The 115,343-nt window shown below is 42.4% G+C and carries 96 protein-coding genes and 5 pseudogenes (2 of these 101 only partly in view); 81 read left to right on the top strand and 20 right to left on the bottom strand.

The features are described 5' to 3' along the window. A protein-coding gene (locus DESDI_RS15785; RefSeq protein ID WP_015263610.1) for an efflux RND transporter permease subunit crosses the window boundary here: on the bottom strand, positions 1–1,513 show its 5' end (the start). The gene continues 1,553 nt to the left of window position 1, outside the view; only the first 1,513 of its 3,066 coding nucleotides appear in the window; the start codon lies at positions 1,511–1,513; the stop codon falls past the left edge of the window. Positions 1,514–1,524: 11 nt separating this feature from the next. Further along, positions 1,525–2,613 carry an efflux RND transporter periplasmic adaptor subunit gene (locus DESDI_RS17385; RefSeq protein WP_015263609.1) on the bottom strand — a complete coding sequence of 363 codons (1,089 nt, stop codon included), beginning with the start codon at positions 2,611–2,613 and terminating at the stop codon, positions 1,525–1,527. Positions 2,614–2,701: 88 nt separating this feature from the next. Between DESDI_RS17385 and DESDI_RS15775 the strand changes: the two genes are divergently transcribed. From DESDI_RS15775 to DESDI_RS15750, 6 genes are all read left to right on the top strand, one after another. Next, positions 2,702–3,382 carry a Crp/Fnr family transcriptional regulator gene (locus DESDI_RS15775; RefSeq protein WP_015263608.1) on the top strand — a complete coding sequence of 227 codons (681 nt, stop codon included), beginning with the start codon at positions 2,702–2,704 and terminating at the stop codon, positions 3,380–3,382. A gap of 135 nt (positions 3,383–3,517) precedes the next feature. Then, positions 3,518–4,798 (top strand): DUF445 domain-containing protein, encoded by a 1,281-nt coding sequence (locus DESDI_RS15770; RefSeq protein ID WP_015263607.1) that lies wholly within the window; start codon positions 3,518–3,520, stop codon positions 4,796–4,798. 18 nt (positions 4,799–4,816) lie between these two features. Next, a complete protein-coding gene (locus DESDI_RS15765; RefSeq protein ID WP_015263606.1) occupies positions 4,817–6,115 on the top strand; it encodes a DUF445 domain-containing protein in 1,299 nt (432 codons plus the stop codon). A 264-nt stretch (positions 6,116–6,379) separates the two neighbouring features. Beyond that, positions 6,380–6,955: a TetR/AcrR family transcriptional regulator gene (locus DESDI_RS15760; protein ID WP_015263605.1), complete on the top strand. Its 576-nt coding sequence runs from the start codon at positions 6,380–6,382 to the stop codon at positions 6,953–6,955. 113 nt (positions 6,956–7,068) lie between these two features. Next, entirely contained in the window at positions 7,069–8,208 is a 1,140-nt protein-coding gene (locus tag DESDI_RS15755; protein WP_041219547.1) for an efflux RND transporter periplasmic adaptor subunit, read from the top strand. Next, positions 8,205–11,342 (top strand): efflux RND transporter permease subunit, encoded by a 3,138-nt coding sequence (locus DESDI_RS15750; RefSeq protein ID WP_015263603.1) that lies wholly within the window; start codon positions 8,205–8,207, stop codon positions 11,340–11,342. The genes DESDI_RS15755 and DESDI_RS15750 overlap by 4 nt, the downstream gene beginning before the upstream one ends. A gap of 137 nt (positions 11,343–11,479) precedes the next feature. Here the strand turns inward: DESDI_RS15750 and DESDI_RS15745 are convergent, their stop codons facing one another. Continuing rightward, positions 11,480–12,202: a FadR/GntR family transcriptional regulator gene (locus DESDI_RS15745; protein ID WP_015263602.1), complete on the bottom strand. Its 723-nt coding sequence runs from the start codon at positions 12,200–12,202 to the stop codon at positions 11,480–11,482. A 343-nt stretch (positions 12,203–12,545) separates the two neighbouring features. Here DESDI_RS15745 and DESDI_RS15740 point away from each other — a divergent pair, with 343 nt between their 5' ends. The 16 genes from DESDI_RS15740 (at position 12,546) to DESDI_RS15665 (ending at position 32,714) form a co-directional block, all read left to right on the top strand. Beyond that, complete coding sequence (locus DESDI_RS15740) at positions 12,546–13,934, top strand: FAD-linked oxidase C-terminal domain-containing protein (RefSeq protein ID WP_015263601.1); 1,389 nt, start codon at positions 12,546–12,548, stop codon at positions 13,932–13,934. A gap of 1 nt (position 13,935) precedes the next feature. After that, positions 13,936–15,219, top strand: a complete 1,284-nt coding sequence (locus DESDI_RS15735) for a (Fe-S)-binding protein (RefSeq protein ID WP_015263600.1) — start codon at positions 13,936–13,938, stop codon at positions 15,217–15,219. A gap of 244 nt (positions 15,220–15,463) precedes the next feature. Further along, positions 15,464–16,321 (top strand): sugar diacid recognition domain-containing protein, encoded by an 858-nt coding sequence (locus DESDI_RS15730; RefSeq protein WP_015263599.1) that lies wholly within the window; start codon positions 15,464–15,466, stop codon positions 16,319–16,321. Between the two features lie 130 nt (positions 16,322–16,451). Beyond that, positions 16,452–17,060: an ATP-dependent Clp endopeptidase proteolytic subunit ClpP gene (clpP, locus tag DESDI_RS15725; protein ID WP_015263598.1), complete on the top strand. Its 609-nt coding sequence runs from the start codon at positions 16,452–16,454 to the stop codon at positions 17,058–17,060. A gap of 196 nt (positions 17,061–17,256) precedes the next feature. After that, on the top strand, positions 17,257–18,126 hold the full coding sequence (gene galU, locus DESDI_RS15720; RefSeq protein WP_015263597.1) for a UTP--glucose-1-phosphate uridylyltransferase GalU: 870 nt from the start codon (positions 17,257–17,259) through the stop codon (positions 18,124–18,126). Positions 18,127–18,371: 245 nt separating this feature from the next. Beyond that, positions 18,372–19,097 (top strand): hypothetical protein, encoded by a 726-nt coding sequence (locus DESDI_RS15715; RefSeq protein ID WP_015263596.1) that lies wholly within the window; start codon positions 18,372–18,374, stop codon positions 19,095–19,097. Between the two features lie 638 nt (positions 19,098–19,735). After that, positions 19,736–20,077 carry an autorepressor SdpR family transcription factor gene (locus DESDI_RS15710; protein ID WP_015263595.1) on the top strand — a complete coding sequence of 114 codons (342 nt, stop codon included), beginning with the start codon at positions 19,736–19,738 and terminating at the stop codon, positions 20,075–20,077. 68 nt (positions 20,078–20,145) lie between these two features. Then, entirely contained in the window at positions 20,146–20,811 is a 666-nt protein-coding gene (locus DESDI_RS15705; RefSeq protein WP_015263594.1) for an SdpI family protein, read from the top strand. A gap of 115 nt (positions 20,812–20,926) precedes the next feature. After that, entirely contained in the window at positions 20,927–21,679 is a 753-nt protein-coding gene (locus tag DESDI_RS15700; RefSeq protein WP_015263593.1) for a hypothetical protein, read from the top strand. 202 nt (positions 21,680–21,881) lie between these two features. Then, positions 21,882–23,639 carry a cell wall-binding repeat-containing protein gene (locus DESDI_RS15695; protein WP_015263592.1) on the top strand — a complete coding sequence of 586 codons (1,758 nt, stop codon included), beginning with the start codon at positions 21,882–21,884 and terminating at the stop codon, positions 23,637–23,639. Positions 23,640–23,834: 195 nt separating this feature from the next. Beyond that, the gene (locus tag DESDI_RS15690; protein ID WP_172635915.1) at positions 23,835–25,697 is read left to right on the top strand and encodes a nucleoside-diphosphate sugar epimerase/dehydratase; all 1,863 of its coding nucleotides are present in this window, start codon (positions 23,835–23,837) and stop codon (positions 25,695–25,697) included. Positions 25,698–25,711: 14 nt separating this feature from the next. After that, positions 25,712–27,067 (top strand): nucleotide sugar dehydrogenase, encoded by a 1,356-nt coding sequence (locus DESDI_RS15685; RefSeq protein ID WP_015263590.1) that lies wholly within the window; start codon positions 25,712–25,714, stop codon positions 27,065–27,067. Positions 27,068–27,162: 95 nt separating this feature from the next. Then, on the top strand, positions 27,163–28,206 hold the full coding sequence (locus DESDI_RS15680; RefSeq protein ID WP_015263589.1) for a Gfo/Idh/MocA family protein: 1,044 nt from the start codon (positions 27,163–27,165) through the stop codon (positions 28,204–28,206). A gap of 324 nt (positions 28,207–28,530) precedes the next feature. Continuing rightward, the gene (locus tag DESDI_RS15675) at positions 28,531–29,457 is read left to right on the top strand and encodes an N-acetyltransferase (protein ID WP_015263588.1); all 927 of its coding nucleotides are present in this window, start codon (positions 28,531–28,533) and stop codon (positions 29,455–29,457) included. 182 nt (positions 29,458–29,639) lie between these two features. Next, entirely contained in the window at positions 29,640–31,028 is a 1,389-nt protein-coding gene (locus DESDI_RS15670) for an ATP-binding protein (protein WP_015263587.1), read from the top strand. Positions 31,029–31,274: 246 nt separating this feature from the next. Continuing rightward, entirely contained in the window at positions 31,275–32,714 is a 1,440-nt protein-coding gene (locus tag DESDI_RS15665; protein ID WP_015263586.1) for an ATP-binding protein, read from the top strand. Positions 32,715–32,727: 13 nt separating this feature from the next. Here the strand turns inward: DESDI_RS15665 and DESDI_RS15660 are convergent, their stop codons facing one another. The 5 genes from DESDI_RS15660 to DESDI_RS15635 form a co-directional block, all read right to left on the bottom strand. Next, positions 32,728–34,137, bottom strand: coding sequence for a flippase (locus DESDI_RS15660; protein ID WP_015263585.1), 1,410 nt, complete (start codon positions 34,135–34,137; stop codon positions 32,728–32,730). Beyond that, positions 34,137–35,396 carry a glycosyltransferase gene (locus tag DESDI_RS15655; protein WP_015263584.1) on the bottom strand — a complete coding sequence of 420 codons (1,260 nt, stop codon included), beginning with the start codon at positions 35,394–35,396 and terminating at the stop codon, positions 34,137–34,139. The genes DESDI_RS15660 and DESDI_RS15655 overlap by 1 nt, the downstream gene beginning before the upstream one ends. A 473-nt stretch (positions 35,397–35,869) precedes the next feature. Then, complete coding sequence (locus DESDI_RS18355) at positions 35,870–37,261, bottom strand: glycosyltransferase family 4 protein (RefSeq protein WP_015263582.1); 1,392 nt, start codon at positions 37,259–37,261, stop codon at positions 35,870–35,872. Continuing rightward, positions 37,258–38,589 carry an O-antigen ligase family protein gene (locus tag DESDI_RS15640; RefSeq protein WP_015263581.1) on the bottom strand — a complete coding sequence of 444 codons (1,332 nt, stop codon included), beginning with the start codon at positions 38,587–38,589 and terminating at the stop codon, positions 37,258–37,260. The genes DESDI_RS18355 and DESDI_RS15640 overlap by 4 nt, the downstream gene beginning before the upstream one ends. Positions 38,590–38,622: 33 nt before the next feature. Continuing rightward, complete coding sequence (locus DESDI_RS15635) at positions 38,623–39,735, bottom strand: DegT/DnrJ/EryC1/StrS family aminotransferase (protein WP_015263580.1); 1,113 nt, start codon at positions 39,733–39,735, stop codon at positions 38,623–38,625. A 266-nt stretch (positions 39,736–40,001) separates the two neighbouring features. On the opposite strand from DESDI_RS15635, the gene relB reads away from it, so the two are divergent. Further along, positions 40,002–40,223 carry a type II toxin-antitoxin system RelB family antitoxin gene (relB, locus tag DESDI_RS15630; RefSeq protein WP_015263579.1) on the top strand — a complete coding sequence of 74 codons (222 nt, stop codon included), beginning with the start codon at positions 40,002–40,004 and terminating at the stop codon, positions 40,221–40,223. Beyond that, positions 40,223–40,489, top strand: coding sequence for a type II toxin-antitoxin system RelE family toxin (locus DESDI_RS15625; RefSeq protein WP_015263578.1), 267 nt, complete (start codon positions 40,223–40,225; stop codon positions 40,487–40,489). Before relB ends, DESDI_RS15625 begins: the two co-directional genes overlap by 1 nt. A gap of 66 nt (positions 40,490–40,555) precedes the next feature. On the opposite strand, the gene DESDI_RS15620 is transcribed toward DESDI_RS15625, so the two are convergent. After that, entirely contained in the window at positions 40,556–42,616 is a 2,061-nt protein-coding gene (locus DESDI_RS15620; RefSeq protein WP_015263577.1) for a cell wall-binding repeat-containing protein, read from the bottom strand. Positions 42,617–43,117: 501 nt separating this feature from the next. Here DESDI_RS15620 and DESDI_RS15615 point away from each other — a divergent pair. The 21 genes from DESDI_RS15615 to DESDI_RS15515 all read left to right on the top strand — a co-directional run bounded on the left by DESDI_RS15615 (position 43,118) and on the right by DESDI_RS15515 (position 72,413). Continuing rightward, the gene (locus DESDI_RS15615) at positions 43,118–44,779 is read left to right on the top strand and encodes an N-acetylmuramoyl-L-alanine amidase (RefSeq protein ID WP_083879880.1); all 1,662 of its coding nucleotides are present in this window, start codon (positions 43,118–43,120) and stop codon (positions 44,777–44,779) included. Between the two features lie 490 nt (positions 44,780–45,269). Further along, complete coding sequence (locus DESDI_RS15610; RefSeq protein ID WP_015263575.1) at positions 45,270–48,560, top strand: cell wall-binding repeat-containing protein; 3,291 nt, start codon at positions 45,270–45,272, stop codon at positions 48,558–48,560. A gap of 278 nt (positions 48,561–48,838) precedes the next feature. Further along, a complete protein-coding gene (locus DESDI_RS15605; protein ID WP_015263574.1) occupies positions 48,839–50,671 on the top strand; it encodes an O-antigen ligase family protein in 1,833 nt (610 codons plus the stop codon). Between the two features lie 17 nt (positions 50,672–50,688). After that, on the top strand, positions 50,689–52,596 hold the full coding sequence (locus tag DESDI_RS15600) for a cell wall-binding repeat-containing protein (protein WP_015263573.1): 1,908 nt from the start codon (positions 50,689–50,691) through the stop codon (positions 52,594–52,596). Positions 52,597–52,636: 40 nt separating this feature from the next. Then, positions 52,637–55,021, top strand: a complete 2,385-nt coding sequence (locus tag DESDI_RS15595; RefSeq protein ID WP_015263572.1) for a cell wall-binding repeat-containing protein — start codon at positions 52,637–52,639, stop codon at positions 55,019–55,021. A 41-nt stretch (positions 55,022–55,062) separates the two neighbouring features. Then, complete coding sequence (locus DESDI_RS15590; RefSeq protein WP_242825484.1) at positions 55,063–56,172, top strand: TolC family protein; 1,110 nt, start codon at positions 55,063–55,065, stop codon at positions 56,170–56,172. A gap of 27 nt (positions 56,173–56,199) precedes the next feature. Continuing rightward, positions 56,200–57,372: a TolC family protein gene (locus DESDI_RS15585; protein ID WP_015263570.1), complete on the top strand. Its 1,173-nt coding sequence runs from the start codon at positions 56,200–56,202 to the stop codon at positions 57,370–57,372. A 232-nt stretch (positions 57,373–57,604) separates the two neighbouring features. Beyond that, on the top strand, positions 57,605–58,996 hold the full coding sequence (locus DESDI_RS15580) for an undecaprenyl-phosphate glucose phosphotransferase (RefSeq protein ID WP_015263569.1): 1,392 nt from the start codon (positions 57,605–57,607) through the stop codon (positions 58,994–58,996). A gap of 122 nt (positions 58,997–59,118) precedes the next feature. Then, the gene (locus DESDI_RS15575; protein WP_242825412.1) at positions 59,119–60,237 is read left to right on the top strand and encodes a glycosyltransferase family 1 protein; all 1,119 of its coding nucleotides are present in this window, start codon (positions 59,119–59,121) and stop codon (positions 60,235–60,237) included. Positions 60,238–60,328: 91 nt separating this feature from the next. Beyond that, entirely contained in the window at positions 60,329–61,309 is a 981-nt protein-coding gene (locus DESDI_RS15570) for an NAD-dependent 4,6-dehydratase LegB (protein WP_015263567.1), read from the top strand. 13 nt (positions 61,310–61,322) lie between these two features. Beyond that, positions 61,323–61,979 (top strand): LbetaH domain-containing protein, encoded by a 657-nt coding sequence (locus tag DESDI_RS15565; protein ID WP_015263566.1) that lies wholly within the window; start codon positions 61,323–61,325, stop codon positions 61,977–61,979. 33 nt (positions 61,980–62,012) lie between these two features. Beyond that, a complete protein-coding gene (locus DESDI_RS15560; RefSeq protein WP_015263565.1) occupies positions 62,013–63,173 on the top strand; it encodes a LegC family aminotransferase in 1,161 nt (386 codons plus the stop codon). A 34-nt stretch (positions 63,174–63,207) separates the two neighbouring features. Continuing rightward, a complete protein-coding gene (locus DESDI_RS15555; protein ID WP_015263564.1) occupies positions 63,208–64,287 on the top strand; it encodes a sugar phosphate nucleotidyltransferase in 1,080 nt (359 codons plus the stop codon). A gap of 74 nt (positions 64,288–64,361) precedes the next feature. Then, positions 64,362–65,015, top strand: coding sequence for an acetyltransferase (locus DESDI_RS15550; RefSeq protein WP_015263563.1), 654 nt, complete (start codon positions 64,362–64,364; stop codon positions 65,013–65,015). A gap of 17 nt (positions 65,016–65,032) precedes the next feature. Then, a complete protein-coding gene (gene neuB / locus DESDI_RS15545) occupies positions 65,033–66,028 on the top strand; it encodes an N-acetylneuraminate synthase (protein ID WP_015263562.1) in 996 nt (331 codons plus the stop codon). Next, complete coding sequence (gene neuC / locus DESDI_RS15540; protein WP_015263561.1) at positions 66,025–67,194, top strand: UDP-N-acetylglucosamine 2-epimerase; 1,170 nt, start codon at positions 66,025–66,027, stop codon at positions 67,192–67,194. Before neuB ends, neuC begins: the two co-directional genes overlap by 4 nt. Further along, on the top strand, positions 67,195–68,172 hold the full coding sequence (locus DESDI_RS15535; RefSeq protein WP_015263560.1) for a Gfo/Idh/MocA family protein: 978 nt from the start codon (positions 67,195–67,197) through the stop codon (positions 68,170–68,172). 1 nt (position 68,173) lies between these two features. Further along, complete coding sequence (locus tag DESDI_RS15530; protein ID WP_015263559.1) at positions 68,174–69,127, top strand: Gfo/Idh/MocA family oxidoreductase; 954 nt, start codon at positions 68,174–68,176, stop codon at positions 69,125–69,127. Further along, positions 69,124–69,903 carry an acylneuraminate cytidylyltransferase family protein gene (locus tag DESDI_RS15525; protein WP_015263558.1) on the top strand — a complete coding sequence of 260 codons (780 nt, stop codon included), beginning with the start codon at positions 69,124–69,126 and terminating at the stop codon, positions 69,901–69,903. Before DESDI_RS15530 ends, DESDI_RS15525 begins: the two co-directional genes overlap by 4 nt. A 71-nt stretch (positions 69,904–69,974) precedes the next feature. Beyond that, the gene (locus DESDI_RS15520; protein ID WP_015263557.1) at positions 69,975–71,033 is read left to right on the top strand and encodes an acyltransferase family protein; all 1,059 of its coding nucleotides are present in this window, start codon (positions 69,975–69,977) and stop codon (positions 71,031–71,033) included. A 195-nt stretch (positions 71,034–71,228) separates the two neighbouring features. After that, positions 71,229–72,413 (top strand): hypothetical protein, encoded by a 1,185-nt coding sequence (locus tag DESDI_RS15515; protein WP_015263556.1) that lies wholly within the window; start codon positions 71,229–71,231, stop codon positions 72,411–72,413. Between the two features lie 306 nt (positions 72,414–72,719). Here the strand turns inward: DESDI_RS15515 and DESDI_RS15510 are convergent. Further along, a pseudogene (locus DESDI_RS15510) lies at positions 72,720–73,983 on the bottom strand (IS1380-like element ISEcp1 family transposase). A 325-nt stretch (positions 73,984–74,308) separates the two neighbouring features. On the opposite strand from DESDI_RS15510, the gene DESDI_RS15505 reads away from it, so the two are divergent. The 18 genes and pseudogenes from DESDI_RS15505 to DESDI_RS15420 form a co-directional block, all read left to right on the top strand. Then, positions 74,309–75,283 (top strand): hypothetical protein, encoded by a 975-nt coding sequence (locus DESDI_RS15505; protein WP_015263554.1) that lies wholly within the window; start codon positions 74,309–74,311, stop codon positions 75,281–75,283. Next, the gene (locus tag DESDI_RS15500) at positions 75,264–75,914 is read left to right on the top strand and encodes an MBL fold metallo-hydrolase (RefSeq protein WP_015263553.1); all 651 of its coding nucleotides are present in this window, start codon (positions 75,264–75,266) and stop codon (positions 75,912–75,914) included. The genes DESDI_RS15505 and DESDI_RS15500 overlap by 20 nt, the downstream gene beginning before the upstream one ends. A gap of 76 nt (positions 75,915–75,990) precedes the next feature. Next, complete coding sequence (locus tag DESDI_RS15495; protein ID WP_015263552.1) at positions 75,991–76,230, top strand: hypothetical protein; 240 nt, start codon at positions 75,991–75,993, stop codon at positions 76,228–76,230. Between the two features lie 2 nt (positions 76,231–76,232). Continuing rightward, entirely contained in the window at positions 76,233–77,615 is a 1,383-nt protein-coding gene (locus DESDI_RS15490; protein WP_015263551.1) for an AMP-binding protein, read from the top strand. 6 nt (positions 77,616–77,621) lie between these two features. Continuing rightward, positions 77,622–78,665 carry a LuxE/PaaK family acyltransferase gene (locus DESDI_RS15485; protein WP_015263550.1) on the top strand — a complete coding sequence of 348 codons (1,044 nt, stop codon included), beginning with the start codon at positions 77,622–77,624 and terminating at the stop codon, positions 78,663–78,665. Beyond that, positions 78,652–79,824, top strand: coding sequence for an acyl-CoA reductase (locus DESDI_RS15480; RefSeq protein WP_015263549.1), 1,173 nt, complete (start codon positions 78,652–78,654; stop codon positions 79,822–79,824). Before DESDI_RS15485 ends, DESDI_RS15480 begins: the two co-directional genes overlap by 14 nt. Then, positions 79,808–80,596: an SDR family NAD(P)-dependent oxidoreductase gene (locus DESDI_RS15475; RefSeq protein ID WP_242825411.1), complete on the top strand. Its 789-nt coding sequence runs from the start codon at positions 79,808–79,810 to the stop codon at positions 80,594–80,596. The genes DESDI_RS15480 and DESDI_RS15475 overlap by 17 nt, the downstream gene beginning before the upstream one ends. Positions 80,597–80,610: 14 nt before the next feature. Further along, positions 80,611–81,351 (top strand): SDR family NAD(P)-dependent oxidoreductase, encoded by a 741-nt coding sequence (locus DESDI_RS15470; protein ID WP_015263547.1) that lies wholly within the window; start codon positions 80,611–80,613, stop codon positions 81,349–81,351. A gap of 13 nt (positions 81,352–81,364) precedes the next feature. Next, a complete protein-coding gene (locus tag DESDI_RS15465) occupies positions 81,365–82,210 on the top strand; it encodes a transketolase (protein ID WP_015263546.1) in 846 nt (281 codons plus the stop codon). Beyond that, the gene (locus tag DESDI_RS15460) at positions 82,203–83,168 is read left to right on the top strand and encodes a transketolase family protein (RefSeq protein WP_015263545.1); all 966 of its coding nucleotides are present in this window, start codon (positions 82,203–82,205) and stop codon (positions 83,166–83,168) included. Before DESDI_RS15465 ends, DESDI_RS15460 begins: the two co-directional genes overlap by 8 nt. A gap of 13 nt (positions 83,169–83,181) precedes the next feature. Next, positions 83,182–84,225, top strand: coding sequence for a hypothetical protein (locus DESDI_RS15455; RefSeq protein ID WP_015263544.1), 1,044 nt, complete (start codon positions 83,182–83,184; stop codon positions 84,223–84,225). Further along, positions 84,215–85,174, top strand: coding sequence for a polysaccharide deacetylase family protein (locus DESDI_RS15450; RefSeq protein WP_015263543.1), 960 nt, complete (start codon positions 84,215–84,217; stop codon positions 85,172–85,174). The genes DESDI_RS15455 and DESDI_RS15450 overlap by 11 nt, the downstream gene beginning before the upstream one ends. Positions 85,175–85,367: 193 nt before the next feature. Next, on the top strand, positions 85,368–86,285 hold the full coding sequence (locus tag DESDI_RS15445) for a DUF4422 domain-containing protein (protein ID WP_015263542.1): 918 nt from the start codon (positions 85,368–85,370) through the stop codon (positions 86,283–86,285). Positions 86,286–86,288: 3 nt separating this feature from the next. Then, entirely contained in the window at positions 86,289–87,401 is a 1,113-nt protein-coding gene (gene glf / locus DESDI_RS15440) for a UDP-galactopyranose mutase (RefSeq protein ID WP_015263541.1), read from the top strand. 20 nt (positions 87,402–87,421) lie between these two features. Beyond that, entirely contained in the window at positions 87,422–89,023 is a 1,602-nt protein-coding gene (locus tag DESDI_RS15435) for a glycosyltransferase family 2 protein (protein ID WP_015263540.1), read from the top strand. A gap of 137 nt (positions 89,024–89,160) precedes the next feature. Then, positions 89,161–89,928: an ABC transporter permease gene (locus DESDI_RS15430; RefSeq protein WP_015263539.1), complete on the top strand. Its 768-nt coding sequence runs from the start codon at positions 89,161–89,163 to the stop codon at positions 89,926–89,928. Positions 89,929–89,938: 10 nt separating this feature from the next. After that, on the top strand, positions 89,939–90,676 hold the full coding sequence (locus DESDI_RS15425) for an ABC transporter ATP-binding protein (protein ID WP_015263538.1): 738 nt from the start codon (positions 89,939–89,941) through the stop codon (positions 90,674–90,676). A 22-nt stretch (positions 90,677–90,698) separates the two neighbouring features. Continuing rightward, positions 90,699–91,014 (top strand): annotated as a pseudogene (locus DESDI_RS15420) (transposase); the annotation flags it as partial. 553 nt (positions 91,015–91,567) lie between these two features. On the opposite strand, the gene DESDI_RS15415 reads toward DESDI_RS15420, so the two are convergent. Continuing rightward, positions 91,568–91,912, bottom strand: coding sequence for a BTB/POZ domain-containing protein (locus DESDI_RS15415; RefSeq protein ID WP_193787624.1), 345 nt, complete (start codon positions 91,910–91,912; stop codon positions 91,568–91,570). An 84-nt stretch (positions 91,913–91,996) separates the two neighbouring features. Here DESDI_RS15415 and tnpA point away from each other — a divergent pair, with 84 nt between their 5' ends. From tnpA to DESDI_RS15400, 3 genes and pseudogenes are all read left to right on the top strand, one after another. Further along, the gene (gene tnpA / locus DESDI_RS15410; RefSeq protein WP_015263537.1) at positions 91,997–92,362 is read left to right on the top strand and encodes an IS66 family insertion sequence element accessory protein TnpA; all 366 of its coding nucleotides are present in this window, start codon (positions 91,997–91,999) and stop codon (positions 92,360–92,362) included. Then, positions 92,352–92,714, top strand: coding sequence for an IS66 family insertion sequence element accessory protein TnpB (gene tnpB / locus DESDI_RS15405; RefSeq protein ID WP_015263536.1), 363 nt, complete (start codon positions 92,352–92,354; stop codon positions 92,712–92,714). The genes tnpA and tnpB overlap by 11 nt, the downstream gene beginning before the upstream one ends. A gap of 90 nt (positions 92,715–92,804) precedes the next feature. Continuing rightward, positions 92,805–93,533 (top strand): annotated as a pseudogene (locus DESDI_RS15400) (transposase); the annotation flags it as partial. A gap of 112 nt (positions 93,534–93,645) precedes the next feature. Here DESDI_RS15400 and DESDI_RS17710 read toward each other — a convergent pair. Continuing rightward, a complete protein-coding gene (locus DESDI_RS17710; protein WP_242825410.1) occupies positions 93,646–94,056 on the bottom strand; it encodes a tyrosine-type recombinase/integrase in 411 nt (136 codons plus the stop codon). Positions 94,057–94,226: 170 nt separating this feature from the next. Between DESDI_RS17710 and DESDI_RS15395 the strand changes: the two genes are divergently transcribed. After that, positions 94,227–95,873: an IS1634 family transposase gene (locus DESDI_RS15395; protein WP_015263535.1), complete on the top strand. Its 1,647-nt coding sequence runs from the start codon at positions 94,227–94,229 to the stop codon at positions 95,871–95,873. 37 nt (positions 95,874–95,910) lie between these two features. Here the strand turns inward: DESDI_RS15395 and DESDI_RS15390 are convergent, their stop codons facing one another. From DESDI_RS15390 to DESDI_RS17380, 3 genes are read right to left on the bottom strand one after another with little or no spacing between them, the layout of a single operon-like run. After that, positions 95,911–96,594 carry a tyrosine-type recombinase/integrase gene (locus DESDI_RS15390; RefSeq protein WP_051015683.1) on the bottom strand — a complete coding sequence of 228 codons (684 nt, stop codon included), beginning with the start codon at positions 96,592–96,594 and terminating at the stop codon, positions 95,911–95,913. 2 nt (positions 96,595–96,596) lie between these two features. Then, positions 96,597–97,574 carry a tyrosine-type recombinase/integrase gene (locus DESDI_RS15385; protein ID WP_015263534.1) on the bottom strand — a complete coding sequence of 326 codons (978 nt, stop codon included), beginning with the start codon at positions 97,572–97,574 and terminating at the stop codon, positions 96,597–96,599. Continuing rightward, complete coding sequence (locus DESDI_RS17380) at positions 97,561–98,496, bottom strand: site-specific integrase (protein ID WP_015263533.1); 936 nt, start codon at positions 98,494–98,496, stop codon at positions 97,561–97,563. The genes DESDI_RS15385 and DESDI_RS17380 overlap by 14 nt, the downstream gene beginning before the upstream one ends. A gap of 143 nt (positions 98,497–98,639) precedes the next feature. Here DESDI_RS17380 and tnpC point away from each other — a divergent pair. Further along, positions 98,640–99,452, top strand: a pseudogene (tnpC, locus tag DESDI_RS15375) (IS66 family transposase); the annotation flags it as partial. A 60-nt stretch (positions 99,453–99,512) separates the two neighbouring features. Here the strand turns inward: tnpC and DESDI_RS15370 are convergent. Continuing rightward, positions 99,513–100,139, bottom strand: a complete 627-nt coding sequence (locus DESDI_RS15370; RefSeq protein WP_041220023.1) for a DUF3102 domain-containing protein — start codon at positions 100,137–100,139, stop codon at positions 99,513–99,515. 208 nt (positions 100,140–100,347) lie between these two features. On the opposite strand from DESDI_RS15370, the gene DESDI_RS15365 reads away from it, so the two are divergent. From DESDI_RS15365 to rfbB, 5 genes are all read left to right on the top strand, one after another. Further along, the gene (locus DESDI_RS15365) at positions 100,348–100,773 is read left to right on the top strand and encodes a hypothetical protein (RefSeq protein WP_015263532.1); all 426 of its coding nucleotides are present in this window, start codon (positions 100,348–100,350) and stop codon (positions 100,771–100,773) included. 122 nt (positions 100,774–100,895) lie between these two features. After that, positions 100,896–101,888: a UDP-glucose 4-epimerase GalE gene (gene galE, locus DESDI_RS15360; RefSeq protein WP_015263531.1), complete on the top strand. Its 993-nt coding sequence runs from the start codon at positions 100,896–100,898 to the stop codon at positions 101,886–101,888. A 17-nt stretch (positions 101,889–101,905) separates the two neighbouring features. Then, complete coding sequence (locus DESDI_RS15355; RefSeq protein ID WP_015263530.1) at positions 101,906–102,367, top strand: VanZ family protein; 462 nt, start codon at positions 101,906–101,908, stop codon at positions 102,365–102,367. 3 nt (positions 102,368–102,370) lie between these two features. Continuing rightward, positions 102,371–102,583 (top strand): hypothetical protein, encoded by a 213-nt coding sequence (locus DESDI_RS15350; protein ID WP_015263529.1) that lies wholly within the window; start codon positions 102,371–102,373, stop codon positions 102,581–102,583. A 21-nt stretch (positions 102,584–102,604) separates the two neighbouring features. Further along, positions 102,605–103,618: a dTDP-glucose 4,6-dehydratase gene (gene rfbB, locus DESDI_RS15345; RefSeq protein WP_015263528.1), complete on the top strand. Its 1,014-nt coding sequence runs from the start codon at positions 102,605–102,607 to the stop codon at positions 103,616–103,618. Between the two features lie 238 nt (positions 103,619–103,856). Here the strand turns inward: rfbB and DESDI_RS15340 are convergent, their stop codons facing one another. After that, positions 103,857–104,741 carry a DUF3102 domain-containing protein gene (locus DESDI_RS15340; RefSeq protein WP_015263527.1) on the bottom strand — a complete coding sequence of 295 codons (885 nt, stop codon included), beginning with the start codon at positions 104,739–104,741 and terminating at the stop codon, positions 103,857–103,859. Positions 104,742–105,121: 380 nt separating this feature from the next. Then, positions 105,122–106,426, bottom strand: coding sequence for an ATP-binding protein (locus DESDI_RS15335; protein WP_242825409.1), 1,305 nt, complete (start codon positions 106,424–106,426; stop codon positions 105,122–105,124). A 414-nt stretch (positions 106,427–106,840) separates the two neighbouring features. Here DESDI_RS15335 and DESDI_RS15330 point away from each other — a divergent pair, with 414 nt between their 5' ends. From DESDI_RS15330 to DESDI_RS15305, 7 genes and pseudogenes are all read left to right on the top strand, one after another. Beyond that, positions 106,841–109,516 carry a DEAD/DEAH box helicase gene (locus DESDI_RS15330; RefSeq protein WP_015263525.1) on the top strand — a complete coding sequence of 892 codons (2,676 nt, stop codon included), beginning with the start codon at positions 106,841–106,843 and terminating at the stop codon, positions 109,514–109,516. Further along, positions 109,513–110,229 carry an SWIM zinc finger family protein gene (locus DESDI_RS15325; RefSeq protein ID WP_015263524.1) on the top strand — a complete coding sequence of 239 codons (717 nt, stop codon included), beginning with the start codon at positions 109,513–109,515 and terminating at the stop codon, positions 110,227–110,229. The genes DESDI_RS15330 and DESDI_RS15325 overlap by 4 nt, the downstream gene beginning before the upstream one ends. Before the next feature lie 90 nt (positions 110,230–110,319). After that, positions 110,320–110,610, top strand: coding sequence for a DUF4160 domain-containing protein (locus DESDI_RS15320; protein WP_041220020.1), 291 nt, complete (start codon positions 110,320–110,322; stop codon positions 110,608–110,610). A 5-nt stretch (positions 110,611–110,615) separates the two neighbouring features. Further along, a complete protein-coding gene (locus tag DESDI_RS15315; RefSeq protein ID WP_015263522.1) occupies positions 110,616–110,864 on the top strand; it encodes a DUF2442 domain-containing protein in 249 nt (82 codons plus the stop codon). 355 nt (positions 110,865–111,219) lie between these two features. Next, the gene (galE, locus tag DESDI_RS15310) at positions 111,220–112,212 is read left to right on the top strand and encodes a UDP-glucose 4-epimerase GalE (protein ID WP_015263521.1); all 993 of its coding nucleotides are present in this window, start codon (positions 111,220–111,222) and stop codon (positions 112,210–112,212) included. A 6-nt stretch (positions 112,213–112,218) separates the two neighbouring features. Continuing rightward, positions 112,219–112,323: pseudogene (locus DESDI_RS18460) on the top strand (VanZ family protein); the annotation flags it as partial. A 235-nt stretch (positions 112,324–112,558) separates the two neighbouring features. Further along, positions 112,559–113,164: a Fic family protein gene (locus tag DESDI_RS15305; protein WP_345787195.1), complete on the top strand. Its 606-nt coding sequence runs from the start codon at positions 112,559–112,561 to the stop codon at positions 113,162–113,164. A gap of 114 nt (positions 113,165–113,278) precedes the next feature. Here DESDI_RS15305 and ald read toward each other — a convergent pair whose 3' ends face one another. Further along, the gene (gene ald, locus DESDI_RS15300; RefSeq protein ID WP_015263519.1) at positions 113,279–114,394 is read right to left on the bottom strand and encodes an alanine dehydrogenase; all 1,116 of its coding nucleotides are present in this window, start codon (positions 114,392–114,394) and stop codon (positions 113,279–113,281) included. A 177-nt stretch (positions 114,395–114,571) separates the two neighbouring features. Here ald and DESDI_RS15295 point away from each other — a divergent pair, with 177 nt between their 5' ends. Next, on the top strand, positions 114,572–114,805 hold the full coding sequence (locus tag DESDI_RS15295) for a helix-turn-helix domain-containing protein (RefSeq protein ID WP_015263518.1): 234 nt from the start codon (positions 114,572–114,574) through the stop codon (positions 114,803–114,805). 125 nt (positions 114,806–114,930) lie between these two features. Here the strand turns inward: DESDI_RS15295 and DESDI_RS15290 are convergent, their stop codons facing one another. After that, on the bottom strand, positions 114,931–115,343 hold the 3' end of the coding sequence (locus DESDI_RS15290; protein WP_015263517.1) for an Ig-like domain-containing protein. 928 nt of this gene lie beyond the right edge of the window; the window shows 413 of its 1,341 coding nt (coding positions 929–1,341); its start codon lies beyond the right edge, outside the window; the stop codon is at positions 114,931–114,933.

The raw sequence follows: 115,343 nt of genomic DNA, 5'->3' as shown, positions 1-115,343 counted from the left end.
GGGTCTTTGATGTATTGGCAATTTTTTTGCTATCAGTCTTTTTAAAGAAGAAATAGGCCATAAAAGGTGTTGTGACCAAGGCACAGACATAGGAACTGAGTAAGGCGATGATCACTACAGATGGAATTCCAAAAACATATTGACCCACAGCAGAGTCCATTAGGAGTAAAGGTGTAAAGGCAAAAACTATCGTTAAGGTGGATGTCAGCATAGCATAGGAGACCGCACGTACACCTTCGATCACCGCTTCGAGCTGTCCCTTGCCTTGATCAATATAGTATTGTATGGAGTCACTGGCTACGATTGCATTATCCACCAGCATTCCTAAGGAGATGATCAAAGCGGATATCGACATCTGCTCTAATTTTATGCCAAGGACATACATTGCCGAGAAGGTTAAAGCAAGGGAAAGAGGAATCGTTGTTGAAACGATAATTGCTTTTCTAGATCCCATCCCTATAAATACAACAGCAATTACTAAAATTACAGCTTCTATCAGATTAATGATAAAATCATTGATAGATCTCTCAATATCATGGGGCTGAAAGGTTACTTGGTTAAAAGCAATTTCACTGGGTAGAGCTTTACTGAATTCATTAACTTTTTGTTCTACGTTTTTCCCAGTTAAAACAGCGTTTACAGAACCCTCAAAATACCCTGATAAGAGAACGGTTTTTTGCCCGTTCAGTTTGAATCTTGGTAAGGAATCGTCCACTTGATAACTTACCTCGGCAATATCTGCAATTTTTACTTGAGAGAGGTTTTGAGGCGAAGTAATCAGGACAGTATTTTTTATTTCATCAAGGGTTGTATAGGCAGCATTTGTCTGAACAACAATCGCCAGCTCGTTGTTATCGACCTTTCCTGAAGGCATCTGGATATTTTCTGCTTTTATCATATTTGAAATATCTTCTAGAGAAATTTTATACTGATTTAACTTTTCTATATCCACTTTAATTTCGATGTTTTCACTAAGGGCACCGTCGATTTCAAACTTTTGCACTCCATCAATCTTACTCAGTTCATCTTTTAACTGGTCGGCATAGTCGGAAAGTTCCTTATATGATTTGTTATCACTGGATATGCTAATAAGCATTCCAGCTGTTTCGGCAAAATCTGTATTTACATTCATGGGCAGGCTCTGTTCAGGAAGTTCGGCTTGCAGATTGGCTAACTTTTCTTCCATGTCATCCCAGGCAGCATCCGCATCAACTCCATTTTCAAGAAAAACAGCAACCATAGAGATGCCGTTTTTTGAGGTGGAACTGAGAAAGTCATACCCTTCAACTTCCACCACGACATCTTCAATTTTCTTTGTTATGAGTTCCTCTACATCCTCTGGTGATGCCCCGGGATACACTGTCGTAACGATTGCTTTGGGGGCACTAATATCCGGAGATTCCTGTCTAGGAAGAAAGTAATAAGAATATCCCGCGGCAATGACGCTTAATATAATTAAAAAAATTGTAAATCTACTATTTTTAATAGCGTAATATGAAATGTTCTTCTTCATGGGTGTCTCCTTTAATTGACTATTTGTAAGACGGTGCCTTCCTTAATAGATTTCATTCCTTTGACAATAAGCTGATCTCCTACCTCCAAACCCTTAACACGTGCGTTGCTTCCTTGAACATCTAGCATCTCTACAGACTTCTTGACAGCTTTGTCATCTAACGCTACATAAACATAATCAATGGTTGAAGCCAAAATTGCATTCAAAGGTATCCAGGTAGCTGTTTGTTGACCAATAGTGAAGCTTGTCTCTACAATGGCACCAAGTGGAACATCTTTTGCATCAAAGGATAGTTCAACCGGATAAGTTCGGGTCGTAGAATCTGGAGTGAGAGAGATCATCGATACCTTACCCGGAAGGTCATTCTCTTGATATCGGATAGTCACATTCATATCCTTTTTAACCGTTTTCAAATCCTTATCACTTATCCCTACAAGGATTTTTGTTTTGCCATTAGACAGAGTAACAATGGGCATACCCGCTTGAACCATATCACCATTTTTGTAATTTACCGCTAGAATGTAACCGCTCATGTCAGCAACTAGTTTGGTATCGCCCAGGTTGCTTAGTTTTAAGTTATAATCTTCATTGAGTTGTTTATGTTTTACTTCTGCCTGATCTATGGAGATTTTGGCAGTTTGCGCGGATAAGTTTGCTTTATTATAATCAGCTTGGGACACAGCACCTGCCTCATAGAGTTTTTTCATTTTATCAAGCTGATCTTCTGCATAAAGATAGGATTCTTTTGCTTTGTCATAATCTAGCTTTGCTGCATTTAGATTGGCTTGAGAAGCCTTGACTTCATAGTTAGGTACTTCTTGATCTAATAAAGCAATCACTGAACCCCTCTCTACATAATCATTTTCATCCACATAAATCTCGACGACTTTACCGGATTTATTAAAGCTTAAACCTTTAGAATCATCAGGCTTAACAACTCCGGAATAATGGATAGTAACCGGGCTGTCTTCTTCCTGTATGACTTGTACTTCAACATTCTTGAAGCTTTCCTGAAGTGGTAGCTCTTCCTTAGCACACCCACTTAGTACTATTAGCAACACCAAAAGAACTGTAATTAATCTAAGACGCTTTTTTCTCATAGCTATGTTTAACCCTCCGCCATTAAAATTTCTTTCTAAGTATAACTAAAGACGCAGGTTAAAAAAGTTACCAAGGTAACTAATAGGGGTGAATGAAATAATTATCCATCAATACAGCACTGCGATTTCCGGAATCAATTTTTTTTCTTTTTTTTCTCTTGATGATTTGAACGAGCTCATTGTGTCCTCAAATTATGCGGTAAGTGAATACGATAAGGGGCAAATTATTCATCTTCATAATGAACTATGCCAATCCGTTGACATTGTTCTAGATGGGCAGGTATCTGTTCAAAAAATAGAAGAAAACGGGAATATACTAATAATCAACACGTTCTTAAAAGGGGATATCATCGGAGCAAATCTATTATTTTCTAGCAGAAATTACTATCCCATGACCATATTTGCTTCAACAAAAGCAACAATCTTGCATTTGCGTAAGGAACGTATCATTGATATTTGCCAAAATGATATCCGCTTTCTAACCTATTTAATTAAAACGATTTCAGATACGACTTCTATATTAGTCGATAAAATCGATATGATTGCCCTTAAAACAATAAGAAGGCGCATAATGGATTTTCTAAAATACGAATATCTGATTCAAAAAAACACTCGAATAAATCTGACAATGTCCAAAAAGAATCTAGCAGAGAAGCTTGGTATCCAAAGATCCTCGCTGAGTAGGGAATTAAACAAAATGCGAGAAGACGGTTTGCTCGAATTCGATGCCAAAACCATCACGATAACAGACCTTTCCATGTTCGAGTGAATCAAGGGGGGAAGGTGTCATTTTTCACCAGTTTTTCACATTGTGATATACTAGTGATTGCTAACTAAGATAAAGCAGAGTCTTACCCTGATATATAAGATGAAAACTAAGTATGTAATAAGGTGAAAACAAAGTATGAATGAAGTGCCAACCACTGTTGCCCAGACAAAGAAAGTTCGTGGTAAAACCTATCGCAAAGCCAATATCGCCCTAGGGCTTTCCGCCTTGGGCTTAGCTATCGTGTACCCTTTTCAAGGCTCCTTTGGGGGGGGACTTCTCACCAGTGGCTGCACGGCAGCTTTAGTGGGAGGATTAGCGGATTGGTTTGCTGTGAAAGCCCTCTTTCGACGCCCCTTAGGAGTACGACCGGGAAAAGTGTTCCGCACAGAGATCATTCCCAGGAATCGGGAGCGAATTTTTCAAGCCTTAACCGATATGGTGGAAAAGGAACTTCTCTCGCAAGAAGCCCTTCAGAAAAAGCTCGAGACCTATGATTTTGCAACTCCGGCCATAAAAACCTGGGATGCCTTGGGACGGGAACGTGTAGGACCCATCCTGGATCAGTTTTTACTGCAACTCCAGGTCCCACTGAGCCTAAGCTTAGAAGATTTGAAAAAAGAGAATGAAGCGCTTTTTCGACAAGAAAGCTTAAGTGAGAAACTCGATCCCCTTGTTGGACATGCACTGCTTCAACTATGGGAGAACGAAGAGGGCAAAAAGCTGATTACAGCGGGAGCCACAACGCTTGGCCTGTGGATTCAAGAAACAGAGGTACATCTATGGTTAACTCATTGGTTAGAACATGCTATTGAACGCTATATCAGTGAGAACCCCTCCCGACGCTTCCTCGTCATGTTTCTGCCCGAGCCCTCGGACCTGGCTTTAAAGCTCCAGAATCAAATCTCAGATTATCTTAGGGAAGAAACAACCCAAGCAGAGATTGGCCAATGGCTCAAGCAACAGGCGCAGAACCAAGCCTACCGTTTAACAGCAGGGGAGGAACCCGACCCCCCCAGCCAAAAGACAACCTACTGGGCTACGACTACCGTGATGAAGTTATTGCAAGAGCTCGCCAAGGGTTATCTGGAAAAGCTCGATGTCATGGCAACCACCTCAAAACGGGGAGAACAACTTCTCGAAGGCCTAGAGAGTGGGATAGCCTCCCTCAAGGAAAGTCCGGAAAAGCAGGGAGATTTTAATGCTTATGTGCAAGCGAAAATCATCCCCCTCATTAATTCGAAGCACCAAAAGATAGGGCAGCTGGTCCACGAAGGTTTGGAGAAATACTCCAATGAAATGCTCGTAGAGCTAATCGAATCAAAAGCCGGAGAAGACCTCCAGATGATCAGAATTAACGGTTCAGTAGTCGGAGGTCTAGCCGGAATGCTTATTTACCTGGCAAGTAGCTTGCTTTAAAAGACACGGAGGACAACTATGAATTACCAACGCAAAGCTAATCTAGTTCTAGGCAGTGTTTTTCTGATATTCCTTTTGGCAATAGGACTAAGATACCAATGGCCAACTGCCCAAGGGTTGCGCTTCTTCCTCTTTGTCAGTGAAGCTGCTCTGGTAGGCGGACTTGCCGACTGGTTTGCTGTGACTGCTCTCTTTCGCAAACCCTTGGGTTGGTCCTATCACACGGCGCTTATCCCACGTAATCGGGAAAAGATGACAGAAGCCATCGTATACATGGTCCAAAATGAATTGCTTAGTGAAAACCTCATGCGTCAAAAAATCCAAAGCTTCCATCTAAGCACTTGGTTTACAAATACCATACAGAAGTCAGGCGGAGCACCATGGCTTGCTGAACGATTGAGCCAAGGTCTGGTACACTGGTGCAAAAAGGCTGATATCCCGCAGCTAAGTAAGAAAATTGAAGCTCTGCTTAAGGATAAGATGCTGACAGCGGGTCTGGCCAAACCCATGCTCGCCCAAGGGCGACTTTTACTGGAGAAACAAGAATTCGATCAGCTACTGGATCAAGGCCTCAAAAAAGTCCTCGATTTGGCCACACAGCCCCAAGCCCGGGAAATTCTCGTCCAAGTCCTTGGGCAAATCCAAGAGCAGCAAGTGGGCAACGGTGGGAAACTACAGAAAACTATTCTGGGACTTTTCCAGGTGACGGATGGTATCAACCTAGAGGAAGCAGCGGAAGCTTTGCAGATAGAATTAATTCTCCATTTAAGAGAATTACAAATTCCCCACCATGCTGTTCGTGGTCAGCTCAAGGAAATTTTGAAAAGCAAGCTTAGGACACTAGAGGGGGACGTCGATGTCTTAAATGCCCTCGAAAACTGGAAGAACACCTTTATTACTGAGGCGAAGCTGGAAGCCCCCCTGAGGATCCTCTTGGAGCAGGTCTTTAAGTCCTTACGGGAAGGAAAGCTCCCGACCGGTCAAGAACTCACCCCCTTCCTGCAACCGATTCTTGAAAAATGGTTGTCAGAGTTTGAAGAGGATTTATCACTGCAACTTAGCTTAGATCAGCTCGTTCAAGATTTGCTGATTCATGCCCTACAAAGTGAGCATGTTGTTATCGGTCAAATCGTTCGTGAAACGCTTCAAAGTCTTAACGAAGAGGAACTCAATCGTTTTATCGAAGATAAGGCGGGAAACGATCTCCAGTGGATTCGCATTAATGGCTCATTAGTCGGAGGAATTGTCGGTGCGGCTCTTTTTGTGATTTTGAATTATGGCTATAGTCCTTTGTTAAAGTTTTTATCACTGACCTAATGCGCTTGCCCCCGAACAACTATTAATAAAAAGTTTATTTGACCTGTCTGGTTAGGAATGATATAAATTATATTGGACCGACCGAACGGTCGGTTCTGAAAAAACTGACAACTTATATGATTAATTCATGTGCGAAATTACATAGCTCACACAAAGGCACGACTATGAGGAGGAAGATGTTTAAGGAGTAAACACACGCCAATGGATAGTAGGACTCAGTAAACATTATTAACTATTAAGACTCGAAAATGGAGGATCCCCTAAGTGGCAAAAGAAGAAAAAAGGTTAGAAATCCTCAAGGCTGCCCTTAAAGTCATCTCGGAGATGGGCTTTGAAGGGGCTAAGATGGAGGATATAGCAAAAGGAGCAGGAGTCGGCAAAGGCACGATTTATGAGTATTTTGAGAGCAAGAATACTTTATTTACAGAGATGGTCCATAGTTGCACTAAGCTATTTCAAGATGGATTAGCGGACACTTTGGCAGATGGAAAAAACCTCGAAGAGAAAATTCGCAATCTATCCGCACATAATGCACATTTTATCGCATCTCATGCCTTACTCTTCAATGCGCCCGTGGCCCATCAATCCTTTCCGGAAGAAACCAAGGAACAGATCAAGAAGGATTGGAATGCTTTTTTCGCGACCATCGAGGAAGAAGTTGGCAAGGCCATGCTATCCCAAGAGATTCGCTCAGACCTCGATCCAGAGATGATTACAGCCATAATTATTGGTGGCTTGAATCAATACTCCGTGAAAAAACTCTTCGGAGATAACTTAACTCCTGAGGAAATCAATCATGCTGGAATTGCCCAATTGATGATTGCAGGGCTTAAACAGTAGACCTAAAATCAACACTCATAAGATCACATTAAAACTAAAACTACAACTAAAAGTAAAAGTAAAACTAAAACTAAAACTAATAGGGCTTAGCCCAAATGGAGGATTATAACTATATGAAGCTAAGGTTTCGCGTATTATCTTATGTACTAGTACTTGGTTTAAACCTAACGAGTGCGGGGTGTAGCCCCCAAGCGTCCGCTACAGTGGCGGAAGAGGAATCCTATGTACCTGTTGAAATCCAATCTGCAGCATCGAAAACCTTGGTAGAGAGTGCCGTGTTCAGCGGTAAAGTGACCTCCGACCAAGAAGTATCCCTTATCCCTAAAATGCCAGGTGAAGTGTCAAGCATCAGTGTCAAAGTTGGAGACCAAGTTCAAGCTGGGCAAGCGCTTTTCGCAATGGATACCAGTGACTTGCAAGCATCTGTAGATTCAGCATCCATTGGGGTGCGCAGTGCCGAGATCAATTATGCAATGACGAAGGATTCTGCAGACACCGCCAAAGCGAATTTGGAACGTCAGAAGGCTCTCTTCGAAGCAGGTGCTATTTCCAAGGTCCAGATGGAAGGCGTAGAAAGCCAAGCAGCTGCCGCGGAAAATTCCTTAGCATTAGTAGAGGTCCAGATGGAACAAGCCAAGAACGGTTTAGCTCAAGCTCAAAAGGCCATCAACGATATGACGGTGACTGCACCAGTGGCTGGCACCATCTCGGCGATCAATGTGGTTGTCGGACAAATGGCTTCGCAAGCTATGGCCGCCGTGACCATCACCCAGATGGATGCCCTTTACGTATCCTTGAGCGTACCTGAGAATATCGTCAATAACCTCAAAGTTGGGCAAGTATCTAACATCATCATTAATTCAGCAGGGGAAAAAGAGCTCAAAGGAACCTTGACCAGCCTTGCACCCGCCGCAAATCCCCAGACAAATCTTTACCCGGTCGAAGTGACTATTGACAACCCCGCCAACCTGGTCAAGCCGGGCATGTTCGCCAAAGTTGAGATTCCCATCGAGACCAAAGTGAATGTCCTCGCTCTCCAAAGTGAAGCAGTGGTTTTGAAAAACGGCGAATCTGTTGTCTTTGTGGTTGAAGAAGAGCGTGCTGTCGCTAAAAAAGTGACCCCCGGTCTGGATACGGGAGCTGAGGTGGAGATCCTCGAAGGACTGCAAGTTGGAGAACAAGTCATTATTAAAGGGCAAACCTTGGTTGAGCACGGAAGTAAAGTCAAGGTGGTAGGGGGTAATGAATCTTGAAACTAGCGGAAACCTCCGTCAAGCGCCCTGTCACCATTATTATGACGGTTCTAATCGTGATTCTCTTAGGGACCGTTTCCTTGTCACGTCTTCCTATTGACCTTTTCCCGGAGTTTGAGCTACCTATGGCCATTGTCATGACGGATTATTCGGGAGTTGGTCCTCAAGAAATTGAAAAGCTGATTACCAATCCCATTGAAGGTGTCGTCTCCTCCGTGGAAAATATTGACTCGGTAACCTCTACCACTACGCAAGGGTCCTCCATCATTATGGTTAATTTTAAAACGGGCACCGATATGAACTTTGCCACTCTGCAGATGCGCGAAAAGATTGATATGATCAAGTTTGCCTTGCCGGAAGGGGCCAGCTCCCCCATGGTTCTGAAACTTGACATCTCCATGATGCCTATCATGCAGCTCACCATGACCTCCGAGAGTGCAGATTTAGCGCAGCTGCAAGCCTTGGCTGAAGATGACGTCAAACCGCGTATTGAACGGGTTAAGGGGGTTGCCTCCGTCTCGATCAGTGGCGGTTATGAAAATGAAATAAAAATTTCAACCCACCAAGAGAAAATGCAGGGCTATGGGCTCAGCATCAGCGCCTTGGCCGGTGTCCTTGGGGCGGAGAACCTCAACTCTCCAGCAGGGGAAGTCCAAAAAGGAAATCAGGATCTTACCATTCGTACCACGGGAGAATTCCAATCTCTAGAAGAGATTGAAAATCTCCTCATCCCCCTGAACACAGGAGGACAGGTTCGCTTGAAGGATATTGCTGATGTCGAACTCGGACATACCGAATTGGCTGGAGTTTCTCGCACCAATGGGGTACAAAGCGTTAGCATTTCCGTTCAAAAGCAATCAGGAACGAACACCGTCGCGGTGGCTGAGGATATTGCTCAGGCCATTAATGAATTAAAGGGCGAATACCCAGACCTGTCCCTGGATGTAGTATACGATGAATCGGTGTATATCCAACAAACTATCGATACCGTGTCTCGTGAAGCACTTCTTGGCGGCCTTTTAGCTATCGTCATCCTCTTTATCTTTTTCCATAATCTACGTACCACCTTTATTACCGCAACCGCCATTCCGATTGCCGTCATGGCAACCTTTGCTTGTCTTTACTTCTTGGATGTCACCATTAACATGATGACCTTAGGTGGCCTGAGTTTGGCCATGGGGCGTCTAGTCGATGATAATATCGTGGCCCTAGAGAACATTTACCGCTACCGACAAGCGGGGCACTCGAAAGTTGAAGCTGCCATTAAAGGGGTCTCGGAAGTCGGCATGGCCATTACCGCCTCGACGCTCACTACAGTCGCGGTATTCTTGCCCATCGTCTTTGTAGAAGGATTAACCGCAACTCTCTTCCGGGATTTAGCACTCACCGTAGGTGTTTCCTTAGGAGCGTCCCTACTCGTTTCCTTAACCTTGGTCCCCGCTTTATCCGCCAAGATTATGAAAGTCGGCGAAATCCCGGAAGGCCGCACCGGTCTCAAAGGGCTCTTTGATCGATTTGGCAGAGGCTTTGACAACGGATTCAGCAGAGTGGAAAAAAGCTATCGACGCTTCTTACATTATGCACTCGGCCATCGTAAAACCATTGTCATCGGATCGGTTTTGATTTTTATCCTCTCCGGGGCAACGACCTTTTTCGTCGGAGCGGAATTTATGCCCGCTTCCGACGCCGGACAGCTTACGGTCAATGTTAAGCTGCCGGATGGAGCTCAACTAGAAGATACGGATGCCGTCATTGCCGAAGTTGAAAAGCAATTGGAAGGAATCAGCGAGGTTCAAACGGCCTTCACCCAAGTCGGCTCAGGCGGTCTCAATACCTTCGGAAGTGCTTCCGGAAATTCGGGATCGGTCATGATTCAGTTGATTCCCCTTGCCGAACGAAATCGCAGCGTCACGGATGTAGCTGAGGAGCTGCGGGCCTTGACGAAGGATATTCCCGGTGCCGAGATCGATGTCGCCATTACTGATATGATGTCCATGGGAACGTCCTCTCCTATTAGTATCGCTATCAAAGGAGATGAGCTTGACCAACTGGAAGTGGTTGCCACAGATATTCAAGCCATGGTAGCTTCTGTGGAAGGCACCCGGGAAGTCAAGACCAGTATGGGCGAAGGGATTCCCGAGGTTCAAGTCGCCATTGACAGAGAAAGAGCCTCCAAGTATGGTCTTACAGCGTATCAAATCGCCAACGGACTAAAAGGGACCCTCTCGGGAACTACGGCTACCCAATATCGCTACGAAGGAAAAGAAATTAACGTCGTCATCTCAGGCGATGAGACCTTCAAACAGTCCATTGCCAACTTAGAGCAAACGCCTATTACAACCCCTCTGGGTATTAGCGTACCCTTAAGCCAGATTGCTGAAGTCAGCATCGAACGCGGACCCACGGCTATTGAACGGGAAGACCAAGCTCGTGTCGTGCGAGTCACCAGTGATATTGTAGGTAGCGATTTGGCTGGTATCACCAGCGCTATTCAAACTAAGCTGGATGGCTACCAACTTCCCAATGGCTATGTCTATGAAATGGGCGGAGAAAACGAAGAGATGATGCAATCCTTCGCAGATTTAGCTATGGCTCTAGTCCTGGCTATTGTCCTCGTCTACATGATTCTGGCCGCCCAGTTTGAGTCCTTGATCCATCCCTTTACGATTATTTTCTCCCTACCCATGGGCTTCTCAGGAGGAATGCTCGGACTCTTTATTACCGGTAGCTCAATCAGCGTTCCAGCCTTTATCGGGCTCATTCTTTTGACGGGTATCGTGGTCAGTAATGCCATCGTTCTAGTGGACTATATCAACAAACGCCTAGAGATGGGCGATACTCGCGAAGAAGCCATTGAAAACGCCGGTCCTGTTCGTTTGCGTCCCATCATCATGACCTCATTGACCACAGCTCTAGGCCTGATACCTATGGCCCTAGGCATGGGAGAGGGCTCAGAGACCATGGCACCCATGGCCGTTGTGGTAGTCTTTGGTCTAACCCTATCCACTGTCTCAACACTCATTCTCGTGCCAGTAATCTACACCATGAACGACGACTTCAAAAACTTCTTAAAACGCAAAGGCAAACGCAAAGCGAAAGGCGTACCCTCTATGCCGACTGAAGTTCAAGCATAAAAGTAAAAAAGGGGACAGGTACCTTGATTCATCTGAGAATCGGTACCTGCCCCCTTTTTTCATTCCCATTATTCATTCGCGAAAAGGGCCTACACTAACGGTCTTCAAAACCGTTATCTTTACTTTCATTTATTCTGTTATTCCTCATCCTCATCCTTATACTTACTAAACTCCATCTCAACCTTCCGCAGATGCTCATAGGTCAAGCGGCGAGCCAGATCAGCATTCTGATCACGAATCGTCTCATAGATACTGCGGTGATCCTCTAAGAGACGAGCGGTAGTTCCCGCTGTAGCCGACATCCACAGAGCACGAGTCACTTGCAACGTCTGCCCCATAATCTCCTGTACAGTATTCATCATTCGATCGAGAAGGGGATTATCGGTGGCCTTGGCTAAGGTCAGATGGAATTTGAGATCAAGTGCTTCACTATTTTTGGCTTCAGGCAGGTCCGCCTCCATCTGTTCGATGAGTTCTTTGAGAATAGCTAGGTCCTCTTCCTTGCGGCGCTGAGCCGCTAAACCGGCAGCTTCCACCTCTAAAGCCTTACGAACCTCGAGAATATTCTGCAGTTTATCTTTTTCCAAAAGGAGAATAAAAGTCAGGGGTTCAATAATGGCGTTGGAAGCATTAGCTTTCACAAAAATGCCCCCGCCTTGGCGAATCTCTAGAATACCGGTTAAGCTAAGAGCAGCTAATGCTTCGCGTACTGAGGTGCGCGAGACTTCGAAGCGCTCAGCAAGCTCGTTCTCGGTAAGAAGGCGATCACCGGCACAGAGTTCCCCCTTCACAATTAGGCCCTTAATCTGCTCTAAAATGATTTCCGTGGTGCGTTTACTCTTAATGGGTCGAATATCCATCTTTCTACCTCACAAATTCAAAAGAGTGCGTCGTGTCATCAGAGTGCATAAAGTCATAACCTGCGTATTCGCTTCCGTAATCGTGATCATGTTTCCGCAGAGTCCTCTATCTTTTGTATAATTCTTACTTATTTTAAAAGTATACCACAAAAGGTGAAGAAGTAACTAGTGAAAACGCGAACTAAATAAAATCCGAAAATCTGAAAGTTTTCGCTAATCCAAAAAGTTCTTTTTTTCGCAAAGTAGGAATCTATCTAATTAGAGCGAATAAACTACAGTAAGTACTTAACCTATCATAGGATGGTCAGACCACTAAGGTCATTTTTAAGGAGGATTTAATGCTATGTTAAAAGCGGAAGCTTTGAATGAACTCATCCAGGTTTTGGGAAAAGAACATGTCATCACGGAACATGAAGAACTTTTGACATACTCCTACGACGCGACTGCAGCAATGCCCCGTCAAACTCCGGATGTATTCATCACCCCCCAGACCACCGAGCAGGTCTCTGAAGTTATGAAGATCTCTGCGAAATACAATCTGCCTGTTTATCCTCGTGGGTCAGCCACAAATCTCAGCGGTGGGACTATCCCCATCGAAAAGGGCATCGTCATGTCCATGTTGCATATGAACAAAATCTTAGAAGTAGATGATGAGAACCTCACAGCATCGGTACAACCCGGTGTCATTATCGCTGATTTGAACAATGCCGCTATGGAGCATGGTCTATTTTATCCTCCCGATCCAGGTACAGTGAACACTGCAACCATGGGTGGCTCAGTTTCCGAGTCCTCCGGCGGCTTACGTGGACTGAAGTACGGTGTGACGAAACACTATGTCATGGGTATGAAGCTAGTCCGTGCCAACGGAGATATCATTAAATGGGGCGGCAAAACTGTGAAGAATGTGACCGGATATGATCTGACCGCCTTATTCACAGGTGCGGAAGGCACCCTAGGTATTATTACAGAGATCCTTGTTAAACTAAACCCCGTACCGGAATCCAGAAAAGCCCTCCTCGGAGTATTCGATGATATCGATAAAGCCGGTAATGCGATCTCAGCGATTATTCGCAACAAGGTTATTCCGGCAACCCTAGAAATTATGGACAATATCACCATTCGCACCGTGGAAAACTTCACCCATGCCGGGCTTCCCGTCGATGCTGAAGCGATTCTGCTCTGTGAAGTGGATGGTTATATAGAAGCAGTGGAGCGTGAAGCTGCCCTAGTAGAGAAGATTCTTAAAGAGCAGGGTGCTATAGAAGTCAATATCGCTAAGACCGACGAAGAACGGGATAAGATTTGGTTTGCTCGTCGTCAGGCCCTCCCGGCACTTGCCCAACGCCGACCCACCACCGTATTAGAAGATGCTACCGTACCCCGCAGTAAGATTCCGCATATGATCAAGGAGATTCGTCGTATCGCTGACAAATACGACTTGCTCATCGGAACCTTCGGACACGCAGGGGATGGTAATCTGCATCCCACCATTTTAACCGATGAAAATAACAAGGAAGAAATGGAACGTGTAGAAAAGGCAGTCGAAGAAATCTTCCAAGTGGCTGTATCCTTCGGTGGTACTCTCTCCGGAGAGCACGGGATCGGCATGGCTAAAGCTAAATTTTTACCATTAGAGTTTGGGGAAGCTGGAGTAAAACTCCTCCGGGATATAAAAGAAGCCTGCGACCCAGATTATCGTATCAACCCTGGCAAAATGGTGAGGAGGGACTAAGGTGAGTATATTCAGTTCACTTGACTCCATCCAAGACGAATTAAGTAAATGTATGAAATGCGGAAACTGTCAAGAGGTTTGCCCTATCTATAAAGAAAACCGCCGCGAAGTCTCGGTGGCCCGGGGTAAAATCAGCTTGATTCAGATGGTCATGAGTGGCGAAGTTGATCTCACGGAAGGAATCGCTGATCGTTTATCCCTCTGTACCACCTGTATGGCGTGCAATAAGATTTGTCCTTGTGGAGTCCGTTTTGACAAAATTATTTTGGCCGCTCGGGCCGAAGCTGTTCGTAAAAAGGGCTTACATCCGATTAAGAAAATTGCTTTCAACACGATCAAAGCCTATCGACTCTTTGACTTTGGCATGAAAGTTGGCAGTACCTTCCAAGGGCTAGTTATGAAACGTGTCCATGGCAGCGATAAAGGCGCGCGTCTGCGCATCAATATCGGTCTTGGTAAAGAAAATATCTTGCCGAATCTGGCACCTCGTCCCTTAAAAGATGAACTGCCTGAAGTCACTAAAGTCGAAAACCCCAAAATGAGGGTAGGTTACTATATTGGCTGCATGACCAACTATTTCTATACCGATATGGGTAAAGCGGTTGTCGCAGTCCTCAAAGAAAACGACTGTGAAATCGTCGTTCCTAAGGATCAAGGCTGTTGCGGAACTCCTGCTGCCGTCAATGGCGATGTGGAGTCAGCTAAGGAATGCGGGCGACGCAACCTGCGAGCTTTCGAGAAACTGAATCCCGACGTCATCATCTCCAACTGTTCATCCTGCGGCGAAGCTTGGAAACACACTTTCCCACAGCTTTTCGACGATGAGCCGGAAATGAAAGCCTTAGCCGACAAATGGGCAGCACGGACCTATGATATCGCTGAATTCCTCATTCATAAGGTACCCTTCAAAAAAGAAGGTCTGGGACCTGTGAAGCGTAAAGTAACCTATCACGATCCTTGTCACTTAAACCGTGGACAAGGAATCAATAAAGAACCCCGTGATATCCTCAGATCCATTCCCGATCTTGAATTTATTGAAATGAAGAAACCAGATCGTTGCTGTGGAATGGCCGGATCCTTCTACTTGGTGCACCCGGATCTGTCCGGTCAGATCGGCGAAAAGAAAACCGCGGATATTGCGCAAACTCATGCCGATACCGTAGTCACCGGTTGTCCCGCGTGTCGCTTACAGCTGACCAGCGGCGTCATGAACGCAGGCATAACTGAAAATGTCATGCATACCGTGCAAATCCTCGCTGAATCCTATGAAGCAGGAAAAAGATAAGCACCTAACCATAACATGTGCAAACAAGGAAATGGCTAAGCAATCCTGAGCGAAGAAAGAGCAGTGCAAACGCAAGTTTGCACTGCTCCATTTATGTGAATTACACACCTACCCCCATAAAATAACAAAGTATTGCTAATTAAGAGGAAAAACTCTTATTCTTGTAGAAATAAAGCAATTATGATTTTATGAGCTGGTTGTAGTTTTATTTTACATACTGGTAATACTATGAAGGAGTGAAGACATGGATTTAACAGCGGTTATCGCTAATGAAATTGTTGACTTTATTTATGAGCAATGTGGGTATCATAGTATTGTCTGTGATAAATCAGCGCGGATTATTGGTGATTCGGCGAAGACACGACTTGGTGTGGCTCATAGCGGAAGTCAAAGAATTCTTACGAGCAACCAAGAGGTAGCTGTCATTACTGCCGAAGATGCTGAGAAATCCGGGGGAACCATGAAGGAAGGCTACAGCCTTGCCATCAAGGTGAATAGAGAGAAGATAGGTAGTTTCGGTATTGCCGGCCCCTTAGCCATTGTTACACCCATCGCTAAGGTCGCTGCAGGAATGGTCATTAAGACCCTCAGAGAAGATGAAGTCAAACAAACCCTTCGCGATCAAGTCCATAGTCTGACCGCTGCCTTGGGTCAAGCTGCGACAGCTATTGAGGAAATGGTCGCTTCTTCACAGGAAGTGGCCTCCATCAGCCAATCTGTCTCCACGAAAGCTCAGCAGGGATATGAACAGGTTAAAGCAACGGAAGAGATTCTGGAATTTATCCGCCGCGTATCCAAGCAGACGAACCTTCTCGGCTTGAATGCGGCCATTGAAGCTTCCCGAGCGGGAGAACACGGACGAGGCTTCCAAGTCGTAGCGGGAGAGGTCCGCAAGCTGGCCGAAGACAGCAACCGTTCAGCTAATGATATCCAGATGCTTCTTCAGAACTTCCAAGATACCATCGAGTCAGTCACCGAGGGCGTGACCGAGAGCGGCAAAATCAACCTCGAGCAAGCCAAACATACTCAAGACATTTCGGAAATGGTCGAAGGAGTTAAAAAGGTGGGGCAGCAATTGACACAGTTAGCCGATGCTCTATAAACTCATTATGATTAATAATTTGTCGGTATTTTTTATTTGACCTTATTTGACCTTTATACTAAAATAAGAATATCAGGACAGGATAGACTGAGACAAAAAAATCGGATAAAGAATACAAGGGGGATTCATAATGAGCTATTTGGTACCTATGGTTATTGAACAAACCAATCGTGGAGAGCGTTCCTACGATATTTATTCCCGGCTGCTTAAGGATCGGATTATCTTTTTGGGTGGACCGGTCAGCGACGATGTGGCCAATGTGATTGTCGCTCAACTGCTGTTCTTAGAAGCTGAAGATCCGGAAAAGGATATTTTCTTATACATTAATAGTCCCGGTGGATCCATCTCAGCCGGCATGGCTATTTATGATACCATGCAATACATTCGTCCGGATGTGCATACCATCTGCGTCGGATTGGCAGCCAGTATGGGAGCCTTCCTCTTAACAGCCGGAGCAAAAGGAAAACGGACAGCACTTCCCAATGCAGAAATACTCATCCATCAGCCATTGATTGGTGGCGGGGGCATTTCCGGTCAAGCTACCGAAATCGAAATTCATGCCAAGCATTTACTCCGTATCAAAGAACGGATGAATCGCATTTTGGCTGAACGTACGGGCCAAGCGTTCGAACAGATTGAAGCGGATACAGACCGTGATCGCTACATGACCGCTGAAGAAGCGAAGACCTACGGTCTTATCGATGAAGTCTTGGAAAAACCGCTACAAGCAAAAAAATAAGGAATTGGGGACTGGTTTTGAACGAGGAAGTCGTCAAAGAAACCGGTCCCTATCTTTATCCGACGACTATAGGGAATAGGGTATTCGCTAAGGAACGACTGGAAAAGATATACAAGGCATTATAATATAGTTATACTATACATAACCTTATCTATTTAGAGAGCTTCGTCTTAGGAAGGATTAGAGGGGATTGAGTATGCGAAGAATCAAGAAGGCCATCATTCCGGCAGCAGGGTTAGGCACACGTTTTTTGCCAGCAACGAAGGCTCAACCCAAAGAGATGCTGCCTATCGTGGATAAACCAACTATTCAATACATCGTTGAAGAAGCTGTTAATTCAGGAATCGAAGATATTATTATCGTCACCGGACGCAATAAGAGGGCCATTGAGGATCATTTCGACCGTTCTATTGAGCTAGAGACCTTTTTGCAAAAGAGCGATAAAAACGAGCTCTTAGGCATGGTCCAAGATATCGCGCAACTGGTGGATATCTACTATGTGCGTCAAAAAGAAGCCTTGGGTCTAGGTCATGCAATCTACAGTGCGAGGAAATTCATCGGGGATGAACCCTTCGCGGTGCTCCTAGGTGATGATATCATCCATTCGGAAGTGCCCTGTCTGAAACAAATGATCCAAGTTTACGAACGACATGGTGCCAGCATTGTAGGAGTACAGCAAGTCCCCCTTGAAGATACCTCAAAGTACGGGATTGTTGACGCCGTTCCTTTTGACGAGAGTCTTTATCGGGCCCTGGATTTGGTGGAAAAACCCCGCCCTGAAGATGCCCCGAGCTCCCGCCTAGCCATTATGGGCCGCTACATCCTTAACCCCGAGATTTTTGACATCCTCGAGAACGTCGCTCCCGGCAAGGGGGGAGAAATTCAACTGACCGATGGACTAAAGGAACTGGCGAAATCCCAAGAGATTCTTGCCTATCAATTCGATGGCCAGCGCTACGATGTGGGAGACAAGCTAGGCTTCGTTCAAGCCACCATCGAATATGCCCTCCGTCGGGAGGATCTCTCCGAACCCCTCATGCACTACCTGAAACAGCTTATCAAGTAAAGAAGTGAAGCAAGGGGACAGGTCCCTGTTTTCATTAGAGAACGGGTGCCTGTCTTTTTATTTTTCATCTGGGGTTTGCTGTTATTATTTCGCGAATGTTTGTATCAAAGAGTAAACTCCTGACAGATCGGACAAGCTGAGGGCGGAAAAAGGGTAGAGACATGCAGGAAAAGCGACAGGTTTTCCTCCTAAAAATTGGTAATATATTAGAGAGCTATTGATTACTTGATAAAGGAGGGAGATTCATGGAGTTCGACAAAAAGAAGGTCCTATCTCTGGCGGGAACCCTCGTATTGGCCGGTGCGGTGGTTGTCGGCGGGATCTATGGACCGAGTGCCTGGAAGGTCTTTATGAATAAGGCAGCGCCTGAAAGAGACTCTGTCGTTATTCAGACACCACCTGTTGAAGGCGCGAACCCTCAGGATCCCAGTACAACTGAGAGTCCACCCGGGGAAACCTCTGGGGTAAGCCCTGCAGTCACTGTGACTGATCCACCGGGAATTAATGCCACTCCACAGGGAGATGTCTCAGGGCCACAGAAATATAAAGAGCCCGATACAAAGGACATCAATTTAGCCCCATCTGTCGCCGGCTTTTTTAGCGAGAATGGTTTGAGTCAAGATGCCCAAAATCTTGTGTTTGGTGCGGCTTGGAATATCCATCAATATGTGGATGGATATTTATACGGACCGAATTCCGGTCCGCAGATGAACGAAGATGACATTAAACGCTACATCGTTTTCCACAAATCACTGTGGGATCAACGACTAAAGAACGAACCGAATCAAGCGGCACAATTTAAAGAATACGTGAGTGCCTTATTGAATCGTGGCGCTGATGCGTTTAATGCGAAAGACAAAGTCCGCATCGAGCAATTCCATCAGGAGCTTCATGATTTGGACGCTCATCTCTTGCGTGATGATCAAAGTGCGAAGATTTACGGGGCCACCCCATTTGCTACGAAACGGTAGAGTATTCAGCTTTTATAACAGCTACAGGAACGAGATGCACTATAGTTAAAGCAAGGATTAGGATAGCAAACGCGGCTGAGTTTCCACGAAGGTTTGAATGCAACACCGTGACGGGCAGAGGACCGTTCGATTCACTGGAGAGCAATTATGCATGAGATAGAGATCAATTTAAGGGGACGACTGACAACTGAATATTGCTTGAGAAGTACGGGAAACGTATGAAGGGAACCCTATACGGGTTACGGCGCTCAGATTAATTCTGATTAAATTGATACTGAGCCTATTCTAAAAGTAACGGCCTACGCACCAGCCGGCGTGAAGAACAGGCGAAAAAACGTGTGCGAAAAATCGATGGAGTCGGGTGAGGGCGGCTTTAAGCGCTTAAAGCCGAGAGTCTCAAAATGACAGAGAGGTTGAAGCGGTGAAGTAGATTCGCTTCAGGTGAAGCTATGATAAATGCGCGCTTTAATGAAAAAGATCTGACCAGCGGGGTCAGATCTTTTTTTGTGTATTCGCTTTTCAGCCATGCGTGAAGTAGCGTCTTTTGGTTGACGAATAACCAAAGATAAGGTAAACTAATATTAGAGTATTAGATAATTATCTAAACATCTAACTAGACTAAATAAAGGGGGGATTCCATGTCTCCACTCAATGAGACGTTTAAGGCACTCTCGGATAAGACGCGACGTCAGATTCTCAAGCTTTTGCATGCCAGAGATTTGAACGCAGGAGAAATAGCCGATCACTTTGACATGACCAAGCCCAGCATATCTCATCATTTGAATATGTTGAAGCAAGCGGATCTTATCAGTGATCGTAGGCAAGGACAAACGATCGTCTATACCTTGAATACCTCCGTATTTGAGGGGATTATGGGCTGGTTTTTAGAATTTACTGGGAAGCAGCCCGATGAGCTGGATTTTCATCAAGCTGAGGAAGATTCTGAGGAAGCACCACCAAAGACGAATAAAAGCAAATAATCAGGCTAAGAATTAAAAAGAACTCGTTAAGATAGTAACCTACCCTATTATACAGAGGAGGAAAACCTGTGGAAAATATCAATCAAAACAGAGGCGGTAGAATTGCAAAAATCCTATCCGGCCTTTTTGTGCTCATAAATATCATTGTCGGTGTATGGGCCCACCCCAAGTTGCCGGATCAAGTCCCCTCCCATTGGAACATCCAAGGGCAGGTGGATGGATATACAAACGCTTTTTGGGGAGCCTATCTCTTTCCGCTGCTGATCTTGGGAGTTTATCTTCTGTTCTGGGCACTCCCCAAGATTGATCCGAAACGGGCTAATTACCAACAGATGGGCCGAGTCTTTTGGATTGTCGGTCTAACCTTGGTCGTGTTCCTATCCTTCATGTACTGGGGAACCATCGCTATAGCTCTGGGTTACCTCGAAACCTTACCCCGGTGGTATTTCTCCGGCATTGGCGTCCTCTTCATCCTTATGGGGAATTATTTCGGGAAGATCAAGTACAACTATACCTTTGGCATTCGGACCCCTTGGACCTTAGCCAATGAAGAAGTCTGGTTAAAAACCCATCGTTTTGCTGGACCCATCTGGATTGTGGGCGGAATCATCATGTGTCTGACAGGATTTGCGCCGCCAAGCTGGACGGCCACCCTCTTTGGAATCGTTATGGCTCTCATAGCAATCGTACCCATGGCCTATTCCTATATAGTCCACAGAAAAATAGTAGGATAGCAACAATCAAGTGAAGCAAGGGGTCAGGTTCAAGAAAAAAATTAGGGGCTTGTGTCTAAAATCTCTTTTCCCTGGTCAAGCTATGAGTAGAATCCAGGAAAAGGAGATTTTATTTATGCGTAAGATGTATGTATTGATTGGCTCAATAGCACTTGGGGTCGGTTTAGTGATCGGGATCGTGGGCTACGCACTGGCGACGACACCGGCTGATGGCAATCCACGACTTGCTTTCTGGGAGAATAAAGATCTTGAACCCGCCGACCTCATCAATCCTTCAGAGCTAGGGGTGATGGCGCCAGGCGATACAGGGTATCCACTCGATCCCAACGACCCGGTAGCGACGGGCGGGATGTTGTCAGCTGATCCTGAACTAGAGAATCTTGATCCAACGGAGGTTGTTGATACCCATGACCCCAACACCCCCAACACCCCCAACACCCCCAACACGACGAGTACTCCCAAGAATATACCCACTGAATTAGCAGAACTCATTATTTCTGATTATAAACTCAATCTGGCCAGCTTGTTCGAAGCATGGAAATCCACCGATATGGTAAGCTTCCGTGCCCAAATCAGTGAGGCCTACACTGGCGAACTTTTCGAAAAACATGCCCGCCAAGCGGAGCGATTTATTGCGCAAGGGGTGGGAATCGAAGTGAGCGATATCCGTTTTGACAGTGTCACTATCGAGGCAGCCACGGCGACCTCGGCTACTCTTACCGCTTACTATAGTTATATTGCCAAGGACTATGATATCGGCAACCAAGTAGCTATGGGTGGAAACACAGAACACCAAGTCAAGGTTCGCGTCAATATGGTCAAGAATAATGACCGTTGGTTAACGGCCGGAGAAACAATGCTTCCCTAATTAAAGCATAGAAGGAACCCATTAGGACATCTACGGATGTCCTTTTTAACATTATCGATGATTTTCATATCTGTGGCACCTTCCCGATTAGGGAGGGTGATTTTTTATTTTATTTATTCTCTATATCGGGGTCTTTAAGGAAGGAAACACAGGGGAATATGTTGAAATAAGTACGAATCGACACGAATTAGGAGGAGATAACGTGATCCGTCGTCATGCTTTATCGTGTGTAATGGTTTGTGCCTTGTTAACAACCTCCACCCTTGGACAACCCGCCTTGCTTCAGGCTGCTCCTACCTATCAAGGGAGCAGTACCCAAGTTGCAGCGAATACCTTTGTGAATCCATCGTATGATGAGATTAACCAATTGCTTGAAGAGGTCGCCAAGGAAAAAGGAATCCCCAGCGCTATTCTGAAGGCCATTGCCTTTAAGGAAAGCTCATGGCGTCAATTTGATAAGCTGGGAGAGGCTATTGTGTCCAGACCGGTCCATCCCGCTATCGGAATCATGCAGGTGGCTACCTATAACGATAATGATCTGGAAACTATCGAGAAGCTCAAAACCGATATCGGCTTTAACATTCGCAGGGGTGCCGATCTACTTAATGAAAAATGGGGATTCACCCCGACCATTGGGGATGGAGATCGCAATAAACTGGAGAACTGGTATTTTGCTCTCTGGGCCTATAACGTCTGGACCGATAAAAACAACCCCAATGTCTGCGACCCTTCAACCCTGACTTATCAGGAGAAGGTCTTCAATCTTATCGCACATCCTGAGGGTTTTTTGGCCCAGTATATTGAGCCGGTTGGAATCACCCGGATTCCTGCAGAGTCCTTACCAGCAACGGGGCTCCCTCTTAAAACCGTTGCTTGGGCAACCCCCGAACCCATTCATTACGGAGATTTGGCGGTGGTGGTAAGCCCTGAGATACCGACAGTCCCCGTATACCCACCGAGCCGGGGAGGAGTGCCGGACCTAAACCCTCCCCAAGAACCTCAAACCATTGAATTTCTACGCCTTGAAACTGCTGTGCAGCAAGCCCTGGAAGGCTGGCCGACTGGAGCGGAGACTGTGATCCTGGCTCGCGCCGATCGTTTCCCCGATGCCTTGGCCGGGGTGCCCTTGGCGGCGCGTTACGATGCACCCATTCTCCTCACCTCCGGCGAAGCCTTGAATAGTGAAGTGGAACAGGCCTTGAAGATTTTAAACCCTGATCGAGTTCTTTTGCTAGGAGGAGAAGGGGCCCTCGGTCCCCAAGTGGCAGCGAAGCTGGAGAGCTTAGGCTGGAGTGGCGAAGGATTACAACGGATCAACGGATTGAATCGCTATGAGACAGCAGCGGCCATCGCCCTAGAGACCGCAGGGCTTTCTCGAGATATACTGACCGACCCAAACCACTCTGAAGAGGCTGTAGCCATTGTTACAGGTCTCAACTTCCCCGATGCTCTGAGCATTGCCTCTATTGCCGGTATCAAGCAGATGCCGATTCTTTTGACGGAGTCGGGAGCGCTGCCTCAGGAAACGTGGACAGCCTTAAAAGCTTTAAATCCCAAAAAAATCTATCTCATCGGCGGTGAAGGAGTCATTGCACCGGCAGTTGCTACCGATCTCCAAGAACAGCTCAAGCTAGCCGGCCCGGTGATTGAGCGCTTATCCGGTGCATCAAGGTACGATACCATGGCCGCTGTGGCAGCAGCCTTTGCCGGGGAAGGTCAGGGCTTAGCCTTTGCTACCGGGCAGGATTTCCCCGATGCCTTAACCGGAGCCGCTCTGGCTGTTCGCCTCAATTCGAAGGTCATCCTCATTCCTCAAGGCCCCATCGAAGCCTACCCAAGACTCAAGGAGACGATTGCCCAACATCCCTACAATCCCGAAGCCAAGCAGTATATTTTTGGGGGGAACGGAGCAATATCAAGTGAAAGGGTCCAGGAATTAAAGGTGCTTTTGGGGACTTAAAGAAGAGTGATCCAGGAAGAAGCTTCATAAAAAATATCACGCATCCATACTTGTAGCTTCATGCTCGGCAAGTATATCTGGTTGTAAAATGGCAGAAATTATAGTAAACTGAAGAACGGTGCAAATATCTGCAAATAAACAAATAAAGGGATTTTACCCATCTCCCTGAGAGACTAAGGAAGGGATAACTTTACCATGATATGGCGTAGAAGGACTCTGTTACATATGGCTATTGACGCTGTGTTGGTGAATCTCGCAGCGTTTTTAAGCTTTTATATTCGTTTTGGCTTTGAGGGCAATGGCAAGATACCGGAAGAGTATCTCTTGACCCTGACCCATTCCGCCTGGACGGCCACCCTGGTCTACTTGGCGGTGTTCTATATCTTTGGCTTATACAACAAGCTCTGGCAATATGCCAGTATCGGCGAGCTCGTATCGATTATCTTTGCAGTGACGGTGGGAACGGCCGGAACAGTGGCCCTGGTGTATTTCCTTGCACCCTTGCGTTTTCCCCACTCTGTATCGGCGCTACTCTGGTTTACCACCCTCTTTTTAATCGGAGGATCCCGGTTCATCTGGAGAATTTTCCAAGATAATATCTTTACCCAACATGTGCCCGGTTCCCAGAACCAAGTCCTGATTATCGGTGCCGGGGACGCTGGTGTCATGGCCGCCCGGGAGTTAAAAAACAAGAACTATCGGGAAGGTCGTCCGGTGGGCTATATCGACGATGCTGTCAGAAAGCAAAGACTACAGCTTATGGGGATCCCTGTCTTAGGGACTCGCAAGGACATTCCTCGAGTGGTCAAGAACCATAATATTGATAAGATTATTATTGCTATGCCTTCGGCCTCCGGAGAGGTTATCCGGGAAATCGTGGGCATCTGTGAAAAGACCGGGGTGGATCTCAAAATTATGCCCGGAGTTTTCGATATGGTTAGCGGTCAATTAGATACCAACGAGATCCGTGAAGTTCAGGTCGAAGACTTATTGGGTCGTGAACCCGTTAGTGTGAATCTTGAAGATGTCGCCGGCTATCTGACTGGAGAGGTGGTCCTTATCACCGGCGGTGGCGGCTCCATCGGCTCTGAGCTTTGTCGCCAAGTCGCCCGCTTTAACCCCGCCAAGCTAGTAGTGGTCGGGCATGGTGAGAATAGCGTCTTTGATATTGAACAAGAGCTTCGCGTTGATAACCCCACTCTTGATGTGGCCACTGAGATTTTGGATGTTAAGGACCGCGATAAGGTCCATATTGTCTTCCAACGTTACAAGCCCGGGGTGGTATTTCATGCGGCAGCCCATAAACATGTCCCGTTGATGGAAAAGAACCCGGAAGAAGCTTTAAAGAACAATGTGATGGGTACCAGCAACCTTACAGAAGCCGCGGATGAAGCGAAGGTTAAGACCTTCGTCCTGATTTCCACCGATAAGGCCGTCAACCCCACCAGTATCATGGGAACCACCAAACGGGTGGCCGAGATGGTTATTCAAAGCATGGACAAGCGTTCCGAGACCAAGTTTGTAGCGGTACGCTTTGGCAATGTGCTAGGCAGTCGCGGCAGTGTCATCCCCACCTTTAAACGACAGATCGCCAAAGGGGGTCCGGTCACCGTGACCCACCCCGACATGGTGCGTTTCTTTATGACCATACCCGAGGCCTCCCAGTTGGTCATCCAAGCCGGCTCCATGGCTGAAGGGGGCGAGATTTTCATTCTCGACATGGGTCAGCCCGTGAAGATTTTGGATTTGGCCCGCGATCTCATTAGCCTCTCGGGATTTGAGCCCGATGTGGATATTAAAATCAAGTTTACCGGGATGCGTCCCGGTGAGAAGCTCTATGAAGAACTCCTAACCGCTGAAGAAGGAACTTCCGCGACGAAACATAAACGGATTTTTGTAGCCAAACCCAACAACATTAATGTTTCGCAGCTGGAGGAGCTCATTCACCTTATCCGGGAACGCGGCTCTTACCTTACACGGGAAGAAGTTATCGCTCAGTTACAATCCGTGGTGCCTACATTTAGAAAGCAAGCTTCCAAAGCAGTTGCCAATCAATAAGGGGGAAATATTCCATGTTACGTATGAAAGAAGTCATTACCAGCGAAGATGTTTTAGCACAAAGCCTTAAGAAAAAAATCCTCGACCATACAGCAACGGTTGGTGTCATCGGTCTTGGTTATGTGGGACTCCCCTTAGCAGTCGAGAAGGGTAAAGTAGGCTTTCCGGTTATCGGCTTCGATATTAACGCTGCTCGGGTAGCCAAAGTCAATGCCGGTGACAATTATATCGGGGACGTTAAGGATGAAGAACTCCAAGCCTTAACCCAAAAGGGTAAGATTACGGCTACCACAGATTATGCCAGACTGACCGAGTGTGATGTGGTTGTCATCTGCGTGCCGACCCCCCTGACCGTTACTCGGGATCCGGACATTTCCTATATTCGAGCCAGCTCCGAACAAATCGCTAAATATTTGAAGCCAGGGCAGTTGGTCACTCTAGAAAGCACCACCTACCCAGGAACCACTGAAGAAGTGATTTTACCCATGCTGGAAGCAAGCGGGCTGAAGGTAGGCAAGGACTTTTTCTTAGCCTTTTCACCGGAACGGGTTGACCCAGGTAACAAACGCTTTACCACCAACAATACCTCCAAGGTTGTGGGAGGCATGACCCCGGTGTGTCTGGAAGTGGCCTATACCTTCTATAACCAAACGATTGTCAATGTAGTGCCCGTCTCCAGCCCTGCGGCGGCAGAGTTGACTAAGGTCTTTGAAAATACCTATCGGGCCGTCAATATTGCCTTAGTGAATGAACTGATGCTCCTTTGCGATCGCATGGGCATCGATATTTGGGAAGTGGTGGAAGCCGCTGGAACCAAACCCTTCGGCATCCAAACCTTCTGGCCCGGTCCCGGGGTCGGCGGTCACTGCATCCCCATTGATCCCTTCTATCTGACCTGGAAAGCCCGTGAATACGACTTCCATACCCGCTTCATCGAGCTAGCGGGAGAGATCAATGTGGAAGTTTCCTATCATGTCATCAATAAAGTGATCCGTGCCCTCAACGGCGAGAATAAGAGCCTAAAGGATGCCAAGGTTCTGATCCTTGGTGTAGCTTATAAAAAGGATATCGACGATGTTCGTGAATCGCCAGCTCTCAAAATCATGGAGCTCCTTCGTAAGAACGGTGCCAATATCAGTTACCATGACCCCTATATTCCGGTCATCGAACCCCATGGCGGCTCCACCATGCATTTAGATAGCATCGAGCTCACTGACGAGGCCCTAGCAGCTGCTGATTGCGTCCTCATCCTTACCGACCACAGCAGCATCGATTACGACCGCATCGTCGACAAAGCTAACCTCGTCGTCGATACCCGTAACGCCACCAAAAATGTCGAAACCAACCGCGAGAAAATCGTTAAACTATAGTCAGGTCCCCAAGTGAATCAAGGGGACAGGTCCCAGTTTTCATTTTTTGAAAACAGGGACCTGTCCCCAGTTTTCAAATAGCAAGGAGTGGAATCATGGATAAGCAAAAGAAGATGCGCTTTGCCATCATCGGCTGTGGACGCATCGCCCCCAAACATGCGGAGTCAATCTTAGCTCTTGAAGAAGCAGAGCTCGTAGCCGTTTGTGATATTGTTCCGGAGAAGGCCCAAGCCTTTGCAGATAAATACGGAGCGAAACCCTATCTCTTTTATGAAGAAATGCTTGAAAAGGAAGAGATTGATGTGGTGACCATCGCCACGGAATCAGATCTTCATGCTCCTATCGGCATCATCTGTGCGAAAGCCGGTAAACACGTCATGGTCGAAAAACCCATGGCTATGACCTTAGCCAGTGCCGATGAGCTCATTCGTACCTGTCACGAAGCAGGCGTCAAGCTCTCGGTAATCCACCAAAACCGTTACAATAAATCCATTAAGCTCATGCGCCAAGCCCTAGAAGAGGGCCGCTTTGGCAAACTCACCCACGGACAAGCCAGCGTGCGCTGGAACCGCAATGATGCCTACTATTCTCAGGCCCCTTGGCGGGGTACCAAGCTTCAAGATGGCGGAGTTCTGATGAATCAGTCCATCCACAATATTGACCTACTCCAATGGACCTTTGGGCCTGTTGAATCGGTCTTCGGCTATACCCGCACAGCTCTGCGCAAGATCGAGATGGAGGATGTGGGAGTCGCAGTTATCAAGTTTAAGAGCGGAGCCCTCGGTGTGATCGAAGCGGCTTCTACCATATATCCCAAAAACATCGAAGAAACTCTGAACGTCTTCGGGGAGACCGGCTCAGTCATCATCGGCGGAATCGCCGTGAACCGTGTTGAGGCTTGGGAGTTCTCCGACAACGAAGAGGAGAAAAAGAAGATTTTCGCCGGTCAGGAAAATGATCCCCCCAATGTCTATGGCTTTGGCCATCGGGAAGTAATCAAGGATATGATTGACTCTATCCATGAGGATCGCACTCCGGCCATTCCTGGAGAAGAGGGGCGCAAGGCTCTGGAGATTATTTTAGCCATATATAAATGTCAAGAGACGAAGGAGCCGGTGGTGTTTCCGGTCGAGGAGTAGCTCTTAACAGCCTTTAGCTCGGGTCGTGTAGCTTCTCGCACAACACTCACTCAGTAGCTACGGGGCTGGCGAACTCGCTTCAACCGCAGGATTTGCCAAACCTCAGGGTAATACCTGATGTGAACCGGTGGCAATCCTATGCCGTTGAAGCATCATTTGCCCGACCGCCCTTCCGCTAAAATCGTTCGCTTCTGTGCGAGAAGCTACTCTTACAGGTCTTAATGAGTTGTTTTTGCAGTTTTTATAGGAGTAGAAATATCTCTGACCAACTCTCCAAAAACTACTTTTACGTGCTTTAAAGTCTCTAGAAACGAGGTCGCACATATGCAAGATCAAGCTAACAAACCCTCCGTCTATATCGACCCCTTAGCGATCGTTCCTGGCAGCGTAACAATATCACCTTTCTGTGTGATTCAAGGGAATGTTACCCTCGGTGAGAATGTTACCCTAGGGGTGGGCTGTGTCATCGAAGAAGGAGCAACGATTGGCGCAGGTTCTACCCTAGGCCATCACGTGACGGTTGCTGCCGGTGTCACTATCGGAGAAGGGTGCCAACTGGCCGCCCATGTGAGCATGGGCTCTGGAGCTCGTATCGGGGCACGCACTCGCATAGGAGAGCATACCTCAATCTATCCGCAAACGGAGCTCGGTGAGGATGGCTTTATCGGCAGCAGTGCCTCCGTAGGACGTTTTCCCAAAGCAGCAGCTACCAGTACGGTGAAGACCCAAGCGGATTTACCACCGCTGAAGATGGGGATGGGTTACACTATAGGCTGTTCTACAGTTCTCTACGCCGGAACTACTTACGGCGATCAGGTCTTCCTAGGGGATGGTGCCTTAGTACGTGAACGCTGCACTATCGGTAAGAATGTGGTCATCGGCAGCGGGGCCGCTGTCGAAAATGATACGCGCATCGGTGCCTACACTAAGATTCAGACCGGATCCTACATCACGGCCTATATGGAGATTGAAGAACGGGTCTTTATCGCTCCTATGGTCACCACCACGAATGATAATTACATGGGCCGGACCGAAAAACGCTTTAAGTCCCTCAGAGGAGCGACGATCTGCCGTGGAGCTCGAGTGGGTGGAGGTTCTATTCTTCTGCCGGGTGTCCGCGTTGCATCAGAGACCTTTGTCGCCGCCGGGGCACTGGTCACCAAGGATACTGTAGAAAAGCGCGTGGTCAAAGGCTTCCCAGCCCAAGAGTTGCGGGAAGTACCAGAGGAAGAATTGCTTCCTGAGGATTAAGCTCTATAGTTATAAAAAGTAAAAGTCAAGGGATCTACTCATCATCGAGGAGATATCCCTTGACTTATTTGTTCTGCGCGCTAGGTCCTTGGCAATTGAAGAGGGTTGTCGAAAAATCAAGAAATTATTATACTTTAAATTATAATAATTCGGGATATAATAAATTCTAGGAGGTGGCATCCATGAAAGAATTTATTGACCGTCATGATGAATTAGATTTCTTAGATGGAGAATATACACGCGATGGATCATCTTTGGTAGTTCTTTACGGAAGAAGACGTGTAGGCAAGACTGCGCTTTTGACAAAGTTTATGGAGAATAAGCCGAGTATCTACTTTTTGGCAACCCAAGAGTCTGAGACGGAAAATCGCCATGCCTTTAAAGACACGGTCGCAGATTTTTTGCAGAATTCTTTACTGAAGACAGCGGTTATTAATGACTGGGCGACACTATTTAATACGTTAATGGAGTATCTCTCAAAAACCAAGCTACTGATAATTATCGATGAGTTTCAATATTTAGGCAAAACGAATTCGGCTTTTCCCTCTGTATTCCAAAAGATATGGGATACAAGTTTAATGAATAAAAATATTATGATCGTACTGTGTGGTTCCTTAATTTCAATGATGGAGTCTCAAACCTTAGCCTATAGCAGTCCCTTATATGGTAGAAGAACGGGACAAAAGAAGTTAAAACAGATTGATTTCCGTTATTATAATGAATTCTTCAAAGATAAGAGTAAAAAGGAACTAATAGAACGCTATGCGGTCACGGGTGGTGTTCCGAAGTATATTGAACAGTTTCAAGGGGATAGTGACATCTACACAGCCATTAGGAAAAACGTCTTGAATAAAGCCAGTTTTTTATATGAAGAGCCCCACTTCCTACTACAAAACGAAGTCTCAGAGATCGGGAGCTATTTTTCAGTAATTAAGGCTGTAGCCGCAGGCAACCAAAAGTTGTCGAAAATAGCCGCCACCTTGGAAGTAAAGCAGACAGGCCTTTCCAAATATCTAAGGACACTTATTGATCTGGATATATTAGAACGTCAGGTACCCATTACCGAGGATCATCCCGAGAAGAGCAAGCGTGGTTTATATAAGATTAAGGACAATTTCATTAGTTTTTGGTTTCGATTCGTTTATCCTAATCTAAGCTTTTTGGAACGCGACCAAGTAGATATTGTTATGCGAAAAATACGCGAAAACTTCATCGATAACCATGTTGCTTATGTTTATGAAGAGGTCTGCCTTAGCGAATTATGGCATCTGAATAGCAAAGGACAATGGCCCTTTTACTTTAATAGAGCTGGGCGTTGGTGGGATAACCAAACAGAAATTGATCTTGTTGCCTACGATTCTAAGGGCACGAATATGATTTTTGGCGAATGTAAGTATCATGAAAAACCTGTAGACACTGACATTTTTTACGCTTTAGTTAAAAAATCAGAAGCCGTGACCTGGAAACAAAGCGAGCGTAAAAACTGGTACGTTTTGTTCAGTATAAACGGGTTTAGTGAAGCAATGCAAATCTTGGCAAAAGAACGAGCAGACATCGTGTTATCATCGTAAAAAAACCTTAAGTGCGTATTCTACATCATACTGGCAAGCTGCCGCGATAAGCGAATCTTATGAACATTCTTGCGGATTAACACATAATGGTAAGAAGGTTAGGTCAAGGGTTATCTTGTATACAAGCTAATCCCTTGACCTTTTCCGCGTATTTTAACACACTTGTAGTTTACCTAGAATAATTAATAGTATAGTATCAATTATTCCGTGATATAATTATAGTATAAAGTATAAGGAGTGGATTTTATGGCTTTGGTATCCGAAGAACAAGTAATTAAAGTCTTACAACACTATAACCAGTGGTGGAAGGAACCAGAGAAAATCCAATCACTAACTAAGCCTCAGAAAAGAGTTGCCTATAATGAAGCGATGAAGTTTTTAACCCATCCCTCAATTCGAAGGTTTGTGGTATTGTCTGGTGCTAGACGAGTAGGGAAGACTACAATTATGTTTCAAATGATTGAGGATCTTTTAAAACAAGGTGTTGCACCGAGAAATATTCTCTATATAACGTTTGACAACCCATTAGTAAAGCTTATCAGCATTGATGACGTTTTAAACATCTATGAATCGCTCTATCCAATTGAGGGGAAGAAATATTTGTTCTTCGATGAGGTTCAATATACAAATAACTGGGAGCTATGGATGAAGGTATTATATGATTCCCGCCAAGATATTTGTTTAACAGCAACCGGATCTGCTAGTCCGATTATTCAAAAGGGAGCAGCAGACAGTGGTGCGGGAAGATGGACAATGCTCAAGATTCCGACGTTATCCTTTTATGAATACTGTGAATTACTTCAGTTAAAGGAACGTCCAGCCCTCAATAGTAATATTCATCTGTCAGAATTGGCAAATCTAACAAAAGGTGAATTTGCGGAGCTCGCAAATGTTTTTTCACCATTAGTCCAGCACTTTAATCGCTATTTACTAATTGGTGGTTTTCCCGAGCTTGTACTATCGGATGATGACACTTATGCTCAAAGATTACTCCGTGAAGATGTGGTGGATAAGGTTATCAAAAGAGATGTTCTGACCCTGTTCAACGTGAGGAACCCACTACTGATGGAAAAGTTATTTTTATATCTGTGTATAAACTCATCTGGAATCTTTAATGCCCAAACCGCAACTAAGGAGTTGGGTAATATAAGTGTCACAACACTGGAAAACTATCTCGAATTTCTAGAGAAGTCAAATCTCATTTATCGCTCTAATCCCATCGATGTTGGGAGCAAAGGTGCCTTAAAAGGCAGACCCAAAATCTATGTTGCAGACCCAGCGATACGCAATGCTGTGCTCATGATTGATAACGTACAGTCAAATGAAAGAGAAATGGGCATCATGGTAGAAACTGCAGTATTTAAACACTTCGTTTCATTTTATGAAGGAAAAACTGCAAAAATTGGTTATTTCAGAAAGCTAAAGGATAATCAAAAAGAAGTAGATGTTGTTATCGATCAACCGGCAGGGAAAGTACTCTGTGAAGTAAAATACCGAAATGACTCATCCGTGCTTGCCTCAGATGCCGTAGTTACCTTAGCATCAGATCCAAACTCTCAGGTTACAAGTGCCTTTATCGCAACAAAAAAGCTTACTGACTATGGGGCCAGTAATCATGATACACAAGTGCCCGTCGTAAGAATTCCGGCACTAATTCTCCTATATCTTTTAGGTAAAGCAGATTAAGCTTCACTACTCTTTACCGTCTCAGCACCCGTCTCACCACATAAGCACCGATTTTGCGGAAATCCTTATCGATCGCCACGATAACTAAGCAAAACACCACACCCGCCACGGAAGCGGAAAGGAGAGGGTGAAGGTCGATAAGCAGCCAAGCCGTCCCAGCCATGCAAAGTGCCGAGATGATCGTACTAGGAAGCTGCCGCCACAAGCGAATCTTATAGACATTCTTGCGAATGAGCACATAGTAGGCCAAGAAGATGAAAATCTCCACGATGATAATCCCATAGGCGGCGCTGTATAATCCTAGCCAAGGCCTTAAGCCAAAGATCAAGCCTGCCAAAAGGGCTAGGGAAATCCCTTGAATTATCGTTCTCTGCATTTGCCGACCGGTGGTAGTCAGGATATCCCCTAAGGAAAAGCTCATACATTCCAGAGCTAAAAACCAACAGACAATCATCAGGATGGGGATGGAGGCATTAAACTTTCCATCATAAAGCCATACCGTCAGTGGACCGGCTAAGACGAAGAATAAGGTACTACCGGCGATACCCACTGCTGACAGGGCCTTAAACACCTTTTCGATCACCCCTTGATGCTGGTTGCGGTCGGAATCCCCCAGCTGGTAGAGAACGGGATAAAGAGCACTGGTCATCATACTGGGGATAAAGACCAGAATCAGGATCAGCTTATAGGCTGCCGAGAAAATCCCCACTTCCTCACTCGTGGCAGTCCAAGAGAGGGCTAAAATGCTGAATTGGGTAAAAACATTGTAAAATATCCGATGAATCCCAAAGGGCAGACCGTGGACTACCATGTTTGGCAGGGTCGGCAACTCCACCCTAGGCTTAATTTCCTTTCTTAAAGCCAAATACAGCAGGACGGTGGTTATCGCATAAGCAAGTAAATGGGTAAAGGTAATGGAGACCACCCCTAAACCGGCCACCAGCACGATAATCGTGAAGACGGCTATCAAGACGGTCGTTAGGAACTGATAGAGTGCAGCTATATAGATCTTCTGCACAGCTTGATAGTAATTATAGATGGATTGGTTGATCGCATTAAAGCATACGGCGACCCCCACAACCAGGACCATGGCTCGCACCGTTTCATTATAGGGAAACATAAAAAGCAGCATGATAAGGTAACATAACGCGCACAAAAGGGTCTTCACCAAGAGGGTATTGCCGAAATATTGGGGCAGTACCTTCGCATTTTTAGAACCTTCCTGAACCATCAATTGACTAATCCCCAGCTCGGCAAAAATGATAATCGTGCCCACATAAGCATAGGCTGTCGAGTAATCACCAAAAGGCCCGGGACCTAAGTAGCGGGTCACAAAAATCCCCAGCACTGCTGCGATGGATTTGGCGAGGAGGCTAGAAACCCCCAAGGCTGTTGCGTTTTTTGCAATAAGGCGTGTATCCATTAAACTAGCTCAGCTCCTAACCCTTGGTTCCCTTCGGTTAAGACTTCACGATATAAAGCGATGGTCTGGCGGGCATTGTGAGACCAGGTAAAGTTCTCCCGCACCAGAGTTTGTCCTTTTTTGCCCATCTCTTGGGCCAAGTCCGGATTGCTTAATAGCTTTTCAATGGCAAGCCGAATATCCTCAGCGTTGCGGGGACGGACAGTCAAGCCAACTTCTTCCCGATGGATGAGGGGGGCAATTCCTTCGCCCTTCGTACCGATGATCGGTTTCCCTTGGGAGAGCGCTTCCAGATAAACCACCCCAAAAGCCTCGTTCCAGCTGGGCATCACAAAGATATCACAGCGAGCCATCTCCGCCATGGCTTGGGGGTGGGGGAGGCTCCCCAAAAACTCCACATGCTTTTCTAAACCTAATGCACTCACCTTGGCTTCGAGGTTCCGCCGTTCCGCTCCATCACCGGCGATGCGGTAGAGCAAATCCGGATAAGTCTTCAGCAGCTCGGAATGAGCAAGAGCCTCTAAGACATAAGCATGTCCCTTAGGTTCCCGCAAAAAACCCACCGTCAACAGCACCGGCCACCGTTCGTTAGGAATAGCATTTTCGCTACTAGCTGACTTCTGCACTTCCGCCTGTGTCTGGTTATCTATATCCTCAAATTCCGCACCGTTGTAAATCACCCGATACTTACTAAGGTTATCGGCCCAGTGCTCCAGACCATAATTCTCTCGCAGCTTATCACTGACGAGAATCACGCGACGAGCTTGGCGCAGGGTGTCCTTCACGCTCTCAGCACAGCGGGGCGAGCGGTTCAAGGTATGAGCAAAATCCTGTCCATGAATGGTGACCACCACAGGTAGATTGTATTGTTTTCCCAAAGCCACAGCCGCAGCACCGTCGGGATGAGCCACATGAGCATGAATCAGATCGGGTTTCTTTTCGCGTACGAGTCGAGCGATCAGCTTGCCCATCCCCAGGCGATAGGTCAGGGGATAATGAGCAAAGAAATAGCCACGTGGAAACTCGAGAACTCTTGGGTGGTAAATATCCATGCCCTGATGGAGCTCATAATCGGGTACTTGGGCGTATTTTCCCCATTTCCCTAGCCCCTTGAGGGCACGCGGAAACCAAGGAGTCGGATTCACCAGTGTGACTTCGATACCTTGAGCGTGGATGGCCTCGATTTGCTGTTGGACGAAGATCCCACTCAGTGGCTGAGCTGCCGTCGGGTAGAGGTGGGAAATCACGAGAACGTTCATGGTGGGCCTCCTTGGATGAAAAGTGGGGACAGGTACCTGTTTGCATTTACGTGCCTTCGGGTTGAGTTTCCAGGATTTTGCTATACACGTTCGCTTAGAAAGCTGCGCGCACCCGTTCTAGCACTCAAGCTTTCGGCTCCGTCGGGTGGGCCTGCGCCGCATAAGATGTCTTTGGGGTTTGCGGCTTGGCCGAAATCCTCATCCGGATTTCGTCGGCTAAATCGCCATCCCGAAAAGCGGGCGAGCTTTTCGCACTTGTTTGGCTCTCTAGCTGGTTGGAAACGTCCTGTTTCCAACCCGACTCCGCTGCAAGCTTTTCGCGAAGAACGGGTAGCTGCTCGCTTTGAAGTCGCTCTCTTCTGTATATCAAAATCCTTGGGTATTCTTTTAAGTGAGAGTCGATTATATGTAGCTGTTCTAGTTATTGGGTTTTCTATCGATGGCTTGCATCATCAGTGTCGCTGGAGATTGCCTTACTGCCCCCCAAGCACCTGTTCATACACCGCCAGGAGCTTCTTTTCTTCGCTTTCCCAGGAGTACTTCTCATGGAAAGCATCCCAGCCGTTCTGGGCGTATTTTAGGGCTTGAGCGGGGTTTTCGATCAAGGTGCATATCTCTTGGGCGAGAGACTGGGGTTCGCCGGGCTCGGCTAGGCTGCCGCATTCATCTTCGCGTAAAATCTGTTCTATGTAGCCGAAGCGAGAGCCGACCACAGGCAGGCCAGCGGCCATGTATTCTATGAGCTTCACAGGGATGGCCTTTGTGTAATTTAGGGTCGGGAGTAAGGGCACAAGTGCTATATGACTGTCTCTGAGGATGGCGGGGACTTGGCTATAGGGGACTTTCCCTAGGACCTGAATATTGCCCTTTTCCAGCCAATTCTCCATAGGAAGATATTTCTCAGAGATTCCTCCCAGCTCCAAGGGGCCGACTAGCTTACACACCGCATCGGGATGCTTCTCGCGCACGAGGGGCATAGCCTCTAGAATGACCTCTAAGCCCCGTTCCCGATTGATTCCCCCTAGGTACAATATAACTGGGGCAACAGTGCCCACGGGGACGCCAGAGCAGTCAGAGCTATCAAAGCTTTCCTGAGCTTCCTCATCGGCCCCTTCAGTGACTTCCTCAGAGATTTCTTGAAAACTGGGACCTGTCCCCAGTTCGCACTTTGCGCCGAACTTCGAACTCGGTCGTTCAAACTGGAACTGCTCTTGCAGAGGAAAGTTAAACAAGCTGGCCCCCACCGGATTATACTGCTTAAATAAACCCTCCATGTGGTGGTTTACCGTCATGATTCCGGCAAAGCGGCTCGCGGCACCTTTCTCCAGTCGTTCGAATACAGCTGCGGCTGTTTTGCGCAAGGGTGCGGGTAGCCAATACCGTGTCTTCAGGCTGTCGGCATAATACTCATGGACATCATAGATCACCGGCTTGCCCAGTTTTTTCTGGAGGGTTAATCCCGTCCAGATCAGATCAGGATCATGAAAATGATATAGGTCGGCCTGTTCCTCCACAGCGGCGTGATAGATGGCCCGCAAATTGCGAACCCGCTGGAGCCTCGAGGCGAAAGGGGGAACATAGCGAATCCGAATTCCTTCTACGATTTCTTCCTGCGGGTACCCCGCCGCGCCCGACCTTCTCGTTTCGGACACCCCAGCCTCGTGAGAATTGGGACCCTGAGAACTGGGACCTGACCCCTTTTCGCATGACCCCGTTTCGCAAGAACTGTCGCCTCCCTGCCTCTGTCGGGGATATGGGGCGATGAGTACGACATCATAGCCTGCCCTTCGTAAAGAGCAGGCTTCCTTATAAAAGATGCGGGCATCCAATGGTGGATGGGCCGAGGTTAAAACGCAGATTTTCAATAGTCATCCCTCGCAGTGTTATACACCAAGCCGATTATAATGCAGAAGATGGTCATTAGCTGAAGGTTATAGAACACCCCAGCCATAAAATTATAGAGGAAAACTGCCGGCAAAAGAGCCATATACCCCATACCAATCCAAGTCTTTACATCGAAATACTCCTTCATCCGACCTGCCGCCTCGGCACGATAGCGTTTCAAGCCCAACAGCCAAGGTTGAATGAAGAACCACAGATAAACGGCCAGCCCCACAAACCCATAACGACGGGTGAAAAGAGCATACTCATTATCCACCACGGTGGTCATGGCATACTTTTGGGTACCCCAGCCGAAAACCGGAGATTGCCATATAGAACCGACAGCGGCCCCCAGACGCTCCACGTGGCCGATGAAGGAGTTGCTTGTGGAGAAGTTGAAGCCGTCCGTTAAGCGGACGAAGAAACCATCAGAGGCCGTGGCAAAAAGCACCATGGTCACGAGGAACAAGGCTCCTATCCTCAGTAAGATTCCTTTGCTTCTCCTATAATAGAAGAAAGCCCAAATGCTTAAGATCATCAAAACAATCCCGATCCCTGCTAAGGCCGTGCGGGAAATGGTCAAATACTCGACCTTAATAACCAACCCGATCAGAATCAGCAGAAGTAAGGGGAAGTAAATCTTCGATTCCACAAAATAGTAACGGGCCACCAAGAAAGCTAAAGTCATGACGGTAAACGTTCCGAACACATTGGGGTTATCAAAGGTTCCCAAGACCCGCGCTGGGTTGCCGAGAATCATGGTTTCCCAGTGGTTCGGGTTGAAAAAGGGCGAGAACCAAGTGTTCAGATTAAACAGGTTAAGACTTTGCGCAAAACTGAAAAGAATCAAGAAGGATAAAGCCCCCAAGAAGGTATAGCTTAGGACAGCAAACTCAGCATCCCGTAAGTTGATGGAGAGGACTAAGGTAACCACGAGAAAGTACTTAAAAAACGTCACTAGCTCCATAACATCCCGTAAACCGTATGCTCCGGCTCCGAGAATGACAACCCCGTAAAAGTTTGAAATAGCATAGGAAAGGACCAAGCAGCCAAAAATGAGAACAATTCGCCTTAGGGCCTTATTCTGAAGACGCAGCTCTTCCCGGGCATTTGGCGAAAAGCGAAAGCCTTTAAAAATAAAAGCCAAGATATTCAGACCAAATACTCCGAATAAAAGCAACTCATCGACCCGGATGTTCGGGAGCGTTGGGTGGATTTCAAAGGAAGGAAGCAGCATGGCCGAAAGCATCACCAGAAGCAAAAGGATTAAACGGCTATCGTTACCTTTAGTCAGTCCATTATTCCAAAACATAAATTCCTCCTCAGTACCCTATTCAATACCGGACTAACCCAAAACCTCAAGGATGACTTGAGCAATCTCATGTAGCTGACTATCCGTTAATTCGGGATAGCAAGGGATGGCCAAAGCTTGAGTACAAGCTTCTTCAGCCAGCGGGAAGTCCCCTACCTGATAGCCGAGATCCGCAAAGGCTTTTTGCAGGTGTAGAGGAACCGGATAATAGATGGCGTTAGCGATACCCTTGGCTGTCAAAGCTGCCATTAGCTTTTCCCGTTCAGCGGTTCTCAGCACATAAAGATGGAACACATGCTTCAGCTCAGCCTCTTGATAAGGTAAAATAACCTTCCCCTCGGCAGCCAAAGGAGCTAAGAGTTGATCGTAGACAGCGGCCTTATGAGCCCGTCCTTGATTCCACTCATCTATATAGCGCAGCTTCACCCGCAGAATCGCCGCTTGCAGCTCATCAAGACGGCTGTTATAGCCAATCTCATCATGATAATACTTCGTCTTACAACCGTGGAAACGCAGGACGCGAGCTTCTTCTGCCAAAGCATCATCATTGGTGACGATCATCCCGCCGTCCCCATATCCGCCCAGATTCTTGGTCGGGAAAAAGCTAAAGGTCCCCGCATCTCCCATAGAGCCAGCTTTATGCCCTTTATATTCTGCCCCTATAGCTTGAGCTGCATCCTCAATCACTTTTAAATTGTACTTTTGCGCCAGCCCTAAGATCGGATCCATATCCGCCATTTGGCCAAAAATATGTACTGGAATAATCCCTTTGGTCTTAGCCGTGATCTTCGCTTCCAGCTTGGCCACGTCCATATTCAGGGTCTGAGGATCAATCTCCACAAACACCGGGGTTGCCCCTACTTGGGCAATGCTCTCCGCAGAAGCAAAAAATGTAAAGGGACTGGTGATCACTTCATCCCCTGGGCCAATTCCGCAAGCCTTTAAAGCAATGACTAAAGCATCCGTACCATTGCCCACAGCAACAGCGTGTTTCGTACCGCAGTAGGCGGCAATTTCCTCTTCAAAGGTTTTCATCTCAGGGCCAAAAATAAATTTACTTGAATCCAGAACCCCTAAGACGGCCTGGTCAATTTCCTCTTTAATCGCAAGATATTGGGCTTTCAAATCTAACAATGGAATAGACATAGTCGATTCGTCCTTTCATCATAACATAGTGCTTTATAATTAGTTCGGTTAAATGGGACAAAATTCTACACTTAAGGGTACAACGAATAAGGTCACTTTTCAAGGACCGTCCTAGGGTTTCTGTCTAAAAAAGTAGCATAGCATCTTCCTGTGTGCGGGCGAAGGATACTGCTTGATAAATTGCTGTTCGCGTGGTTGACAAAAGACAGGGTCCTGCAATACAATGTATTTCAATAGAGTATTGCAAACGAAAGGTGGTTTGCCTAATGACGATTTCTATTCGACTGAGTCCTGCAGAAGCAGAACTCATTAAGAGTTATGCAACATTAAAAAAACAAAGCGTATCTGATGTTATGAGGAAAGCAATCCTTGAGCAGATCGAAGATGAATATGATCTTGAAGTATATGAAAAAGCAATGGCCGAATATCGTAAAAATCCCGTGACTTACTCGCTAGAGGAAGTTGAAAAGGAACTGGGTTTAAGCTGATGTATCACGTCGTCCTTACTGAAGGAGCCAAAAAGGAAATAAAAAATATGGATAGACCGACGGCCCTTCTTATTCTGGCTTGGATACGCAAGAATTTGGAGGGGTGCGAGAATCCCCGTCTCCACGGCAAAGCGCTTAAGGGCAATTTAGACAGTAGATGGAGTTATCGGGTGGGCGATTATCGTTTGCTTGCTGAGATACAGGATAGTAAAATCACCCTATTAATAGTGAGTATCGGCCATAGAAGAGAGGTATATAAAAGCTAGTTACTAAAGGGAGCGTTATCTACTATATAAGTAGTAGACAACACTCCCTTTTTCATGCGATGGGTTCTACCGTAGATGCTGATTGAGCAGAGGATAGAGACCTTCAGCAGTTTCTTCATCCACCCAGCCCATGGCCCAAGGACCGACACCGGCTAGGCCAAACTCATTGATGACCCCCAGCTTGGCATTCCAACTGGTGAAATCATCGAAAAACACCGTATGCTCGACACCCTTATCGTCCGTATACTTAAAGGTTGGGGTACCGACAGGGTCTTTATCATTGTCCTTGGAGTAAGTGATCTCCGCACCATAAGCATCCGCAATCTCCAAGGCCTTAGAATAGCCAAAAGCGGTGGAATTATAAGTGGGATTGCCGTTCGTATCCTTCCCGGTGACCACCCAATCCCGTCCGTAGTAGGGCAGTCCCATCATGACCTTGCTCATATCCACCCCTTGATCTTTTACATAGGTAAGAACCTGTTTGATCCATGGATAAGGAGCGATCGCCCCCGGGGCGGAGGTTCGGTAATGATGGTCGTAGGTCATGACATGCATATAATCCACAGTATGAGAGAGTGCTTCATAATCGAAGGCATCCAGCCAATATTGACTGGAGGACATCCGCGGCATCACAGTCATTACTACAATTTTATTCATGGGCTTTAACTCGGCGTAAAGCGATTCCATAAAGCGAGTTAAGTCATTTCTCACCCCATCATAAGGGTCCTTAGCATCACCATAATCTAAAGGTGTCTCAAAATCGATGATCACCCCATCAGAACGGGTATCATTAAGCAATTTCACAATCTCGGCAATCAATTTTTCTTGAGCTGCGGGACTCTTCAGCAGAGTATTGATGGTGGCGCCGCTACCATTGATCAGAGGCAGAACCTTCATCCCTAGGCCATGAGCCATATTGGTGAGCTGACGATAATTGCTGGAGCCTTCCTCCCAAACCAGCTTCAAGGTTCCATCCGCACCGATGGAGGAGCGCCAGTTGGGGGAGACATAGTCCACATAATCCGTAGCTTGATTAGGGATCATCGAGAGTTGATTGAGATAGGTTTCGTATTTGGCATAACCATCCCAGTATTGCAGGGAAATCTTGGGATGCAGATTCCCCGTGCGAATAATGCTTTCCATACCGTAGCTAATCACTCCCCAGCCACCCAGCAGGGTAAAGTGCGATCCATCCCCTCGGCGTGCTCCCAGATAATCTAGGCTTTCTTCCTTAAGATCCTTTTGCGGGACCAAAACAATCGGGTTATTGTTCTTAGCGGCTAAGGCAGCTCCGGCCAAGGCATCCGGAAACTTTGTGCCCGTAGCGACATAAATAGCTTCATTATTAAAGCTTAACCCATTGAGGATTTCCAGATTCGTTCCATAGCGATCGGTTCCGGCTAAACGATCCACCCCAAAGCCCAATTCTTCCAACTGAACTTTTACCTCGGGAAGAATAACCCCTTCACCCCCGATTAGGGTCACTTCTTTGACTCCTAAGCTTTGCAAGGTTTCCAATGTCACCTCAGGGACCTTTTTCTTCTCGGTCAAAAGTAGAGGAATTCCTTGAGCAGCAGCATAAGAGGAGATGCTTAAAGCATCGGGGAAATCCGTGCCCAAAGCCAGGAAGGCCTTTTCAGTCTGGGGCACAGCAACCTTAGCGATTTCACTGGCTGTAATATAACGGTCCGTCCCTTCGAGACGCTCCACTTGCAATCCTTCATTAATCAGAGCATTTTCCACTTCTTCAGAGACAGCCCCCCGGCTCCCTAAGATGTAAACTGTCGATGCCCCTAAGCGCTGTATCTCATCTAATACTCCAGTGGTTAGCTGTTTAGTTTCTGTTAATAGCAAGGGAGCATTCACGCTCTTGGTCAGCACCACACCGGCCAAAGCATCGGGGAAATCATCCCCACGAGCCAAAACAACGGACTCAGCGTAATTCCATCCCCCTTGGGAAACTTGGATCGCCGTATCGTAGCGAGAGGTCCCCGCTAAGCGCAAAGGTTGAGTTATGGAAGTTTCCGCCTGAACCGCTTGAGGTGCCAAAGGCATCATCATTGGGCTTGTGAATAAAAGGGTGAATGCTGTCAAAACCACGACGGCGGTTTTTGTAGTTCTTTTCATTTTTCTCTCCTTTTTCGTTACACTTCAATACTAGGATGACCGACACTTAGGTCGCCCCTACATACGTACTTTACATAAGAACATAACTAGGAAGCACCCTTGATTTTAGACTACTACAGTCAATGAAATCTGACACGAATCTACATTTAACGGACAGTTCTCTGTCGTCTCTGCGAATACTTCGCTAAAAAGCAAAGAATCCCTTTACAAAAAAATAGGAAGAGCAAGAGTTAATAAATTTTTAACATATCTAAGAGGAAGAAAAGTGGACCCTAGTTAGTCTATTACTATATAAGGACTTGCAGTTCTCAGCAACCGCAAAGAGGCTGACATGACTACTACTTGCCTAGTAGATGGTCAAGATTCCCAAAAGGATTCAGTAATCTCTCGTCGAAACATGCAAAGTACCAAAAGTACCAAAAGTACCAAAAGTACCAAAAGTACCAAAAGTACCAAAAGTACCTAATGAACCAGGTGTTATCTAAACCACCAACTGTAACTATGGTTAATAATGATCAAGGAGGGTTTTCCGTGTGGTTACCACCGAAAAGATGGAGCGCTCTCCTCGCCGCTTCCTTTAGTCTTTGGCTATTAGGTCAAGCACCGGTTGGAGCAGCTCCCCTGACAGCAGAAGTCGATCGCCTCTACGGAGCAACGCGCATTGAGACAGCAATAATGATTTCCCAAGAAGGCTGGAGCGAAGCTCAGACCGTTCTCCTGGCCCGCGGGGATGCTTTCCCAGATTCCTTGGTCTCGGTCCCCCTTTCCAAGCGCTATGATGCACCCATTCTCCTGACTGGCTCGAAGGGTTTGGACCAAGAAGTTTTAGTGGAAATTCAACGGCTCAAGGCCAGTCATGTAATCCTACTGGGAGGGGCCGGGGTGATGGGAACACCGATTAGCGAGGCTCTAGAAACTGCCGGACTGACTTGGGAACGCATCGGTGGAGCGGACCGCTATGAGACCGCCGCACTGGTGGCCGATCACTTAGGAGGTAATGGCCAAGTGGTCCTCACCAGTGGCGAGAATTTCCCCGATGCCCTAGCTATCGGACCCTATGCCGGTATCACCGAGACCCCCATCCTGCTCACGAAAGCCCAAGAACTACCCACAATCACTCGGCATAGGCTAGAAGGGTTCGGCGCTTACCAGCTCAATGAAGAGGCTGAAGCCGTGACCCGGACCATCGTGGTCGGAGGAGAGGGAGTCATTGCCCCTACTATAGTAGAAGGATTAACCGGAATGACGCGACTGAGCGGCAAAGACCGCTATGCGACCGCTGCCCAAGCCTTTTTATTTACTCAAGAAGAGTTCGGGACGGACCCGGCTGACGCTTCTGGGGAGCAACGGGCTTTTCTCGTCACAGGCGAGAATTTCCCTGATGCTTTAGTCACCGGTGCCTTAGCCGTCAAGCAGAATGCCCACCTGTTTATGTCCAGTCACGCCGGACTACCGGCCATCACTTATTCCGCCATGGGCAATGCCACAGAGAATCAGCTCTTGGTTACGATGATCGGTGGGGAAGTTATACTCTCCGACCGTGTCAGAGGGATCGTCGCCGGAACCCTTCAGCCGCCCTATCTCTTAGCCGGCCTCACCGTGGTGGTGGACCCGGGGCATGGGGGAAAGGATGTGGGAGCGGTAGGGCCCAGTGGCTCCTATGAGAAGAACTCAACCCTCCCGGTGGGGTTAAATCTAACGAATCTACTCCGCCAAGCGGGAGCCAAAGTTGTGATGACCCGTACCGGGGATGTCCCGCCCTCCGGCTCAAGTTATGTAGAGTTAAAAGATTTACAAACTCGGGTCAAAATTGCGAATCAGATTCGTGCCGATGTTTACGTCTCTATACACAACGATGCTTTTTCCAATCCAGAAGCAGGGGGAGTGACGACTTATATTTCCGCGGGGAATCCCAGAGGTGAAGAAGGAAGAAAACTGGCTACAGCAGTTCAGCAAGAAGTGATCAAGCAAGTGGAGCTTCAGGACCGCAAAGTCAAGACGGCCAACTTTTATGTGATTAAGAACACCACCATGCCGGCCATTCTTGTAGAACTAGGCTTTATTTCAAACCCTCTAGAAGAGAAATTGATCATTAGTCCAGAATTCCAACAAAAAGCAGCTCTAGGGATCTATCGAGGCATTCTAATTTACCGGGGTTATTAGAAAAAACCCGAATTTATGGACAAAAGCATGGTAATTAAGAAAAAGTTAATAAAATAATTTACAAAAGGTATAGAAAAAACCTTGATTATTAGGTAAACTAATCTATGCAACTCGTAGGATTCGAATCTCCCAATATTTTCTTGCGAAAATTTCCGAGAGAATGCAGGAATATTGTTTTCCGCATCGAATAGTTATACGAGTGTAGAACCCGTTTAGGGTTTCTTCATTAACTTTGTCTAAAGGGTAAGCCACCCGAGAGGCGTAAGCCTCCTAGGGGGGACGCCCCCGTTAAGGGGTGGGATGCCTTTAGATATTGCGCAATGTCTAAAGATTTGCGGCTTATATTAAGGGGGTGAGTGACGACCACTGATCATCGCAGGTGAGAGGTACGGTACATAGGTTACTTTCTTAATTAAGAAAAACACAATGTGGCCGCGACTTCGGAAGACACAAAAACGTTACCACGTAAATGAGAGGAGAAATTCACTACATGAAAAAGACAAAAAAGGCTTTAGCCTCCTTAGCTATCGCCGGTATGGTACTGTCTATGGCTCCAGCAAGCGTCTTCGCAGCTACTACGACTGAACGCTTAGCAGGTGCCGACAGATACGAAACCTCGATTGCAATCGCAGAAAAAGCATATGCTTCTGCAGACACAGCTGTTGTTGCAGCTGGTAACCCCGCTAACCTCGTTGATGCTCTTGCTGCAGCTCCCTTAGCTGCTCAAGAAGATGCTCCTATTTATCTAACTGACAAAGCAGACATGAACAATAAGGTTGTTGATTCACTCAAAGACCTTGGCGTGAAAGATGTTATCGTTGTCGGTGCTGCTGCTAGCCAAGCTGTAGTTGACGAGCTAAAAGCTGCTGGCTTCAATGTTGAAGCTATCCAAGGCGCTAGCCGTGTAGAAACTGCTGCTAAAATCAACGCAAAATTAACTGCTCCTGCAGGAAACATTGTTGTTGGTTATAACGGCGTTGCTGATGCTATGTCCGTAGCTTCTTACGCTGCTGCTAACAACTATGCTATCGTTGTTGCTGACCGTGATGGTTCCGTACCTGCTGGTACTGAAGCCGATTACATCATCGGTGGACCTACACTCGTTAAGAACATCACTGGCGCTGACCGTCTCTACGGTGCTGATCGTTACGCAACTAACGCTGCTGTAATCGAAGCTCTTGATTTCGAATTCGGCAAAGTCTATGTTGGTAATGGAGCTACTCTGGCAGATGCTCTCGTAGGATCTGTTCTTGCTGCTCAAACCAACTCCCCAATCATCTTAACTGACGGAAAAACCGTTAAAGCTGATGTGTCTGCTGATTTAGCTGATGACAGCGTTATCGTTGCTCTTGGTGGCGCAGCTGTTGTTAGCAATGCAGCTCTTGATGCTGTTAAGAATGGTGCTCCTTCCACTGGAGAATTCAAAGTTGAAAGCGTGACTGCAGCTAGTGCTAGCACTTTCAAAGTTAAGTTTAGTAAGGCACCTGCTGATACTGCTAAGGTTACCTTCGAAGTGAAACAAGCTACTGCTCCTGTAACCGTATCGGTTTCTTGGAATGAAGCTAAAACAGAAGCTACTTTAGCTAAATCTTCTAATTTTGTAACAGGAACCTATACTGTTGCTGTGAAAAATGACGCAACTAGCTTAGGAACCAGTGAAGTTAAAGTAACAGAACAAAAAGTTGCTAAGATTGAAATTACCTCCACCAAACTAGGTGTTGTCAACACCTCAAGTGCTGGTATTACAACTCAAACAGGTTATGCAACCTACAAAATCGTTGACCAGTACGGTATTGATATTACCAATGCTGCTTTGGCAAACAATGTTCAGTTCCAATCTGGAGTAGGTGATGTAACCGGAAGAAAAGGATTACTGACAATTACTCCTACTACTGGCCTGAACCTCCTGACCTTCACAGGTGGAATTGTGATCACCGCTAACGACATGTCTTCTGGAGTTTCCACAAGTGCTACTTTGGCAGCTACCTCACAAATTGGAACCCTAAGCGATATTCAACTCACAAAGTTGACCAACGCTGACGGAAAAGAGCTAGTTGCTGGAAGCACTACTGATGTATTCTATGTAGACTATACTGCTAAAGACATCAGCGGTAATCTTACAAACAGCTATACCCTCTTGAAACAAGGCTTGATTCTCCAAACTGGAGATCTACTGACAACCTCTAGCCCATATGTAAAGGCTGAGCTTGTTCAAGATCCTAAAGATTCCTCCAAAGGTTTAATCAAAGTAACAACTACTTCTGCTTCGATTACACTTGATATGCCAGTTGTTATCACAGCGATGACTTGGACCGGAAAAACTTCTCAACTGAGCACAACCCTGAAGAAACAAGCTGAAGTTGATAAAATTACCTTGTTTGCACCTGCGGATGCAATTGCTTCTACAGAATCAAAAGTAATTCCATTTGCTGCTTACGATCAAAACGGAAAACAGCTTACCAAATGGACCGACTTAGTAGGAAGTGATATTGTTGGTGAGCAAATTGTAAAACTCACTGGCGCGTATTGGGTTAAAAATCTTGACGGAACCGCTTCAATCAAGAATGACCCAGTAACAAACAACAGCACAAGTACTATTCCGACAATTATCTCTGCAGTTACCAAAACTGGTAGCTTCAGTAGCCTTACCATTAACATTCAGAAACCTGTTAAAGCAGATGCTTTGAGTCTGGATTCCACAGTTCTGAAGAGCTTGATGCAAGCATCTTCTGCAACAACTCCAGGCGCAATCCAAACCATCGACTTTGGATATGATGCAGGTGGCTTTGAAGTCAAAGACCAATATGGCCGAGTCATTGATATGACTACAGCTGATAAAGCACAACCATACAAAGTTACGGCTTATTCTGACGCAACAAGTGTCATCACTGCTACAGGTGCGGCAACATCAGGTAAAACTGCAATCACAGTTAATGCGCTTGCTGCTGGAACTGCAACCGTACGTTTTGATCTGATTGACACAGCTGGCACAGTTGCTACAACTGATGATGTAGTGATCGATTCTAAAGCTCAAACCTTCACCGTACTTCAAGACAAAGATATTAAAGGTTACACTATCGATGCAGTAAGCAGCGCCCTCTACACAGTAAATGTGGATGGATCTGCGCTCACAGATCAAGAAAAAGCATATACTGCCAATCCTAAAGTCTATGGTACTACTACCTCCGGAGCAAAAGTTGTCTTAAGAGGTACTCCGGTACTTGGCGCTTCCGTTGATTCCTCTCGCTTCGTAGTATCTGCTGGAGCATCTGGTGGCAACTATAAGAGTGTCAAAGTTCTTGCCAACAAATTACCAGATACTACGACTGAAGCTACTGCTAACCTTAACGTAACCGTTCTTGGTGCAGATAATGCTGTTCACGCTCTAACTACAGCAATCAAGTCCACTAAAGAGAGCCCTGTAGCTAAGTCTATTGAATTCGCTTATGACACTTCTTTCGCTGGTGTTTCTTACGCTAGTGGTACCCTGACTGTCAAAGCTGGATCTCTTGTTGCTAATGGCTTAGTTGCTGGCAACTACCTCACTAAGTACGATACCACTGGAACTGCAACAGCTTCCGAAGTATACTTCTATGCTGTAGATCAATACGGTAAGAAGGGTATGGCATTTGACCGGATCGTATTGGTCGATGCTGGTACAACTGGAATGACTGTTGATGCTGATGGCAAAATTGGTGGTACTCTGAATGCTGGAACTGCTAAGATCAGTGCAGTTGTTGGCGGATTCGTTAAGACCGTCCAAATTAAGATCGTACCTTAAGTCATTGGATTCCAACTGAATTCTGTATAGCTCTTTGCTTGGTGACAACTAGGTGCTGAGCCAACACATAAAGGGATCGTTGCAAGATGGACCAAAATCCATTAAGCAGCGATCCCTTTTCTGTAAGAACGAATTACTGATTAAGACTATCGGACAAGCGGCATAGCCCTAACATTTGCAGGAAATAGTAAAAGAAGTTTAAAGTATATTTAGCTTGTCTTCTCTGATATAATATAACAGAAAGAAAGGATGAATCTGCGGAATTAAGGAGGAAAAGCGTGAAAGCAAGGGAACGTGTAAGTTATGCAGAATGGTACTATCTCATACCGCTTATATTCGTTGTTACTATTCTGCCATTAATCGTATATCTCAAGGTAATGCCCCTAACTGGAGCTAGTTACAATTATTGGCTTGGTACAACAGAGAATTATGATTTCTTCGCCTATTATAAAGGGATAGTTTTAATAATAATCTCACTAACGGCTCTAGCTGCGGTCGTAACCCGCTTCTTCCAATATGACAACAACCTTATTAATAAGGACCTAAAACCCATATACATAGCAACTGGGGTATATCTGCTGAGTATCCTTGGCTCAACGTTTTTTTCCTACTATCGAAGTGTAGCATTAACTGGCTTTCCCGATCGTTACGAGGGCTTATATGTTTTAGTAGCCTACTTAGTACTGTTTCTTACAACGACTACACTCGTTTCTAATGAGAAGCATGTCAAAATTGTTCTAGGTTCTCTGATGGTTGGTGCATTAACCATAGGACTAATTGGATTCTTCCAATATATTGGTTATGACCTCCTAAAGACTGATTTTGCTAAAGGCTTATTTCTACCTGAGCAATATATGAATATTGCCGAACAGTTAGCATTTCAGTTTGATAAATATACTGTTTATGCCACACTTTATCATTACAACTATGTGGGCAGTTATACGGCAATGCTCTTCCCCCTCTGTTTCGCCTTGGCAGTATTAGTGAAGGATAAGCGATTTAAGGCTTTTATGATCTTTATGTCAGTATTAATGGGAATTATCTGGCTAGGTAGTAATGCTCGCTCAGGTATTGTCGGGGGTGGATTGGCTTTACTTGTCTTTCTGTTTGCCATCAATAAAATCATTCGTAAATATTGGAAACAATTTACTGCAGGCCTGCTAGTAATTCTTGCCATTTTTATTGGTCTCAATCAAATATCCGGCGGTTTTGTAAGCGCACGGGTAGGTAGTCTATTCACAGATGTGAAAGTTTTGATGGGATTATCTGAAAATGTAGCTCCAGCTAGAGAAAGCATCCCCCTGAAAGATGTCATTGTAAATGGCACCCAAGGTACAGTGGTTACCGATACGGAAACATTGAACTTTATTTTTATGAGTGATGAGATTACGTTCACAGATGGCAACAATAAAGCCATAGAATCAAACTATGACATGAATAGTGGAAAGATAACCTTGGAAAATCAAGCATACCAAGATTATAGCTTGATTTATGGAGATACAGGTAAGAATGTTATCCTTAGAATAGATAAAGGATCGATAAGCCTTATTTTCGACCTTGATCCCGATCGCATAACATTGATTAATAATAAAGGTAATGAGGTCAGCTTAGAGCCAGTGGAAGCTTGGGGCTTTGAAGGTAATGAACGGCTTGGCTCCTCACGTGGATATATTTGGTCTAGATCACTGCCGCTTCTAAAAAACACTATCATCTTGGGTTATGGGCCGGATACCTTTGCTATTGCCTTTCCACAGCATGATATCTTTGGGAAGATGTATGCTTATTACGGAGATATGTGGCAGCTAGTTGACAAGCCTCATAATCAATATCTGCAAATTGCCATCAATACTGGAGTTGTTTCCTTACTTGCATTTCTTTTTCTCGTTGGTTTCTACCTCGTGAAGAGTTTCAGACTCTACGTGTCCAACCCCTTTGAGGATTTTCTATCCCAGGCAGGAGTAGGGGTCTTTGTCGCTATTATAGGCTATCTGGGAGCGGCAGTATTTAATGATAGTGTCGTTTCCGTGGCTCCAGTCTTTTGGTGTTTACTAGGACTAGGAGTAAGCATTAATCATATGCTTAATAAAAGGACAGCTAAACTGAAAAGTTAAGGAGGATAGTCAAATTGATGAATTGGAAGAAACATACTTCTTTGCCTGCTTTCATGTTAGTAAGCATAAGCATAAGTATATTTATATTAACCTTATCACAAAGCGTATTAGCCTCAACGACTACTTCACGGCTAGCGGGTGCTGATCGTTATCTTACAGCGATAGCCATTAGTCAAAGTGGCTGGCCGGAAGGGGCAGCAGAAGTCATTCTGACGACAGGGGAGAATTACCCGGATGCTTTAAGTGCAGCACCCTTAGCAGGTAAATATGATGCTCCTATCTTGTTGGTTAGCTTGAAGGGATTAAGTCCGGAAGCCCTCACTGAGCTAAAACGCTTGAATCCCAAAAAGGCTTATATCGTCGGCGGTACTGGAGTGATCCCTAACAGCGTAGATAGTCAACTCACAGCGAATGGAATCTCCAGTTCGCGTTTAGCGGGTAAAGATCGCTATGAAACAGCAATGGCAGTTGCCCGATCTGTAGGATTGAGCAAAGGAGTATTCTTTGTACCGGGCTTCAGCTTTGCTGATGCCTTATCTGCAGCGCCGATCGCTGCAGCCGAAGGAATGCCCATTGTTCCGGTGCCTGCAGATGATTTCACCAAGAGCCAAAAGGCCTATTTTAGTAAAGCTAAATTAGGCAGAGTAATTATCGTCGGAAGCAAAGCGGATATACCACAGAACATTCGGAGCCAGTTCACAGGGGCCGAGAATATCGAAGGTGTAGATGCTTACGTTCGGAATAGCGCCCTACTTAAGTATTTTGAAGTAAATATCAGAACGGAGAAGGCTTTTTTAGCTACCGGGCAGACTTATCCTGATGCCTTAGCAGCGGCCGCGCTTGCGCAGCAGGATTACAATCCTGTGGTTTTACTGAAGGGTAACGAGATTACTTCAGCGGTTCAAAGCTATTTTTCTACTAAAGTAATCAACCAAATCATGGTTCTCGGCGGAGAGAGAATTATCTCATCTACTACCGTGACTCGCTTAGCGAATCTGACTCCAACTATAACAGAAGTAGAAGATATTGATGTAAAAGTGCTGGAAAATCAGAGTTATGCGTTGCCCGTGTCAATTGCAGCAAAAACCAGTAAAGGAAACTTGGCTCAGGTTCCGGTTACTTGGAATCTAACGGACGTTTCCACGGATAAGGCTGGAACATACTACTATTCAGGTACAGTGAATGGCTACGATGGAACCATGCGCTTAGCACTGACTGTAGAGCCAGGAATTACAGGTGTAGATACTTTCCAGGCGGAAGTCATCCAAGGTGGTACCTATACCCTCCCGGAAACGGTCATCGTCACCAAGAGCGATAATAGCACGAGGGAGATGGCTATTAAATGGAGTTCCACACCAAACGTAACGATTCTTAATAAAATAGGCACCTATACTTTTCAAGGTGTTGTAGAAGGTACAAATCAAACTACTAACTTGAGTTTAAAAGTCTCAGTTGATAAAGCCATCGAATTTAAAGATAGTAGCTTTGAATGGGCAGTTAAGTTTTCTCTAGGCAAGCAATCTTCCGCGCAGCCCGTGTACCTAAGTGAAGTGTTAGAAATCACTAGCCTAGATCTGAAGGGTTATGGAATACGCGATCTTACCGGTCTGGATTCCTTCACGAATCTGCAAACTCTAGATATGAGCAACAATTTCCTGAAGAGTACAAATCTATCTCAGATTTCAAGGCTTACCAACCTCAAATCACTAGACCTTATGAATAATGATCTAGATCTAATCAGCTCATTAACCAGTCTGAAGAGCCTAACCCAACTAGATATCAGCCTTAATAAAATTAAAGACTTTTCCCCCATCAGAGATTTGACTCGCCTTACGTCCTTATCTATAAAGGGGAATGCGACCCAAGACTATAGCCCAACACGGCTGTATTATGACCAGCTAATCGAGAAGGATTTTGACCTCTAGATCTATTAGAAAGTGCCAATATGAAAGGGAGGAAATAATCATGAGAAAAAGAAGACTAACGTTGATTTTATGTATCGTATTGTCGATGCTGATTCTGCCTATGAATGCTTTGGCTGCGAGTAATCCCACAACTCCTACTGGCTTAAAGGCCACAGTGATTAGTTCTACCCAAATCAATTTGTCTTGGGACCCTGTGAACACAGCTACCCAGTATTACATCTATCAGGCCAATTCACCGTCGGGAACTTACACATACATAGGTGCAAGCAATGCCACCAGCTACGTGAATACGGCATTGAAGTCCAACACACCTTATTATTACAGAGTTCAGGCCCTAAACAGCAGCGGTGCTAGTGCATACTCAACTGAGGCTTGGGCGGTGACTCTTTCGGGGCCCTCTGGCTCAGGAAGCAATTTACCGATCTCAGACGAACGGATATCCGGAGCAGATCGTTACAAGACAGCCGTAGAAATCGCTAAAGTGGGGTGGAACACCTCCTACTATGCCATCATAGCTAGCGGGGAGAATTTCCCTGACGCTTTATGCGCAGCACCACTGGCCAAAAGATACAATGCACCAATTCTCCTCACCGCCAAGAATTCCTTGTCCACAGAAACGAAGAAACAACTGTTGGCTCTGAACGTGAAAAACGCTGTGATTATTGGCGGTACCGGTGTAGTCACAGAAAACGTAGCCAATACCATTAAGAACCTAGGAATCAGCGTATCCCGGCTTGCAGGAGCTGATCGCTATGAAACCTCATTGAAGGTTGCTAAAGAAATGGGCAACTTTGACCAAGCCGTCATTGCTTCAGGTCTTAATTATCAAGATGTCTTATCCATCGCGCCCATCGCTGCCGAGGCTGGCATGCCGATACTCTTGACTCCTAAGGACAGAGTCTCTAATGAACTTAAGAGGCTTTTGGATGAAAACACTGAGGACACTTATGTTTTGGGAGACACGGGGACCATCAGCAATAACGTCTATTTGCAGCTCCCTTCACCAGAACGCTTGACAGGGGCGAATTGGTACGAGCTGAATGTCAATATTCTGGAGGCATTTGAAAACCAATTAGATCTAAACACCATTTACCTAGCCACGGGGTCAGCTTACCCTGATGCGTTAGCCGGTTCAGTCTTGGCCTCTTTATCAGGCTCTCCCGTGATCTTAGTAAGTAATCCCCTGAAGCAAGCCACCCTTGATTTCCTCGAAGACTATAGTTCAGAGATCCGCAAGGTAGTGGCTTTTGGGGGAACAGGCGTTATATCTGAGAGTCTGCTTGATACCATAACTTCCAAGGTCGGAAAAGGCAATAATTATAATCAGACGACCACTAATTTATCAGCAACTCCCTTAAGCGCCAGCCAAGTCTATCTCACTTGGAACACAGTGAACAACGCTACCGCTTACAATGTTTTTAAATCTAACTCTTATTCCGGCAACTACGAGAGAATTGCTACCACTTCTACCCCTTATTATTCTGATGCTTTTCTGTCCACAGGAACTACCTATTATTATAAAGTTCAGGCCGTTTACAGTAACGAAACCGGTCCCTACTCGAATGTGGTTTATGCCACCACCCTTACTGTCAATAGTGCTCTGACCCAACCAACAAATGTCGCGGCAACAATCTTCAATGTTAATCAGATTAACTTAACCTGGGATACTGTCAGCAGTGCCGTCTACTATAATGTCTATCGATCAACCTCCCCTAATGGTACCTATACCAGTGTTGCCTCAGTTAACACTCCCTACTATTCGGACACGAACCTAACCGCAGGACTTACCTTTTATTATAAAATTCAAGCGGTCAACACTTCTTCCACTAGCCCTTACTCCGTCATTGTCCACGCCCAGACTTTGTTGGACAATAATACTCTTGCCATACCAGCCAACGTAACAGCGACTGCCCTCAGCCCAAGTCAGATCCAAGTGAAGTGGGATAGTGTTACTAATGCTACCTACTATAATGTGTATCGCTCTACGACCCTACAAGGAACCTATGAGCTGGTCGCATCAGTGGTAACTCCCTTCCACATTGAGACATCATTAGCTCCTGGAACGATGTACTTCTATAAGGTACAGCCGGGTAATACTGTGGGCGTAGGGAATTACTCAAATGTCGTTTATGTAGCCACTCAGTATAGTATTAGTAATATGGGAATACCTTCAAACATCAAGGTGACTCCACTAAGCGCGAGCCAGATCTTCTTGAATTGGGATACAGTGACTAATGCAACGTATTATAATATTTATAGAGCTACCACCAGTAATGGAACCTATAGCATAGTCGGTACCGTTAATACCCCGTACTTCTCGGATAATAGCCTTACGTCCAGACAGACCTATTATTATAAAGTTCAGGCCGGCAATACTACGACAACAGGTAGCCAATCCAGTACAGTATTCGGTACGACGAATTAGAGAATCGGAGTCATAGCAAAGGAGGAAGCTACTTGAAAAGAATGCTCGCAGCCATTCTGCTGGTCACGCTGATACTGGCAAGCACAACCCATATTGCACAGGCAGCTGAGGATACTTTGGATATTGAAAAAGCAGCCATAAGCTCGATCAAGAATTCCCAAATCCTTAAGACAAATGGCCTCAGGGTCGAGCAGATGGAAAGAAACTATGCCAATACAAAAGGACAAATGAGCCGACTCAAAGGACTCATACCCTTTATGCCTAATTCCTTTGAGTTGGTTAAGACCTATGTCTTAACGCCTAAGATTTTTGAAAATTACCTAATTCAACTTAACAATGGGCAAGCAGTCTTAACCAATGCCGTTCGTCTCTCAGCCTATAATGAATACATTACCTTACTCAAAGCAGACTATGCCCTGCAAACTCAAAGCGAGCTTATGAATTCTCTCTATGAGGACTTCAAGAAAGCTCGCCTTCAACAAGAACAGGGCATGATTACAGAATCTCAGCTAAGGTTAGCTGAGATCGCCTACGAACAAATCCGCTACAACTATCTCAGTGCCCAAAATAGTAAAGATTCGGCTTACATGGCTCTCAATAACATGATGGGTGAAGATATCTCTAAGCAATACGCTACTTTGCAGGATTATAACGTCATACCAGCGTCAGAAATCCAACCCCCTGAAGAATATATGGAGCAAGCTTTAGCCAATCGCGCGGAGGTCAGCAACGCTCAAAGTACACTGGACTTACTGGAAGAACAGTATCTCTATGGTAGTGCAGAAATTCCTACGGATTATGAGTTCTACAAGCAGCAACAAGAATATGAGATTGCAAACGCCCAGAACAATTTGGAGCTCGCTCGTATCAATGTTCAGCAAAACATTGCCGAGTTGTATACCGGCTTAGAAAGCTCTATGGAAAAGATGGAAGCTATGGGGTATCTCGCTCAGCAAGCTGAACAGAATTACCAAGCAGCCCAAATCCAATATGAGAATACTATGATCACTTTTATCGAACTGAATGACGCTAAAATGGCTAAAGCTCAAGCCGACATAAACTACAAAAACGCTGAACTAGATACATGGGTGATGCAAGTCATGATGGATCTGGCCTGTGGCGTAGGATTCCAACCAACGAACATGCAATAACTAGGTTACTAATTTGGAGGTGCCCATGTGAAAAAGAGACAACTTAAGATATTTACGCTGATCGTCACGCCTATCTTAGCTGGATCCATTGTCTTTACGACCAATCAATCATTAGCTTCTGATAGCCAGAACATTCCACCGGCCTCAGCAGAATCATCTCAATCCTCAAGTGCTACTGAGACACCCAAAAATACTGATGGAAATTCCGTCTTACGGCTCTCTCTCGAAGACGCTCTCAAATCCATCGAAACCGGAAATAGCACTTTACAGTTAACCGATAGCAAAATATTGATCTACGAAAAGCAATATCAGCAAGCCTTAGCCCGGCATAATGCCAATTACTCAGAAGTCGATGAAGACTCTGCCAAAGCGAGGAAGTTGAATCATAAGCGGACCCTCTGGACCTTAGAAAATGCCAAACACGATCGGGACACCCAATTAGAGAATCTAAAGGTTCTGATTACAAATCAGTATCAAAGCATCTTAGCACTTCAGCAACAGGAAGCGAATCTTAAGGTTCAATTGAAAAATGTAGATACCCTTATCAACCAGCTTAATTTACAAATTGATTTGGGAATGACAATCCAATCGCAGATATATTCATTAAACGCTCAAAGGAGTTCCTTGGAGGCAGGACTAAAAGCTACTCAGAATAGTGTCAAGAGTTCAATGATTGCCTTCAAACGAGATCTGGGTATCGATCTCAATCGAGAAGTAGTATTGACCTCTGATTTACTCACCTACGAGAAGTTTGATGATGCCAAGCTGGAAGAACAAATAGCAAAAGCAATTGAAAACGACTATGATAACCAGCGGTATGAGCAGGATATTGAACTCACTCAAATCGAGTACGACATCGCCTTTTACTACGATAACCCCTCCGCAGACCAGTTCCAAATTAGTGTTGAAGATAAGAAAGCCACTCTAGAAGCACTGCCTGTGACCAAGCAGGTTTCACTACGGACAGCCTATAATGACCTAAAGTCCCTGGAAAACTCCATCGAAGCAGCTAGACTTGCAGTGGAAGCCGATAAAATCAATATGGAAATTCTACAAAAGAAAATCGATGTAGGAGTTTCCAGTAGTATCGAGATTATCGAGATACAAAATAAGCTTCTCAATGATCAATATGCTCTGCTGCAGGATATCAATTCCTATATGGCAGCCAAGGCTAGCTTTACAAATAGTTTGGATAACTAGATTCAACAAGTATTATAAACTTCATATAAACAGCCTGTCCCAAATACGAAGGCGCCTTCGTATTTGGGACAGGCTAGGGAGTGTACCCCGATTTTATTTAGTAAAATCGGGGTGAGTTTTTATGCGACATCATGAAATAGGGGCAAAAAACAAAGTAATTAAAGGATTATAATTATTCTTGTCGAATAAAAAAGGGGACGCAATAGCGAATAATGCCACTGGGGAGAAGTAGATGATCAGGGAGAACCAAGAAACGCTGAATAAATTGCAGATCGTTCTCGACTTGGCAATGGTAGTCACTGCCCTTGTCCTAGCCTATTGGCTCAGGTTCTATAATTATGAAGAGAGCCATTTGGGGTTTGAAAGCTATGTTCCAGCACTTATCTTGCTGGTTCCCTTGCACTTCCTGCTCTATTATTTTTTGGGTCTTTACGAACCAAGAAGACGTCAAAGCATCACCTTAGAAGTTGGAAGGATTATCCGAGCTAATCTTCTGAGCACAATGATCCTACTTGCCCTGCTCTACTTCCTCAAGGAGATTGATTATTCTCGTCAAGTTCTTATCTATTTTGTGGTCCTTACCAGTGTACTTACCATAGGCGAACGGGTAGCACTCAGGGCTATCCTCTATAATATTCGAAAAAATGGCTATAATAAGAAACACGTCTTAATTATCGGCACGGGAAGACTCGCTAAAAGACTGATTGGTGCACTCACAGAAAATCGATACTTAGGTTATGAAATCATTGGGATTATTGATGATAACATCGAAATAGGCAAGAAATTGGCTGGGATAGCAGTTACTGGTGGAGTAGCTGACCTGGAAGACGTCATAAGAGAAGGCAAAATTGATGAAATCTTTATAACCATTTCCACAAAGGATTACGATAAGTTCAGAACGATTATCAAGGTCTGTGAGAAAAGTGGTGCTCGAACCCAGATCGTTCCTGATTATGCGCGCTTCATCCCTGCGAAACCTCAGATGGATGAGATCGACGGCATCCCCCTTATTAACATCCGACATGTCCCCCTGGACAACTTCCTGAAGGCATTTTCTAAGCGGACCTTTGACATTGCATTTTCGTTTGTAGGTATACTAATTTGTTTGCCCCTATTGGCGCTGATAATTATCGGTATTAAAATAGACTCCCCAGGTCCTGTTTTTTTTGCCCAAGAAAGGGTAGGGCTAAATAAAAGGCACTTCAAGATGTACAAATTCCGTACTATGAAAGTGCAGACTTCTGAGGACTCAGATAAGGAGTGGACCATAAAAGGGGACAATCGAAAGACGAGATTAGGCAACCTCTTGCGTAAGACAAGCATTGACGAGTTACCTCAGCTCTGGAACGTCCTCAAAGGGGATATGAGCTTAGTTGGCCCCCGCCCTGAACGGCCCTTCTTCGTTTCTCAGTTCAAGGAGAAGATTCCAAGATATATGGTTAAACACCAAGTTCGCCCCGGCATAACGGGCTGGGCCCAGGTCAACGGCTGGCGTGGGGATACATCAATTCGAAAACGGATTGAATGTGATATTTACTATATTGAGAATTGGATGTTTTTATTTGATGTAAAGATTCTCCTTATGACGTTGTTTAAGGGGTTTGTTAATAAGAATGCTTATTGAAGCTGATTGTGAGCTCTAAGAAGGTTTATTTAGGGAGAGTGAGATAGAAAACGCCCATCAGGAAGGAAGAGTTAGATGAGAGGCAAAAGAATCAAATGAATTGCAATAATGAACCAATACGTGTGGCTCAAATTGTTGGTAAAGTGCTTTTAAGCGGTGTGGATGTCATAGTTATGGAGTATTATCGCAATATTGATCGTAGCAGAATTCAATTTGATTTTATTATGGATGGAGATAACGAAACCCCAATTGATCAAGAAATAAAAGAGTTGGGGGGGCGTGTTTATAAAGTTGATCCGTATGAACATAATATAAAAAAAAATATGAAACAGTGTTATGAGATTTTAAGAGAAAATCAGTACTCGATTGTCCATGCGCACTTGAATACACTCAGCGTATTTCCGCTTTATGAAGCATGGCGAGCAAAAATCCCTGTCCGCATCGCTCATAATCACAGTACTGCCGCGAATGGTGAAGTAAAAAAGACAGTAATGAAATACATGTTAAAGCCATTTGCAAAAAAATTTGCTACCCATTATAGTGCTTGTTCAACCGTTGCCGGGAGGTGGCTGTTCGGGGATTATTCTTATGATTCAGGGGAAGTAAAATTAGTAAACAACGCAATAAATATAGAGAAGTTTTCATTTAATAAGCAAGTAAGAGACCGAATCCGTAATGATTTAAATCTCAAAGAAAAACTTGTTATTGGTCATGTTGGTAGATTTGTTTACCAGAAAAATCATGCTTTTTTGATCGATATATTTTATGAAATCCATAAACGAAATAAAAATACAATTCTTATGTTAATCGGTTCAGGAGGTTTAGAACAGTCGATTAAAGAAAAGGTTGCAACCCTTAGATTAACTGATTCTGTTTTATTCCTAGGGTTAAGAGAAGATGTGTCAGAACTCATGCAAGCCATGGATGTATTTGTATTTCCATCCCACTATGAAGGTTTGGGAATGGTTGTAATTGAAGCACAAGCAGCGGGGTTGAGGACAATAGTTTCGGAAGCGATACCAGAAGAAGCGAAGCTTACAGATTTATTCGAGTATTGTAGTCTATCGCAGCCAGCTAGATACTGGGCAGAGATCGTGCTTAACTGCTATGATGGGAATGAAAGGCGCCAGAGAAATAACGAACTGCGTCAGTCAGGGTACGATATTGTAACGGCAGCAGATGAACTGAGAGAATGGTATGAGTGGCTTTATAAGAATGTGAGGGTTCACTCTAATTCTTAAAGTACTTGACATATTACCCACGGACCGCTCTGGTTCCCTTGAGAAGAAAGATTGAATATAACAGAAAATACAATAAAGAGGTAGAATTGGAATGAAGAGAGTATTAGTAACTGGTTCAGACGGTTTCATCGGAAGCCACCTAACAGAGGAATTAGTTAAACTGGGATACAAAGTTAAGGCATTTACACTGTACAACTCATTTAATAATTGGGGATGGCTGGATACTTTGTCTGCAGAGATTATGAATGAAGTTGAAATATTTCAGGGGGATATCAGAGATCCAAATGGTGTGAAGGATGCAATCAAGGGTGTGGATGAGGTATTCCACTTAGCGGCTCTGATAGCGATACCCTTTAGCTATCATTCACCAGATACTTATGTTGACACTAACATCAAAGGAACGCTCAATGTGTTACAGGCGGCAAGGGACTTGGGAACAAGCCGTATACTAGTTACCTCTACTTCAGAGGTATATGGTACCGCTCAGTATGTGCCGATTGATGAGAAGCATCCTTTTCAAGGGCAATCGCCATATTCCGCAACAAAGATTGGCGCCGATAGATTAGCGGAGTCCTTTTATAGGAGCTTCAATATGCCTATTACAATTGTAAGGCCGTTTAACACGTACGGTCCTAGACAATCTAATAGGGCAGTTATCCCAACAATTATTACTCAACTGCTTGCTGGAAAAGAAGAAATCAAGTTGGGGTCTTTAACACCGACCAGAGACTTTAACTATGTCAAGGATACAGCGAATGGTTTTATTGAATTGTCTAAGTGCGCAAATACCATCGGTGAAGAGATCAATATCGCAACCCAGCAGGAGATTTCAATTGGTCAGATCGCAGAGGAACTTATTAGGCAAATTAATCCTAATGCTAAGATTGTATGTGATGAGCAAAGACTGAGACCAGACAAGAGTGAGGTTAACCGTCTGCTTGGTTCTAATGAAAAAATTAAAACATTAACCCAATGGAAACCGCAGTACACTTTCAAACAGGGACTGGCTGAGACCATAGAGTTTTTTAAACACAACTTGGATAAGTACAAAACTGATATTTATAATTTATAAGGATGATCAAACTATGGAGATGGAATTGAATAGATCAGAACTTATAGCTCACATCAATCGACAGTTAGCAAATAATTTTGGTTTTTGCGGAGATATTGAGCCATATCTAGATATCACGTTGGAAAGAGCCCAAAGGTGTTTTAAAGCAAGTCTGAATAAGTATTATCAGAAGAATGAAGAGGAGTACTTTTCACCTTATCATTCAGGGCAGTATGCGGTTTTTTTGTACTATCTAGCAAATACGATAAAGCGCGTTGGCGGCGATGAAAATTTGGCGACAAAGATTTATTACCTAAATAAAATCATGCATTCTGTTGATTGGTACTATGAAATTGAATTGCCGGAGTACTGGGGTGTCGAGCATCCTATGAGCAGTGTTTTAGGAAGAGCTAAGTACAATAATGGTTTCTTCTTTTACCAAGGGTGTACGGTTGGAGGTAACAAAGGTAAATATCCTGAGATGGGGAAAAACGTAATTCTGTATTCAAATGTTACTGTTCTAGGAGACGCAAAGATAGGTGATAACGTAGTAATATCGACTGGCACTACGATTAAAGATGAGACAATTCCCGGTAGTTGTTTAGTTTTTGGGCATTCGCCAAACCTAATAATCAAACTAAAAGATGAGCAGTATATGGATGAGCTTATATCACATTTCTGGGTAAGATAGTTTGATGAGATTATAACAAGTTAGGGTGAAAGCATGAGTAGATTTATTCCTCTATCAGTGCCGAATTTAAAAGGCAAGGAATTAGAGTATGTGACACATGCGGTAGAAGCTGAGTGGATATCCACCGGCGGTCCGTATGTAAATGATTTTGAATTAAAGGTCGCCGAGTACGTAAAAGTAAAAGGAGCTGTATCCTGTCAGAATGGGACATCAGGATTACATATAGCATTGCTGGTTTGCGGCGTGACTAGAGAAGATGAAGTAATTGTACCGACATTGACATTTATAGCGGCAGTCAACCCTGTAAAATATATCGGAGCTGAGCCAATATTTATGGATTGCGACGATTCACTGACCATGGACGCAAACAAGCTGTTGGAGTTCTGTCAGAATGAGTGTAGCTTTATTGATAGAAAGTTGATTAACAATAAGACACAAAAACATATCAAAGTTGTATTGGTGGTACATGTCTTCGGCAATATGGCCAACATGGAAAAGATTATGGCTATAGCAGAGCAGTATAATCTAAAGGTTGTGGAGGATGCTACAGAAGCAATCGGTACCTATTATACTGAAGGAATATATACAGGTAAATTTGCGGGAACTATCGGAAGCTTTGGTGTGTACTCCTTCAACGGGAATAAAATCATCACAACAGGTGGTGGAGGTATGATTGTCTCAAATGATGAAGCCTTATTAAAAGAGGCAAAGCATCTGACAACTCAAGCCAAGAGTAATGAGTTATATTACACCCATGATGAGATAGGGTACAATTATAGAATGACTAATTTGCAGGCGGCGCTGGGCCTAGCTCAACTTGAGCAGCTTGAGAGCTTTATTAAGATAAAGGAAGAGAACTATAACCTTTATAAAGAAAAGATCCAAGAGATACCTGGATTGTCGTTATTGGATTTCAAATCAGGTATTAGATCTAACTACTGGTTTTATGCTTTGAAATGCGATAGAGAATGTTCGCTGAGTAGAGACGAAATTATACAATACCTATTGTCAAAAAATATTCAGTCAAGGCCAATTTGGGGACTTATAAGTGAGCAGAAACCTTATTTGACCAGCCGGACCTATAAGATTGAGAAGGCGAAGCATTACTTAGCCTGTATAGTGAATATCCCTTGCAGTACTAATTTGGCAAAAGAAGATGCGCTGTATGTTGTGGAGTGCTTAAGAAATATTTAATATAATCTAAAAATCCTTGATAGGAGGTGGATGTGTGGTTGCCGTGAACATCAAAGATATTTTAATAAATGAAGAGAACACAATGATAGAAGCGATGCAAGCCCTAGATAAGGCCGCCCAAAAAGTACTTTTTGTTGAGAAAGACGAAAAGCTAATAGCTGCACTTACGGATGGAGATATCAGAAGATGGATCTTGAAAAAAGGAAACCTTGATGCTAGGGTCAAGGATATTGCTAATTATAATCCGAAGTTCATATACGAAAGAGATAGTTCAACTGCGAGAGATTATATGAGAAGGAAATCGGTGGAAGCACTGCCTGTTGTTGATAAAAATATGAAGATTATCTCTGTTATGCTATGGAATGATAAGGAGATAGCAACTAAGAGAGTGCTGAATATTCCGGTTGTTATTATGGCTGGAGGACTTGGGACAAGGCTATATCCATATACAAAGATACTTCCTAAGCCGTTAATACCTATAGGTGATATTCCAATTGCTGAGCATATCATCAATAGATTTAATGACTATGGATGTAAGGATTTTTTCTTAATTGTGAATCATAAAAAGAATATGATTAAGGCCTATTTCAATGAGATAGAACGAGATTACGAGGTGACTTATATCGAAGAGGATAAGCCACTCGGAACTGGAGGAGGCTTAAGCCTACTGAAAGGGCAAATTGAAACGACATTCATTCTTTCTAACTGCGATATTCTCATAGAGGAAGACTATGAAAAGATGTATCTATATCATAAGAAAGAGAAAAACCTAATTACCATGGTTTGTTCGTTAAAGAATATAAAAATACCCTACGGCGTAATTAAGATTGGCGAACATGGCGAAATAGATAGCATGAAGGAGAAACCAGAATTATCCTTTTTTACGAATACAGGATGTTATATCGTAGAGCCTAAGGTAATTGAGGAACTGGATACTGATACGGATATTGGCTTTCCGGATATTATTGAAAAGTATAAAAAATCTGGAGAAAAAGTCGGCGTATACCCTATCAGTGAGAACTCATGGATGGATATGGGTCAGCTCGATGAAATGGAAGAAATGAGAAAAAAGATAGAGGATAAAGAGGAGAGTAAAGATAGGTCGATTAGATAAAAGATGTTGGTCAATTTCAATAATGACTTGATGGTGAGTATAGGTGGATGGATTTGTTGTTAAAGGAGAAGTCAATGAATAAGAAGGACATAGTAATTTTAGGTACAGGGGGATTTGCAAAAGAAGTACTATGGTTGCTTGAGGAAAACAATAAGATTGAAAACGAGTGGAATATATTGGGCTTTGTAGACCGATTGGATACTTTCAATTCAGAGCAGATTCACGGATATTGCATTCTTGGAGATGATGAGTGGCTGGCTAACTATGAGGATGAAATACATGTGGTGTGCGGTGTAGCTAACGCATCTTTAAGAAAAGAAATAGTACAGAAGTTCAAAAATAAAGAGAATATTATATTCCCCAACATTATATCCCGCAATGCGATTTTATCTGATAGTGTAAGAATGGGTAAGGGTTGTATTATCTGGTCGAATAGTATTTTGACGGTCGATATATGTTTAGGAGATTTTGTTACTATTATTTATGATTGTACTGTTGGACATGATGCGGAATTAGAGGACTATGTTACCTTATATCCAAGTGTGAATGTTTCAGGAAATGTACACATCAAAGCAGAAACAGAAATTGGAACAGGAACGCAGATAATCCAAGGATTAAGTATTGGAGAAAATACGATAATAGGTGCAGGATCAGTTGTAATTCGAGATACACCTAATAATTGTACCGCGGTGGGAAATCCAGCTAAAGTAATAAGGCAAAAGAAATAAATGGGGAAAGCTGAAAAATGAAAACATTAATCATAGCGGAAGCTGGCGTTAATCATAATGGATCTATAGAAATTGCAAAAAGAATGATAATTGAAGCAAAACGATGCGGAGCAGATATTGTTAAATTTCAAACTGCTCAATTAGGTATGCTTCTGTCAAAGAACGCTGCAAAAGCTGACTATCAAAAAGAAACGACGGGTAATGAGGAAAATCAATATGAGATGATAAAAAAACTGTTACTTACGTATGAGCAGTTTGACATGTTGGATAAATATTGTAACGAAAATGACATTATCTTTTTATCAACTCCTTTTGATTTAGCAAGTATAGATTTTCTTAGTAAATTAGATATGCCTTTTTGGAAAATTCCCTCCGGCGAGATTACAAATCTCCCGTATTTGATTAAAATTGCCAATACTCATAAGCCCATCATTTTGTCAACAGGCATGAGCACGCTAGAGGAGATTCAAGCTGCAATTACTGTATTACGAGACAACGGTAGCGGTAAGATAACATTACTTCATTGCACAACAGAATATCCGGCACCTTATTTAGATGTAAATTTAAAGGCAATGGAAACTTTGAAGGAAGAATTCAATGTTCCAGTAGGATATTCAGATCATACCAAAGGAATAGAGATCTCGATTGCTGCAGTGGCTATGGGTGCAACGGTTATTGAGAAACATTTTACTTTAGATAGAAATATGGAAGGTCCCGACCATAAAGCAAGTTTGGAACCGGATGAGCTCGCAAGTATGGTGAGAGCAATCAGAAATGTAGAATTAGCGATTGGAAATGGTGAAAAGAGGCCATCAGAATCTGAGAAGAAAAATATTGCAGTAGCGAGAAAGAGTATTATAGCTAGTCGTAATATTAAAAAAGGGGAAACCTTTTCAGAGACAAATATTACAACAAAACGCCCTGGAAATGGGATTAGCCCAATGAGATGGTTTGAAGTACTGGGGAAAAAGGCTATTAAAGATTTTGAAGAGGATGAATTGATAGTGCTATGAAAAAGAAAATATGCGTATTAACTGCAACAAGAGCAGAATACGGACTTTTGAAACCAGTTATTTTAAAGCTGATGGCAGATCCGAATTTTGATGTGCGCGTAGTTGTAACAGGAGCACATTTGTCACCTGAGTTTGGATTAACCTATAAAGAAATTGGACAAGACGGAATTCCTATTGATGAGAAAATTGAAATCCTATTAAGTGGAGATACGCCAATTGCAATCTCGAAATCTATGGGATTAGCATTGCTAGGGTTTGCAGACTATTTTGCTAGACAGAATCCCAATCTGTTGATGGTATTAGGTGACCGCTATGAAACATTGGCGGTATGTTGTGCTGCTATGAATCAGAGAATACCGATTGTACATTTATATGGGGGAGAAATAACAGAAGGTGCAGTTGATGAATGTATTCGTCATGCTATCACAAAGTTAAGCTATCTGCATTTTACCAGTACAGAACAATATCGGAATCGGGTTATTCAATTAGGTGAACAACCGGATAGAGTATTTTGCGTAGGCGCGATTGGTATAGAGAATATCCTTCAAGAAGAACTCCTGAGTAAGTCAGAATTAGAGGTTGCCCTTAACTTTAAGTTAGACAAACCATATGCAATGGTAACATTCCATCCGGTCACGCTTAAAGATAATAATTCTGCTGAGCAGTTTAAAGCAGTATTAGATGTATGTAAAAAGCATAAAGAAATGAAATTTGTGTTTAGCAAGGCTAATGCTGATGCAAATGGCCGTATTATCAACCAAATGCTAGATGCATATGTGAAAGAGAATGAAAATTCTATTGCCTTTGCATCACTGGGAATGGTTCGTTATTTGAGTACAGTCAAGTATAGTGCAATGGTAATGGGCAACTCATCAAGCGGGTTAGTTGAGGCACCGAGCCTTAGAGTACCGACTATTAATATAGGTGATCGTCAAAAAGGGAGATTACAGGCAGACAGTATTATCAACTGCAAGCCTCTTTCGAATGAAATTGAAAAAGCGATCGCTTTGGCACTTACGGATAAGGCCCAAAATAGAGCTAGAAACACTATTAACCCATATGGTGATGGGAATACATCTGAGAAAATAGTCGCTAAGGTAAAAGAATTTTCCCTTAGCGGAAAAATAGACCTGAAGAAGAAATTTTATGATTGTGAGGTGAGATAAGTGAGAGTTGTAGTAATTGGTTTAGGATCAATGGGAAAAAGAAGGATTCGTTTAATTCAAAAGAAATATGGAGCATTTGATATTATTGGCGTGGATACAAATGAAGAACGCAGAAAGACTTGCGAAGAAGAGTGGAGAATTACCACCTATAACAACTTAACAGAAGCTATTGCTACAACCAAGATTGATTGTGCATTCATCTGCACGTCACCTCTATCACATTGCAACATTATTACTCAATGTTTAAATAGCGGGTTGCATGTATTCTCTGAATTAAACTTAGTAGCGGACGGATATGAAGAAAATATTGTATTGGCAAAACAAAAAAACGTAGTCTTATTTCTCTCATCAACTTTTTTATATAGAGATGAAATCAAACAGATTAAGAGTTTGACAAAACAAACAAATTGTCAGCTTAATTATACATACCATATTGGTCAATATCTTCCTGACTGGCATCCTTGGGAGAACTACGAGGACTTCTTCGTTGGTAATAAGCGCTCAAATGGATGCCGCGAAATATTTGCGATTGAGCTCCCGTGGTTGTCGGATGTGTTTGGGGATATTATAAAAGTAGATGTGATAAAAAGTAAAATGAGTAATTTGAATATTGATTATGAGGATAACTATTTAGTACTTATCCAACACGACTCAGGCTATAAAGGTACCTTAGCAGTTGACATTGTATCTAGAAAAGCGGTTAGAAATTTAGAGGTTTTTGGAGAACAACTTTATCTTCATTGGGATGGTTCTCCAAACGGGTTATACGTATATGATTATGCGGAAAAAAGAGATGTCAAAGTTCAATTATATAAAGAATTAGATCAGCTTGAAAATTATAGTAGTTTCGTGGTTGAAAATGCCTACTCAAATGAAATAGATTCCTTCTTCAATGCAATAATTGAAGGGAAAGTTCCCATTTACAGTTTTGAAAACGACAAGAACATTCTCAGAATCATTGATAGATTAGAGGCATAGTATGAAAGGTTTATATAAAATAGGTATGGTTGGATTGGGTTCGATCGGCACAAGGCATCTTTTAAATATCGTATCTATTTTAAAAGAACGTGGCATATCCTATACGATTGATTTAATTAGGAGTGGTATAGGTACAGAACCTGATAGCAAGGTAGTTCAACATATCAATCAAGTATATTATTCTTACTGCTTCGCCCCGAGTGATTATGATGTAATTTTTGTTACGAACCCTACAGATCTGCACTATCAAACTATCCAGCATTTCGTTGAAAAGACTAAGCATATGTTTATAGAGAAACCGGTATTTGATAAGATAGATGTTTCATTGGAGACATTGCATTTGAAAAGTGATGGTGTATATTATGTAGCTTGTCCATTAAGATATACCGATGTCATTCAATATCTCAAATTTAAATTGAATTTGAGTCGAGTATTTTGCGCTAGGGTTATTTGTTCCAGTTATCTCCCAGAGTGGAGACCGGGTCAAGATTATCGAAAAAACTACAGTGCCCATAAGGAACAGGGCGGTGGTGTATCAATTGACTTAATACATGAGTGGGATTATTTATGTTATTTATTTGGACAGCCCGATGAAGTTTTAAATATAAAAGGTAAATATTCTAATTTAGAAATTGATAGCGATGATTTATCATTATATATTGCTCAGTATCCTACAATGGCAATAGAAGTACATCTTGATTACTTTGGCCGTCAGAGTATAAGAGAAGTGCAACTGTTTACAAATGATGACACAATTATAGGTGATCTCATTAATAGCGAGATAAGGTTCTTAAAGCGTAGGGAAATTATATCTTTTAAAGAGCAAAGAAATGATTATCAACGTAAGGAGATATCGCATTTTTTTGATATGATGGAAGGTAGAGTTGTTAACGATAATGATATCTCAACTGCTCTAGATACATTAAAAATAGCAAAGGAGGGGAAGAGAAAATGAATATCTTATTTACTATTTGCGGCAGAGCTGGTTCAAAGGGAATAAAGAATAAGAATCTAAGGGAGTTTTTGGGGTATCCCTTGCCTTTCTATACTGCTTCGGCAATTGATTTGTATAGGAAACAAAATCCTGATGTTCAGTGCGACGTAGTATTAAATACTGACAGTAAAGACTTAGCTGCATTGTTTAAAGAACGAGTATGCTTTGATGTGAACATAATTGAGAGAGATGAATCGTTAGGATTAGATAGTACACCTAAAGTAGCGGTGATTTTGAATTGTTTAGAAATAATGAGGCAGAGAAAAGCAGTTTTCTATGATATGGTTGTTGACTTGGATGTTACGTCCCCGTTAAGAACTGCTGAGGATGTTAGAAATCTTATAGAAAACAAGATAATCTCCAATGCCGACGTAGTTTTTTCGGTAACGGATTCAAGGCGCAATCCTTATTTTAATATGGTTAAAAAAACAGAAAATGGGTATGAAAGAGTTATTGCTTCAAATTTTAATGCTAGGCAGGAAGCTCCAGAGATATTTGACATGAATGCTTCACTGTATGCATATTCCCCTTCGTTTCTTGAGAGAAAGAAGTCAATTTTTGAAGGGAAATGCGAATCAATTAAAATGATGGATACGGCTGTTTTAGACTTAGACCATGAGAGTGATTTTGAATTGATGCAGGTTATAGCAGAATATTTGTTTGATAAATTACCGGAATTCAGAGTGGTGAGAGATAATATAGCATTGTGTTGCAAAGAGTGGGCGACCAACAATTAATTAAAAAGAAAATAAAGTTCGACAGATATGGACTAGATTCTATTTTTGAAAGAGAAGGTTTATAAGAGCCTATGTATGCTATAAGTAACGGTTTGATTGTGAATAATAGGCAAAAATTAGTACATTTAGATTACTTAAAAGCAATTTGTATCATATTTGTGGTTATTACTCATACTGCAATATCAAGTGATTTGAGAATTAGATTTTTATTCCCGTTTTATATTGATATGGCAGTTCCGATTTTTATGATTATTAGTGGATATACATACTCAATGAGTTTGGAAAATCGTTCTATCCATTCAGTGCTTGAATGGTTTGAGGCAAAAAACTTTTCTGATAAGTTCCTACGAATATTTTCGCCTTTTATAATTGCATTTTTGATCGAAATAGTTGATAAGGTTGGGATAAAAAACATAATTGATTTAAGAATTAATATTAATTTAAAATCAATTGCTATAGGCTTTTTAACTGGAGGATGGGGCCCAGGAAGTTATTATTTCCCTGTACTTATTCAATTGTTAATCATTTTTCCTTTTATTTATTTTTTGATAAAGCAGAAGAATACAGTAGGTATTACTTATATTGTACTAATCCAATTTCTATTTGAAATTACAATTCAATTACTTAAGATCCCTGTAAGTGCATATCGTTTGATGTTTCTCAGATATTTAGGTTGTGTTATGATCGGTGTCATTTATTACTTGTATAAAGACGTTATAAAGGACGTTTTAAAAAGTAATACAATATTGCATATCTTATTCAGTGTTGGGTTTGTCTTTATCTTTTCGCTTAGATATCTTGGATATAAACCATTAATATTTAAATTTTGGCCGACTACTTCTTTTCCGAGTGCATTTTACGCCTTCACGTTAGTATATATTTTTAGTAAAGTTGATATTACACAGTTTTCGATAGTTTTGCACAATGTGTTATCAATACTTGGCAAATCCTCCTATCATATATTTCTAGTACAAATGGTATATTTTAATAGTAAGCTAGATAATTATTTTCTTTCTTCATTTGGTTTATTGGGTCAAATTATAGTCAGTATTACAATTTGTTTGTTTATTGGAGTTGTTTTCTTTAGTATTGAAACTAGATTACGAATAAGAAGATATAAGATCATATAATTAATTACCATAATTGAGCATAATTCATTTAAAATATGTGTGATGCATTATTAGATAATGTCGAAAATATTCAAAAATATTTACTTTCAAATATTTATTGTGCCAAATGTAATTAACTAATATCTTTAAAAACGTAAAGTATAATTATGTTACATGCGTTGCCTTTTAAATAAACAAGTAAAGTGGAGAGAAAAAATGATAGTCTGCTATGGATGGACAAATACACAGCTTATTAATTTAGTGAATGTTAAGGTTAATTCTTATGAAAAAGAAGAGGCAGACCTTATAATTCTTAAGCTAGAACGAATTTCAGAGCGCCTTGTTCAAAGCATAAAGGATAGTAGGATTTTCAATAGCGTATTTTATATTGATCCTCCTTCTCCATTGGAATGTAGTTTACTAGGAAAAATTCCACTGATAAAAAATTTTTTATTTGGAAAGCATCTTAAAGAATATTATAATAAAGTGCTTAAAGCAAGTGTAGGAAATACTGTATATTGCAAGATGCTTACAGCTGGGTATTGGGCAGACACTATCTTTCTTTTGAGATACTTTTCCAGTACTAACTCAAATATAATGGTTAGCTTTGTTGAGGAAGGAATTAATGGTTACTATGCGGATAAAGAATGGTTGTGTAAAGTTATAATTGGCGGGAGGGTAAAGGAAAGAATAATTAGGGTTTTATACTTTGGATGGTTTAGTAGACGATGCAATAATATGGTAGATAGTATCTACTTATATAAACCCCATTTACGCCGTGACAAGAAAATCCTGAAACCATATAGAATTCTACAGATCAATGAATCAAACCAAGTTTGTTATGGAATCTTAAAAGAAGTATATAAAGAATTCGACTTTAGCCAATACGATAAACGTACTATCTATTATATTGCGACACCAACATTAAATAGAGATGGTGAGATTTATGACAAATATAACGAAATTCTTCCTCAAGTGGTTGAGACAGTGGGAAAAGATCAGATTGTAATTAAGGTCCATCCCGTAACTATAGAAAACGATCCGAATTTTGCAATTCAGTACGAGAATGCAGGTGTTTTTGTTGATCGACGGAATTTCTTATTTGAAGGGATTTTCAATCAGGTGAATATGGAAAATAAAATATTAGTGACAAAGGATTCAACTGTTGCAATGTATCCTAAGTTTATATTTAACAAGGAGCCATTCATTATTTTCACATATAGAATTTATAATTGTATTCGAAAAGAGGATCGGCAGACAGAGGAGTTATACGCTTTAGATTTGATGAGTTGTTATAGTAATAAAAATAAAATTAAAATAGTAGATTCGATCTTCGATTTGCAAAATACGTTAAGAGAGATATGTGTGACAAATTCAGTGTCACCAGAGGTGGAGGTATAATAATGATTGCTTGTTACGCGTGGACGGAACTTATGTTGCTAAATGTCACGAATATTCGTGTAAATACATATCCGAATGAGACTGCTGATTTATTTATTACCTAAATTCCACGTGTGTTTTTTATTAGCTTCAAAAATCACTATTTCACGAAGAATTTAGACTGCTTCTCACACATTGTAACATTATTTACAACCACCTTTCAATCATTTTTGATAAATCATTGATTTCATCTTTGCTGCAATGATACTTAATAAACTCTGCAAGTTATCCACAGAGCAACACTCAATTTTATTGATGATATTCTTATTATACCAGACATTTTTCATACACTCCCTTGTACGGATAGTTTTCCGACAACTTCATGATTACATATCTTGCGGTTTTGATTATTTTTGCTGCAAGAAATACATACTTCAAACGAAAGGTCTTTATTTGCTGTCTGTATTCTGAAGAGTCCAAGGAATCAAACTTGAACAACAAAAATAGGTTATATGAAAGCATCATCATTTGAAACACGGCTTCATTCGCCCAAAATGACTTTAGCAAGAGATGACCCACCGCCATGTCGTATTTGGCTTCTTTGATATAGTTTTCAGCATTACCACGCTTTTCATAGTATATAACTACTTTTTCAGAAAGCAAGGTAGTATTTTGTTACAAAGAAAAAGTAGTCGTATTCGGAACCTTCTAAAAGTGATAATTGTGCTCTTTCTTTTTCTGGTTTCAGTACGCGAGATACGACAAATCTTCTGTCTTTTTCCCATTTAACTAATTTTGTATACAGTTCTGTAGTTTCTCTACCTTCTTCTCCTTTAACGAATACAATTGATGAATTCGTTGCTTGTGAGGTGAGTGTAGAATAACTTTTGGCTTTAATTAAATATTTGCATCCAAGAGATTCTATCGTTTCGATAATTTTTTCATCAAAGTAGCCACTATCCATTCGAAATAAAATTTCTAAATCGTCTGATTTGATGTTAGCAACAATTTCTTTGATCATTTCCGCAGCACCGTTTGCAGTGTAAGTATTGCCACTTCTTACAAATCCGGTAACATATGCTTTTAATTCGTCGCAAAATGCAAATTGGATATTGTAGCATCGGTTTCCCAGTTTCTTAGGATTATATCCTTTTGACGCACCTTCTTGATGACCTTCTACGTTAATTACACTACTATCAATATCAATCGTAATGGATGTCAATTTACTTTTAGTGAGCAGTTTTTTAAAGACTTTAAAATTAATGTCTCTAAACATTTGGGTTGTCTTGAAGTTGAAGTTTCCTAGAAACCGTGACACTGTTTCAGGTTCTTTTACGGAAATATCAAACTCGTTGACGAGGGGATCATTTTGAAGTAGCTTTAGACGTTCTAACTTATCAATGCCAATGAAGTGACCGCAGAGCATGGTCTTTATATGATTCATCTTGATTTTATTTGTTGAGTCATTATCAAATACGAGGTCATTTTCAATAAAATCAAAAATCCCATTGCTTTTTGCATTCTCAAGGAGCAGAAAAAGACCTGCATTTGATGTTAGATTCTTAGCTTTGAAATCAATTTTATTAATCATAATTAGAACCCCTTTTTACTACTTTTCTTACTATTATTTTACCATATATCGAGTCATAAAAGCTGATAATTTAACATATTTTTGAGCACTTTTCTTTCACCCAATGGGTGAAAGCTGAATTTCGAAGGAACGCATATTTATCAAGGCTTTGATTATGCTTTTTGAAGTACTGACGTAGAATCTAGGTATTAGAAGCTCTGAACGTATTTCAAGCAAGTTTATTAGTGGTATAAAGAAAAGTGGATTATATAGGAATATATATTTTCTTGAACTTCCACAAATTAACTATAAGTCACTCAAGTTTGGTAGGATCCCCAATTTACGTATGCTGTTCTTTTCAATTGCAAGAAAGAAGTATTATAACCGAACGTTAGATAATTTATTGCAGGGCGAAGCTAATTATTCTATATTCCTGACTGGTAGTTTTTTTACTGATTCGCTATATCTTATTGACTATTTTTATAGGAAAAATCCAAGGCTAATTGTTGAGTTTTATGACGAAGGTACAATTAGTTATTTTAATGAAGAGAATTATTTATTTCGTTATGGGCAACATGAAGGTGTGAAACAGAGCCTGATACGATTTTTCTGTCAAGGTAAATTTAAATATAATTATAAAAGGTTAGTGAAGGGTATACATTTATATGCTCCGCAATTAAATCATGTTATGCCTAAACTTGTTACTCATGGCATGAAGAGAATAAATGAAAATGAAATTTGTCAACAATTGTTAGAATCAGTAGGCAAAGGTATAGAAGATGTTCATAGCGTTTGGTATAATAAGCGAAACGTGTTATTTTTCCCGCCAGGCAGATTAAAAGGTTATGAGGATAATTACGACAAAACTTACGAAATTTTAAGCGCGATAATTGAAGCTGTTGGCGCAAGAAAACTCATAGTTAAACCTCATCCTACTATGATTAAACAAGATCCCAAAAAACTACAGGAATTCGAGCTAGAAGGAATTTACGTCGATAATGAAAACTATCTTTTTGAAAGTAATTATGAACAAATGGAACTTAATAAGAAAATATTTATTCTAAGAAATTCTTCAATTGCATTAAATCCTAAATTTATGTATGGGAAAGAACCATTTGTGATTTTTACATTTAGATTATATCAGTATTATCATCAAAATGGAGAGTGGAAGACAGAGCGGTATGCGAGTGACTTAATGTCAATTTATAAGGATAAAAAACGGGTTATGATTCCAAACTCTATTCGTGAACTTCAAGAAATGGTTAGCAATACTGTAAGAAGCTTAGAAGGAGTAGAATCTAATGCAGGTTATGAACGTTAGGACACCATTACTTCACTCAAATATGTATTTTATTCTTGAAAATCGAAGGATGATTGTAATTGATCCATACTCATCTGCAGAGGTTATCAATAAAATCGAGAAAGCGGCGGATTCGGTAGATTATCTGATTCTAACCCATGAACATTATGACCATATCAGTGGAGCTAACGATTTACGGGATCATTTTGGATGTCCTATAGTTTGTAGTGGAGAATGTGGACAACGTATTTGTGACCCAAGATTAAACCAATCACGACATTTTGATGCTTTTTGTACAATCCAAAGTATGGAAAAAGGTATTAGCATTGGTGAAATAGCGGATTATATTTGCCATGCGGATTTCACATTTAAGAAGAAGAAACACTTTCATTGGCAAGATCATGTGGTAGATCTGATAGAAACGCCAGGGCATTCGAAAGGAAGCATTTGTATTGTTGTTGATGAAAAAATGTTGTTTTCTGGAGACACTTTGTTTCTTGAGAGCAAAACTTATACACGTTTTCGTGGAGGAAGCGAAACAGAATTGAAGGATATCACATTTCCTTTGTTAAAGAAGTTACCTTCCGAAGCTATTGTGTATCCAGGGCATTATGATCAATTTAGGCTGAAAGAATATAAGTACTGGATATAATATCATGAAAATACTTGGGGTTTAAAGCAGTGAAATGTTGCTTTAATTATAAACAAAATTATTGGAGGAACTTATTATGACAAATCTAGAAAAGTACAATTCAGCGTTCATAGAGGTATTTGAGGTAAGTGAAGAACAATTAAATAGTGAGTTGGTTTATCAGTCTGTTAATACATGGGATTCCGTGGGACATATGCAGCTGATTGCCGAGCTTGAGGACACATATGATATTATGATGGATACGGATGATATAATTGATTTTAGTTCATATGAAAAGGGTAAAGAAATAATGAAAAAATATGAAGTGGAGTTGTAATAGTGGCATTTTATGATATGCTCAAAAGTTTTGGAGAAACAACAGCACTAATTAGTGAGCAAGATTGCCTAAGCTATGCACAGCTACAGAATGAAGTTTGTAAATTGCAAGAACAGATAAACGAAAGGTGTTTGGTATTTTGCGTCTGTAATAATAATGTTGAATCAATAACAGGGTATATCGCTTTTTTGCAGATGAGAGTTGTGCCCGTGTTGATTAACCATGGAATTAATACAGAGCTATTTAAGAACCTATTATATAATTATGAGCCGCACTATGTATGGGCACCCAAAGGGTTTTGTGCTGGAATAATATGTTATGAGTATAAGAATTATGCCTTATTTAAAACGGAGTACCAGCAGGAAGTTGAAATCAATCTGGATTTAGCTTTGCTGCTTACAACTTCAGGTAGTACTGGGAGCCCTAAACTGGTGCGTCAATCTTATTGCAATATAAATAGCAATGCCGAGTCAATTGCTCAATACTTGAATATTAGTGGCGAGGATAGACCAATCACTACGCTCCCGATGAGTTATACGTATGGACTATCCATTATTAACAGCCATTTACTAAGGGGGGCATCAATAATCTTGACCGATGCCACTCTAATGGAAAAATCGTTTTGGAAATTGCTTAAGGAGAAGTGTGCTACCACATTTGGTGGCGTGCCATATACCTATGAAATTCTTAAGAAACTAAGGTTTTCTAAAATGAATTTGCCTGACTTAAAGGTTCTAACCCAAGCAGGAGGTAAGTTGGGCAAGGAGAGGCATTTAGAGTTTGCCACTGCTTGCTCAGAAAAGGGCATTGACTTTGTTGTTATGTATGGACAGACTGAGGCCACAGCTCGTATGTCGTATGTTCCTAGAGAGTACGCAATTAGTAAAGCTGGAAGTATAGGTATAGCAATTCCTGGTGGAGAGTTCTGGCTTGAGGATGAAAATGGTGGAACAATTACAGAACCGAACATAGTAGGCGAATTAGTTTATCATGGGGATAATGTAACAATGGGTTACGCTACCTGCAAAGAGGATCTAGCTAAGGAAGATGGAAATGGCGGTGTTCTTAAAACTGGGGACATGGCCATGAAAGATACAGATGGTTTTTATTATATTGTAGGTCGGAAAAAGCGTTTTTTAAAAATATTTGGCAACCGAGTGAATTTGGACGAAATAGAAAGTCTTCTGAAAAAGCATGGGTTTATTGTTGCTTGCACAGGCAAAGACGACCTAATGAAGATTTATCTTGAAAATGGGCAACCAGACACTGTATTTAAATTGATTGCAAATCTGACAGGTCTGAACAGAAGTGCGTTTGAGGTTTGTAAAGCAGAGAAAATTCCGCGAAACGAGGCTGGTAAAATATTGTATGCGGAATTGAGGTGATTAGGTATGATTGATTATGATGCATTGTTTTTAATACCTCCATTTTCACTAGCTCAAGCAGAGAAGGATAGATTGTATAATCAAGTAATTATAAAGTTATCCAAGCATCATAGTGAAAATTGTGAAGAGTACAGGAAGCTATCCGCTGTTTTAGGTATGGGGGCAGCTCTACCTGTACGACTTTTTAAAAAATATGATTTACTGAGTATAAAAAAAGAGGAAGTAATTAAAACGATGACTTCCTCTGGGACTAGCGGTCAGGCAGTGTCGAAGATATTTTTGGATAGAGCAACATCAGCTAGACAGTCGAAAGCACTGTCAAAGATCGTTACAGATTTCACGGGTAAAGTACGAATGCCTATGTTAGTCATTGATTCGTGTGCTGTGCTTAAAAACAGAAATATGTTTTCAGCCAGAGGAGCGGGAATATTGGGTTTTTCCATGATGGGCAGGGATGTTACTTATGCATTAGATGAAAATATGGAGTTGAATCTGCCAGTAATCGAAGCGTTTTGCGAAAAACATTCAGGGGAAAAAATATTGTTATTTGGATTTACGTTTATGATTTGGGAGTATTTCTACTTGGCGTTAAAGGAAAGGAATATTTCTTTAGCAATGGATGGATTGATGATTCATGGCGGTGGATGGAAGAAATTAATCGATTTAGCAGTAGATAATGATACATTCAAAAATGAAATTAGTTCAATTACCGGAATTGATCATATATTTAATTATTATGGAATGGTTGAGCAAACTGGTTCAATTTTCATGGAATGTGAGCAAGGTCATCTTCACGCTTCGATATTTTCTGATGTCAACATACTTGACCCAAAGGATTTCTCAGTGAAAGAAAGCGGTAAAGGTTTGATTCAATGTAACTCGTTGCTACCCACGAGTTATCCTGGACACGTTTTGCTGACAGAAGATGAGGGAGAGATTTTAGGAATAGACGATTGTCCGTGTGGACGTAAGGGTAAATATTTTCGGATTTATGGGAGAGTTAAGGGAGCAGAAATAAGGGGGTGCAGCGATACTTATGAACGGCGTTAAACTAATAGCGGGTACTAATGACGTTTGTAATATACCTATGCGTCCGTACGATGATATAGTTTGTTCTTTTATGGAGGTTTTGTCAGAATATCTGATGAATGACAAAAAAGCAAAGATGTATCCGGATGTAATATCGCTAGCTTTTTGGTGTCGAAGATCAAATGTAGTGAGGATGAAGAAACTTTATCAGGGCAAACTATCTCGGCTAGGTCGCGGTCTCGCTTTTCACATCGCGCCAGCAAATGTCCCTGTAAACTTTGCATTTTCTTTTTTGTTTTCACTCCTAGCTGGAAATGCAAATATTGTTCGTATACCATCAAAATATTTTCCGCAAGTAGATATCATTTGTCAAGCCATAGAAAGCACTTTAGCTTCTTTTCCCGATTTGTTTAAAAGAAACGCTTTTGTACAATATCCTTCCGGTCATGACGCAACTAAAATGTTCAGCGCAGAGGCAGATGCTCGCATAATATGGGGTGGAGACAATACTATTGAAGCAATACGGTCGATGCCTGCAAAACCGCGCTGTGTTGATATTTCTTTTGCAGACAGGTATTCAGTTTGTATAATTAATGGAGAAAAAGTATTAGCCGCGGATGATATTGCGATAAAGAAACTAGCCGAGGGGTTTTATAATGATACCTTTCTGATGGATCAAAATGCCTGCTCATCTCCGCAAACTGTATTTTGGATAAATGATAAAAAAGAAGCCAGAACGAGGTTTTGGGAGGCTGTATATAAAGTTGCCGAACAGAAATACATAGTCCAACCTGCATCTGCAGTTGATAAATACGTTCAGCTTTGTGAAGATGCTATAGATATTGAGAAAATGTCTGGTTGTATGCAACAAGATAACCTTCTTTACAGAATCGAAATTAATGCATTACCACAAGACTTCACAGTATGTAGAGGAAAATGTGGATATTTTTATGAATATTCATTAAGTAATTTTGAGGAATTGTATCCTCTAATTAATGAAAAATTTCAGACACTAACATACTTCGGAATGGATGTTGACCTACTTAGAAACTCTGTTATAGAAAATAAGTTCCGAGGTATTGATAGGATTGTTCCTGTGGGTACTGCGATGGATATCGGAATAATCTGGGATGGCTATAACGTGGTGGAGATGTTATCGAGAATTGTTGATTTTAAATAGGAGAAAAAAGATAAAGGAAGAAACAGCTATGTTATTAAAAGGAAAGAATGCGGTTATAACCGGATGCTTACGCGGAATAGGCAATAAAACAATGGAAGTTTTCGCAAAAGAGGGTGCCAATATATGGGCTTGCTGTCAGAGGGAAGATGCAGAATTAGAAAAGCAAATTCAGCAATTGAGCGAACAGTTCGGAGTATGGATAAAACCAATATATTTTGACTTAACGGATCCGGAGTCTATTAAATTAGGACTTAAGTCGATTATGGCTGACAAGAAGCCAATTGACGCTCTTGTCAATATTGCAGGCATGACACATAATGCACTATTCCATATGACAAGCATGAATATAATGAAAACCGTATTTGAAGTAGATTTCTTCTCACAGATGCAGATTTCACAGTTCGTTACAAAACTAATGGCTCGGAATAAACGAGGGAGTGTCATCAATATTTCATCAATTGCGGGGTTAGACGGAAATGCGGGACAGCTGGCTTACAGTGCGGCTAAAGGGGCATTGATTTCTGCGACGAAAACAATGGCACAGGAGCTTGCGGCATCAGATATACGTGTAAACGCAGTTGCACCAGGTGTTATTGATACAACGATGACGCGAAGTCTATCTGATGTAGTTAAAGCGGGTTTGATTCAACCATGTGAGCTTAAACGCTTAGGAACTGATGAGGAAGTGGCCAATACAATAGTGTTTTTAGCCTCGGATTTATCATCATTTGTAACTGGACAAGTTATCCGTGTTGACGGTGGTATCGGATAGAAAGGAAGATTAATATGCTTAAGGGAAAAAACGTAATCATTACAGGTTCGAATCGCGGAATAGGACATTCAATGGTAGAGGTGTTTGCAAAGAATGGCGCAAATATCTGGGCTTGTGCGAGAAATAAAAATAATGAATTTGAAGCAGAAATTACTGGGATTGCGCAGAAATACGGAGTTTGGGTTAAGCCAATATACTTCGATATTGCTGATGAGAATCAGATCAAAGCTGGATTTAAAACCATCGCGGCTGATAAGCTTTCGGTGGATTCATTGATTAACAATGCAGGAGTTACTTATAATGCATTATTCCAAATGACTTCCATGGGAAAAATGAAGGAGACCTTCCAGATTAATTTCTTTGGCCCATTTTTGTTTACACAATTTGTGATTAAACAGATGTTAAAACATAAAGCTGGGAGTATTGTGAATATCGCATCTTCTGCTGCGCTGGATGGAAATGCAGGACGCGCTGCTTACGGAGCAAGTAAAGCGGCCGTAATTTGTCAAACAAAAGCAATAGCAGAGGAGCTGGGCGCTTCTGGTATTCGGGCAAATGCTATCGCCCCTGGCATAACAGATACTGATATGGTGGGTCAAAGTATGTCGGACGAAGTGATAAACGAGACAGTTATGAACAGTTGCCTTAAGCGTATCGGGCAACCAATTGAAATTGCAAATACTGCAGCGTTTCTTGCCTCAGACAGAGCATCTTATATCACAGGGCAGGTTTTTCGTGTTGATGGAGGTATGTAGGAGGGAATTTACTGTGGAAGATAATAAAGAATTGATAGAAAACATAAATAGAATAGCTATGCGAATGAGAAGAACGGCACTGGAACTAGCATATCATGCGCGAAATAATGGAGCGCATATAGGCGGAGGACTTTCAACTATTGAGATATTAGCTACACTCTATGGTGGCGTTATGAGGCATTTAAGCTCAAATCCCAATTGGGATGAACGTGACAGATTCATTCTAAGTAAAGGCCATGGGACGCTTGGATATTACACAGCTTTATGTGAGAGTGGATATTTTTCACGAGAAGAGTTATTTACATTTGAAGAGAATGATGGTATTTTCTCCGGGCAACCTTCTATGAATATGGAGAAGGGTATTGAAATCTCAAGTGGTAGTCTTGGAATGGGGCTGCCGATTGCCGTCGGAATGGCTCTAGCAGCAAAGCGAAAGGCTCAGAAACATCGCGTTTTTGTTTTACTAGGAGATGGTGAGTGCAACGAAGGTTCAATTTGGGAAGCGGCAATGAGTGCTTATCATTTTCATCTCGATAATTTGGTGGCTATTATAGACTATAATGGGATGCAGAGCGATGGATTCTGTGATGATTTGATGAAAATGTCGAATATGGAGGCTGCGTGGAAAGGTTTTGGATGGAATGTGCAACAGGGAGACGGACATAACGTTGAAGAATTATATGCACAGCTATCAAATATACCATTACAAGGGGTACCCCATGTCTTGCTCGCAAAAACAGTAAAAGGAAAAGGAGTTTCTTTTATTGAAAATAATAGAGAATGGCATCATGGGCGACTTACCAAGCAACAGCTTGAAATGGCTTTAGCTGAATTAACGGGGGAAAACAGAGATGCTTGATTTTAATAGAAAGAATATTCGTACATGGTCGATGCTTGGAGAAAGGGGCGCATTGGGTGTAGCTCTTTTAGATATTGGGCAGCAGCGTGAGGATGTTTTGGTACTCACTGCGGATTTGTGTAATACTTCAGGGCTAGATCGTTTTCAAAATGCATTTCCCGACCGTTTAATTAATACAGGAATTGCAGAACAGAATATGGTTGGAATGGCAGCAGGCCTAGCAAAAGAGGGATACAAAGTTTTCACGACAACCTTTGCAACCTTTGCCTCAATGCGAGCAATTGAACAGATGCGAAATTGCGTATCGTATATGAATTTTGATGTAAAAATAGTTGGTTTAGCAAGCGGTGTTGCGATGGGGTTTTTTGGAAATACACATTATGGAATTGAAGATATAGCTATAACAAGAGCGATACCCAATATGTGTGTTCTTTCGCCTGCAGATGCTGCAGAAACAATCAAAGCAACAATTGCGGCAACAGAGTACTCAGGGCCTGTTTATATTAGATTAACAGGTAATGCAAATCACCCAATTGTATATGACAAAGATTATGAATTTAGCATTGGAAAAGCTATACAACTTACAAATGGTGGAAACATTGCAATAATTGCTACGGGTAGTATGGTATATGAAGCTTTGCGGGCTTCAGAAATACTCGAAAAGCAAGGAATAAGGTCTTCAGTTATTAATATGCATACGATTAAACCTTTGGACACTAAAATATTAGATGAGATTTTTGCTAGTCATAATCTAATTGTCACAGTGGAGGAGCACGGTAATATTGGTGGATTAGGTAGTGCAGTTGCTGAATACAAGGCGGGTAAGGAAGGTACACCAAAACAGCTGATTATTGGTTTGCCAAATGCATTTGGGAAAGCTGGAGAATATAAATATTTGCTAGATAAATGTGGATTAACTGCAGAAAAAATTGTGGCTAGAATTCTGGAAATAGAATAAAGAGGGAAGTTTAATGGATATTGAAACGAAAACGCATTATTTCCGATTAGGTACGATAGAAGATGTCGAAAGGGTTCAAGAGTTTATTAAGAAGGAATGGAATCCTGAACATATTTTAGTCAAATCCAGAAAGTTGTTTAACTATGAGTATGCTGTTGGAAACAGAATTAACGTTGCTTTAGCAATTAACAAAGAAACAAAAAAGATTGACTGTATTTTTGCATTTTATCAGTCTTCTAAAAACTTGGCTAATTGCGATTTGTGGGGATCGCTTTGGAAGGTTAGTTCCGAGTGTAAGGTGCCTTTTCTAGGTCAGTTGCTAATGAAGAATATCTGTAAAATAACAGGTGCCAAATCTCATAGCGGGGTCGGGCTGAATCCAAAGACAACAGTACGAATTATGAAAACAATGAAAGACCAAACGATTGGGCATCTGAGACACTACTATCGTTTAGCCAATATAGAGGAATATAGGATAGCAGTTATAAAAGATAAACGAATTCTTGATGAGGTAGATGGAGAAAACAACCTGATTGAACTTGCAACAATGGAAGAGTTGAGGAGCAAATTTGATTTGGGTTATTCGCAGCGTAAGCCTTATAAGGATGAATGGTATTTTGAAAAACGTTATTTTAAACATCCGATTTATAATTATAATATTTGGGGTATTGAATCGGAATCTAAGGTAAAGGCTGTGCTCGTCGGTAGAGAGATCGAGCGAAATGGAAGTAAAATACTTAGAATTGTTGACTTTATAGGTGAGGATAATGCACTCGGTGAAGCGGGTAGATCAATTAACAATATTATGATTAATAATAAATACGAGTATATAGATTTTTATCAGCAAGGAATTGATCACGTAATTATGGCTAAAGCTGGTTTTGTTTTAAAAACGGAAGATGACTTAAATATAATTCCTAATTATTTTGAGCCTTTTGTTCAAGAAAACATTGATATGTGGTATCACACATCTTTTGAAGAACCTTATTATGTTTTCAAAGCCGATGCTGACCAAGATAGACCGAACTGGCTGAGGAGTGATTGTAATGAACAATAAAGTCTCTATTATTATGTACCATTATGTGCGTAGTATAGCTTCCAGTCGTTATTCGGATATTAAGGGCCTGGATTTGGTACTCTTCCGTCAACAGATAGCTTTCTTAAAAGAATATGGGAATTTTATTTCCTTCGAGCAACTGCTTGAAGCAATAGACGGAGGGAGAGCTCTACCGAAAAAAAGTGTGCTCCTCACATTCGATGATGGTTATATAGACCACTATACAAATGTATTTCCAATATTAAAGGAAAACGGAATACAAGGCTTTTTCTCGATGCCCGGTAAGATACTGGCAGAGCATAAATTGTTAGATGTTAATATGATTCATTTTATTTTGGCAAGCACACCAATTGATAAACTGCTTTCTTTTGTTTATGATCGGCTTGATTATTACCGTGGAAATGAATTTGATATACCGGCAAATGAAGAACTTTACATTAAACTGGCAAAAGCAAATCGATTTGATAGTGCTGAAGTAATATTTGTGAAGCGTTTGCTTCAAGTGGAATTAGAGGAGAACCTTCGTCATCTAATTGTAAAAGAGTTATTTAATAAATGTGTTGGTATGTCCGAGGAGGCTTTTGCACAGGAATTATACATGAGTGAGGATCAAGTTAGGCTCATGTCAAAAGAGGGAATGTTGTTTGGAATTCACGGTTATGATCATTATTGGATGAACCGACTGACGCAAGAGCAATTGCAAAACGATATTCAGAATGCCTTACAGGTGTTTGATGGAATAGTTGATCCTAATCACTGGATTTGTTGTTATCCTTATGGCTCTTGTAGCGAAACGGTGATCGATTATGTGAAGAGCCAAGGAGCTATAGCTGGAGTGACAACTGAAGTAGCCCTTGCGGATATTTCTGTCTGCGATAGGTTTATATTACCTCGGTTTGATACTAACGATTTCCCTCCCAAAAGCGAAAATTTTAAATGTTCAAATTGAAATTAGAAAATTATCAGTTCTACTACTCAAATGAATTGGATGCAGTTACTTAGTCAAGTCTAATTAGTTCTGATAAAAATAGTTTGAAATTCACATATTGTATATTTACCCTTTTGTTGAAAAGATCATAGTAATAGCAAAATAAGATTCAATTGAATGTTGAGATATTCTGGGTTAAGTAAAGGAGTCAAATGTGGGAAAAAATATAATAAAAATTTATGTATCCTGCCACAAGGATTACTATGTACCCATACATCCTCTGCTTTACCCAATTCAGGTTGGTGCTGCTCTGAGCCCAAGAAGGCTAGAGGGGATGCTTTATGACGATACGGGTGATTCAATTTCATTAAAAAACAAATCATACTGTGAGCTTACAGCTCAGTATTGGGTATGGAAAAACGATAAGGCCGATTACGTTGGCTTTTTCCATTACAGGCGCTATCTTTGTTTTGACGAACGTTATTTAGTGGATTTAAACACGCAGTCATCTCACAAGCCGGTGATACCATACAAAATATTTGACGAACCAACTCCAGAGACGTTGGACGCTCTTAAGTTTAATGTTGAAGGTTTGAGCAGACTTATCTCTCGCTATGAAGTTATTGCACCAATTGCGGAGGAGATGTATGTTTCCATCTACAATCACTACAAAGATACAGCGTTTAATTTTATTGAGGATTTAGATTTGATTCTAAGCATTATCTCAGAGAAATTTCCCAACTTTACAGAGTCAGCAAATGAATACATGAATAATACCAAGCATTATTTCTGCAATATGTTCATTATGAAAAAGGAGATTTTCAATAGCTACTGTGCTTGGCTGTTCAGTATCCTGACTGAATTTGACCGCATTGCAGATTATTCAAAATATAGCGGAAAGGCCTCTCGAGTAGATGGATTTTTAGGAGAGAGGCTTTTTGGAATCTATTACACGTGGCTGAAAAAACAGCCGCACGTGTGTTATGCCGAATTGCCGCGCGCCCATTTTGAAGCATTCCAAGGGGAAACAGATAATTTTTCGCAAATGAAGCGTATTTACACTCTGTTACCTCCTGGCACACGGCGACGCGCTTTAGTCAAGAAGTTATTGAATGGTGTGAGAGGATCATAGAATATGAAATACGATTATCTTGTAGTAGGCGCAGGTCTGTTTGGTTCCGTCTTCGTTAATGAGGCAAAGAAGCGCGGTAAAAATTGCCTAGTCATTGATAAACGTAACCACATTGGTGGTAACATATATTGTGAATCTATTGATGGAATCAATGTACACAAATACGGTGCGCACATTTTCCATACCAATAATGAAGTGGTCTGGCAGTACATCAATAAGTTTGCGAAGTTTAATAATTACATCAATTCTCCTATTGCTTCATATAAAAACGAATTATATAATTTACCATTCAATATGAATACCTTCAGCAAAATGTGGAATATCAAAACACCGTCTCAGGCAAAGGCAATAATTGAAGAGCAAATCCGAGAGCTAAGTATCACAGAGCCTTCAAATTTAGAGGAACAGGCCCTTTCACTGGTTGGTAGGGATGTTTACGAAAAATTGGTAAAGGGATATACCGAAAAGCAATGGGGTCGTGCATGCACAGAGCTTCCTGCTTTTATTATCAAAAGACTTCCCCTGCGTTTTACTTATGACAATAATTATTTTGATGACCGCTATCAAGGAATCCCTATCGGCGGTTATACCCCTATTGTCGAAAAGATGCTCTCCGGGGTTGAGGTGAGACTGAATACGGATTACTTTGATTTTATTGAGTTTGAAAAAGACTGTGCCTCTAAAACCATTTTCACGGGTATGATTGATTCTTTTTTTGGCTATAAGCTAGGATACCTAGAATATCGTTCTTTAAATTTCGAACATAAACGGTTAGAATGCGATAATTATCAGGGTAATGCTGTTGTCAATTATACAGAGCGTGAGGTGCCATACACTAGAATTATTGAGCATAAGCATTTTGAATTTGGAAAACAACCTACAACTGTGATTTCTACAGAGTACCCTTCTGAATGGAAACCTGGTGATGATCCGTATTATCCGGTTAACAATAATAAAAATGATGCGCTGTATGCTAAGTACACAAGACTTGCTGAAGCCGAAAGCAATGTTATCTTTGGGGGCAGGCTTGGAAGCTATAAGTATTATGATATGGATAAGGTGATAAACTCAGCGCTTGAGGCCATTGCTCTCGAGTTTGGCGATTATACTGTATAGTACAGGATGGAGATCAAAGCATGGAATTATTCCGTTTTATATTCCCAAAATCAGGTATCTGTAACGAGGAGGAACTGTACTTTAGAACGGTTCCATCTTCAGGTTATGATAATAGTGTCACCTACAATGAACAGTCGCAGGAAATAAAACTCAAGAAAGGTGCATTAATTTCCTTTGATACCTACTTTAATTGCTTTTCTTATTCAAAATATTTGAAGTATACATGGGTAGATTGTGTCGGAATCTCTTTAAGGATCACGGGAAAGTTTTTAGTAAGATTGTTTGCGGCCAGACATGAATCAGAGAGTCTAAACGAGGTTTTGCAGGAGCATCGGATAGAGTCCTCTGAAATTAGTGAGTTTAAATTCACACACAACTTTACGTCTGATAGATCCGAAGGGATTTACTATATAGAGTTGACAGCCCTATCCGATGAAGCTGTTTTTTTTGGTGGACATTACTTTATTGATGAAACTGCTCATAAGGTCAATCCAGTCAAAGTTGCTTTTATTATCTGCACCTACAAACGCGAGAAGTTTGTTTATCGTAACATTAGAACTGCAAACGACTATATATTTAGTAATCCGCGTTCACCTGTTAGAAATAATTTAAACTTTTTTATTGTTGATAACGGACATACGATTGATGCAGCACAGGTTGAAAGTGAACATGTAAAAGTATTTGAAAACAAGAACTATGGTGGAAGTGGTGGATTTACTCGCGGCATTATTGAAGCATACAAGCGGAGTGATGAATATACCCATGTGTTGTTGATGGATGATGATATATTGTTCGAGGGTGAGGTACTAGCAAGGACAATAACTTTTCTAAAAGTGTTAAGAGCTGAGCGCCTTGACATTTGTATTGGTGCAAGTATGATAAGAGAGGATTTGCCATATCTGCAGCATGAAGCAGGTGCTTTTTGGAAAGGGATGCGTGTTAAAAGTATAAAACCTAACTTTGATTTACGTGTAAGAGAAAAGTTAGTATTCAATGAACATGAGGAATTCGTAAATTATAGTGGCTGGTGGTATATGTGCATTCCGCTTAGCCTAATTGATGATAATAATTTTCCTCTCCCACTATTTATTAAAATGGATGACATGGAATATGGAATCCGGCTTTCTAATAAAATTCTTCTCGTGAATGGAATAGGGATATGGCATGAATATTTTGACTTCAAGTACAGGGCGTATTTGCAGTATTACAATAAACGGAACGGAACTATTCTGACTGCTATCCACTTTCCGCAATTCGGAGCGCTTGCCCATATTGTTAAGTTGTTATTAGCTATGGGAAAGCAGCTTTTGAAAAGAAACTACTCTGCACTTAACTTTTTGTTGCGAGCCTATAATGATTTTCTTAAAGGCATTGATTTTCTACTTCAAACGGACGAAGAGTCTCTAAACATAGAATTGATACAGCGAAGTAAGGAGTCATTACATGATGGCTCGTTGATATATTTCCCAATTATGCTAATAAGTTACGGTTTACAATTTATTAAAATGTCAGTTAAGCTGTTACATGGGTATCGGAAAGCTGCTGAAACTTATCGAAAACGGATGGAGGAGGCTACATCACTTGATTTTTGGTGCCGTCACTTAGATATTGAAAAGGAATAAATTTGTGTTTTTAGAAGTTGAAAGAGAATCTTCATATTTGGGGGTTGGCTAATTTCGATTTCTAATACTAAAGTGACTTAAACGATTTGTATGTTTATACTTAACAAGTAAGCCGTTGATATATGAGGAGACTTTTGATGTTAAATAAAATGAAGAAACATAGGTTTCTATTTGAGGAACTCGTAAAGAGGGACTTTAAAAAGAAGTACAAGAGAACAGTTTTGGGAATGCTGTGGAGTATGCTTGCTCCACTACTAACGCTACTCGCGATGGCCATGGTATTTACCCAATTTTTTGGGAATAGTACTCCGCACTTTATTATCTACATGTTTGCAGGAAACTTGATATTCTCTTATTATCGTGAGGCAACTAATGGGGGAATGAATGCTCTTGTCTCCAATTCTACAATTTTTTCTAAAGTAAATGTTCCTAAGTATATGTTTTTGCTTTCAAAAAATATATCATCTCTAATCAATTTTGGTCTAACTCTGGTTATTTTCTTTCTTTTTGTAGCTATTGAGGGAATACCGTTTACCTGGAAGTTTCTGATGCTAATCTATCCTATTGTTTGTTTACTCGTTTTCAATATAGGGCTTGGCCTAATTTTATCAGCACTTTATATTATTTTTAAGGATGTTCAGTATTTATATGATGTATTTACGACTCTACTAATGTATTTTTCTGCAATCTTTTATACAGTTAATGCCTATGCACCTGATATCCAGTCTTTGTTTTATTTAAATCCTATTTATGTTTATATTACTTATTTCAGAAAGATTGTTATAGAGAATACAATCCCGACATATAGTTTTCATTTGCTTGCTGCTTTTTACTCGCTCATGGTGCTATTTATCGGTGGTATTATTTATAAGAAATATAATTACAAATTTCTTTATTATGTTTAAGAGGGATAATATGGTTATTGATTTAAAGAACGTTTCGGTTAGATACATTATGGGAGACTTTAAAGATATAGGGATCAAAGAGTATCTTATTAGACGGTTGCGAGGGAAATATGAGATAAAAGAATTTTGGGCAGTTAACAATGTATCTTTCTCGCTTAATAAGGGAGATTTATGTGGAATCATTGGTGGCAATGGAGCGGGAAAATCTACGTTACTGAAGGTGATTACTGGTATTATGGTACCGACAAAAGGCTCTGCCAATGTTAATGGGAGTATTGCTGCGTTGCTTGAATTAGGTTCTGGCTTTGATGGCGATTTAACAGTAAAGGAAAATACCTATTTGCGTGGAGCTATGTTGGGATACACAAGGGTGTTTATGAACGATATGTATGATCAAATTATAGCTTTCGCTGAACTCGAAGAGTTTCAGGACAGACCGTTTAAACAATTGTCGTCCGGAATGAAATCAAGACTTGCTTTTTCCATTGCTTGTTTAGTTAATCCAGAGATTCTAATTTTGGATGAAGTTCTGTCTGTCGGAGATGGTGCCTTTCGCAAGAAGAGCGAAACTAAAATGATGGATATACTTAACAGTGGTGTAACAACCCTATTGGTATCGCATTCGCTAGACCAAATTAGAAGAATGTGTAATAAGGTGCTTTGGTTAGATAAAGGAAAACAAATTGCCTTCGGTGAAACAAAAGAAATCTGTGATAGATATGAAGAGTTTTTGGCTGAGAAAAGGTAATATCTAGAACAAATGGTTTTTCATGAAGAAGGTTTACCAGGCTTTAACCTTGGAAGATGCAGAATATAACTACTTGGGATTCGAAGAGAAATGGGGCCAAAAACACCCCATCGTTATTAAGTCCTGGAAAAACAACTGGTTAGAACTCACCGCATTTTTGCATATATTGCGGATATACGAAGAATTATATACAAGACTAATCTCATCGAAGGTTCTCATCGCCAGTTTAGAAAGTAACCAAGACAAAGACTGCGTATCCGACAGATGATGCCTTAAGAAAGATTATCTACCTTGCGACTGAACAAGCATCTAAGAAGTGGACGATGCCAATTAGAGAATGACAAAGTTGCTTAGCTCAATTCATGATCTACTTTGAGGATCGAATGGTTATATAATTTTGGGGCTGCGCCCCGAGTTTATCGCTTTAGTTCTCCCGCCAGAAAAAGAAAAGGGACCCTTCGGTTCCCCTCTATGGTGGCAGAACCAATTAGGCGCTCAGGTTGCTCGCTAGCATTGCCTTACTCTCCATAATTGGCAAGAGCCAACTATAGGTCTAACCAAATAAACTTTGATGTAGAATTTCAATTTACACAAAATAATTTACTTTCCCTTAAGGCCCTTAATAAAATATTCATCCCGCAATGCAGCTGATGGTTTTATTATCATAGTCCCGCACTCCTGATATCAATTCTTCGATATAATTTTATCTTAAATTCTCTATAAAGTATAGGAAGGGTGGATGCCCCATTTTTGAGGGGAAGGGGTTCAAAAGCTCAATTTTTGGATCCCCCTCTGCTACCAAAGACATTACCCCAGATTATCAATTGTATTTCGTTATTCGAATACCTGAAGGTGAGTATATTCCTTTTCGAACGAAGGTTTGAATTACTTCTATCGAATGACAGTAAAGGTTGATATAGGCGGGTACACTTCTAGCTGCTTGGCCGGGTTTTGCATCATTGTATAGGCTGCCTCGCGATGTTTCTCTTTCACCTCGGGACTCTTGAAGCTTAATTCACGGAGGGCTATTAGAATAGTTTCAAATGCTCTGAGCAGTTGATCCCGAGAAGAGAAGTATTTCGCTTCTGAGTTCATGATCATATTTTCCAAGTTAGTGTTGGGCATAGAATCACTTTCTCTCATGGTTTTCTGCCCCACTCCTGAGTTAACAGAGCTGTTGCTTTGGGCCTGTTGCTCTATAGAGTAAGCGCCTAATAAGGCAGTGTATAGACCCATCTGGGTAACTATGAGACAATCCTCGTAAATTGAAGTTTTTAGAGTTTTTCTAGTTTACTTGAAAAACTCTAAAGGAGGATTAAAGTGGATACCCAGAAAGTCACTCAAAACTATCGATTGAACAAATGGACTCAACTTATTCGTGAATGCCGCAGCAGCGGACAAACAGTCACTGCCTGGTGTGCTGAACATAATATTCATCCGAGTAGTTATTTTTATTGGTTGAAACGAGTCCGCACTGCCGCCTGTGAAGCTCTTCCAGCACTTCAGACCGAAACCAATTCTATCGTACCTATATCCTTTTCACTTCCCCAGGTCAATCCTACGGCGACAGATTCATTGACACCAGCGATCGTGGTTCGCTTAGATTCCGTAAGTCTAGAAATTCATAACACTGCCTCGTTGGACTTAATCGAAAATACTCTGAGGGCACTGCAACATGTTCGGTGATCTCTCTAAGGCCGAGAAAATTTACATCGCCTGCGGGTATACTGACATGCGTAAGTCCATCGACGGACTGGCAGCGCTGGTCCAGCAAAACCTTCAGCTTAACCCATTTCAAAACAGTTTGTTTCTCTTTTGTGGCCGTCGGCATGATCGACTGAAAGCACTCTATTGGGAAGGCGATGGCTTTGTTCTTCTGTATAAGCGACTGGAAAAGAGCAAATTTCAATGGCCCAGGAATGCTGAAGCGGTTCGCGGGATTACCCGCCAGGAATTCCGCTGGCTTATGGAAGGGCTGTCCATTGATCAACCCAAGGCCGTGAAAAAGTGGGATTCCACAGGCTGTTTTTCGGTATAGAAAAACAGCCAAAACCCGCATGGTTACTGGACTTTATGGCGTTTTCATGCTATAATGAATGCAGTGAAAAACGCAAAGGACTTAGGGCTGATGAGTGAAGTAAAATCGGTAAAAACTCTTGAAAATCGCATCACCGAACTAGAGAAGGAAAACAAACTTCTTCATGAAACCATTCAGCATCTGACCCGTAAGCTCTTTGGTCGAAGCTCTGAGAAGACATCCGTCCTTGACCTGGGACAGATGTCTCTTTTTGATGAAGCAGAAACGGAGTCTAATCCCAAGGCTGTGGAACCGGACCTTAAGCAAGTCGAGGGTTACCGGAGAAAGAAATTCGACGGTCAGCGTAAAGAACTTTTGAAAGACCTTCCCCATGAAAAGCGGTTCTGTACTCTATTAGAAGATGACCGGTTCTGCGAAGAATGTCAGACGACGCTGGTCTCAGTTGGAGAAGAGTTTGTGCGCACCGAAATTGAGTTCATCCCTGCGAAAGTCAGGGTGATCGATATCTACCGCGAAACCTTCGAGTGTCGTAGCTGTCGTAAGAATGGCTTGCCCTATATGGAGAAAGCACCCGTACCTTCTCCAGTTATTCAACACTCCATGGCATCTCCCTCCACAGTAGCTTGGGTGATGCATCAGAAGTTTGTCAACGCCCTTCCTCTTTACCGTCAGGAAAAGGAGTGGAAGACGCTGGGCGTTGAATTAAGTCGTGCCACCATGGCCAATTGGATCATGGTAGCAGCCCGAGATTGGCTCACCCCGCTTTTGAAGCGGATGCAGCAGATACTCTTGGAGGAAAACTACCTGCATGCCGACGAATTATGCGAAGCTTTACATAACTCGTCTTATGTTGAGCGATATATTATGTAGAGTTATGAGTGGTTATGCCGCCCGTATATAAGATTTGCGGTATAACCACTCAACATAATTATTAGATGTTTTCTCGGAGCCAGGCAATCAGGTTTTGTTTTTCACTTTTACTGTATTTCTCAACGGATTCTGTAATCAAGTTGCTAGCCTGTTCAATGTATTTTCTTTTCAATTCAGGGTTGCATCTTGCATAGATCTCAGTTGTAGTAACCGATGAATGTCCCAGAAAATCCCTAATATAAATTAAATTCACTCCATTTTCAAGCAGATGCATTGCTTTGGAATGCCTTAATATGTGGGGATGCAGTTTTGATGAATATAATTCTGGTCTTATTTTACGAGCCTTGTGCGCATATTTATCAAGGACGTAGGATACTCCAGATCTTGACAAGGGCTTATCGTATATATTTACAAACACAGGGTGTGCCATGTTGCTTATGTTGGCCGACTTCAGCTCGGGTTCGACAGTCAAACTTCACTTTAGGCACATGGAAAAAAATGAGACACATCAACCACGCGGGTTTAACGGGTTATCCACAAGTGAATATCACAAAAACGTGTAGGCACACGAATCTGTGGATAACTCTAAATATTGTCTGAATATATATTGAAAGGGTAGGTACACAATGGTAAAATAGTATTATGTATATTCGTGTAACTTCTCGTAAAAACAAAGATCATAGTGTTGTAAAATACGTTCAGTTAGCTCACAATGTTCGCAATCCGAAGACGGGTACACCGCAGGCAGAGGTGATTCATAGTTTCGGACGGATGGATGAGCTAGATATGGACGGCCTTCGACGACTTTCTCGGAGTATTCAGCGTTTTCTTGGTGAAGAGCCCACTCTCTTTGATGACAAGGTTCCTGAGCTTCGGTTCATTTCAAGTCGCCCTATGGGCGGAACCTGGTTTCTTGATGGACTTTGGCGCCGGATTGGAATCGATAAGATCCTTGGAAAGCGGTTAAAGGATCGCGAATTCAGAGTAGAAATGGAGCGCATCATCTTTGCTATGGTTGCCAATCGGGCATTAGCTCCTTCGAGCAAATTAGGACTGGAAGAGTGGGTTGCTAAGAAAGTAGCTATTCCTGGGCTTCGTGAGCTCGATGTTCATCATTGCTATCGAGCGATGGACTTCCTTTTAGAATCTGAGGAAGAACTCCAACATGAAATTTTCAACGCGGTGGCTGACCTTTTTAATTTGGAAGTCGACCTGCTCTTCTTCGATACCACCTCGACGTATTTTGAAATGGACGAGTGGGATGACGAGGAGTTCAAGCTTCAAGGGCATTCGAAAGATAGTCGACCCGATCTTCCCCAAATCGTGATCGGCTTGGCCGTTACCCGCGATGGGATTCCCATTCGTTGTTGGTCGTGGCCCGGAAACACCTCGGATATGTCGGTGATTCCCGAGATCAAGAGAGATCTCATCGGTTGGAAGCTTGGCCGGGTCATTACCGTAGCTGATCGGGGTTTCTCTTCTGAGGTGAATCTGCGGACTTTACAACAAGCGGGTGGGCACTATATCGTGGGAGAACGACTAAGTGCAGGAAAGCCAGAAGTTGAAAAAGCCTTAGCTCATCCCGGTCGCTTTCGTAGTGTGCGTGAAAACTTGGAAGTGAAGGAAGTCATTGTCGGCGATGGAGAAGCTAGAAATCGCTATGTGCTCGTTCGCAATCCTGCCGAGGCACGCAGGGATGCGGTAAAACGCGAAAAGCATTTAGAGAAGATTAGAGCCGAGCTTACTCGACTGAAGGAACTAGATGGAACAGCCCATACCAAAGCTCATTGCCGTCTCAACACTCATATTACCTACAAGAAGTATCTTAAGATGGATGCCAAAGGAAATCTTAAAATAAATACCCAAGCGGTTAAAGCGATGGAACATCTAGATGGAAAATATCTCATCCGTACCTCAGATGATACACTCTCCACTGAAGACATCGCCTTAGGTTACAAACAGCTCCTTGAAGTAGAAAGAGCCTTCAGAACCCTAAAAACGACACTGGAGTTGCGACCGGTTTACCATCGTAAGGAAGAAAGAATTCGTTCCCATGTACTTCTGTGTTGGCTAGCCCTCCTTCTTGTGAGAGTCGCAGAAGTGAATACTCTAAATACATGGTCTACTCTTCGTTCGGAATTGGATACCATGCACCTCATTGAACACGAATCGGTAGACGGAAAGGTTTGGCAGAGAACCGAATTAACCGAAGCTCAAAAGAGAATTCTTTTTTTGCTTGAAGTCCCGGAACCCGCAAGAATATTGGATATTACCCTTCAAAAAGGTTAAAAAGCGTAGATACACGGCAAGTTATCCACAGGTGCCTCTAGCCTATGTGCTGCAATGGTTCGAGGCACTTCTTGTGCCTACAGACTGTCGAACCCGAGTTCAGATAAGCTTTAATTATGTCTGCAACATTGCTACTTAAGGGTACTACTCTTGCCTTGTTCCCTTTTCCGGTAAGCTTAACCGTGTTCGGGCTCCGGAAGGCAATGTCCCCAACTTTCAAATCAATGATTTCCTGAACCCTGCAGCCAGATTCATACAGTAAAGCAATTATTGCAAGGTCACGGAGACCTCGCGTTGAGTGACTGTCAGGCATTTTCAGAAGATATTCCACAGCTTCTACAATTAGATATTCAACCGATTTCTGAGGAGCTTTTTTAACACGGATGCTTAAAACACCTTGACACAGACCACTCTCCTCTGGACTTTTGCGTACTACATAATTACAAAATGCTTTTATTGCTGCAAGCCGCAGATTTCTTGAACTGATGCTGCAGCCTCTTGACTGTTCCAGCCAATCTAGAAATCCGATTACATTGTCTGCATTCAGCGTATCCATTCTTAGTTTGCTAATCTTACAAATTTTAGTCTCATCAAGGTATTTAAAGAACAGTATAAATGTATCCCGGTATGACTTCACGGTATTGATTGACAACCCTGCCTCATTACCAAGGTATTCTGTAAAGAAGATGGTTATATAATAGGACAATTCCTTTCTCTGCATAGTCACACCTCCGGAAAAATCTTTTCAGCATCTTCGCTACTGAACTGCAGAATGTCGACAAAATATTGTTTTGTCAGTCGGAGGTACTTTTCTGTTGATTCGATACCCTTGTGTCCTAGATAGGTACTAAGTATGGGAAGTGAGCAGTAAGGATCTATTCCTTTGTGAATCATCTGTTCTAAAGCATGGACACTGAAAGTATGTCTTAGGTCATGTACGCGTGGGTACTTTCCATTACTTAATTGAGCTATACCGACTTTTTTCTGTAGCCTTATAAACTGATTTCGTATGGTTGTTGGAGAGTATCTTTCATTGTGAAGCGCAGGGAAAAAATATGGATTTCCTGCCCTTTCAACCTTTAAGTCATATAAGGATAAATACTGTCGTAATGATTCGGATACCGGAATCAGGCGGGATACATTATTTTTGCCGTTCATAACGACAAGAACTCCATTATCTAAATCGACATGTTCGCGCTTAAGGGCAAGGGCTTCGCTTACTCGTAATCCACATCCATAAAGCACACGGATTACCGCAGGATATATATAAGGGGTATTTACAAACTTATTCTTGTTTGGCCCGATTGTATCTGCTTCCTGAAGAATTCTTCTGATTTCTTGGCTGGTAAAGATATACGGAACAAAGACCTCGGTAGTTTTAACCAGTTTTTTAGGGTAAACATAAGCTGGAATGCCTCTAAGGTTTAAGAAAAGGGCAAACTGTCTTATATGAGATTGCCTAGCGTGAAGGCTCTGGACACTTTCAGTGCCCTTTCTCGATGCATACGCATTAACTAGTTCTGGCAATAAAGCTAGTATAGGATCGGATTTCGAATTAGCGTATATAAAATTAAGCATACTATTTACTTTTGTCTGTTCGATATAAGAATAGTTAAATCCGAGGGAGTGTTTATAATCTATATAATCCATCGCAATGTCACGGTAAGTCACGGGGAAATCGAAGGTTTCATACTGTTTCATATGGCACCTCCAAAGCTAATTCTCTAAGGGAGTCTACATCGATATTAAGATAAATTCTGGTCGTATTGATGCTTGAATGTCCCAATACCTCCTTGATTACATGCATAGGGGTATTGTTATGGAGCATGTTGCTTGCTAGAGAATGCCGCATGGCATGTGGCCCATGTTTACGTTCCGATGTATCAACGTTTGCCTTTCGAAAGTATTTAGAAACTATCTGGTGTATACAGGTATTAGTTAACGGCTTTTTGCCATTCTTTGTGCCGATAAAGATGTACCCTGAGTCACTTTCCGGACGCCCGTTTTTTAGATAATCGATCAATGCATACTTTATATTTTCCATTAAGGGGAGTTGATTAAAAGTTTTAGTCTTATACTGAACAAACTCAATCGTGTCATGATCCCAATGGATATCCGATGTTTTTAACCGGATGATGTCACCGGAGCGCATACCAAGTTCCGCAGCTAGTAGGAGTACGATAAAGTCCCTTTTTCCATAGGGGGTACCTCTGTCTATAGCAGATATGATTCGTCTGACTTCCTCAATGGAATAAAAGGAAAGTATACGTTCCCGTTTGTTTGTAAAGATAACCGGGAAAAGCTCATATCCTGAAAACAGAGTGAGGTTTCTGCGGCTGAGGTAATTAAAAAAATGGCGCAGAGTAAATGTACGTCCACTAATGGTGGATGAAGATAAGTTAGCAATTGACGATAAATAGCCAGTCACGTTTTTCTGTAAGCAATGATGAAAATCCATTACTTTGTTGTCACCAAGATAATTCAAAAAAGAAGTGATCGTCACTCTCTTTGAGGAAATTGTCAGTAGTGACAGGTTCCTGAATTCTTCTAGGTTTAGGTATTCTTCCAAGATGTCCAAATAAGCATCATACCTAAGAAGAATCTTCGCGGTTTTACTGTGCATTTTGATGTGCCTCCTTTTTTATGAGGATAACCATCAAAACGTTATGTTAAGTCATAATTACATAAAGATGTCCAATTAGCTGGAATGCAATAACTTTCTATCTTTATCCAGAATCACTCTACATAATATATCGCTCAACATAAGACGAGACTCCGGTACAAGTCCTCAACGAAGAGGGCCGAAAGAATACCACGGATTCCTACATGTGGGTTTACAGTACGGGCAAACACTGTAAGCATCCCATCCGGATCTTCGAGTACCAACCGGGAAGGAGTGGTAAATACCCTAAAGAATTTCTAAAAGGGTTTAAGGGGTACCTCCACTCGGACGCCTACTCAGGCTACCATAAGGTGGAGGGAATCATGAGATGCCTGTGCTGGGCTCATGTTCGAAGGAACTTCGTTGATGCCCTGCCGAAGGATATCCATAGCCCGGAAGCCACTTTGGCAAGCGATGGGGTTCGATTCTGTAATGAGCTCTTTGAGATGGAGAAAACTCTTGAAGGGTGTTCAAGAGAAGAGCGACAAACCCAGCGTCTAAAGCAGGAGCAACCTGTTTTGGAGGCCTTTTGGGCATGGGTGGATTACAATAAGAACAAGGTTCTCCCTAAATCTAAACTTGGGGAAGCTCTAAATTACGCCATAAACCATAAGCAGGAATTGATGAATTATCTGAAGGATGGAAACTGCTCCATCTCCAATAACTTGGCTGAAAACAGCATCCGCCCATTTACGATCGGGCGTAAAAACTGGCTGTTTAGTGGAAGCCCGAAAGGAGCAACTGCTAGCGCTGCCGTTTACAGCATGATTGAAACTGCTAAGGCCAATGGTCTGAATCCGTATAAATATCTTTCTTTCATCTTCAAAGAGTTGCCCGGGGTGCAGTTCGGTCAATACCCTGAATTTCTTGAAGATTATCTACCGTGGAGTCCAGATGTCCAGGCTGTTTGCAAATAGGGCAAAAACTTAGTTTATACTGGTTTTTGCTCTTTTTCTATACACCGACTTGTTTGACGCTTACTCTATAGAGTGATTTTGCGCAGTTAACCGATCGAGTTTGCTTATATTTTCGGCCAACCGCTTTGTTAGTTCTTGATTAGCCTGTATGAGTTTCTCAATCTTTTGGCTGCTCTTTTTTCCAGCTTCAACCACCAGCTTTTTTTCTCTTTGGGCTTGGTCTCGTTCCTGTAAGGCCTCTTTCTTTTCTGCTACGGCTTTTTGTAGCTCTAGGGTTGTCATGCCTTCGTTCTCCAGTTCAGCGGCGAAATCAGCGCGTTCTTCTTCGGGAATGCCTAAAAGCAGGAGGGCCTTGGAGTAAGTCAGATTGGGAAGAGCCTGTGTCCGAGTGCCAGTGTCAAGGGATGCCGGGTATAGGGAGCCGTAGGCGGTGGCGATGCGCATCAGTTTTTCGGCCTTGTTTTGTGAGAAGTTGACGGATTCCTTCAGCCATGTGCTCCATTCACCATGGTTAACTTGGGCCTTGGCCTCTTGTAAGCGTCTGCCGATCTCGATGAAACTATTAAGCAAGATCCTCCCGGCCTGATGTTTGATGGTATTGATTTCCGCGGCGATGACCTGAGGTGTTCGCTCCATTGCCAAGGGGGCCTCTGTCATGGCCGGATCGCAGATAATTATATCTGACATAGCGTAAGCCCCTCTTTTTTTATACTTTACTCATAAGATATGCTGAAGAAGATGGATAAGTGTGCCAAGCAAGGAGCAGCTTGTCCGGTCAAAATCGTACACGTGTAAGATTTAGAAGTTTGTATTTATAAATACCCTCACTTGCCAAAGCATCGAAAATGAGTTACCCTAAAAAGGACTTGAAAGCTAAAGAAGGATGTGAATAGCTATGCTAAAAAAACTATCGATGAGCTTGATTATCCTTGCTCTATTATTTGGAATAGGGGGATGCGGTGGTAATGCTAATGTGGATAAGCAACCTCAAAATCCCGCAACCGAGCAGCCACAACAAAACGAACCTCTAAAATCGCAGTATCTGACACCCATTCCTGAAGGAACTCCCATTGGTGAATCCAACATGAACTTGTCTCAACAGATTATGGCTCAGGAGAATGTCTTGGGTACTCAAATCTATGAACAACAGGGAACCGTCTTTGGGGATATCACCTTTAAGGCCGGGGCGGATAAGGCCTATGTCAATCAGTTGCTCCAAGAGCTTATGGCACAGATGAAAACCAATTATCCCGGAAAGCCTATCACAGTGCAGGGTATTAGCGATGGTCAAGTGATTGACTCGCTTAACTTCCAACCGTAGTAATAGGAATGAGGAAAACTCCATAACAATAGCTTCAAATTTGCCCAGCCGCATCATCAAGCGGCTGGGCCTTGTACTCATGCAAAGGAAGTCCTTATTGAGCCATAGATAAGAGGTGAACCATGAAAGCGGTTTTAGTATCAGGTGGTGCAGGGTATATCGGCAGCCATACGGTTCAGGCTTTGTCTGAAGCAGGATATCAGCCGGTGGTGCTCGATAGTTTAATCACTGGTCATAGAGAAGCTGTTGCCAAGGATATTCCTTTTTATCAAGGGGATATCGCCGATGAAGGCCTTGTCGCGGACATCGTAAAAAAGGAAAGAGTAAGCGCAGTGATTCATTTTGCGGCTCGGAGCCTGGTAGGGGAATCAGTGCAAAAGCCGGATCTGTATTTTGAAGAAAATGTAGCAAAGACCAATCGCTTTGTAAGTACTTTGCTTAAATGCGGCGTGAACAAAATTGTATTCTCTTCTACAGCTGCAACCTATGGTAACCCTGAGGTGATTCCCATACCAGAACAATCGAAAAAAGAGCCTATCAACCCTTATGGGGCTTCCAAGCTCATGATTGAGCAGTCATTTTTTTGGTTGGAGCAGGCCTATGGCTTAAAGTGGATTGCACTGCGCTATTTTAATGCGGCAGGAGCGGCCTTGGACGGCTCTCTGGGAGAGGATCATACAACTGAGACCCATCTGATTCCCCTAATCCTAAAAGCTGCCCTAGGACAAAGACAGGCGATTTCAGTTTTTGGTACGGATTACCTAACCGCGGATGGGACCTGTATCCGGGACTATATTCATGTCTTGGATCTAACAGAAGCTCATATTCGTGCTTTAGAAGCTTTAGATCAAGGTGTGGCGTGCGGGGCATATAATGTAGGAACTGGGACAGGGTATTCCGTGCGGGAAGTGGTCGACATGGCCAAGAGAGTTACCGGTATAGATATTCCGGTAGTTGAGGCTCCCAGAAGAGACGGAGATCCGGATGTTTTAGTAGCTAAGGTAGATAAGATCCAAAAAAGGCTGGGGTGGCAGTCTCGATATAGTGATCTGGAGACCATTATAAAAACAGCCTGGGGATGGCATCAAAAGCATCCCCATGGCTATGGGAATTGATCTAGGAGATAAAACAGATGAGAGATAGAAAAGGGAAAAATAGATTAGTCTTTGTAGTTTCATGGACTGCAGTCTTCCTTTGGATGGCTATCATCTTTTATCTGTCGGCTCAAGTGGCCACCCAGTCCGATGAACTGAGTCAAGGGATTGCCGAGAAGCTTTTTAGTGTCATCGCAAAAGCCTTTCCGTGGTTAAGTGGGGAGTACATTCAGGCTAATTTCATTGTTAGGAAATCCGCTCATTTTCTGTCTTATTTGATGATGGGTCTGTTGACCATGAATGCCTTGAGAAGGAGTGGCGTCAAAGGATTGCGGCTAGTTGCTATAGCTATAGTGATTTGCGTTCTCTATGCTATCAGTGATGAAGTGCATCAACTCTTTGTCCCGGGGCGCAGCGGTCAGATTAAGGATGTACTAATTGACAGTGGGGGAGCTATTGTAGGCACTGTCTTCCATAGGTTGTTTGAGAGGAGAGGATAAGGAATGTTCTTTAACTGGGGATTTATGAAAAAAACAGTAAAGGAATTAAGGAAGAATCAATATCTCACAGCTAAAGAGTTTGCTGATAAGCTTCACATTGATACAATCGATGTCCTTAACATGGATGAAAGAAGGCTGAAAGATATTGAGGAGCCTCTTAAATCGGAGATGATCCCCATTCTTAGAGGGGATTATATGGATAGGTTGCCGAATTAGGGTGGTGGAAGGGAAATAGATATGAAGATATTGGTTACCGGTGGGGCCGGATTTATCGGCAGCAATTTTATTTTTTATGAACTCGCTAAACACCCTGAAGACAGCATCATCTGTGTAGATTTGCTTACGTATGCCGGAAATCTTGAAACCTTAGAAAGCGTAATGTCCAGCCCTGCCTTTAAATTTATAAAGGCTGATATTGCAGATCAAAAAGCTATTTACACGATATTTGAGTCTGAGAAACCTGATATCATAGTCAATTTCGCTGCCGAAAGCCATGTTGATCGTTCAATTGAAAATCCGGCCTTATTCCTCACCACAAATGTTATAGGTACACAAGTGCTTCTGGATGCTTGTCGCATTTTTGGTATCGACAGATTTCATCAGGTTTCAACCGACGAGGTCTATGGGGACCTTCCCCTCGACAGTCTCGACCTTCTCTTTACGGAGGAAACCCCAATACATACTTCGTCGCCCTACTCGGCCTCCAAAGCATCCGCGGATTTGCTTACCCTGGCATATTCTCGTACCTTCAAAGTACCGGTCAGCATTTCTCGGTGCTCAAACAACTACGGACCGTATCAGTTCCCAGAGAAACTTATTCCGCTGATGATAGCTAATGCCTTAAATGATAAGCAGCTGCCGGTATACGGCAAAGGTGAGAATGTACGGGACTGGTTGTATGTCGAAGATCATTGTTCGGCAATTGATTTGATTATCCGACACGGAAAAGAAGGCGAAATTTATAATGTCGGGGGGCATAATGAACGGACCAATCTTGAGGTTGTTCAAACAATCATCCAAGAGTTGGGGCGTGGCCGTATCGAATTCGTCAAAGACCGGGCGGGACACGATCTGAGGTATGCCATAGATTCCTCGAAAATACAGCATGATCTGGGATGGTTGCCATCCACAGCCTTTGACGAAGGAATTCAGATGACTATCCGTTGGTATCTTGACAATAAGGCATGGTGGCAACGGATCCTCAGCGGTGAATACCAAAAGTATTATGAGCGCATGTATGTGAACAGATAACTAGTAATCTTACGATAAATCGCCGCATGCTTTTTATAAATGACCATACGATAGCCTTGTTTATTCAACCACGCATCCGCTGTTATAGAACCTGAATCCAGGAAATCCTCCAACCGTTCGATAGAGAGGAGCCGAAAGCTCCACTTTGGACCCCTCTCTACTATCGAAGACATTGCCCCGGATTATCAATTGTATCGTAATCCGGACACGGAAGGCGAAAAAATCTCATTTGTTACATCTATCGACTGACAGTGAAGGTTGGTATAGGCGGGTACACTTCTAGTTGCTTGGTCAGGTTTTGCATCATTATATAGGCTGCGTCGCGATGTTTCTCTTTCACCTCGGGACTCTTAAAGCTTAATTCACGGAGGGCTATTAAAATTGTTTCAAATGCTCTGAGCAGTTGATCCCGAGAAGAGACGTATTTCGCTTCTGAGTTCATGATCTGATTTTCCAAGCTAGTGTTGGGCATAGAATCACTGCTGCTTTGAGCCCGTTGCTCTAGAGTGTGGTTTTGCGCGGTTAATCGATCGAGTTTGCTTATATTTTCGGCCAACCGCTTTGTTAGTTCTTGATTAGCCTGTGTGAGTTTCTCGATCTTTTGGCTGCTCTCTTTTCCGGCTACGACGGCCAGCTCTTTTTCTCTTTTGGCTTGGTCTCGTTCCTGTAAGGCCTCTTTCTTTTCTGTTACGGCATTTTGTAGCTCCTGGGTAGTCATGCCTTCAATATCCAGTTCAGCGACGAAATCAGTTCGTTCTTCTTCGGGGATGCCTAAAAGAAGGAGGGCCTTGGAGTAAGTCAGATTGGGAAGAGCCTGTGTCCGAGTGCCGGTGTCATGGGATGCCGGGTATAGGGAGCCGTAGGCGGTGGCGATGCGCATCAGTTTTTCGGCCTTGTTTTGTGAGAAGTTGACGGATTCTTTCAGCCATGTGCCCCATTCACCATGGTTAACTTGGGACTTGGCCTCTTGCAAGCGTCTGCCGATCTCGATGAAACTATAAAGCAATATCTTCCCGGCCTGATGTTTGATGGTATTGATTTCCGCGGCGATGACCTGGGGTGTTCGTTCTATTGCCAGGGGGGCCTCTGTCATGGCCGGATCGTAGATGATTATATCTGACATAGCGTAAGCTCCTCTTTTTTTATACTTCACTCATAAGATATGCTGAAGTAGATGGATAAGTGTGCCAAGCAAGGAGTAGCTTGTCCGGTGAAAATCGTACACGTGTAAGATTTTGGAGTTTTGTATTATAAAACATATAAGATTAGAAAACATAATTTATTAATGGGATAATATAGTTTATGATAATGCAAAGGAAAACTGGCGCGGCAGAGCAAGCGAAGGTCTCCCCGGGGTCTGACCCCCTCAAGATTCGGCAAAATTTGAGAAACCTGGTCGCTCTCGGAGTAGCCAGGTTTCTTTACGTTTATCAAAAATTGAGGTAGAATTGTCTTTTACTTAATAACCAATTGCTTTGTGAGTACTTTACTGAAATGGGCTAATTAAATGCAAAATGCAGCATATAATGGAACTGTCTTTTTGCCATCCTCAAAACCAAAGTTCTTTGTTGAGAGCTTAATCGCGTATTCGGGATTATGTGTATTTATATATACAGTAAGACTTTTTGCCTTTGTATTGTCCGCAGATTTAACTTCTAAAGGAATGATCTTTCCTTCCCTTTGAATAATAAAATCAACCTCTGCACCTCGTTCGGATGTCCAATAATAACTTTTGTATCCGTTAGCAATTAATTGACAACAAACAAAGTTTTCTACCATACCACCTTTGAAGTCGTTAAGTTCATCAGAGAGGAACAAAACATCTTCAGCTATTATATCTTTCTTAGCACCTAATAGACCGACATCGGATACATAGGTTTTGAAGGAATCAATATCACGATAATTTTCAAGAGGTTTTTTCGGGTGCTCAACACGGTGAATTAGGGTAACAATCCCTGATAATACCAGCCATTCGATTGCATTTTCAAATTCGGCAGCTCTTGCTCCGGTTTTAATCAATTTATACTGGAAGCGTGTGTTTTTCTTTGAGAGTTGGACAGTTATATTGTCGTAAACCAAACGTGTCTTTTTTATTTCATTTGAATTATTATATTTGCTCATATCATTAAGATAACTTGCTAAAATCATGTCTTGTGTATGACGAACTAGAATATAGTCTTTTGTTTCTATAAACTTTTTGACGCAATCGGGCATTCCGCCGACGACAAGATACTGACGATAATACGAAAGAGCAGTTTCGTGCAGTGCAGAGGGTAAGGGTATATTATTTAAAAAAGAATTATTTATCTGATCTACGAGTTCAGTTTCACCACACGCTAATAGGAATTCCTCTATATCCATAGGATAGAGCGTTTTCATATCTACTTTACCAACGGGGAAGGAGAAGTTTTCTCTATTCACTGCAACCCCCAGCAAACTACCAGCTACAACAATATGATACTCTGGTGCGTTTTCACAAAAGTATTTTAGGGAAGTCAATGCCCTTTCGCAAAGCTGAATTTCATCTAATATTATTAAAGTTTTTTCTTTAATTATAGTTTGACCAGAAAGACGCGACAGGATGGGAATTAGATAATTGGGGTCAATATTCTCTTCAAAAGTTCTGTTAAGAGTAGGACTAGTCTCAAAATTAAAGTAGGCTACATTTTCGTACTGTTCCCGACCAAATTCAAGAAGTGAATACGTTTTACCAACCTGTCGCGCTCCTTGTAATATTAGAGGCTTACGATAAGGGTTCTTTTTCCAGTCGATTAGGTATTTTATAATTTTCCTTTGCAACGCATACACCTCCCAACTCTTCACTCAAATAGCATATCACATATTCGCGTGAAATATAAGCAAATTGGAGCTATATTTTACACCAAGATACATGAATATTATGTATATCTTTTCATTCGGCCGGTAAGGTCAAACAGAACCGCGGGAAGCGGATGACAGTTCTTTATGTCTAGGGGGAAGGTTGACCGAATGGAATGGGAGACCTTCCCTCTAGCAAGAACAAACTTCTGGTTTATCCGTTAACGTAACAATGGTACAATAAGGATAAGCGTAAAGTATTGTTGGACAAACAATGGAAGACGAAAAGACCGCTATTGTTCAGGGCAAGGTGTAACTATGGTGGCGCCCTGCTTATGTGGGGCGATTTTGTTTATTGGGGAAAATACTGTTCTATGATTGTAAATTCACGGGGGTTAAAATTACATGTCACTAGTAAAATCAAGAAAGATAAGAGAATTAAACGCATATTTCACTCCAGTAGGCTTTGTAATTGAGGAAACGACAGACGACATAGATAAGCTACAGATAGATCAGCAAGATCCCCTTAATGAATGGATCGGACAATTTGAGGCAAATAAGTACATAGCTTTATTTCACCTTGGCTTTTTAGAAAAGGAAAAGTGGTTTTCTCCTGCGATTGAATATCTTTATCATATTGTAGATTTGCTAATTAAAAAATTATCTAAGCAGTCTGATCTTGAATTTAGTCGGGAGTCCGTACAAGTTGAATTAATTGAAGAAGAGCTAAATAGGTTGAAGGAAGAGGTGCCCTTTGTTATTGGGGCGGAGTATGTGGACGCCACTTGGCTTCAAGCGTTATGGGAGAAACTACTAGCAGTCTTTAGGATGGAAATCAGGACGTATGAAGGTACAGTCTCCAGGTATTTTGCGGAGTATAGCTCCAATATCAATGTCGTAGGAAGAGTATTTTTTCACCTGGTTGAAAATAAGGAAGAGCAGTACCCTTTTGCGTTTATGGCCACCTATTCAACAAAACCAGTTAAAAGTAAAAAAGCAGTACATACCCCTTTGAAAAATGCCTTGGTGGAGTTTAAAGGGGATGAAAAGACGCTGCTTGCGCTCATGGCAACGGTAATAAAGGCAGCAGAGCAAAGTAGATTCATCTCGGAATTGCTAGAGAGTGGTGAATTGTTTTCGCCACTGAAGCTCACTAACAAGGAAGCGTACACCTTCTTAAAAGAGATTGTGATTTATGAAGGGGCTGGCATCATGTGCAGAGTGCCAGATTGGTGGAGAAAAAGTAACAATTCTGTCCGACTTTCGGTGACAATTGGGGAAAAGGAACCAGCAAAGGTAGGGCTCGATGCTATTATGGACTTTTCTCCATCTCTAAAGATAGGAGATGAAGCGCTTACAGAGCAAGAATTGCGAGATTTTCTTGCCATGGCAGAGGGGCTGGTTCAATACAAAGGAAAATGGGTGGAGGTCAACAAAGAAAAATTAGAAGTCGTATTGCAGGCCTTTGAGAAGGTAAAGGACCTTGCCAAAGACGAGGTTTTATCACTTGGTGATGCCATGAGAATGGAATTAAATATTAATAAGGTGCTTGACCTTTCATCCGAGGAGATTGAAGTATCTATTTCCAATGGTCAATGGTTTAGAAATATGAAGGAAACATTGATTCATCCCATGTCTATGCAAAAAGTCGATACAGTTCCTTCCTTTCAGGCAACGCTTCGAGCCTACCAGGAAAGTGGCTTTCAGTGGCTATATAAGATGTCGCAATTGGGATTTGGGGCTTGTCTGGCAGACGATATGGGTCTTGGTAAAACGGTACAGATCATTGCTTTCTTAGAATATACGAGAATTCATTATGGCGGAAAAGCTTTGCTGATTCTTCCGGCTTCTCTTATTGGAAACTGGCAGAAGGAAATCGAAAAATTCGCACCTGAGTTAACCTATCAAATTTTACATAAAAGTGATAGAAAAGGTGCAGAGGAATTATGCGTAAGCGATAGTGCTTTTTTATGTATTACTACCTATGGTATGGCAGTACGGTTGGAAGAATTGAAAAATAGACAATGGGATTTTCTGATCTTAGATGAAGCACAAGCAATAAAAAATCCGGGAACGAAGCAAACAAAGGCCATCAAAGGGATTCCAGCCAAGATGAAAATTGCTATGACAGGAACGCCGATTGAAAACCGCCTAAGTGATTTGTGGTCCTTATTTGATTTTCTTAATCAGGGGCTTCTTGGTACGGCAAAAGAATTTACAAACTTTACAAAAGGGCTTACTGATGATGGCATAGGGTATGCCAAGCTACGCAAGATGATCAATCCATTTGTTTTAAGAAGATTAAAAACAGATAAGAAAATTATCTCGGATTTACCAGACAAGCTCGAGATGAATGAATATGCGACTTTATCGAAGAAACAGGTGGCACTTTATAAACAGCTGCTTGAACAGATTGCAGTGAAGCTTGAGGAAGCAGAAGGGATCGAAAGAAAAGGACTTATTTTATCAAGTATCATGAAATTCAAGCAAATATGTAATCATCCTGATCAGTATCTGGGCAGAGAGGAATTTAAGCCGGAAAACAGTGGAAAGTTTGAACAGCTTAGAGAAATATGTGAAACGATTTATGTGAAAAGAGAGAGAGTCCTTGTATTTACACAGTTTAGAGAGATGACTGAGCCAATCTCAGATTTCCTGAAGAACATATTTTTAAAAGAGGGCTTTGTCTTACATGGGGGTACCCCAATAAAAAAACGCAACCAAATGGTTGAACAATTTAATGGCGAGCAATACATTCCTTATATGGTGCTTTCTTTAAAGGCTGGGGGTGTCGGACTGAATTTGACAGCAGCAAATCATGTGATTCATTTTGACAGATGGTGGAATCCAGCCGTTGAAAATCAAGCCACTGACCGAGCGTTTCGGATTGGTCAGACTAAGAATGTCATGGTGCACAAATTCGTGACCAAAGGAACAGTGGAAGAAAAGATAGATGCTATGATTGAAGCAAAACAGAAATTAGCAGGGGATATCTTAAGTGCTAGTGGAGAGCAGTGGATTACGGAGTACAATAATGAAGAGTTGATGCAGTTGTTTGTGCTAGGCGGTGATGTGAAATGAGCTATTATGGATTCCCGCAATATGTCTCCGTAGCTGAGAAAAGGGCAAAAGCGATGAAAGCCATTGATAAACTAAAAAAGAAAAATAAAGATATCGAACCTGTTATCATTGAGGGTAGGACACTAGCTAAAACCTGGTGGGGAAAGGCTTGGAATCAGAATCTAGAAAGTTACGCAGATTACAGTAACCGAATATCCAGAGGAAGAAGCTATGTCCGTAATAATGCAGTACTGGATTTGAAGATATCAAAGGGTATTGTTATGGCTATGGTGCAGGGAAGTGGGGCTAAACCATACACTGTTAAAATCCAGATAGATACCCTAAGTAACCAGAAATGGGCTCAGGTGACTGAGCTGTGCAATCATAGGATTGATTCTCTGGAACAATTGATTGAGGGAAGATTTCCTAAGGAATTAGAGGTTTTATTTACTGAGAAAAAGTATGGCTTATTTCCAACTCCAAAAGGAATTCATTTTACTTGTAATTGTCCAGACTGGGCAATCATGTGCAAACATGTGGCGGCAGTACTGTATGGGATTGGTGCTAGATTAGATGCAAATCCGATGCTCTTTTTCGAGCTTCGAGATATAGACGGTCAAGAACTTGTGAAAAAATCAATGGAAAGAAAACTAGAAAATATGTTAATGAACGCAGGAAAGAAAAGTATGCGAGAAATCGCTGCCGAAGATGTATTGGATATATTTGGATTATAGCTTGACAGCAAAATTAGCAGACCCATTCTCCAGCCAAAAACCTATTCATAATTGATTGCATAGGCAAATCGAGATATAATATGTATGAATATGCACGATAACATTTTGAGAGGAGTTGGACCAATATCTTCTTTTTATGGAATCTTGATATATCTATACTTAGAGAAAGGCACTCAACATAATACTCCACATGTCCATGCAAGATATAATGATTATGAAATGTCAATTGACTTTGATGGCAATATTCTAGCAGGTGAGTTACCACGTAAACAGACAAAACTTGTTGAAGCTTGGGTTCTTTTGCATAGTGATGAACTAAGAGCTTCCTGGTTCGCTTATAGAAACGATGGTGAATTAATAAAGATTAAAGGATTGGAGTGAATTAAGTGGGATTTATACGTCCAAGAGCTATTGCAGTAAAGCCTCTCGATGACTATAAAATAATAGTTACATTTAATAATGGTGAAAACCGAATATTTGATGTAAAGCCATATTTTGACTTCAAACTCTTTAAAGAGCTGGAAGGTACAGAGCTTTTCCAAGGAGTTCGTGTAGCTGGACTTTCTGTTGAGTGGCCAAACGGTGTAGATATTTGCCCAGATGAACTTTATCTTGATAGTATACCGATAAATTAAACTCGACCAGAAACTAGTCTATTCTTTGCTCGATCAGAAATCGGCTATCGCCAATTTTTGATCGAGGGAAGGTCTCCCATTCGGTCGACCTTCCCCGAAATAAATTCCCTATATCAATCAGTTGCTCCAAGAGCTTCTGGCGCAGATGAAGACCAATTATCCGGGAAAGCCTATTACAGTGCAGGGTATTAGCGATGGACAAGTTATTGACTCGGTTAACTTCCAATCGTAGTAAAAGGACTCGAAACAAATTCCATAACAATAGCTTCAAATTTGCCCAGCCGCACCATCAAGCGGCTGGGCCTTATACACATGCAAAGAAAATCTTTATTGAGCTATAAATAAGAGGTGAATTATGAAAGCGGTTTTAGTATCAGGTGGGGCAGGGTATATCGGCAGTCATACGGTTCAGGCTTTGTCTGAGGCAGGGTATGGGGCTGTGGTGCTCGATAGTTTAATCACCGGACATCGCAAAGCTGTAAGCGAGGATATTCCCTTTTATCAAGGGGATATCGCCGATGAAGGCCTTGTCGCGGACATCGTAAAAAAGGAAAAAGTAAGCGCAGTGATTCATTTTGCGGCTCGGAGCCTGGTAGGGGAATCAGTGCAAAAGCCGGATCTGTATTTTGAAGAAAATGTAGCAAAAACCAATCGCTTTGTAAGTACTTTGCTAAAATGCGGCATGAATAAAATTGTATTCTCTTCTACAGCTGCCACCTATGGTAATCCTGAGGCGATTCCCATACCGGAACAATCGAAAAAAGAGCCTATCAACCCTTATGGGGCTTCCAAGCTCATGATTGAGCAGTCTTTTTTTTGGTTGGAGCAGGCCTATGGCCTAAAGTGGATTGCACTGCGCTATTTTAATGCGGCGGGAGCGGCTTTGGACGGCTCTCTGGGGGAGGATCATACAACTGAGACCCATCTGATTCCTCTAATCCTAAAAACTGCCCTAGGACAAAGAGAGGCGATTTCAGTTTTCGGTGCGGATTATCCGACTGCGGATGGGACCTGTATCCGGGATTATATCCATGTCTTGGATCTGGCAGAAGCTCATATTCGTGCTTTAGAAGCTTTGGATCAAGGTGTGCCGTGTGGCGCTTGTAATGTGGGAACGGGCAAAGGGTATTCCGTACGGGAAGTGATCGCCATGGCCAAGAGAGTTACCGGCATAGAGATTCCGGTTCTTGAGGCTCCCAGAAGGGACGGAGATCCGGAGGTTTTAGTAGCCAAGGTAGAAAAGATTGGAAGAATACTGGGCTGGGAGGCTCGATATAGTGATCTGGAGACCATTATAAAAACAGCATGGGGATGGCATCAAAAGCATCCCCATGGCTATGGGAATTGATATCAACTCTTTGTCCCAGGGCGCAGCGGTCAGATTATGGATGTGCTGCTCGATAGTGGGGGAGCTATTGTAGGTACGGTTCTCTATAATCTGATTGATTCCCATCCTTAGAGGAGACTATATGGATAGGTATTTTAATCACAACATGGTATAATATGGTTGGGGTTATTTGCTAGAGTAAAGAAAAGAGGGATGGCAAATAGAGCACTTTGCTAAAATTGATGAGTTATTAATAAAACTGAATAGCTATAGGCCACTTACCGAAGGGGAACTTCAAAGAATAAGAGAAGAGTTCCTGATCAGCTTTACTTATAACTCTAACGCAATTGAGGGGAACACTCTTACTTTGCAAGAGACTGCTCTGGTGATAAAAGAGGGTATCACAATCGATAAGAAACCTCTTAAGGATCACTTAGAGGCTGTTGGACATAAAGAAGCTTGGCACTACGTAGAAGAGTTAGTTAAGCAAAAGGATCAAATGTCGGAGAAGGTCATTAAGGAAATCCACAGCTTAGTTTTAATGGATAAGCGAGAGGATAGAGGCGTATACCGGAGGGTGCCGGTAACCATCATGGGAGCTACTAATACTCCACCGCAGCCTTATCAAGTTCCGCTACAGATGGAGCAACTTATTTTAAGATACCAACAACCGACTCAACTTCATACCCTTGAGCGTGTAGCGCTTTTCCATTTGGAATTTGAGGCTATTCATCCGTTTATTGATGGTAACGGTAGAACTGGGCGCTTGCTCTTGAATACTGAGCTTATGAAGGAAGGCTATCCACCAATAGACATTAAGTTTTCTGATCGTAAACGGTATTATGATTGCTTTAAAAGTTATCATTCGGATGGAAATAATCCATTAGAGATGGTTTCTTTAGTTAAGGAATATGTAGAGGAGGAACTTACACGGTATCTCGAGCTTATTATGATGGCCAATAATGACTTCTAGATCCCATTGGCTTTAGACGATACTAGAAGCACCCTAGTCGCTCAAAAGAGTGGCTAGGGTGCTTCATGTTACGTACGCTTTATAGAGGATTTGGGAAAAACTTGGCGACCCATACTAAAATAGCTCTTCGCTAGGTGTATACTCCAAGCCATGAGCCTCAGCCACAGCCTTAATCGTCAGCTTTCCTTTGTAAGTATTCAGCCCTTTTCGCAGTGCGGGATCTTCACTCATCGCTTTTTCAGCACCCAAATTAGCAACTCTTAGGACATAGGGCAAGGTTGCATTAGTTAAAGCTTGGGTGGAGGTTCGGGGCACAGCACCTGGCATATTGCCTACTGAATAGTGAATAACTCCATGCTTAACAAAATAAGGATCATCAAGGGAAGTAACACGATCCATGCTCTCAATAGCTCCACCTTGGTCGATGGCTACGTCTACTAATACCGCACCGGGCTTCATGGTTTTTACCATCTCTTCCGTAATCACCTTAGGTGTCTTAGCACCGGGAATCAAAACGGCTCCGATGACTAAATCGGCTCTCTTAACTGCTTTGGCAATATTGTAGTTATTAGACATCAAGGTGATCACCCGACCGCCAAAAATATCATCCAGATAGGCCAGTCTGGCACCGCTGACATCCAGTACCATAACCTGGGCACCTAAGCCTGTAGCGATCTTCACAGCATTAATACCGACATTACCGCCGCCGATAATAACTACCATAGCCGGTTCTACTCCTGAGACCCCACCGAGAAGCATACCTCTGCCACCGTTTGTCTTTTCCAGTAAGTAAGCACCTACTTGAATAGCCATGCGGCCGGCTACTTCACTCATCGGTGCCAGCAGAGGCAAGGACTTATTAGGAAGTTCAACCGTTTCATAAGCTATCCCGATGACCTTAGACTCCAGAAGGGCTTGTGTCAATTCGGGATTGGGAGCTAAATGGAGATAGGTGAAGAGAATTTGATTTTCCTTTAAAAAGGAATACTCGGATTTTAAGGGTTCCTTAACCTTAACAATCATCTCTGCCCGTTCATATACTTCTCGAGCTGTATCAACAAGAAGAGCACCGGCCTCTCTGTATTCCTCATCGGGAAAACCACTGCCTAAACCGGCTGATTTTTCCAAATAACACGTATGACCGGCTTTCACAAGAGCGTCAACACCGGCAGGAGGCATGCCTACCCGATTTTCATGGGCTTTAATCTCTTTTGGAATTCCTACAATCATATTAATCACCTTTTAGCTTTAGTTTCTTTTATACAAAATATTCTGTAATACTCTAATAATATATAATAGAAAAGGAAATGTAAATATAATATTCTTTGACTTCTAAATATTTACAACGTTTAACATTTTGTGCTATGATATTCGCAATAAGCCACGAATTGGGGGGAAATGTCATTTATGAGAGAGGACAATAACCTGCGCGAGTGGCGTTTAGCGAACGGCATGACGTTGCAAGAGCTGGCGGCGAGAACAGGACTTAAGACTAGCTATTTGAGCCAACTGGAAAGTGGCTTGCGGAAAGGGACGCCGAATACCTGGATTAAGATTGCGAAGGAATTAAAAGTACCTGCAAAGACATTCTTCTCCGATGAGATTAAGGAAGCCAGAGCTCTGTATGGCTGTTCGGTTTGAGTGTATGGACCTCCATAGATTTGACAATTGTACGACGCAGTAAAGAACCCTAGTCGCTCATATAAGTGACTAGGGTTCTTTACTGCGTCAGTTACGTTTATCCAGAGGATACATATACTGATCAACTATTGGATTGTTACACTCGTTCCGTCCGATGTCTTCTCAATTGTTGGTGAGTAAATACCTGCCGCATTCTGTACATTGATGAGGAAGGTTGCGGGAAGCCTGGTAATCCGATCCCCGGAATCCACGAGGTGTTTTGCAGTATAAGTGTAGGTTCCGTCGCTATTATAGACTTCAACAAAACTATCCGGATTGCTGCTGTTGATTTTAAAGTTACTAAGCTTGGTGATTGCTTCATCGGTAGTGAATTTTAAGGTGATAACATCGCCAAGGGTAGCTTTGGTTGGGATTACGTTATCAGAAGCTATCGTTACTTTCGAGATGCGGGCATATTTATTAATGATGGTAACTGCACTACTGTTCGATGTTGCTTCAATCGTTTGGGAGTAGATCCCTGCTGCGTTTTGGACGTTGA

Source organism: Desulfitobacterium dichloroeliminans LMG P-21439 (assembly GCF_000243135.2).
Classification (GTDB): Bacteria; Bacillota; Desulfitobacteriia; order Desulfitobacteriales; family Desulfitobacteriaceae; genus Desulfitobacterium; species Desulfitobacterium dichloroeliminans.
The sequence above is the reverse complement of the archived record's forward strand: the minus strand, read 5'-3'. Positions and strand labels throughout refer to the sequence as shown.

Excerpts from the sequence above, each read along its gene's own strand:
- DESDI_RS17385 (WP_015263609.1), bottom strand. The coding sequence starts at position 2,613 with ATGAGAAAAAAGCGTCTTAGATTAATTACAGTTCTTTTGGTGTTGCTA.
- DESDI_RS15770 (WP_015263607.1), top strand. The coding sequence starts at position 3,518 with ATGAATGAAGTGCCAACCACTGTTGCCCAGACAAAGAAAGTTCGTGGT.
- DESDI_RS15765 (WP_015263606.1), top strand. The coding sequence starts at position 4,817 with ATGAATTACCAACGCAAAGCTAATCTAGTTCTAGGCAGTGTTTTTCTG.
- DESDI_RS15755 (WP_041219547.1), top strand. The coding sequence starts at position 7,069 with ATGAAGCTAAGGTTTCGCGTATTATCTTATGTACTAGTACTTGGTTTA.
- DESDI_RS15745 (WP_015263602.1), bottom strand. The coding sequence starts at position 12,202 with ATGGATATTCGACCCATTAAGAGTAAACGCACCACGGAAATCATTTTA.
- DESDI_RS15740 (WP_015263601.1), top strand. The coding sequence starts at position 12,546 with ATGTTAAAAGCGGAAGCTTTGAATGAACTCATCCAGGTTTTGGGAAAA.
- DESDI_RS15730 (WP_015263599.1), top strand. The coding sequence starts at position 15,464 with ATGGATTTAACAGCGGTTATCGCTAATGAAATTGTTGACTTTATTTAT.
- clpP (WP_015263598.1), top strand. The coding sequence starts at position 16,452 with ATGAGCTATTTGGTACCTATGGTTATTGAACAAACCAATCGTGGAGAG.
- galU (WP_015263597.1), top strand. The coding sequence starts at position 17,257 with ATGCGAAGAATCAAGAAGGCCATCATTCCGGCAGCAGGGTTAGGCACA.
- DESDI_RS15715 (WP_015263596.1), top strand. The coding sequence starts at position 18,372 with ATGGAGTTCGACAAAAAGAAGGTCCTATCTCTGGCGGGAACCCTCGTA.
- DESDI_RS15710 (WP_015263595.1), top strand. The coding sequence starts at position 19,736 with ATGTCTCCACTCAATGAGACGTTTAAGGCACTCTCGGATAAGACGCGA.
- DESDI_RS15700 (WP_015263593.1), top strand. The coding sequence starts at position 20,927 with ATGCGTAAGATGTATGTATTGATTGGCTCAATAGCACTTGGGGTCGGT.
- DESDI_RS15690 (WP_172635915.1), top strand. The coding sequence starts at position 23,835 with ATGATATGGCGTAGAAGGACTCTGTTACATATGGCTATTGACGCTGTG.
- DESDI_RS15685 (WP_015263590.1), top strand. The coding sequence starts at position 25,712 with ATGTTACGTATGAAAGAAGTCATTACCAGCGAAGATGTTTTAGCACAA.
- DESDI_RS15680 (WP_015263589.1), top strand. The coding sequence starts at position 27,163 with ATGGATAAGCAAAAGAAGATGCGCTTTGCCATCATCGGCTGTGGACGC.
- DESDI_RS15675 (WP_015263588.1), top strand. The coding sequence starts at position 28,531 with ATGCAAGATCAAGCTAACAAACCCTCCGTCTATATCGACCCCTTAGCG.
- DESDI_RS15670 (WP_015263587.1), top strand. The coding sequence starts at position 29,640 with ATGAAAGAATTTATTGACCGTCATGATGAATTAGATTTCTTAGATGGA.
- DESDI_RS15665 (WP_015263586.1), top strand. The coding sequence starts at position 31,275 with ATGGCTTTGGTATCCGAAGAACAAGTAATTAAAGTCTTACAACACTAT.
- DESDI_RS15660 (WP_015263585.1), bottom strand. The coding sequence starts at position 34,137 with ATGGATACACGCCTTATTGCAAAAAACGCAACAGCCTTGGGGGTTTCT.
- DESDI_RS15655 (WP_015263584.1), bottom strand. The coding sequence starts at position 35,396 with ATGAACGTTCTCGTGATTTCCCACCTCTACCCGACGGCAGCTCAGCCA.
- DESDI_RS15640 (WP_015263581.1), bottom strand. The coding sequence starts at position 38,589 with ATGTTTTGGAATAATGGACTGACTAAAGGTAACGATAGCCGTTTAATC.
- DESDI_RS15635 (WP_015263580.1), bottom strand. The coding sequence starts at position 39,735 with ATGTCTATTCCATTGTTAGATTTGAAAGCCCAATATCTTGCGATTAAA.
- relB (WP_015263579.1), top strand. The coding sequence starts at position 40,002 with ATGACGATTTCTATTCGACTGAGTCCTGCAGAAGCAGAACTCATTAAG.
- DESDI_RS15625 (WP_015263578.1), top strand. The coding sequence starts at position 40,223 with ATGTATCACGTCGTCCTTACTGAAGGAGCCAAAAAGGAAATAAAAAAT.
- DESDI_RS15620 (WP_015263577.1), bottom strand. The coding sequence starts at position 42,616 with ATGAAAAGAACTACAAAAACCGCCGTCGTGGTTTTGACAGCATTCACC.
- DESDI_RS15615 (WP_083879880.1), top strand. The coding sequence starts at position 43,118 with ATGGTTAATAATGATCAAGGAGGGTTTTCCGTGTGGTTACCACCGAAA.
- DESDI_RS15610 (WP_015263575.1), top strand. The coding sequence starts at position 45,270 with ATGAAAAAGACAAAAAAGGCTTTAGCCTCCTTAGCTATCGCCGGTATG.
- DESDI_RS15600 (WP_015263573.1), top strand. The coding sequence starts at position 50,689 with ATGAATTGGAAGAAACATACTTCTTTGCCTGCTTTCATGTTAGTAAGC.
- DESDI_RS15595 (WP_015263572.1), top strand. The coding sequence starts at position 52,637 with ATGAGAAAAAGAAGACTAACGTTGATTTTATGTATCGTATTGTCGATG.
- DESDI_RS15590 (WP_242825484.1), top strand. The coding sequence starts at position 55,063 with ATGCTCGCAGCCATTCTGCTGGTCACGCTGATACTGGCAAGCACAACC.
- DESDI_RS15580 (WP_015263569.1), top strand. The coding sequence starts at position 57,605 with ATGATCAGGGAGAACCAAGAAACGCTGAATAAATTGCAGATCGTTCTC.
- DESDI_RS15570 (WP_015263567.1), top strand. The coding sequence starts at position 60,329 with ATGAAGAGAGTATTAGTAACTGGTTCAGACGGTTTCATCGGAAGCCAC.
- DESDI_RS15565 (WP_015263566.1), top strand. The coding sequence starts at position 61,323 with ATGGAGATGGAATTGAATAGATCAGAACTTATAGCTCACATCAATCGA.
- DESDI_RS15560 (WP_015263565.1), top strand. The coding sequence starts at position 62,013 with ATGAGTAGATTTATTCCTCTATCAGTGCCGAATTTAAAAGGCAAGGAA.
- DESDI_RS15550 (WP_015263563.1), top strand. The coding sequence starts at position 64,362 with ATGAATAAGAAGGACATAGTAATTTTAGGTACAGGGGGATTTGCAAAA.
- neuB (WP_015263562.1), top strand. The coding sequence starts at position 65,033 with ATGAAAACATTAATCATAGCGGAAGCTGGCGTTAATCATAATGGATCT.
- neuC (WP_015263561.1), top strand. The coding sequence starts at position 66,025 with ATGAAAAAGAAAATATGCGTATTAACTGCAACAAGAGCAGAATACGGA.
- DESDI_RS15530 (WP_015263559.1), top strand. The coding sequence starts at position 68,174 with ATGAAAGGTTTATATAAAATAGGTATGGTTGGATTGGGTTCGATCGGC.
- DESDI_RS15525 (WP_015263558.1), top strand. The coding sequence starts at position 69,124 with ATGAATATCTTATTTACTATTTGCGGCAGAGCTGGTTCAAAGGGAATA.
- DESDI_RS15520 (WP_015263557.1), top strand. The coding sequence starts at position 69,975 with ATGTATGCTATAAGTAACGGTTTGATTGTGAATAATAGGCAAAAATTA.
- DESDI_RS15515 (WP_015263556.1), top strand. The coding sequence starts at position 71,229 with ATGATAGTCTGCTATGGATGGACAAATACACAGCTTATTAATTTAGTG.
- DESDI_RS15505 (WP_015263554.1), top strand. The coding sequence starts at position 74,309 with ATGCTGTTCTTTTCAATTGCAAGAAAGAAGTATTATAACCGAACGTTA.
- DESDI_RS15500 (WP_015263553.1), top strand. The coding sequence starts at position 75,264 with ATGCAGGTTATGAACGTTAGGACACCATTACTTCACTCAAATATGTAT.
- DESDI_RS15495 (WP_015263552.1), top strand. The coding sequence starts at position 75,991 with ATGACAAATCTAGAAAAGTACAATTCAGCGTTCATAGAGGTATTTGAG.
- DESDI_RS15485 (WP_015263550.1), top strand. The coding sequence starts at position 77,622 with ATGATTGATTATGATGCATTGTTTTTAATACCTCCATTTTCACTAGCT.
- DESDI_RS15480 (WP_015263549.1), top strand. The coding sequence starts at position 78,652 with ATGAACGGCGTTAAACTAATAGCGGGTACTAATGACGTTTGTAATATA.
- DESDI_RS15470 (WP_015263547.1), top strand. The coding sequence starts at position 80,611 with ATGCTTAAGGGAAAAAACGTAATCATTACAGGTTCGAATCGCGGAATA.
- DESDI_RS15460 (WP_015263545.1), top strand. The coding sequence starts at position 82,203 with ATGCTTGATTTTAATAGAAAGAATATTCGTACATGGTCGATGCTTGGA.
- DESDI_RS15455 (WP_015263544.1), top strand. The coding sequence starts at position 83,182 with ATGGATATTGAAACGAAAACGCATTATTTCCGATTAGGTACGATAGAA.
- DESDI_RS15450 (WP_015263543.1), top strand. The coding sequence starts at position 84,215 with ATGAACAATAAAGTCTCTATTATTATGTACCATTATGTGCGTAGTATA.
- glf (WP_015263541.1), top strand. The coding sequence starts at position 86,289 with ATGAAATACGATTATCTTGTAGTAGGCGCAGGTCTGTTTGGTTCCGTC.
- DESDI_RS15435 (WP_015263540.1), top strand. The coding sequence starts at position 87,422 with ATGGAATTATTCCGTTTTATATTCCCAAAATCAGGTATCTGTAACGAG.
- DESDI_RS15430 (WP_015263539.1), top strand. The coding sequence starts at position 89,161 with ATGTTAAATAAAATGAAGAAACATAGGTTTCTATTTGAGGAACTCGTA.
- DESDI_RS15425 (WP_015263538.1), top strand. The coding sequence starts at position 89,939 with ATGGTTATTGATTTAAAGAACGTTTCGGTTAGATACATTATGGGAGAC.
- DESDI_RS15415 (WP_193787624.1), bottom strand. The coding sequence starts at position 91,912 with ATGGGTCTATACACTGCCTTATTAGGCGCTTACTCTATAGAGCAACAG.
- tnpB (WP_015263536.1), top strand. The coding sequence starts at position 92,352 with ATGTTCGGTGATCTCTCTAAGGCCGAGAAAATTTACATCGCCTGCGGG.
- DESDI_RS15395 (WP_015263535.1), top strand. The coding sequence starts at position 94,227 with ATGTATATTCGTGTAACTTCTCGTAAAAACAAAGATCATAGTGTTGTA.
- DESDI_RS15390 (WP_051015683.1), bottom strand. The coding sequence starts at position 96,594 with ATGCAGAGAAAGGAATTGTCCTATTATATAACCATCTTCTTTACAGAA.
- DESDI_RS15385 (WP_015263534.1), bottom strand. The coding sequence starts at position 97,574 with ATGAAACAGTATGAAACCTTCGATTTCCCCGTGACTTACCGTGACATT.
- DESDI_RS17380 (WP_015263533.1), bottom strand. The coding sequence starts at position 98,496 with ATGCACAGTAAAACCGCGAAGATTCTTCTTAGGTATGATGCTTATTTG.
- DESDI_RS15370 (WP_041220023.1), bottom strand. The coding sequence starts at position 100,139 with ATGTCAGATATAATTATCTGCGATCCGGCCATGACAGAGGCCCCCTTG.
- DESDI_RS15365 (WP_015263532.1), top strand. The coding sequence starts at position 100,348 with ATGCTAAAAAAACTATCGATGAGCTTGATTATCCTTGCTCTATTATTT.
- galE (WP_015263531.1), top strand. The coding sequence starts at position 100,896 with ATGAAAGCGGTTTTAGTATCAGGTGGTGCAGGGTATATCGGCAGCCAT.
- DESDI_RS15355 (WP_015263530.1), top strand. The coding sequence starts at position 101,906 with ATGAGAGATAGAAAAGGGAAAAATAGATTAGTCTTTGTAGTTTCATGG.
- DESDI_RS15350 (WP_015263529.1), top strand. The coding sequence starts at position 102,371 with ATGTTCTTTAACTGGGGATTTATGAAAAAAACAGTAAAGGAATTAAGG.
- rfbB (WP_015263528.1), top strand. The coding sequence starts at position 102,605 with ATGAAGATATTGGTTACCGGTGGGGCCGGATTTATCGGCAGCAATTTT.
- DESDI_RS15340 (WP_015263527.1), bottom strand. The coding sequence starts at position 104,741 with ATGTCAGATATAATCATCTACGATCCGGCCATGACAGAGGCCCCCCTG.
- DESDI_RS15330 (WP_015263525.1), top strand. The coding sequence starts at position 106,841 with ATGTCACTAGTAAAATCAAGAAAGATAAGAGAATTAAACGCATATTTC.
- DESDI_RS15325 (WP_015263524.1), top strand. The coding sequence starts at position 109,513 with ATGAGCTATTATGGATTCCCGCAATATGTCTCCGTAGCTGAGAAAAGG.
- DESDI_RS15320 (WP_041220020.1), top strand. The coding sequence starts at position 110,320 with ATGCACGATAACATTTTGAGAGGAGTTGGACCAATATCTTCTTTTTAT.
- galE (WP_015263521.1), top strand. The coding sequence starts at position 111,220 with ATGAAAGCGGTTTTAGTATCAGGTGGGGCAGGGTATATCGGCAGTCAT.
- ald (WP_015263519.1), bottom strand. The coding sequence starts at position 114,394 with ATGATTGTAGGAATTCCAAAAGAGATTAAAGCCCATGAAAATCGGGTA.
- DESDI_RS15295 (WP_015263518.1), top strand. The coding sequence starts at position 114,572 with ATGAGAGAGGACAATAACCTGCGCGAGTGGCGTTTAGCGAACGGCATG.